General features: G+C 41.8%; 108 protein-coding genes, 3 tRNA genes and 3 pseudogenes (1 of these 114 running past the window's edge). 65 read left to right on the forward strand and 49 right to left on the reverse strand.

All coding sequences use genetic code 11. From position 1 onward, the window contains the following. The first annotated feature begins 170 nt into the window (after nt 1-170). The gene (locus V7L05_RS04120; RefSeq protein WP_335162056.1) at nt 171-536 is read left to right on the forward strand and encodes a DUF6888 family protein; all 366 of its coding nucleotides are present in this window, start codon (nt 171-173) and stop codon (nt 534-536) included. A gap of 339 nt (nt 537-875) precedes the next feature. Here the strand turns inward: V7L05_RS04120 and V7L05_RS04125 are convergent, their stop codons facing one another. Continuing rightward, entirely contained in the window at nt 876-2,222 is a 1,347-nt protein-coding gene (locus V7L05_RS04125) for an NAD(P)/FAD-dependent oxidoreductase (RefSeq protein WP_335162058.1), read from the reverse strand. A gap of 683 nt (nt 2,223-2,905) precedes the next feature. Between V7L05_RS04125 and cysE the strand changes: the two genes are divergently transcribed. The 9 genes and pseudogenes from cysE to V7L05_RS04170 all read left to right on the forward strand — a co-directional run. Continuing rightward, entirely contained in the window at nt 2,906-3,646 is a 741-nt protein-coding gene (cysE, locus tag V7L05_RS04130; protein WP_335162060.1) for a serine O-acetyltransferase, read from the forward strand. Nucleotides 3,647-3,746: 100 nt separating this feature from the next. Beyond that, nucleotides 3,747-3,992 carry an Asr1405/Asl0597 family protein gene (locus V7L05_RS04135; protein ID WP_335162062.1) on the forward strand — a complete coding sequence of 82 codons (246 nt, stop codon included), beginning with the start codon at nt 3,747-3,749 and terminating at the stop codon, nt 3,990-3,992. Between the two features lie 302 nt (nt 3,993-4,294). Continuing rightward, complete coding sequence (locus tag V7L05_RS04140; protein WP_292768755.1) at nt 4,295-4,492, forward strand: DUF2949 domain-containing protein; 198 nt, start codon at nt 4,295-4,297, stop codon at nt 4,490-4,492. Between the two features lie 371 nt (nt 4,493-4,863). Then, nucleotides 4,864-5,994, forward strand: coding sequence for a homocitrate synthase (nifV, locus tag V7L05_RS04145; protein ID WP_335162065.1), 1,131 nt, complete (start codon nt 4,864-4,866; stop codon nt 5,992-5,994). Beyond that, a complete protein-coding gene (locus tag V7L05_RS04150; protein ID WP_094327372.1) occupies nt 5,984-6,271 on the forward strand; it encodes a nitrogen fixation protein NifZ in 288 nt (95 codons plus the stop codon). Before nifV ends, V7L05_RS04150 begins: the two co-directional genes overlap by 11 nt. Next, nucleotides 6,246-6,449 (forward strand): putative nitrogen fixation protein NifT, encoded by a 204-nt coding sequence (gene nifT, locus V7L05_RS04155; RefSeq protein ID WP_114083693.1) that lies wholly within the window; start codon nt 6,246-6,248, stop codon nt 6,447-6,449. The genes V7L05_RS04150 and nifT overlap by 26 nt, the downstream gene beginning before the upstream one ends. A 149-nt stretch (nt 6,450-6,598) precedes the next feature. Further along, nucleotides 6,599-7,141, forward strand: coding sequence for a (2Fe-2S) ferredoxin domain-containing protein (locus V7L05_RS04160; protein ID WP_335162067.1), 543 nt, complete (start codon nt 6,599-6,601; stop codon nt 7,139-7,141). A 362-nt stretch (nt 7,142-7,503) separates the two neighbouring features. Then, the gene (locus V7L05_RS04165) at nt 7,504-8,718 is read left to right on the forward strand and encodes a PD-(D/E)XK nuclease family protein (RefSeq protein WP_335162069.1); all 1,215 of its coding nucleotides are present in this window, start codon (nt 7,504-7,506) and stop codon (nt 8,716-8,718) included. A 27-nt stretch (nt 8,719-8,745) separates the two neighbouring features. Continuing rightward, nucleotides 8,746-8,946: pseudogene (locus V7L05_RS04170) on the forward strand (Uma2 family endonuclease); the annotation flags it as partial. Nucleotides 8,947-9,246: 300 nt separating this feature from the next. On the opposite strand, the gene V7L05_RS04175 reads toward V7L05_RS04170, so the two are convergent. Both V7L05_RS04175 and V7L05_RS04180 read right to left on the reverse strand, forming a co-directional pair. Further along, nucleotides 9,247-10,176: an XDD3 family exosortase-dependent surface protein gene (locus V7L05_RS04175; protein ID WP_335162071.1), complete on the reverse strand. Its 930-nt coding sequence runs from the start codon at nt 10,174-10,176 to the stop codon at nt 9,247-9,249. A gap of 514 nt (nt 10,177-10,690) precedes the next feature. Beyond that, complete coding sequence (locus V7L05_RS04180) at nt 10,691-12,070, reverse strand: 1-acyl-sn-glycerol-3-phosphate acyltransferase (RefSeq protein ID WP_335162073.1); 1,380 nt, start codon at nt 12,068-12,070, stop codon at nt 10,691-10,693. A gap of 521 nt (nt 12,071-12,591) precedes the next feature. Here V7L05_RS04180 and V7L05_RS04185 point away from each other — a divergent pair. Beyond that, nucleotides 12,592-12,813, forward strand: coding sequence for a hypothetical protein (locus tag V7L05_RS04185; protein WP_335162075.1), 222 nt, complete (start codon nt 12,592-12,594; stop codon nt 12,811-12,813). Here V7L05_RS04185 and V7L05_RS04190 read toward each other — a convergent pair. Further along, nucleotides 12,788-12,946: pseudogene (locus V7L05_RS04190) on the reverse strand (Uma2 family endonuclease); the annotation flags it as partial. The gene V7L05_RS04185 and the pseudogene V7L05_RS04190 sit on opposite strands and share 26 nt — an antisense overlap. 103 nt (nt 12,947-13,049) lie before the next feature. On the opposite strand from V7L05_RS04190, the gene V7L05_RS04195 reads away from it, so the two are divergent. The 6 genes from V7L05_RS04195 to V7L05_RS04220 all read left to right on the forward strand — a co-directional run bounded on the left by V7L05_RS04195 (nt 13,050) and on the right by V7L05_RS04220 (nt 18,883). After that, nucleotides 13,050-13,673, forward strand: a complete 624-nt coding sequence (locus V7L05_RS04195) for an RNA-guided endonuclease InsQ/TnpB family protein (RefSeq protein WP_335162077.1) — start codon at nt 13,050-13,052, stop codon at nt 13,671-13,673. 587 nt (nt 13,674-14,260) lie between these two features. After that, nucleotides 14,261-14,962 carry a reverse transcriptase N-terminal domain-containing protein gene (locus tag V7L05_RS04200; protein WP_335162079.1) on the forward strand — a complete coding sequence of 234 codons (702 nt, stop codon included), beginning with the start codon at nt 14,261-14,263 and terminating at the stop codon, nt 14,960-14,962. Between the two features lies 1 nt (nt 14,963). Beyond that, nucleotides 14,964-15,239 carry an HNH endonuclease gene (locus V7L05_RS04205; RefSeq protein ID WP_335162081.1) on the forward strand — a complete coding sequence of 92 codons (276 nt, stop codon included), beginning with the start codon at nt 14,964-14,966 and terminating at the stop codon, nt 15,237-15,239. 31 nt (nt 15,240-15,270) lie between these two features. Further along, nucleotides 15,271-15,960 (forward strand): RNA-guided endonuclease InsQ/TnpB family protein, encoded by a 690-nt coding sequence (locus V7L05_RS04210; RefSeq protein ID WP_335162083.1) that lies wholly within the window; start codon nt 15,271-15,273, stop codon nt 15,958-15,960. A 114-nt stretch (nt 15,961-16,074) separates the two neighbouring features. Next, complete coding sequence (locus V7L05_RS04215) at nt 16,075-17,892, forward strand: proline--tRNA ligase (RefSeq protein ID WP_335162084.1); 1,818 nt, start codon at nt 16,075-16,077, stop codon at nt 17,890-17,892. A gap of 373 nt (nt 17,893-18,265) precedes the next feature. Then, on the forward strand, nt 18,266-18,883 hold the full coding sequence (locus V7L05_RS04220) for a GerMN domain-containing protein (RefSeq protein ID WP_335162086.1): 618 nt from the start codon (nt 18,266-18,268) through the stop codon (nt 18,881-18,883). Nucleotides 18,884-18,954: 71 nt separating this feature from the next. Here the strand turns inward: V7L05_RS04220 and V7L05_RS04225 are convergent, their stop codons facing one another. From V7L05_RS04225 to V7L05_RS04240, 4 genes are all read right to left on the reverse strand, one after another. Further along, complete coding sequence (locus tag V7L05_RS04225; RefSeq protein WP_292824991.1) at nt 18,955-19,302, reverse strand: ArsR/SmtB family transcription factor; 348 nt, start codon at nt 19,300-19,302, stop codon at nt 18,955-18,957. A gap of 236 nt (nt 19,303-19,538) precedes the next feature. Then, the gene (gene accB, locus V7L05_RS04230) at nt 19,539-20,096 is read right to left on the reverse strand and encodes an acetyl-CoA carboxylase biotin carboxyl carrier protein (RefSeq protein ID WP_335162088.1); all 558 of its coding nucleotides are present in this window, start codon (nt 20,094-20,096) and stop codon (nt 19,539-19,541) included. Nucleotides 20,097-20,205: 109 nt separating this feature from the next. Continuing rightward, the gene (efp, locus tag V7L05_RS04235; RefSeq protein ID WP_335162090.1) at nt 20,206-20,763 is read right to left on the reverse strand and encodes an elongation factor P; all 558 of its coding nucleotides are present in this window, start codon (nt 20,761-20,763) and stop codon (nt 20,206-20,208) included. Nucleotides 20,764-20,832: 69 nt separating this feature from the next. After that, a complete protein-coding gene (locus V7L05_RS04240) occupies nt 20,833-21,012 on the reverse strand; it encodes a histidine kinase (protein WP_335162092.1) in 180 nt (59 codons plus the stop codon). Nucleotides 21,013-21,081: 69 nt separating this feature from the next. Here V7L05_RS04240 and V7L05_RS04245 point away from each other — a divergent pair, with 69 nt between their 5' ends. Together V7L05_RS04245 and V7L05_RS04250 are read left to right on the forward strand one after the other, a co-directional pair. Beyond that, nucleotides 21,082-22,188: a peptidylprolyl isomerase gene (locus V7L05_RS04245; protein WP_335162094.1), complete on the forward strand. Its 1,107-nt coding sequence runs from the start codon at nt 21,082-21,084 to the stop codon at nt 22,186-22,188. A gap of 976 nt (nt 22,189-23,164) precedes the next feature. Beyond that, nucleotides 23,165-25,441, forward strand: a complete 2,277-nt coding sequence (locus V7L05_RS04250; protein WP_335162096.1) for a DUF4347 domain-containing protein — start codon at nt 23,165-23,167, stop codon at nt 25,439-25,441. A 126-nt stretch (nt 25,442-25,567) separates the two neighbouring features. Here V7L05_RS04250 and V7L05_RS04255 read toward each other — a convergent pair. After that, nucleotides 25,568-26,162: pseudogene (locus V7L05_RS04255) on the reverse strand (Uma2 family endonuclease). Nucleotides 26,163-26,324: 162 nt separating this feature from the next. On the opposite strand from V7L05_RS04255, the gene thiL reads away from it, so the two are divergent. Continuing rightward, nucleotides 26,325-27,368, forward strand: coding sequence for a thiamine-phosphate kinase (thiL, locus tag V7L05_RS04260; RefSeq protein ID WP_335162289.1), 1,044 nt, complete (start codon nt 26,325-26,327; stop codon nt 27,366-27,368). A gap of 96 nt (nt 27,369-27,464) precedes the next feature. Here the strand turns inward: thiL and V7L05_RS04265 are convergent, their stop codons facing one another. After that, nucleotides 27,465-28,478, reverse strand: coding sequence for a type I glyceraldehyde-3-phosphate dehydrogenase (locus V7L05_RS04265; protein ID WP_335162098.1), 1,014 nt, complete (start codon nt 28,476-28,478; stop codon nt 27,465-27,467). 116 nt (nt 28,479-28,594) lie between these two features. After that, on the reverse strand, nt 28,595-29,221 hold the full coding sequence (gene nadD / locus V7L05_RS04270) for a nicotinate (nicotinamide) nucleotide adenylyltransferase (RefSeq protein WP_335162100.1): 627 nt from the start codon (nt 29,219-29,221) through the stop codon (nt 28,595-28,597). A gap of 403 nt (nt 29,222-29,624) precedes the next feature. Here nadD and murC point away from each other — a divergent pair, with 403 nt between their 5' ends. The 4 genes from murC to V7L05_RS04290 all read left to right on the forward strand — a co-directional run bounded on the left by murC (nt 29,625) and on the right by V7L05_RS04290 (nt 33,314). After that, on the forward strand, nt 29,625-31,088 hold the full coding sequence (gene murC / locus V7L05_RS04275; protein ID WP_335162102.1) for a UDP-N-acetylmuramate--L-alanine ligase: 1,464 nt from the start codon (nt 29,625-29,627) through the stop codon (nt 31,086-31,088). A gap of 124 nt (nt 31,089-31,212) precedes the next feature. Continuing rightward, nucleotides 31,213-32,214, forward strand: a complete 1,002-nt coding sequence (murB, locus tag V7L05_RS04280; RefSeq protein ID WP_335162104.1) for a UDP-N-acetylmuramate dehydrogenase — start codon at nt 31,213-31,215, stop codon at nt 32,212-32,214. A 204-nt stretch (nt 32,215-32,418) separates the two neighbouring features. Further along, nucleotides 32,419-32,766, forward strand: a complete 348-nt coding sequence (locus tag V7L05_RS04285; protein WP_292762183.1) for a YbaB/EbfC family nucleoid-associated protein — start codon at nt 32,419-32,421, stop codon at nt 32,764-32,766. A 77-nt stretch (nt 32,767-32,843) separates the two neighbouring features. Further along, nucleotides 32,844-33,314 (forward strand): low molecular weight protein-tyrosine-phosphatase, encoded by a 471-nt coding sequence (locus V7L05_RS04290; RefSeq protein WP_335162291.1) that lies wholly within the window; start codon nt 32,844-32,846, stop codon nt 33,312-33,314. Between the two features lie 47 nt (nt 33,315-33,361). On the opposite strand, the gene V7L05_RS04295 is transcribed toward V7L05_RS04290, so the two are convergent. Further along, nucleotides 33,362-34,045: a response regulator transcription factor gene (locus V7L05_RS04295; RefSeq protein WP_335162106.1), complete on the reverse strand. Its 684-nt coding sequence runs from the start codon at nt 34,043-34,045 to the stop codon at nt 33,362-33,364. 806 nt (nt 34,046-34,851) lie between these two features. Here V7L05_RS04295 and smpB point away from each other — a divergent pair. Next, nucleotides 34,852-35,319, forward strand: a complete 468-nt coding sequence (gene smpB, locus V7L05_RS04300) for an SsrA-binding protein SmpB (protein WP_334790590.1) — start codon at nt 34,852-34,854, stop codon at nt 35,317-35,319. A 187-nt stretch (nt 35,320-35,506) separates the two neighbouring features. Here smpB and V7L05_RS04305 read toward each other — a convergent pair whose 3' ends face one another. Both V7L05_RS04305 and V7L05_RS04310 read right to left on the reverse strand, forming a co-directional pair. Beyond that, nucleotides 35,507-36,925 (reverse strand): IctB family putative bicarbonate transporter, encoded by a 1,419-nt coding sequence (locus tag V7L05_RS04305; protein WP_335162108.1) that lies wholly within the window; start codon nt 36,923-36,925, stop codon nt 35,507-35,509. A gap of 256 nt (nt 36,926-37,181) precedes the next feature. Further along, nucleotides 37,182-38,735 (reverse strand): GAF domain-containing sensor histidine kinase, encoded by a 1,554-nt coding sequence (locus tag V7L05_RS04310; protein WP_335162110.1) that lies wholly within the window; start codon nt 38,733-38,735, stop codon nt 37,182-37,184. 552 nt (nt 38,736-39,287) lie between these two features. On the opposite strand from V7L05_RS04310, the gene V7L05_RS04315 reads away from it, so the two are divergent. Further along, complete coding sequence (locus tag V7L05_RS04315; RefSeq protein WP_335162112.1) at nt 39,288-40,481, forward strand: DegT/DnrJ/EryC1/StrS family aminotransferase; 1,194 nt, start codon at nt 39,288-39,290, stop codon at nt 40,479-40,481. A gap of 142 nt (nt 40,482-40,623) precedes the next feature. After that, on the forward strand, nt 40,624-41,517 hold the full coding sequence (crtB, locus tag V7L05_RS04320; RefSeq protein ID WP_335162114.1) for a cyanoexosortase B: 894 nt from the start codon (nt 40,624-40,626) through the stop codon (nt 41,515-41,517). Here crtB and V7L05_RS04325 read toward each other — a convergent pair. After that, nucleotides 41,488-41,700 (reverse strand): hypothetical protein, encoded by a 213-nt coding sequence (locus V7L05_RS04325; protein ID WP_335162117.1) that lies wholly within the window; start codon nt 41,698-41,700, stop codon nt 41,488-41,490. The genes crtB and V7L05_RS04325 overlap by 30 nt on opposite strands. Before the next feature lie 141 nt (nt 41,701-41,841). Here V7L05_RS04325 and V7L05_RS04330 point away from each other — a divergent pair, with 141 nt between their 5' ends. The 4 genes from V7L05_RS04330 to V7L05_RS04345 all read left to right on the forward strand — a co-directional run bounded on the left by V7L05_RS04330 (nt 41,842) and on the right by V7L05_RS04345 (nt 48,004). After that, nucleotides 41,842-42,921, forward strand: a complete 1,080-nt coding sequence (locus V7L05_RS04330; RefSeq protein WP_335162119.1) for a glycosyltransferase family 4 protein — start codon at nt 41,842-41,844, stop codon at nt 42,919-42,921. A 253-nt stretch (nt 42,922-43,174) separates the two neighbouring features. Next, the gene (locus V7L05_RS04335; RefSeq protein ID WP_335162121.1) at nt 43,175-43,897 is read left to right on the forward strand and encodes a cyanoexosortase B system-associated protein; all 723 of its coding nucleotides are present in this window, start codon (nt 43,175-43,177) and stop codon (nt 43,895-43,897) included. A 232-nt stretch (nt 43,898-44,129) separates the two neighbouring features. Continuing rightward, on the forward strand, nt 44,130-45,491 hold the full coding sequence (locus V7L05_RS04340; RefSeq protein WP_335162123.1) for a polysaccharide biosynthesis/export family protein: 1,362 nt from the start codon (nt 44,130-44,132) through the stop codon (nt 45,489-45,491). A gap of 338 nt (nt 45,492-45,829) precedes the next feature. Next, a complete protein-coding gene (locus V7L05_RS04345) occupies nt 45,830-48,004 on the forward strand; it encodes a GumC family protein (RefSeq protein WP_335162125.1) in 2,175 nt (724 codons plus the stop codon). Between the two features lie 230 nt (nt 48,005-48,234). Here the strand turns inward: V7L05_RS04345 and V7L05_RS04350 are convergent, their stop codons facing one another. The 3 genes from V7L05_RS04350 to V7L05_RS04360 all read right to left on the reverse strand — a co-directional run bounded on the left by V7L05_RS04350 (nt 48,235) and on the right by V7L05_RS04360 (nt 50,997). Continuing rightward, nucleotides 48,235-48,906, reverse strand: a complete 672-nt coding sequence (locus tag V7L05_RS04350) for a rhomboid family intramembrane serine protease (RefSeq protein WP_335162292.1) — start codon at nt 48,904-48,906, stop codon at nt 48,235-48,237. Between the two features lie 126 nt (nt 48,907-49,032). Continuing rightward, nucleotides 49,033-49,752: a rhomboid family intramembrane serine protease gene (locus V7L05_RS04355; protein WP_335162127.1), complete on the reverse strand. Its 720-nt coding sequence runs from the start codon at nt 49,750-49,752 to the stop codon at nt 49,033-49,035. A 456-nt stretch (nt 49,753-50,208) separates the two neighbouring features. Continuing rightward, a complete protein-coding gene (locus V7L05_RS04360; RefSeq protein WP_335162129.1) occupies nt 50,209-50,997 on the reverse strand; it encodes a glucose 1-dehydrogenase in 789 nt (262 codons plus the stop codon). A gap of 184 nt (nt 50,998-51,181) precedes the next feature. On the opposite strand from V7L05_RS04360, the gene V7L05_RS04365 reads away from it, so the two are divergent. Continuing rightward, entirely contained in the window at nt 51,182-51,802 is a 621-nt protein-coding gene (locus V7L05_RS04365; protein ID WP_335162131.1) for a tetratricopeptide repeat protein, read from the forward strand. Between the two features lie 231 nt (nt 51,803-52,033). Here V7L05_RS04365 and V7L05_RS04370 read toward each other — a convergent pair whose 3' ends face one another. From V7L05_RS04370 to V7L05_RS04390, 5 genes are all read right to left on the reverse strand, one after another. Then, nucleotides 52,034-52,291, reverse strand: coding sequence for a hypothetical protein (locus V7L05_RS04370; RefSeq protein ID WP_335162133.1), 258 nt, complete (start codon nt 52,289-52,291; stop codon nt 52,034-52,036). Continuing rightward, the gene (locus tag V7L05_RS04375) at nt 52,254-52,613 is read right to left on the reverse strand and encodes a DUF6972 family protein (protein WP_335162135.1); all 360 of its coding nucleotides are present in this window, start codon (nt 52,611-52,613) and stop codon (nt 52,254-52,256) included. The genes V7L05_RS04370 and V7L05_RS04375 overlap by 38 nt, the downstream gene beginning before the upstream one ends. 75 nt (nt 52,614-52,688) lie before the next feature. Next, nucleotides 52,689-53,258 (reverse strand): hypothetical protein, encoded by a 570-nt coding sequence (locus V7L05_RS04380; protein ID WP_335162137.1) that lies wholly within the window; start codon nt 53,256-53,258, stop codon nt 52,689-52,691. A 274-nt stretch (nt 53,259-53,532) separates the two neighbouring features. Next, nucleotides 53,533-54,114 (reverse strand): retropepsin-like aspartic protease family protein, encoded by a 582-nt coding sequence (locus V7L05_RS04385; RefSeq protein ID WP_335162139.1) that lies wholly within the window; start codon nt 54,112-54,114, stop codon nt 53,533-53,535. Between the two features lie 845 nt (nt 54,115-54,959). Beyond that, nucleotides 54,960-55,559: a macro domain-containing protein gene (locus V7L05_RS04390; RefSeq protein ID WP_335162141.1), complete on the reverse strand. Its 600-nt coding sequence runs from the start codon at nt 55,557-55,559 to the stop codon at nt 54,960-54,962. A 161-nt stretch (nt 55,560-55,720) separates the two neighbouring features. On the opposite strand from V7L05_RS04390, the gene V7L05_RS04395 reads away from it, so the two are divergent. Then, nucleotides 55,721-56,443, forward strand: a complete 723-nt coding sequence (locus V7L05_RS04395) for a carbonic anhydrase (protein WP_335162143.1) — start codon at nt 55,721-55,723, stop codon at nt 56,441-56,443. Between the two features lie 760 nt (nt 56,444-57,203). After that, entirely contained in the window at nt 57,204-58,712 is a 1,509-nt protein-coding gene (locus tag V7L05_RS04400; RefSeq protein WP_335162145.1) for a UbiD family decarboxylase, read from the forward strand. Between the two features lie 181 nt (nt 58,713-58,893). On the opposite strand, the gene V7L05_RS04405 is transcribed toward V7L05_RS04400, so the two are convergent. Continuing rightward, nucleotides 58,894-59,766, reverse strand: a complete 873-nt coding sequence (locus tag V7L05_RS04405) for a TauD/TfdA family dioxygenase (protein WP_335162294.1) — start codon at nt 59,764-59,766, stop codon at nt 58,894-58,896. Between the two features lie 54 nt (nt 59,767-59,820). Between V7L05_RS04405 and V7L05_RS04410 the strand changes: the two genes are divergently transcribed. Then, on the forward strand, nt 59,821-60,042 hold the full coding sequence (locus V7L05_RS04410) for a hypothetical protein (protein ID WP_335162147.1): 222 nt from the start codon (nt 59,821-59,823) through the stop codon (nt 60,040-60,042). 225 nt (nt 60,043-60,267) lie between these two features. Continuing rightward, a complete protein-coding gene (locus V7L05_RS04415; RefSeq protein WP_335162148.1) occupies nt 60,268-61,890 on the forward strand; it encodes a tetratricopeptide repeat protein in 1,623 nt (540 codons plus the stop codon). 80 nt (nt 61,891-61,970) lie between these two features. Here the strand turns inward: V7L05_RS04415 and V7L05_RS04420 are convergent, their stop codons facing one another. After that, nucleotides 61,971-62,654, reverse strand: coding sequence for a CAP domain-containing protein (locus V7L05_RS04420; RefSeq protein WP_335162150.1), 684 nt, complete (start codon nt 62,652-62,654; stop codon nt 61,971-61,973). A gap of 457 nt (nt 62,655-63,111) precedes the next feature. Continuing rightward, complete coding sequence (locus V7L05_RS04425; RefSeq protein ID WP_335162151.1) at nt 63,112-64,239, reverse strand: acyltransferase family protein; 1,128 nt, start codon at nt 64,237-64,239, stop codon at nt 63,112-63,114. A gap of 118 nt (nt 64,240-64,357) precedes the next feature. Between V7L05_RS04425 and V7L05_RS04430 the strand changes: the two genes are divergently transcribed. Then, complete coding sequence (locus V7L05_RS04430) at nt 64,358-64,816, forward strand: peroxiredoxin (RefSeq protein ID WP_335162153.1); 459 nt, start codon at nt 64,358-64,360, stop codon at nt 64,814-64,816. A 99-nt stretch (nt 64,817-64,915) separates the two neighbouring features. On the opposite strand, the gene hpf is transcribed toward V7L05_RS04430, so the two are convergent. Next, the gene (gene hpf / locus V7L05_RS04435; protein ID WP_335162155.1) at nt 64,916-65,563 is read right to left on the reverse strand and encodes a ribosome hibernation-promoting factor, HPF/YfiA family; all 648 of its coding nucleotides are present in this window, start codon (nt 65,561-65,563) and stop codon (nt 64,916-64,918) included. A gap of 618 nt (nt 65,564-66,181) precedes the next feature. Here hpf and lipB point away from each other — a divergent pair. Continuing rightward, nucleotides 66,182-66,874: a lipoyl(octanoyl) transferase LipB gene (lipB, locus tag V7L05_RS04440; protein WP_335162157.1), complete on the forward strand. Its 693-nt coding sequence runs from the start codon at nt 66,182-66,184 to the stop codon at nt 66,872-66,874. A gap of 216 nt (nt 66,875-67,090) precedes the next feature. Further along, on the forward strand, nt 67,091-67,291 hold the full coding sequence (locus V7L05_RS04445) for a hypothetical protein (RefSeq protein WP_335162159.1): 201 nt from the start codon (nt 67,091-67,093) through the stop codon (nt 67,289-67,291). Here the strand turns inward: V7L05_RS04445 and V7L05_RS04450 are convergent, their stop codons facing one another. Continuing rightward, on the reverse strand, nt 67,292-68,056 hold the full coding sequence (locus tag V7L05_RS04450) for an amino acid ABC transporter ATP-binding protein (RefSeq protein WP_335162161.1): 765 nt from the start codon (nt 68,054-68,056) through the stop codon (nt 67,292-67,294). 88 nt (nt 68,057-68,144) lie between these two features. Between V7L05_RS04450 and V7L05_RS04455 the strand changes: the two genes are divergently transcribed. The 5 genes from V7L05_RS04455 to V7L05_RS04475 all read left to right on the forward strand — a co-directional run bounded on the left by V7L05_RS04455 (nt 68,145) and on the right by V7L05_RS04475 (nt 73,828). After that, nucleotides 68,145-69,662: an ABC transporter permease subunit gene (locus V7L05_RS04455; RefSeq protein WP_335162163.1), complete on the forward strand. Its 1,518-nt coding sequence runs from the start codon at nt 68,145-68,147 to the stop codon at nt 69,660-69,662. 634 nt (nt 69,663-70,296) lie between these two features. After that, nucleotides 70,297-71,181 (forward strand): lipid kinase, encoded by an 885-nt coding sequence (locus V7L05_RS04460; protein ID WP_335162165.1) that lies wholly within the window; start codon nt 70,297-70,299, stop codon nt 71,179-71,181. Between the two features lie 112 nt (nt 71,182-71,293). Then, a complete protein-coding gene (locus V7L05_RS04465) occupies nt 71,294-71,899 on the forward strand; it encodes an exopolysaccharide biosynthesis protein (RefSeq protein WP_335162296.1) in 606 nt (201 codons plus the stop codon). A gap of 488 nt (nt 71,900-72,387) precedes the next feature. Continuing rightward, nucleotides 72,388-72,945, forward strand: a complete 558-nt coding sequence (locus V7L05_RS04470; RefSeq protein WP_335162167.1) for a hypothetical protein — start codon at nt 72,388-72,390, stop codon at nt 72,943-72,945. Between the two features lie 106 nt (nt 72,946-73,051). After that, nucleotides 73,052-73,828 carry an SDR family NAD(P)-dependent oxidoreductase gene (locus V7L05_RS04475; RefSeq protein ID WP_335162169.1) on the forward strand — a complete coding sequence of 259 codons (777 nt, stop codon included), beginning with the start codon at nt 73,052-73,054 and terminating at the stop codon, nt 73,826-73,828. 224 nt (nt 73,829-74,052) lie between these two features. Here V7L05_RS04475 and V7L05_RS04480 read toward each other — a convergent pair whose 3' ends face one another. Further along, on the reverse strand, nt 74,053-74,832 hold the full coding sequence (locus V7L05_RS04480) for a photosystem II S4 domain protein (RefSeq protein ID WP_335162171.1): 780 nt from the start codon (nt 74,830-74,832) through the stop codon (nt 74,053-74,055). 142 nt (nt 74,833-74,974) lie between these two features. On the opposite strand from V7L05_RS04480, the gene V7L05_RS04485 reads away from it, so the two are divergent. Further along, entirely contained in the window at nt 74,975-75,232 is a 258-nt protein-coding gene (locus tag V7L05_RS04485; protein ID WP_335162173.1) for a hypothetical protein, read from the forward strand. Between the two features lie 11 nt (nt 75,233-75,243). Here the strand turns inward: V7L05_RS04485 and V7L05_RS04490 are convergent, their stop codons facing one another. Next, nucleotides 75,244-75,447 carry a hypothetical protein gene (locus tag V7L05_RS04490; protein WP_335162175.1) on the reverse strand — a complete coding sequence of 68 codons (204 nt, stop codon included), beginning with the start codon at nt 75,445-75,447 and terminating at the stop codon, nt 75,244-75,246. Next, a complete protein-coding gene (locus tag V7L05_RS04495; RefSeq protein WP_335162177.1) occupies nt 75,448-75,957 on the reverse strand; it encodes a hypothetical protein in 510 nt (169 codons plus the stop codon). Between the two features lie 12 nt (nt 75,958-75,969). On the opposite strand from V7L05_RS04495, the gene V7L05_RS04500 reads away from it, so the two are divergent. Beyond that, nucleotides 75,970-76,173 carry a hypothetical protein gene (locus V7L05_RS04500; RefSeq protein WP_335162179.1) on the forward strand — a complete coding sequence of 68 codons (204 nt, stop codon included), beginning with the start codon at nt 75,970-75,972 and terminating at the stop codon, nt 76,171-76,173. Between the two features lie 5 nt (nt 76,174-76,178). On the opposite strand, the gene V7L05_RS04505 is transcribed toward V7L05_RS04500, so the two are convergent. The 5 genes from V7L05_RS04505 to V7L05_RS04525 form a co-directional block, all read right to left on the reverse strand. Next, nucleotides 76,179-76,556 carry a hypothetical protein gene (locus tag V7L05_RS04505; protein WP_292770842.1) on the reverse strand — a complete coding sequence of 126 codons (378 nt, stop codon included), beginning with the start codon at nt 76,554-76,556 and terminating at the stop codon, nt 76,179-76,181. A gap of 384 nt (nt 76,557-76,940) precedes the next feature. After that, complete coding sequence (locus V7L05_RS04510) at nt 76,941-79,193, reverse strand: TolC family protein (protein WP_335162181.1); 2,253 nt, start codon at nt 79,191-79,193, stop codon at nt 76,941-76,943. Nucleotides 79,194-79,297: 104 nt separating this feature from the next. Beyond that, nucleotides 79,298-80,860, reverse strand: a complete 1,563-nt coding sequence (gene kaiC, locus V7L05_RS04515; protein WP_335162183.1) for a circadian clock protein KaiC — start codon at nt 80,858-80,860, stop codon at nt 79,298-79,300. A 77-nt stretch (nt 80,861-80,937) separates the two neighbouring features. Beyond that, a complete protein-coding gene (gene kaiB / locus V7L05_RS04520) occupies nt 80,938-81,252 on the reverse strand; it encodes a circadian clock protein KaiB (RefSeq protein ID WP_334945240.1) in 315 nt (104 codons plus the stop codon). Between the two features lie 17 nt (nt 81,253-81,269). Beyond that, nucleotides 81,270-81,848: a KaiA family protein gene (locus V7L05_RS04525; protein WP_335162185.1), complete on the reverse strand. Its 579-nt coding sequence runs from the start codon at nt 81,846-81,848 to the stop codon at nt 81,270-81,272. 862 nt (nt 81,849-82,710) lie between these two features. On the opposite strand from V7L05_RS04525, the gene V7L05_RS04530 reads away from it, so the two are divergent. Then, entirely contained in the window at nt 82,711-85,941 is a 3,231-nt protein-coding gene (locus V7L05_RS04530) for an ATP-binding protein (RefSeq protein ID WP_335162298.1), read from the forward strand. Between the two features lie 154 nt (nt 85,942-86,095). Here V7L05_RS04530 and V7L05_RS04535 read toward each other — a convergent pair whose 3' ends face one another. Beyond that, entirely contained in the window at nt 86,096-88,000 is a 1,905-nt protein-coding gene (locus V7L05_RS04535) for an ArnT family glycosyltransferase (RefSeq protein ID WP_335162187.1), read from the reverse strand. Between the two features lie 231 nt (nt 88,001-88,231). Then, the gene (locus tag V7L05_RS04540) at nt 88,232-88,864 is read right to left on the reverse strand and encodes a hypothetical protein (protein ID WP_335162189.1); all 633 of its coding nucleotides are present in this window, start codon (nt 88,862-88,864) and stop codon (nt 88,232-88,234) included. Between the two features lie 687 nt (nt 88,865-89,551). On the opposite strand from V7L05_RS04540, the gene V7L05_RS04545 reads away from it, so the two are divergent. The 11 genes from V7L05_RS04545 to V7L05_RS04595 all read left to right on the forward strand — a co-directional run bounded on the left by V7L05_RS04545 (nt 89,552) and on the right by V7L05_RS04595 (nt 96,820). Beyond that, nucleotides 89,552-89,884, forward strand: a complete 333-nt coding sequence (locus tag V7L05_RS04545) for a DUF565 domain-containing protein (protein ID WP_335162191.1) — start codon at nt 89,552-89,554, stop codon at nt 89,882-89,884. A 31-nt stretch (nt 89,885-89,915) separates the two neighbouring features. Further along, a complete protein-coding gene (locus V7L05_RS04550) occupies nt 89,916-90,971 on the forward strand; it encodes a glycerate kinase (protein WP_335162193.1) in 1,056 nt (351 codons plus the stop codon). 60 nt (nt 90,972-91,031) lie between these two features. Continuing rightward, nucleotides 91,032-92,024, forward strand: a complete 993-nt coding sequence (gene pheS / locus V7L05_RS04555; RefSeq protein WP_335162195.1) for a phenylalanine--tRNA ligase subunit alpha — start codon at nt 91,032-91,034, stop codon at nt 92,022-92,024. Nucleotides 92,025-92,068: 44 nt separating this feature from the next. Continuing rightward, nucleotides 92,069-92,284: a hypothetical protein gene (locus V7L05_RS04560; RefSeq protein ID WP_335162197.1), complete on the forward strand. Its 216-nt coding sequence runs from the start codon at nt 92,069-92,071 to the stop codon at nt 92,282-92,284. After that, on the forward strand, nt 92,281-92,565 hold the full coding sequence (locus V7L05_RS04565; protein WP_335162199.1) for a type II toxin-antitoxin system RelE/ParE family toxin: 285 nt from the start codon (nt 92,281-92,283) through the stop codon (nt 92,563-92,565). The genes V7L05_RS04560 and V7L05_RS04565 overlap by 4 nt, the downstream gene beginning before the upstream one ends. A 78-nt stretch (nt 92,566-92,643) precedes the next feature. Then, nucleotides 92,644-92,841, forward strand: coding sequence for a BrnT family toxin (locus V7L05_RS04570; protein ID WP_335162201.1), 198 nt, complete (start codon nt 92,644-92,646; stop codon nt 92,839-92,841). 146 nt (nt 92,842-92,987) lie between these two features. Beyond that, nucleotides 92,988-93,626: a Uma2 family endonuclease gene (locus V7L05_RS04575; RefSeq protein WP_335162300.1), complete on the forward strand. Its 639-nt coding sequence runs from the start codon at nt 92,988-92,990 to the stop codon at nt 93,624-93,626. A gap of 64 nt (nt 93,627-93,690) precedes the next feature. Then, nucleotides 93,691-94,023 carry a DUF6883 domain-containing protein gene (locus V7L05_RS04580; RefSeq protein WP_335162203.1) on the forward strand — a complete coding sequence of 111 codons (333 nt, stop codon included), beginning with the start codon at nt 93,691-93,693 and terminating at the stop codon, nt 94,021-94,023. Then, complete coding sequence (locus tag V7L05_RS04585; protein WP_335162205.1) at nt 94,020-94,361, forward strand: DUF4926 domain-containing protein; 342 nt, start codon at nt 94,020-94,022, stop codon at nt 94,359-94,361. Before V7L05_RS04580 ends, V7L05_RS04585 begins: the two co-directional genes overlap by 4 nt. A 431-nt stretch (nt 94,362-94,792) precedes the next feature. After that, nucleotides 94,793-96,193 (forward strand): GIY-YIG nuclease family protein, encoded by a 1,401-nt coding sequence (locus V7L05_RS04590; protein WP_335162207.1) that lies wholly within the window; start codon nt 94,793-94,795, stop codon nt 96,191-96,193. Nucleotides 96,194-96,526: 333 nt separating this feature from the next. Beyond that, nucleotides 96,527-96,820, forward strand: coding sequence for a DUF433 domain-containing protein (locus V7L05_RS04595; RefSeq protein WP_334702685.1), 294 nt, complete (start codon nt 96,527-96,529; stop codon nt 96,818-96,820). A gap of 17 nt (nt 96,821-96,837) precedes the next feature. Here the strand turns inward: V7L05_RS04595 and V7L05_RS04600 are convergent, their stop codons facing one another. Continuing rightward, nucleotides 96,838-98,280: a RecQ family ATP-dependent DNA helicase gene (locus tag V7L05_RS04600; protein ID WP_335162209.1), complete on the reverse strand. Its 1,443-nt coding sequence runs from the start codon at nt 98,278-98,280 to the stop codon at nt 96,838-96,840. A gap of 323 nt (nt 98,281-98,603) precedes the next feature. Here V7L05_RS04600 and V7L05_RS04605 point away from each other — a divergent pair, with 323 nt between their 5' ends. Continuing rightward, nucleotides 98,604-99,041 (forward strand): GNAT family N-acetyltransferase, encoded by a 438-nt coding sequence (locus tag V7L05_RS04605; protein WP_335162210.1) that lies wholly within the window; start codon nt 98,604-98,606, stop codon nt 99,039-99,041. Nucleotides 99,042-99,320: 279 nt separating this feature from the next. Here V7L05_RS04605 and V7L05_RS04610 read toward each other — a convergent pair whose 3' ends face one another. Beyond that, nucleotides 99,321-100,925, reverse strand: coding sequence for a 2-isopropylmalate synthase (locus V7L05_RS04610; RefSeq protein ID WP_335162212.1), 1,605 nt, complete (start codon nt 100,923-100,925; stop codon nt 99,321-99,323). A 94-nt stretch (nt 100,926-101,019) separates the two neighbouring features. Beyond that, nucleotides 101,020-101,541 (reverse strand): LabA-like NYN domain-containing protein, encoded by a 522-nt coding sequence (locus V7L05_RS04615; protein ID WP_196517317.1) that lies wholly within the window; start codon nt 101,539-101,541, stop codon nt 101,020-101,022. A gap of 738 nt (nt 101,542-102,279) precedes the next feature. On the opposite strand from V7L05_RS04615, the gene V7L05_RS04620 reads away from it, so the two are divergent. Next, nucleotides 102,280-104,649, forward strand: a complete 2,370-nt coding sequence (locus V7L05_RS04620; RefSeq protein WP_335162214.1) for a CHASE2 domain-containing serine/threonine-protein kinase — start codon at nt 102,280-102,282, stop codon at nt 104,647-104,649. A 44-nt stretch (nt 104,650-104,693) separates the two neighbouring features. Here the strand turns inward: V7L05_RS04620 and gorA are convergent, their stop codons facing one another. After that, nucleotides 104,694-106,040 (reverse strand): glutathione-disulfide reductase, encoded by a 1,347-nt coding sequence (gorA, locus tag V7L05_RS04625; protein ID WP_335162216.1) that lies wholly within the window; start codon nt 106,038-106,040, stop codon nt 104,694-104,696. 301 nt (nt 106,041-106,341) lie between these two features. After that, nucleotides 106,342-107,001 (reverse strand): exonuclease, encoded by a 660-nt coding sequence (locus V7L05_RS04630; RefSeq protein ID WP_335162218.1) that lies wholly within the window; start codon nt 106,999-107,001, stop codon nt 106,342-106,344. Nucleotides 107,002-107,131: 130 nt separating this feature from the next. Here V7L05_RS04630 and V7L05_RS04635 point away from each other — a divergent pair, with 130 nt between their 5' ends. Next, entirely contained in the window at nt 107,132-108,931 is a 1,800-nt protein-coding gene (locus tag V7L05_RS04635) for a hypothetical protein (protein WP_335162220.1), read from the forward strand. Nucleotides 108,932-108,944: 13 nt separating this feature from the next. After that, nucleotides 108,945-109,211: a hypothetical protein gene (locus V7L05_RS04640; protein ID WP_335162222.1), complete on the forward strand. Its 267-nt coding sequence runs from the start codon at nt 108,945-108,947 to the stop codon at nt 109,209-109,211. Between the two features lie 297 nt (nt 109,212-109,508). Here V7L05_RS04640 and V7L05_RS04645 read toward each other — a convergent pair whose 3' ends face one another. The 4 genes from V7L05_RS04645 to V7L05_RS04660 form a co-directional block, all read right to left on the reverse strand. After that, nucleotides 109,509-111,110: a TROVE domain-containing protein gene (locus tag V7L05_RS04645; protein ID WP_335162224.1), complete on the reverse strand. Its 1,602-nt coding sequence runs from the start codon at nt 111,108-111,110 to the stop codon at nt 109,509-109,511. Nucleotides 111,111-111,147: 37 nt separating this feature from the next. Beyond that, nucleotides 111,148-111,274, reverse strand: a tRNA-OTHER gene (locus V7L05_RS04650). Between the two features lie 60 nt (nt 111,275-111,334). Beyond that, nucleotides 111,335-111,461 (reverse strand) — tRNA-OTHER (locus V7L05_RS04655). Nucleotides 111,462-111,526: 65 nt separating this feature from the next. Further along, nucleotides 111,527-111,652: transfer RNA gene (locus tag V7L05_RS04660), tRNA-OTHER, on the reverse strand. A gap of 581 nt (nt 111,653-112,233) precedes the next feature. Here V7L05_RS04660 and V7L05_RS04665 point away from each other — a divergent pair. Continuing rightward, nucleotides 112,234-112,956, forward strand: coding sequence for a hypothetical protein (locus V7L05_RS04665; RefSeq protein ID WP_335162226.1), 723 nt, complete (start codon nt 112,234-112,236; stop codon nt 112,954-112,956). A gap of 18 nt (nt 112,957-112,974) precedes the next feature. Here the strand turns inward: V7L05_RS04665 and V7L05_RS04670 are convergent, their stop codons facing one another. Then, the gene (locus V7L05_RS04670) at nt 112,975-114,120 is read right to left on the reverse strand and encodes a quinone-dependent dihydroorotate dehydrogenase (RefSeq protein WP_335162228.1); all 1,146 of its coding nucleotides are present in this window, start codon (nt 114,118-114,120) and stop codon (nt 112,975-112,977) included. Nucleotides 114,121-114,127: 7 nt separating this feature from the next. Between V7L05_RS04670 and V7L05_RS04675 the strand changes: the two genes are divergently transcribed. Beyond that, a complete protein-coding gene (locus V7L05_RS04675; RefSeq protein ID WP_335162230.1) occupies nt 114,128-114,547 on the forward strand; it encodes a GNAT family N-acetyltransferase in 420 nt (139 codons plus the stop codon). 97 nt (nt 114,548-114,644) lie between these two features. On the opposite strand, the gene V7L05_RS04680 is transcribed toward V7L05_RS04675, so the two are convergent. Continuing rightward, the gene (locus V7L05_RS04680; RefSeq protein WP_335162232.1) at nt 114,645-114,992 is read right to left on the reverse strand and encodes a hypothetical protein; all 348 of its coding nucleotides are present in this window, start codon (nt 114,990-114,992) and stop codon (nt 114,645-114,647) included. Nucleotides 114,993-115,255: 263 nt separating this feature from the next. Here V7L05_RS04680 and V7L05_RS04685 point away from each other — a divergent pair, with 263 nt between their 5' ends. Next, a protein-coding gene (locus V7L05_RS04685) for a sensor histidine kinase (RefSeq protein WP_335162234.1) crosses the window boundary here: on the forward strand, nt 115,256-115,343 show its 5' end (the start). 2,837 nt of this gene lie beyond the right edge of the window; 88 of the gene's 2,925 nt are visible here — the first part of the coding sequence; its start codon is at nt 115,256-115,258; its stop codon lies beyond the right edge, outside the window.

The following is a 115,343-nucleotide window of genomic DNA, read 5'->3' on the forward strand; positions in this document are numbered from 1 at the left end:
TGAGTCTTTGAACTCCATTAATGAGTCTTTGAACTCCATTAATGAGTCTTTGAACTCCATTAATGAGTCTTTGAACTCCATTAATGAGTCTTTGAACTCCATTAATGAGTCTTTGATGCTCATTAATGAGGCTCAAAAATTAAAATGCTCAGTCTTGGCAAATGGAATTTGTGCGCCAGTCACTTATGGGAGAAACCTTCAAGACCTCGCTAGCTTCCCAAAGCGCTGGCTTGGCTATACAGACAAAACCCACTGAGGTGGGTTTCAAATTCTTGAAGATATTTTTTCACCCTGTAAGGCTTAATATTACTTGTGTCACAATTGAGGAAAACAATATATATCCTACAACTCGGCAAGCACTTATGTGGATGATTATTTGCCAGTACTTATCCAATTTCTACCGAGAAATTCAGCTATTCCGTTTTAGTGACACAACTGGTAAGCTTAAGCACGACCTACTTTTAGTAGAAACTGTCAAGACTACCACTGACAAGGGTTTTGCTATCTCGGCTATATTTGGTTTTGTTGATTTCTAGCCAGTTGCAGAGCGGGAACTGAACTCTGTTGAGCGCTGTATCAATTATGTAGAGCTATTCTACAGCACTCATTTGACAACTGGCATAGCTGGGACAGCAGAAGCGGGAAGTTTTGCCATATCCCTTGTACAACTTCTTTACTGTCCCGTTGTGTTGATATCTTTATTGAAACTGCAACTCGAAGTCATCAGGTGCCAAATTGCCAAAATTGCTTAGGGCGGTATTTCATCCCCATATTCTTTTCCTGGAACAGCTAATCTTCGCCCAAGATTTGCCACCACGCGGCACTCATCACTCTAATAGCCCCTTCATCGTTGACTAATGCTGTGATACCTGAAGTTACAGAGGTGTCACAGAAGGCTCTTGCACGCTATTGTTAACAGTTTTTGGTTCTACAAAAGCTTCTCGACCTGTAATCAATCTAGAGCGACGATTACGAGTGATATAATTCCACGCCCACTGAAATACTACTAGTAATTTAGTGTCAAACTCAATTAAGAAGTAGATGTGAACTAATAGCCAAAATGCCCAAGCAAGGAAACCTGTGAGTTTGATTAAGCCTAAATCTACAACAGCTAAATTTTGCCCAATCATCGCCAAACTACCCACATCGTTGTAATGAAATTGTGGCAAAGTCTTACCTTGAAGCCGTCGTTGAATTAGTTTACCTACATACTCTCCTTGTTGTTTAGCTACGGGTGCAACACCAGGTAAAGGTTTAGCATCTTGATGGGAGAAGTTGGCTAAATCTCCAATTACGAAAATGTTGTCATAACCCTCGATAGACAAGTCAGGTTCTACAATTACACGCCCAGAGTAATCGCGCTCTACACCTGTAGTTTCTGCTAAGACTTTCCCCATTGGCGAACCTTGGACACCTGCTGCCCACAAGATAGTTTTTGAGGCAATTTCTGTAAATTCATTGTCTTGCTTGAAAGTAACAATATCACCTTCAATATTTGTCACTCTGGTGTGAGTGTGGAGTTCTATACCCAACTTTTGCAAAGATACTGCTGCTGATGCCGATAACTCTGGCGCCATGTGTGGGAGGATGCGAGGGCCCCCTTGTAATAGTAAAATTTTCGTTTCTGAAGTGTCGATGCTGCGGAAATCTTCTTTGAGAGTTTTGTATGCCAATTCTGCGATCGCACCTGCTAATTCTACACCAGTCGGGCCACCCCCCACAATCACAAAACTCAACCAAGCACGGCGTTTTTCAGGATCAGTTTCTTTTTCTGCTGCTTCAAATGCGCCAAATATCCGGCGACGCATTTCTATCGCATCTTCCACAGTTTTCAAGCCAGGAGCAACTTCTTCCCAGTTATCCTTACCAAAATAGGAATGGTTAGCACCTGTGGCAACAATTAAAGTATCATAAGGTACTACTTCATCACCCAAAATAACTTGTTGCGCTTTTGGATCAATCTCACTTACTTCTCCCAACAACACCTTTGTATTCTTGCTTTTGCTGAATACAGATCGCAATGGTGCAGAGATATCAGAAGGTGATAGTGTACCTGTGGCAACTTGATATAAAAGCGGCTGAAATAGGTGAAAGTTGCGTTTATCAATGAGAGTAACATTTACATTCGCTGCATTCAGACCCTTTGCTGCATACAGTCCACCAAAACCACCACCAACGATAACAACCTGATGTGGTGCATTCTTATTAATTCCTACTGCCATAAGAAATATTTCCTTGTGTTAAGAACTTGTAACTATTCTTAACAAAGATGTAACAGCATTATGATAGAGGTTGCTGCTTATTTAGAACAATTGAAAAAAGAATAAAAGTATTCAAAGTTACTTCTTACCCCCAACTCTGCAAGCAGGTAGATTTACACTCATTGCAATGATTTTCTTCAACACATCTATATAATAAGATAGTCACTATGAGCGATAACTATATTTTAAAACGTATGCATACATACAGACAGCAAATCCTAAAAGAAAATAAAGAAACTTCTTATTCGCCTAACCAAATAATAAGATAATAATAGTAGTAGCATATACAGAATATTGATTTGTAGTCTCATCAAACTCATATTTGAGTGCATCTGAGTACAGCTTAATATATTGCAAAATATCTTGATGAAATGTTTGCAAAGGCTTACAGGTAAAGTTTCTTGTAGCGAGTACATAAATTCTTAAACCCTGCCCCAAAAATACTAGTACCCCCATCATTAAATACTAGCGCCCCTACCCCAAGACTAATTTTAAATTTATGTTAAGTCGGGGTTTGGGCGTTTGAGTACAACCTTAATCAATCCAATAAATCCAATCAGCATTGGGTTTCCTATCCAGTTGGAAGTCGCCTGATATAAGCATAAAAATAGCAGATAGCTCTTTCTACCAGATAGACATTACCGATGCAACAGTCTTTAGACACTATTAGCGAACCCCCAACTACCAAAACGCAGAATTATGCCCATACATCCATGCTGAAAAATTTACTCTCTGGCGTTTTTTTTGAGCCATTATTGAGTGATTTTCGCATTATTTTTGAGCGCGATCCCGCAGCACGTAATTGGCTAGAAGTGGTGTTTTGCTATCCTGGATTGCACGCACTATGTTTGCATCGTCTTGCTCACTGGTTACATTGTCGAGGAGTGAGTTTTATCCCCCGTTTAATTTCTCATTTGGGGCGATTTTTGACCGGAATTGAAATTCATCCAGGTGCAGAGATTGGTCAGGGCGTGTTTATCGACCACGGAATGGGTGTTGTCATTGGCGAAACTGCGATCGTCGGCGACTATACATTAATTTATCAGGGCGTCACCCTTGGCGGAACTGGTAAAGAAACTGGTAAGCGTCATCCCACAGTAGGTAAAAATGCAGTGATTGGGGCGGGTGCGAAAGTTTTAGGTAATCTGCAAATTGGCGATCGCGTCCGTATTGGTGCAGGTTCGGTTGTCTTACGAAATGTCCCCAGCGATCGCACAGTTGTGGGAGTTCCCGGTCGAATTATTTCTCGAAACGAAAGCGCCAGCCTTTCTCCTTTAGAACATGGAAAGCTACCCGATGTGGAAGCAACCGTGATTCGTTCTTTGCTCTCGCGTATAGAGCAACTTGAAAAACAACTGCAAACTTTAGAAGTTAAGAGTCATTAGTCATTGGTCATTGGTCATTTGCAAATGACATAGACGCGCCAGGGGCTTCTTGCAGGGTAGGACAAAGGAAAACTGACAACTGACAAAGGACAAATGATAAATGACAAATAACACTTTAGGCGATCAAGTTTTGCATATTCCTTTGAGCGATCGCTGGCGAATCTATCACCGTTTGCAAGAGTTAAAAATTAATAGCTATTGTCCCCCCGATGGTTCTTTACGAGTGCAAGTGAACAATTTGCTAGAAGTAATTTTAATTCGTAGTACAGTTATGCAATTTCTTGCTTCTCGTCACGAATTATTAGAGTGGCTAGAGCGTTGCTGGCATTACAGTGATCAGTCATGATTATTTCTAAAAGACCTAATTCAGACATGATTAATCTTGAATTCATGACGCAAGCACTGGACTTCATCCCTTTTGTTCATCAATGCACAAAGCTCAAATAGGTTTAGAAGTTGAAGCTACTGTATGCTAGCAGAATTTGTTGCAAACTGAGATGGATTAGACGGGTTTTAGATTTTGTTCAGTCTACTAAATCTGAAATTTCCCTGACATATAGCAACAATTAAAAAGACGAAATTTCCAAATAAAAATTGGAATTTCTAATTTTTAACTTTTTCCCAAATTAAGAAATTGAAAGTTCGATTATGGCGACTCGTAACAGAAATATAAAACTCCTGAATTTTTTGCACAATGAACTTGAACTTTCAAATGCGGATATTGCTGTAGCTCTGCGACACCGTGAATTAGAAAATGGCCCACTACCGATGCTCCTCTGGCAGTATGGTTTAGTTGACTTGGAGCAGCTAGGAAAGATTTTTGATTGGCTAGCAGAACACAGTTAGCTAATTTTTACCCTTTAGCTTTGAGTAGGATTACCTGCCTAAATTACACACCAATGCTCTAGAAAATATGAGGTTACTAAGATGATTACATCCTTAATTGCTGGATTCTGTGTCTTACTTTGTTCAGGATTTGCTAATAGTTATATTAGTTCATTGCTACTCGAACAAAATTCAACTGACATCGGTAAAAACGATTAGTAAATTATACCTGGTTTTAGTTCCCTGCCATACAGATGTGATGCTACTAATTGGTCAATAATTAAGGATCATGTATCCTGCATTATGAATTGTGATATTTTTAGCATTTACCATCACTAGGGGTTGTAGAGAGAAAGGATATTAAGAATACTTCCAAGAGAGGGATATTTGCAATGAATCAAATCATCATTAATGACACTACATTACGTGATGGCGAACAAGCAGCAGGTGTTGCCTTTACTCTAGAAGAAAAAGTTGCGATCGCTAAGTTTCTCGATGCCATTGGTATACCCGAATTAGAAGTCGGTATACCGGCAATGGGTGACGAAGAAACGCGTGCGATCGCCGCAATTTCTGACTTGGGTTTACAAGCAAAACTCCTGGGCTGGAACCGCGCCGTCATCTCAGATATTAAGGCTTCTATCGCCTGTGGTTTGAACCGGGTGCATATTGCGATTCCCGTCTCTGGTATCCAAATTGCCACTAAATTTCATGGTCAGTGGCGAGTAAGTTTACAAAAACTCAAAGACTCAATCAGCTTCGCCCTCGATCAAGGTCTTTGGGTAGCAGTCGGTGGAGAAGATTCTTCCAGGGCTGATGAAAACTTCCTCTTAGATGTAGCACTTTATGCCCAAGAATGGGGTGCATCACGCTTCCGCTTCTGCGACACCGTAGGAGTTCTCGACCCTTTCACCACCTACAACAAGGTCAAACGGCTAGTTTCAGCGTTGATGATTCCCCTAGAAATCCACACGCATAATGATTTTGGTCTAGCAACTGCCAACGCCCTTGCTGGTATCAAAGCTGGAGCCTCATCAGTGAATACCACAGTCAACGGATTGGGTGAAAGGGCGGGAAATGCAGCTCTAGAAGAAGTTGTCATGGCTATCAAACGCATCTACGGCGTTGATTTGGGCATTAACACTCCGAGTTTGCTGGAACTGTCTCAACTAGTTGCAGCCGCATCAGGTGCTAGTGTACCACCCTGGAAGGCGATCGTTGGCGAAAATACCTTTGCTCACGAATCTGGCATCCATGCTCACGGAGTATTGCAAAACCCCATTACCTACGAACCATTTGCTCCTGAAGAGGTGGGTTGGGAACGGCGTTTAGTATTAGGTAAACATTCTGGACGGCATTTGGTTTCAAACTTGCTAGAACAGCATGGAATTTTCTTGAACTCACAAGAAACCCAGTCTGTTTTAGATGCAGTGCGCCATCAATCGGTACAGAAAAAACGCAGCTTGACGACAGAAGAACTATTGAATTTGGTCAGAGAACAGAGGTACTCTCATGCAACGTGATGAATTAGAACTAAACTTGCCACCTGCTTTTGAAATTGGTGAAAAAGTAAGAGTTCGTAAACTGCTTAAAAACGATGGTACTTTTCCTGGTAAGGAAGTTGGCCAAGTTTTAGTAAACAAGGGAGATATCGGCTATATAGCGAGTATAGGCACATATTTGCAGACTTCCTATATCTATGCTGTGCATTTCTTAGAAACAGGGTTCGTCGTCGGCTGTATGAAAAAAGAACTAGAATCTGTTGAGGAATCTCATGAAAGTAATGCTACGCATGAATGATGCCGGTACTTTAGTAGTTTACGTTGCTAAAAAAGACCTTGAGGAAGAAGTCGTCAAACAAACCGATGGAAATGATGGCAAGATTCTCACCCTAGCAAATGGTTGGGAATTGGAATTTCGTGATTTGCCAGACACAGCAAATTTACCCCAAACTGTAGAAGCTAAACGTCTGGCTTAAAAAATGGGGAGTGGGGAGTAGGGAGTAAAGAGTAGGGAGTTATGATTCTTAACTTTTAATTCCTAATTTTTAATTCTCTACTCCCCACTCCTAACTTTTAATTCCCTACTCCCCACTCCCCACTCCCCACTCCTAAATTTTTATCAATCATGGGTAACAAGTATTTGACGTTATCAGAATTGAACCTTGAGGGACAGTTACTAGGTTTTGTTGGTGGTGAACCAGGAAAATATAAATACTTGCAATTGGCAGTTCCATCTGGAAATGTGGAAATTAAATTGCCTAAAGAGTTGCGCCGTTTACTAAGTTCATCCTTAGTTCCTGGTCAGCAAATTCGCGTTTGTGGTCATAGTAAGGTAGACTCACGCACAAGTAAAATTAAAATCAAAGCCTATCGGGTGACACCAATTGATGCGTGTCCAAATCAAGATTTACCACCTCAACCCAAAGCGAGGATTATGGTATGTCAAAAGGGCGGTTGTCTCAAACGTGGTGGTAAAGGGTTATTATCAGAATTAGAAAAAACTTTGTGCGATCGCGGTTTGTTAGACAAAGTTACCATTGAACATACTAGTTGCCAAAAATGCTGTGGCAGCGCCCCCAACTGTGTTTTACAGCTTGGTAAAAAGAAATACAAGAATATTCATCCTGATGCGATCGCATCTTTGCTAGAAAGTCACTTAACAGAATAATAACCTTCTCTAGCTATTCTTAAAATAATACACGATTTGTAGGGGTAAAAATTTTACCCCTATTTGTTGTAAATATTCTTTATATAGCACTCTTGTCAAACTGCGATCGGCTAAGTTATGACTGCTGCAACGTTAGTTTGAAAAGTCTAATTTATTACTAGCCAGGTGACTAGAAGTCACGGCTACACAGACAAAACCTGCCTCCGCAGGTTAAAAACTGTTGATTTTTTCTTAGTCCACGGAGGTGGAATTTGTTTGTGTAGCCGCGATTTCTAATCGCCCGGTATATTTGCAAAAGCGAGACGCATCTCCTAGTTATTGTGTATAACTTTTTTAGAATTACCTTAACTACTTAAAAATAAATGTCTTTGTTTACCAATTTACTCAATCTGCATTTAGGAAACAAACCGCGTGAAGATTTTTTTACTGAGATAGTTGCTTATTTTTTGTCCCTGAATAATGATATTTTACTTGGTTGGCTAAAACATCACTCAATCATCAGTGATGATAATTATTCCAGCATCAAGATTTCAACCCAACAAGAACACAAAAAACTTGAAAGCCATCAAGACGATAGTAGACTTGATATTGCGGTTGAACTTTCAACTGGTTTAAAAATAGATGTAATATTTATTGAATCAAAAATTGGCGCTAAGGATGGAAATAATGCTTTAAGAAAATATGCTGATATTTTGAGTAATTTACCAAATGTCAGACATCGAATTTTAATTTACATCACCCGTGATTACGACCCAAAAGATGAACTCAAACAATATGATGATGATCCAAAACCAGCAATCAAAGAATATTGCCTTGAGTTATCACCCAAGATAAATTTCTTCCAACTCAGGTGGTATCAGTTTTATAGCTTCCTGGAAAAACACGCATTTGATATCTTAGCCCAAGAAATATTAATTTTCATGAGGAATAACAGAATGTCTCAGAATAATCAATTTTCATCGATTGACTTATTGACAATGGTTAATTTCAACAAAACTCTCATTTTGATGCAATCAACCCTGAGTGAAAAAGTGAAAGAGGAATTCAAGTTAGCTTTTGGAAGTGTCGTCGGAAAGACAGCAAGTATGACTCAATGGACATGGGGTAGTAGATATATTATCTATACTCACTTTTCTGGCTGGAATTTTTGGTGTGGTCTTGGATACTTCGATTTAAATCCAGATAATTTCACGGAATATCCATGTCTAGGCATATATTTAGAGGTTTCCCCTACCTTTAAAGAACGCCCAAAAATTATCAAATCTATGCAGAATGTAGTTAATGATAAGCCTGATATGTGGACTTCAAATAATTTAACTATTACACCAGCTTGGTCAAGTATATTTTATCGAAAAAACCTCCAAAAATTTTTATCTGAAAAAGACCAGTTATCTGCTATTAAATTATTTTTCAAAGACTCAATAAAGGAATTAAAAACGGTTCAAGAACAATATTTTGATTTTCCCTGGAAGGGTGTAAGTACAGAAGAAGCTACAGAAATAGAGAAAGAAGAAGATCCAGATAACTTATCATCTTCTATCGTGGAAGTTGAATCAGTCGTAACTCCATTAAAATAAAAATAACCCTGCAATCCTGTAGCCGTTATGAGTCTCGCCACTCCTAAACGCTTCACTATCGCTGAATATCACCGTCTAGCCGAACTCGGCTTCTTTGAGGAGAATGACCGAGTAGAGCTAATTAAGGGTGAAATAGTCCAGATAGCAGCAAAAGGTACACCGCACTCTGTTTGTGAAACACGCCTAGAGAGAGAATTATATAAGCTAGTAGGCGATCGCTTGACTTTATTATAGCAAGTATAGGTTTATGAGCCTTACCGAGATTGTTTGGAGAAGTGCCTGAGTAGTTTTTGTATTTGATAACTATCTTAGAAAAAAAATGCCCTTGCTAGAAAGTAAGGGCATTGAAATTTACTTATTTAATGTTTAGTGGGGAAATCTATACACCTTGGGATACTTTTCGCTTAAGCTTTATCCAAAATTCCATTACTCCAGCTATCATTTTTTTCAGAAAAATGTAGTCTTTTCTCGTGTCCATAATCACTGAAGAGAAATCAAGCTGTATTGCGAATAGTCCCCACCCAATTGCTACGCTGATTTCTTGCGTAGCTTGCTACTAGCCAAGGCTAGACCGACGATTCCTAAACCAGCGAGACTAGCAGGCTCAGGAGTCGATTTGATAATATCAGATTTCTTGAATTCAAATGCAATGGTTTGTGTGCCGTTGAATTTAGTGGCATCATAGCCAGTAGTTAGCAACTGCTGCGTTACATCACCCTGTGCTAGAAACGAGATTCCATCAAGATAATTTCCAGATTTAATTACATTAAGATTAAATGTATTGTCCTGGCCGTTATTAGTAAAGTAACTACTGGTCAAATCACCATAACCGATAACACCACCACCTTGTTTTACCTGACTTTCGTAAGAATTCCCTCCACCTGCCAAACCACCATATGTAGCAACAGTGTAGCCCTCTTTGACATCAGTAACTGTCTTTGCTTGAACACCACTATAAACACCTAGTTGTTGTACTCCTGAAGCATTCACTGAAGAGAAGTGAATACCAAACAAATCCCCACTGCTCATAGCATTATCAAAGGTCTTACCGGCCATGTTGAAGAACAAATCACCATATCCAATCTGACCGCCTGCTGCACCCTGTTCAGCCTCTCCTGTTAACTTCATATTCCCATTGATTGCCACAATGAAGCTGGTAGCAGTTTCTTTGATAGCCATACCAGAGATATCGTAGGGATTTACTGTCCCTGACGCGGCACCAACCCCGTTACTCCCGTTCATCCCATCTTTGTTTGAATCAAATGCATACTGCCAGCCGTTAGCATCAGTGGAGTTTTGACCCACCAAAAGACCGGTAGTGTCGTTCAGACATTCCAAAGATATGCTAAATGCTGTTCCCTTTAAGTCGGAGGCATATGCTCCTTGACCAGCCACAAAGAAGATTCCAAAAGTGGTAATGCCAATCTTGAGTAAATTGAATAAGCTTTGAGTTTTCATTCTTTATAACTTGATTCTAGAGAATCACAATTTTCTGGAGTTATCTATTTTTAAGTGGAATTACAAATAGATAAAAGCGTGATTCCTCTGAAAATATAGTTTGGATAACTTAACGGTAATTTTATACAACTCAAAGAAAAAATGATATATTTAGTGAAAGTTGCTTTATCTAACCCAATTTTATTAAAGGTGAAATACGAGCAAAGCCAAGTAGACCTAGCAGCCTACGATTTTCTGCACCCATTTAATTAGATAGTTTTGAAAAACTTTTAGGTTTGTGTAAGCTTAACAAACCATATCCCGCCAGCCTCCGTACAGAGTGTCTAAACCCGCGATCGCTAGAAGTTTTTGTCTGCATTGATCTACTTGAGAAAATAATATCCGATTCTGATGAACACTTGGGTATTTACATTGGACTCTTACTAGTTAAGGGGAGCCAGGGGTCGAGATCAATAAGCCATCTGACGACTGACACCTTTATTCTGTTTCCTAGCTAAAGATGCAACCCTCGTAATCAAATCAAACCTTCCATCGCGTGTTGCAAATCATTCGTCACCTCAGCAACAGCTTGTCTAGCAGCCAAACGATTCCCTTGATACGCCGAGTAACGCTCAGAAATAGATATTGGTTCACCCACAGTTATTTTGACTTTTTGATTACCCAATTGCGGACGCCGCACAGCTTTCTCGCCTTTGATTTTAGCGATCATTTGCCATAAAATTAAAGTCGTCTCAGCAAACCTTTCTACCGTTGGATTTTCACGAATATAATTACCCGAAACTGCCACAAAACTTTCTACTAAACGCATGTGCCACATCCGCGCATTCGCTTCTTCAGCAACGCGATCGCCTAAAGCTCTTTCAACAGCAGATATTCCTTTTACATCCTTAAAATCTTCTCTAAATATATAATTCCACCCTGCTTGTTCTACTCGCTGACATCGATCTCTTAAACTACCTTTTGACTGCAAATCAAAATACTGTTCTGATATTAACAGCGCTGTATTTAACAAAGCTTTTAAACGAACCGCTAGCGCTTCATTTCTATCTTCTATTTCTCCTATTGTTTTAGCATCTGGCAACTTTTGATGATAAAACCGCGTGTAAAATTGTTCCATCAGCGAAAGTAAATGTTCTGCCAAAGTCAACAACCGGGGATAAAGTGACTCCACAGAAGCAAATTCTGATGGATTCACAGGTAAACCACTAGCCGCTTCCAATTCACTTAAAAGATTAGCGATCGCATCCCAAGGAGCATCAACGTAACTATATTTAATCCCAACTGGTACAATTAAAACCTGTTGGTCGCGTCCAGCTTTCTGCAAATCTTCAGCACACCAAAAGCCTAATTGAGCGATACCAGGTTCTAGGGTGCTAATATTCTCTGATAAACCATTGGTACCACCTTCTGGCGCCGCCGCCATCGGGAATTTTCCATTGGCGAACAAGTTACGCGCCGAACGTAACCCCGTCCAGTCAGCCTTACCGCGCTGAATCGGAGTAGCACCTAAACGAGAAGCAATCCAACCAACATAAGAACCTGCCCATAGAGGAATGCCGCGATCGTAGATAAAATGAGCGTGAATCGGAAGTTGTAGGATTGTACCTTGCGATCGCGCTACTTTTGGCACGAGTTGAGAAAACAAGTAGCTCAAACAAAATGGATCATCTGTTTTCGGATGACGAAATGCTAGCATAAAACGGATCTTACCCTCCTGAAACTGGCGATAGAGATCCACTAGAACTTCTACGTTCTCTGCTTCAATTTGGGTAATAGCTGTTTGCCAGTTAATGTAAGTTGGTAGTAAAAGCTGAACAACTCGTAGAAATAAGGGGTCAAACGCCGGAGGAATAAATTCTAAGGGTGGCTGTGCTTGATAAATTACATCTGCCAAGGTAGTTTCTCCTAAAGTTGCCGCGATTTCTCATCGCCCGGTGTTATTTCTTTTAAGCTATCTTAACGGCTGTAAAATGCTTTGACGACTCAAGTCGCGGCGACACAGACAAAACTTGCGTAGGCAGGTTATTTTACAGCAGTTTTCATGTATTTGAACCACATCTATCTATCGTAGGGGCACAGCATTGCTGTGCCCCTACCGCGTGGTCTATTTACCTGAAAATAGCTGTAATGAAGCGCACCTACGCAGACTTAGAAGATGTTTTAAAAGTGGTTGGCTATGATTTTAGGCACTTATTCATTCCCCTAACCCCCCTTAAAAAGCTACGGTGTACACACAAGTTCTAAAAATCTAGTTTGCTTAACGGGACTTCCAAGAAATAAATTATTCAAAGAAACGAACCACAGAGACGCAGAGAACACAGAGAGAAGAGAAATAGAGAGGATTTTTGCATCAGTTTTGGGATATTTTTTGATTTGGAAGTCCCTAATGAGGCTTTTCTTAATCTCATACAAGGCATGAGAACGAGAGAAATAGCATTGTTAGTCGATGCAATGCCATTGTCAGTCGATGCAATGCCATTGTCAGTCGATGCAATGCCATTGTTAGTCGATGCAATGCCATTGCAGGTCAAGAGACTTGTGTGTACACCGTATTTTCTGCTGCGGTGGAAAGTGTTGGCAGATAGTGGAGGTTTAGCGGCACTTACATATCTTAATAACAAGATAGACTCAAGCTAAATCCTGGCAATACATCTTTACCCGATAATTGTGTGGGCAGATTTCGCACTTCCACATCCTGTTTTTGGCGATAAATTTCCACTTGCTGCTGTTAAGGGTTAATTAACCATGCTAATTGCACCCCTGCATTTATCAGAAAAATGGGTTGAAAACCCCCGTCCTTATTGGACGGCTTTATATTGATTTACTGACGTTAAGCCTTCCACTAAATGTGTTAAAATAGTCGAATGTTAACCATGAATTACCGATACCGAATCTATCCAAATATCGCTCAAGAACAGTCACTCAAAGAGTGGATGGACATTTGTCGCATTGCCTATAATTACGGCTTGCGAGAAATTAAGGACTGGTGTAATAGTCGGAAATGCATGGTTGACAGATGCTCTATCAGTCATGAGTACATCATGCCTCCTGATAGTCCTTTTCCTAGTGAGGTAAAACAGCTTAATGCCCTGCCAGTTGCTAAAAAGGTCTTTCCCCGACTCTTAGAAGTGCCGAGTCAAGTTTTGCAGCAGGCAGTCAAGCAATTGCACCGAGCATGGGAAGGATTTCAGAAGATTGGGCATGGGTTCCCAAGATTCAAAAAGTTTGGGCAATTTAAATCTTTGTTGTTTCCCCAGTTTAAACAGAATCCAGTACAAGGGGTACACATTGCTTTGCCCAAGCTTGGGTTGATTCCAATTAATTTACATCGCCCAATTCCAAGTGGATTTGTAGTCAAGCAAGTGCGGATAATTAACAAAGCTGATAGATGGTACGTCTCTATCAATATTCAATGTGATGTTAATGTTCCACAGACTATGCCACATGGTCATCCAATTGGGGTAGACGTTGGACTAGAAGTGCGAATCGTTGGCTAGAAACTAAGACTCAGATGAGTCTGGAGGATTAGCCGCAAGGTACTGAACCTTGATAACTGAATGACCATGTAGGTGAGAGTTATTATCCTAGAAACCTCAAATCCTACCCCGTAGGTGCAACGGTGAAAGCATCACCCCCAGGTTTGAGACTAGCCATCAACGCCTGAAGCGGGGTGAAAAGGTGTTATTACTGACAGCCTAAGTTGGTAAGCATCAAGCAAAGTACCCATGAGTAAAGCAAGAGCTTGAAGATGCGTTTGAATCGTCGTTACAACGAACCAGCGAAATAAGGCTTAATGCGCTGGAGCCAAAAGGCACAGGATAAGGAGTTGACAAGTTTCTAGTTGATTAACAAGCACCTCCAATAAACCCGGCGAATAAGCATCACTTCTATTGGTACATAGTATGGTCATTCGGAACGAGATAACCTTTCGTCTGCTCTCAGGTGGTCGAATCCCTGAGTAGGTGCTAACCGTATGCAGCGAGTAGGGGAGATTAAGTCAAAAGCGAATGTCTGGGGTAATGCCCGGAATATGCAAACAGACTTACGGTGATTTGGATGATAAAGTCCCAAGTAGTGAGTATATATGTCTAATACACAGTCTCAACAACTGATGGTGGAATGGCACTCTATTAACTGGCGCAAGCTAGAGCGTAGCGTGTATAAGCTCCAAAAGAGAATTTATCAAGCCTCTGCCCGTGGTGATGTGAAAGCATATCGCAGACTCCAAAAGACGCTGATGAAGTCTTGGTCAGCAAGAGCCTTATCGGTTCGTAGAGTCACCCAGGATAACCAGGGGAAAAAGACGGCTGGTGTAGACGGCGTAAAATCGCTGACTCCAAAGCAACGTGCAGAACTCACTGGAAATTTAAACCTGTGTACAAAGGTCAGCCCAACCAGACGGGTATGGATTCCTAAGCCTGGAACGGAAGAGAAGCGACCTTTGGGTATACCTACAATGAAAGACCGAGCCTTGCAAGCGCTAGTCAAACTGGCACTGGAGCCAGAATGGGAAGCGCGATTTGAACCTAACAGTTATGGGTTCAGAGCCGGACGCTCATGCCATGATGCGATAGAAGCAATTTTCTTGGCAATTAGGGTAAAACCGAAATACGTGCTAGACGCGGATATTGCCAAATGTTTTGACCGTATCGACCAAGAAGCGCTGCTAAGAAAATTAAATACATTCCCCACCATCCGCCGACAAGTTCGTTCTTGGTTAAAAGCGGGAGTGATGGACAACAAGCAGTTGTTTCCAACATCTGAGGGTACGCCACAGGGCGAGTAAGGTGTCGAAACTTCTGAAAAAGCAAAAAGGGAAGTGTACCCACTGCGAAATGTTCTTCCGCGAAAACGATGTGTTAGAAGTTGACCATAAAATCCCTAAATCGCAAGGTGGTAAGGATATTTACGACAATTTGCAACTCCTGCACCGACATTGCCACGACACAAAGACAGCCAATGATGGCAGTCCTGGCACAAAATCTGGCTGTAATAGCGCCAAGCCTAAGCCCACCAGAAAACTTGAAAAAGTCGCGGATAAATGGGTAATGAGGTATGCGTAACAAGCACCAAATTATTGAGGAGCCGTGTGAGGTGAAAGTTTCATGCACGGTTTTGAAGACCAACGGGGTTGGTGACAACCTCGTTGAGTTTACTAAGTTTTTGGCAACCAGTGACGGAATTCTTGTGAAGTCGCCCAAGTTTCTTAAAGTTATGCAAAGCAAGCTGAAATTGCTGCAACGCAGACTTTCTAGAAAAAAGAAGCACTCTAAAAATTACGAGAAGCAGCGCATCCTTGTTGCAAGAGTACACCACACAATTGATAATAGGCGTAAAGATTTCCACTTTAAACAAGCTCATGCCCTTTGTGATGCTGGTGATATGGTCTTCATGGAAGACCTGGATTACCGGACTCTTGCAAAAGGGATGCTTGGCAAACACATACTTGACGCTGGTTTTGGACAATTCCGAACTATTACCAAGTATGTGTGTTGGAAGCGCGGGAAATTCTTTGGTGAAGTTAGCGCCAAGGGGACTTCGCAACAGTGTCCTGAGTGTGGTGTCCAAGTTAGGAAAGATTTGAGCGTTAGGGTGCATCGTTGTGAATGTGGGTATCTCACTGATCGAGATGTGGCTAGCGGTCAAATAATTAGAAATAGAGGGATAGCTCTCATTAGTACGGCGGGACACGTCGGAATCCAAAACGCCTATGCAGACGGTTTGCCGGGGATTGAGATGTCTCAATCTAGGTCAAAGTCGAAATCCCGCTCTTTCTCGCATTGAGCGCAGTCGAAAGGGAACAACTAGGAAATCTAAAAAGTGATTTTTAGAAGCTTTGTACCTTTAGGTCGGAGAGATGTCACAAACAAATTAGAGATTCTGGAAAGGGAATAAACGATGCGGCTTTCACAAATGTTATTTGTTACACTGCGGGATGATCCGGCTGATGCTGAGATTCCCAGCCATAAATTATTACTCCGTGCAGGCTACATTCGTCGCATCGGTAGCGGTATTTATGCTTATTTACCTTTGATGTGGCGGGTACTGCAAAAAGTTTCTCAGATTGTGCGGGAAGAAATGAACGCTACAGGCGCACAAGAATGTCTTTTGCCACAATTACAACCAGCTGATTTATGGAAAGAATCGGGACGCTGGGACACTTACACGAAAGCTGAAGGGATTATGTTTTCCCTAATTGATCGCCGTGATCAACAATTAGGATTAGGCCCAACTCATGAAGAAGTAATTACAGCGATCGCTCGTGATATGATTCGCTCTTATCGCCAGCTACCACTACACCTCTACCAAATTCAAACCAAATTCCGCGATGAAATTCGTCCCCGCTTTGGTTTGATGCGCGGACGAGAGTTTATCATGAAGGACGGCTACTCTTTCCATGCCGATGAAGCCAGCCTCAAAGAAACTTACCAGGATATGTATAAAGCTTACAGCAATATCCTACGGCGTTCTGGTTTAGCTTTTCGGGCAGTGGAAGCTGATTCTGGTGCAATTGGTGGTTCAGGTTCCACAGAATTTATGATTTTGGCGGAAGCTGGTGAAGATGAAGTTCTCTACACTGATGATGGTAAATACGCCGCTAACGTAGAAAAGGCTGTTTCTTTACCAATTGATATTGAAGCCTCACGGTTTACAAGCTATGAGAAACGCGATACACCTGGAACAGAAACTATCGAAAAGGTCTGTCAACTCCTCAACTGTTCTCCCACTCAATTAGTGAAAAATGTCCTTTATCAGACAGTTTATGATAATGGTATAACCGTGTTAGTTCTGGTGAGCATCCGAGGCGATCAGGAAGTTAATGAAGTCAAGTTGCAAAATGAGTTGACCAAACTAGCTTCTGAGTATGGTGCTAAAACTATTATTAGTTTGAATGTACCAAATCTAGAAGCCCAGCAAGCATGGACAGCGAAATCTCTACCTTTAGGCTACATTGCGCCAGACATCGCCGATGAGTATATTACCGCTAATAAACAGATTCATCCCAAGTTTTTGCGCTTAGTGGATCAAACAGCCGTTGATTTAAAAAACTTTGTTACAGGCGCGAATGAAGCTGGTTATCACGTAGTTGGTGCAAATTGGGGTAAGCAATTTGATTTACCAAACGGCGTAGTAGATATACGTAAAGCCAGACCAGGCGATCGCGCCATCCATAACCCAGAACAAACTCTTGCAAGCACCCGTGGAATTGAAGCAGGTCACATCTTCCAATTAGGCACTAAATACTCCCAAGCGATGGGAGCAACTTATACCAACGAACAGGGTGAAGAAAAGCCGCTATTTATGGGTTGTTTTGGTGTAGGCGTGTCACGATTGGCACAAGCTGCCGTAGAGCAATCTTATGATAAAGATGGGATTATTTGGCCAGTTGCGATCGCACCCTACCACGCGATCGTCACAATTCCTAACATTAAGGATGCTCAACAAGTTGAAATCGCCCAAAAACTTTACACAGAACTCAATCAAGCGGGAATTGAAACCCTACTCGATGACCGCGATGAACGTGCTGGAGTCAAATTTAAAGATGCTGACTTGATTGGCATACCTTATAGAATTGTAACCGGACGTGCGATCGCTAATGGCAAAGTCGAAGTTGTAGAAAGAGCCACCCGTAAATCGCAAGAAATTGTCATTGATGAAGTTACAACAACACTAAAACAGTGGATTACCGAAGCAATAGAAGGGAGTAGGGAGTAGAAAATTTCCCATTCCCCACCTGACAATTCGGGTCATGTGGAAAAGCCCACGAAAAACCTCTTTCCCGCGACGCGAAGGGGAAAAATTCTATTTCTCTCTCCTAAAAGGAGAGAGAAATAGAAGTGAGGTTTTTCAGATAAGAGTGAAAAGTCAGATTCCCCACTCCCCAAAATTTACATAATTTGGTAGGTGACGGACTAGAAGTAAAAATTCTAAAATTGTATCAGGGACTTGCACAATTAAAAATAATTGCATTTTGATGCATCAAGCCTCCTCCAGGTTGTGGGAACCTCTCTACTTGTAAGTATCGTCTTTAACCAGGCTGCTCCTCACATAACTACTATATCAGCCCTCAGTCAGGAAGATTTTGAACATGAAAGACCAACAAGGATCTAATCGTATTTCTTCAGGCGTAATTGCAGCCGTCTCAGCAGCTGTTGTAGCGGTGGGTGGCGGCGTGGCTTGGTTTACTTCACACTCCAGCAATACTCCCACGCCGTCAAATCCCTCTGCGCGAATCGTTCAGCCAGCACAGCCATCAACTAAGCAGCCAAATGAGCAAACTGCTAACGTTTATTGGCTCACATCAAAGGACAAAAATATTGCTTTGGTTCCCCAGCCTGTTAAAGTCGCTTCTGTACAGCCCAACCAGGCTTTAGAAGCAGCTTTCCAAAGTTTGTTAGCAGGCCCAACAGCAGGGACAGATTCAACAACGACTACAACTATCCCCAAAGCAACCAAACTGTTGGGGTTGAAAGCGGAAAATGATGAAGTTCACGTTAATTTATCTGAAGATTTTACCAGTGGTGGTGGTAGCACTTCAATGATGGGTCGCGTGGGACAAGTTGTTTATACTGCGACAAGTTTAAATCCAAAAGCCAAGGTGTACATTGACGTGAACGGCAAGCCGTTGGAAGTTTTAGGCGGTGAGGGTGTAGAGTTACAACAACCGCTAACTCGTGAACAGTTTCAGAAAGATTATCCGCTTTAGTCATTAGTCATTGGTCATTGGTCATTAGTCATTAGTTTTGGACAAAGGACAAAGGACAAATGACAACTGACCTAACGATTGCTATTTAACACACGAAAATTACGGGCTTGCTGTTCTAACCTTGTGGCAAGGCGATCGCAAACCCGATTACACAAATCAAAAATCATTTCATCTTCCACCCGGTAATAGGCGCAAGTTCCTTCACTACGGCGGCTAAGGATGCCTGCTTGCCACATTACCTTCAGGTGTTTTGACACATTTGCCTGAGAAGTTTGTGTTGCCTCTACCAACTCTTGCACGCATTTTTCTTCATCCCGTAATAAGTGTAGCAGCCGCAGGCGCATTGGCTCGCTTAACAGGCTGAAGTATTCAGCTACTTGTTGCACCACTTCTGGTGGTAAAGGCAACGTTTGTTTCATCAGGATTAACCCGCAAGGACTGAAAGTTTTAACAAGAAAGAATTCAGGAGGAGCCAGTGCGGGGACAGGGGTTTCCCCAAGTGGAGCAACTGGCGTTCAGTCCTCAGAATTCAGTATAAATTAGAGTCCGAGTGGCGGGTCTAAATCCTATACTTTCTTATTCTGAATTCTGAATTCTGAATTCTGGATTCTGAATTCTTCTTTAACGATGACTCACTTCATATATACATTAATACTTAATCAGGGTTAATTCGCATCAAAGGTTGACCATATTCTACAGCATCACCATTTTGGAGAAGAATTTCCATCACTTGGCCGGAGACTTCGGCTTCGATTTCATTCATCAGCTTCATCGCCTCAATGATACAGACTGTTTGACCCTTGCGGATGCGATCGCCCACTTCCACAAATGCCGCTTCCCCCGGCGCAGGAGCGCGATAAAACGTTCCTACCATTGGGGAAGGCACTTCTACTAATCTCTGGTCAATGGTTGAGGGGGCATTTACTGACAACTGTAATTGTGTGCCAGTTCCAGCATTATCAAACACGCGACCTGTGGCCACCTCCGTTACTTGACTTGCGACCCCCTGGTTTCCCAAAGATGAACCCGACGTCAAGCCCGAACCTACCACACCGCCCAAGGTCGCTTGACCTGCCGACAACATCTGATTGCTAATACTCACAGCCTTACGGACTGTGAGTTCAAAGTCATTGCTTTTGAGCGTAACTTCTGCAATATCTGTTTGGGCGATAGTTGCCAGTAGTTGGCGGATTTCATTAAAGTCCAATGGCACAGTTTTTATTACCTCGACCTATCCGTAAATTAGCATCTTAAGTGTGGCAGGGATTTAATCCCTATGTAGGGATTTAAATCGGAGGCAAACATCTCAGTCGAGATGAAAGTTATTCCCTGCTGATATATTTATCTTCCTGAGTATCAATTCGGATGCGTTCTCCTTGAGTGATAAACAAAGGAACCATCACAACAGCACCAGTTTCCAGAGTTGCTGGCTTTGATCCACCTGTAGCAGTGTCACCTTTTATACCTGGATCTGTTTGTACAACTTCCAGAGTCACAGACTTAGGCAATTCTACTCCCAGCACCTGTTCGCCCCACCGAATAACTTCGGCTTCCATACCTTCCTTGAGATATTTGACGCGATCGCCAATTTGTGCGCGGGTCAATCTGCCTTCTTCGTATGTTTCCATATCCATAAAGACAAACTCATCGCCCTCTTTATAGGTATGTTGCATCGTGCTTTTTTCTAGAGTGGCTTGCGGTAGTGTTTCCCCGGCTCGGAACGTTTTTTCCATCACGCTCCCGCTTTGGACATTTCTCAGTTTGGTTCTGACAAAGGCGGAACCTTTGCCTGGCTTAACGTGGAGGAATTCGATCACTCGCCATACAGTCCCGTCTAAGACAATTGAAACACCAGGTCGAAAATCGTTACTGGAGATCATGAAACTTTCAAATTTTGGAAGACAATCGGCATTTATTGTACCCTTCAAGCGGAGTAATTAGCTATTTAGTCATTTGGCATTTGGCATTGGGCATTGGGCATTGGGCATTGAGCATTGGGCATTGAGCATTGGGCATTGGTTATTCTCCTTGTCCCCCTTGTCTCTCCCTGCTTCCTCATCTCCCTCATCTCCCTCATCCTCCTCATTCCCCCACTCCCCACTGCCCACTCCCCACTCCCCACTCAGCACTCATACTGTGGGAAGATTATTGATGGGTTACGTCCAGTCAACAATTCAATGCTGCATTTGAGTTATCCCATGTTTAACTTATTAAAATCGTGGCTGAAGAACAGCCTAATGGCAATACTGCTGGTAACAATATTTTTAGGCATAACTACATCTGGGTGGACTCCCTCCAGTAGTGCCGCGCTGCCAGCTGGCAATGCAATTACCGACGGCAACGCTCTGTTGCGGTATGCACTCCCGATAGATAACAAACCTGTGCGGGAACTACAAGCCAGTTTAGAAGACATTTCTGCCCAACTGCGGGCGAATCGGCGTTGGGGTGCTATTTCCAAAGACATCAGCAAAGCATCCCGCATTCTTGATAAACCCTCCCAAATCTTAACAAGCGTTCCCGAAGAACGCCAACCCCAAGCCGAAGCTTGGATTAACGAGTTGAAATCTGGGGTGGGTAAACTGCAAGAATTGGCGGACAGCAAAGATAAAGAACAAATTCTGCAAGATAGAGGTAAAGTGCTGAATCTCGTCACTCAGCTAGAAGAGTCAATGGTGAAACAATTCCCCTTTGAAGTGCCTACTGAGTACAGTAATCTGCCGCAACTTAAAGGTCGTGCCACTGTAGAATTCAAAACTAATAAAGGCGATTTGACTCTTGTAGTAGACGGTTACAGCGCCCCTGTCACTGCTGGGAATTTTGTAGATTTGGTACAGAGGGGTTTTTATAATGGCTTAGAATTTACCCGTTCTGAAGAATCTTACTTTCTCCAAACTGGAGATCCTGCTGGAAAAGACGTGGGTTTCATTGACCCAACAACGGGCAAATATCGCGCTATTCCCTTAGAAGTCTTAGTTAAGGGCGATAAAGCACCTACTTATGGCATTACTCTCGAAGAAGCTGGTCGTTACATTGATATGCCAGTTCTACCTTTCTCTGCCTTTGGTGCAGTGGTGATGGCTCGTCCTGAAAGTGAAGTGAATGGTGGTTCATCACAATTTTTCTTCTTTCTGTTTGAACCAGAACTCACCCCCGCCGGACGCAACCTATTGGATGGTCGTTATGCCGTTTTTGGCTATCTCACCGAAGGCAAAGAAGTTTTGGATAAACTGAAGGCGGGTGACAAAATTGAATCGGCAACAGTGGTTCAAGGAATAGAAAATCTGGTTGAGCCGCAAGCAGCATAAGAAGAGAGCAGGGGGAGAACAATTACAAACTAGCCGGTAAGCGTAAAGCTCAGTCACTTTAGTGCCCAGATTAAGCGACTCGTAAGGTTTTAACCGCTTTCAGAATTAATTTTTGGTACGGGGCGTGGAATAATATAGTTATGCCACAGGTAGAATAACCGCGCTTCTCAAATGGATAACCAACCCCAAAACGACTGGCTAGGAAAAAATAATGGATAGTGGGTAGCGAAAACACCACGATAAATAAAAGCTAGGATGCCAACGCGCACCCAAACCAGTAAACAACACTATTTATTGATTGAACAAAGTACCGTAGGGCATACGGGAACTAGAGAAACAATTCTCTAACGCTTAGGGAGATGAAACCCACTGGGGTCAACCAAATTAGACTAGAAACCTTGTTTAATAAACGGGTTTCAGGTTTAAGTATTGCCGAAAGGATGGATGATTTTAAGGTACGTCGATGAACTAAGAATCTCAGTGTCTTCAGACCTGAGAGTGTCAATAACTCAGTCCGTGTGCGACTTTCTCTCAAACCTAACCCCCAACTGCTCCCCTAAAAGGGCTAGGGTCTACACATAAGTCATCGAATTACCTAAAACAAAACAAAAACCTCACCCTGGTTTTGCTACGCAGAACCAGGGTGAGGTTTCTTTGGCTATTCGACAAACCGTAAATTGCGTCAAGAGAGACGTGTGTGTAAACCGTAGCCTCGTAGGAGAGAGAGTGACAACGAAAAATAAGCTTTTTAACATCAGTTCGACGAGTTAAAAAATGGCAAGAGTTAGAGTAGGCAAGTCCTTTGGATAAATTTTGTCGAGCCAATGTTAAATCAGTGAATTTACTGGAGTCAACTATTAGTTTTTTATATAAGTTTAATGGTTTACTTCTCTGCTATGCCAAAAAAATCCTGCTTCTACGTGATTTCCAGGATATAGCACGCAACGACTGCAAAGAAAAAACTATAACAGTAATTATGTCAGACACCATCCTGAGCGCGATCGCAAAAGAGCCAACTCAAGACTTGCATAAGTACACACCTCCTACTCGCCTAGTTTTCATCGACCCACAGGTTGAGAACTACCAAAATCTGGTAGCAGGTGTCTTGCCCAACACGACTGTTATCGTCTTAGATGCCGACCAAAATGGCATTGAACAAATTAGCCAAGTGTTGGCAACTCATGGGTTAATCAACAGCCTACACATTGTTTCTCACGGCGCACCAGGGCAAGTCTACCTGGGGAACAGTCAACTCAGCCACGAAACCCTCAACCGTTATGCTTGGCAACTCATGGACTGGGCAAATGTTTTGAGTGCAGATGCACAACTGCTCTTGTATGGTTGCGAAGTCGGGCAAACAGAGCAAGGTAAAGCATTTGTACAGCGCCTGAGTGAATTAACAGGTGCAGTAGTAGCGGCATCTGACGACTTAACGGGGAGTACTGCATTAGGTGGTGACTGGGAACTGGAGGTTTCTACGGGGGCAATTGTTCCGACTCTGGCATTTGAGCCAGAAGTAATCACAGCCTACGCTTCAGTACTAGGTGTAGTAATGCTTGACACCAGTTTCAACACTACTGGCAAGGTAACAACCGACTTTGCCAGGGATAATGACTATGGCAAGAGTATCACCGTGCAACCTGACGGCAAAATTCTCGTGGCGGGAGGTAGCAACGGGACAAATAGTGACTTTGCCATAGTACGTTACAACAGCAATGGCACACTCGACACCAGCTTCAACATTACTGGCAAGGTAACAACCGACTTTACTAACAGTAATGACTATGGCTCCAGTATCACCGTACAACCTGACGGCAAGATTCTCGTAGCGGGAGATAGCTATAACAGGACAAATAATGACTTTGCCATAGCGCGTTACAACAGCAATGGCACACTCGACACTAGCTTCAACATTACTGGCAAGATAACAACCGACTTTACTAACAGTAGTAATGACTATGGCTCCAGTATCACCGTACAACCTGACGGCAAGATTCTCGTGGCGGGAGGTAGCTATAACGGGACAAATTATGACTTTGCCATAGTGCGTTACAACAGTAATGGCAGTCTCGACACCAGCTTCAACACTACTGGTAAGCTAACTACCAACTTTACTAACGGTAATGACTTTGGCAACAGTATCACCGTGCAACCTGACGGCAAGATTCTCGTGGCGGGAGGTAGCGATAACGACATAAATAATGACTTTGCCATAGTGCGTTACAACAGCAATGGCAGTCTCGACACCAGTTTTAACATTACTGGCAAGGTAACTACCGACTTTGCCAGTAATAATGACTCTGCCTACAGTATCACCGTACAACCTGACGACAAGATTCTCGTGGCGGGAGGTAGCGATAACGGCATAAATAATGACTTTGCCATAGCGCGTTACAACAGCAATGGTAGTCTCGACACCAGTTTTAACACTACTGGTAAGGTAACAACCGACTTTGCCAGTAATAATAATGACTCTGGCTACAGTCTCACTGTGCAACCTGACGGTAAGATTCTCGTAGCTGGAGATAGCGATAACGGGACAAATTTTGACTTTGCCATAGCGCGTTACAACAGCAATGGCAGTCTCGACACCAGCTTTAACACTACTGGTAAGGTAACAACCGACTTTGCCAGCAATAATGACTCTGGCTACAGTCTCACCGTACAACCTGACGGCAAGATTCTCGTAGCTGGAGAAAGCAATAACGGGACAAATTATGACTTTGCCATAGCGCGTTACTTGGTTAACCAAGTTGGCGAAGTAATTGATTTACGGACTGTGACACAATTGGTAACAGCTAGCTTTACAGTTAAGAGAGAAGCATCCTACGACAGCTATGTGGGCTTTTATCAGGTAGCTGATCAGAATGGTGGCATTGACACCAACGGCGATGGTAAAGCAGATATTCTCGTTGGACAGGCTGGCTATAGCCAAGCCGCCGTGCATGGGCGTGTTCCAGGCATTGACTTGACAGTGAATCAACAAGGTACAGCAAATTACACAGGAACTTTCCAGCCAGGTTCTATCTTTGCGCCATTTATTATTGTTAATGGTAGACCCGATGCCATTCTCGATAGCGATGCCAACGATCCGAAGGTTTACTTCCCATTCTTGGGCGCTAACTCAGATAAAGTAGATCACATTCGCCTATTAGGGAATAACACCTTTGGTTTTGAGGATTTACCAAATGGTGGCGATAAAGATTACAACGATGTCCTTGTGCAGGTGAATTTGAGTGTGAATGCTGCATAGTATTAATCGCTGGTAATCTTTGCTATGACTTACCCATTGACAATAAAGCCAAAGTATGTGTGGTCGGAGAACCCATATCTTTCCTAGGGGCAATTCATGAATTGCCCCTACGCGCTCCTAACTCTCCTAACTCAGATTCCCGGCGGTGAACACCCGATCAACTGCGTTTACGAAGTGTGCCGCAGGTATCGCTAATTCGGGAAAAGTCCGCGATATAATTTGCTGATTGACTGTAAAAACTGTTTCTTCATAAAATCCATCTTCCAGTAGTAACACTGAAATTTTTGCTTCCAGTGGGTCTACAATCCAATATTCAGGAACCTCTAAGGCCGCATATTCAGATCGCTTATGGCGATAATCCCGCTTCACCGATTCTGGTACTGACTACCTCGATAATTAGTAACGGGGGTGACTCAAATACTGCTGAGGCATTCAATAATTCTCTAGCTTGCTCCAGTGTCACTACACACAAATCAGTCAACCTAGATTTATTTCTACCCGTTCTCACCCCACTTTCCCGAAAACACAGCGAAGTAGAGTTACAACGTTTGATTTCTGCTTTCAAGGCAGTATCCAAAAAATCGACAATCAGGAAATGTTGAATAGTCGGTGGATTCATTAGCTCTAGCTTGCCATCCACCAGTTCATAATGGAAATCACTGCCATCATCATAGGTTAAGTACTCCTCAAAGGTGATGCTGGTTACTGGTGTACTGACCATCCCAACTGTCTCCTAAACGATACCCATATCTTAAATCGTAAAGCTAGGGAAATGAGACAGATAAAGGAGCAGGGGGAGAAATGCCCAATGCCCAATGCCCAATGCCCAATGCCAATGCCCAATGCCCAATGCCCAATGCCAATGCCCAATGCCCAATGCCCAATGAACAGTGAGTTATCTTCTCTACAAGTAAAAGACATTGGTGAACAAGGTCTTTTAGAAAGATTACAGCGCTTCTGTCCTCCAGAAATTATTGGGGATGATGCAGCAGTTCTTGTGACTGCACCAGAGCAATCTTTGGTAGTAACTACAGATGTGCTGGTTGATGGCGTACATTTTAGCGATGTTACCACTTCCCCAGAAGATGCTGGTTGGCGATCTGCTGCTGCTAATTTATCAGATTTAGCGGCAATGGGCGCTTCCCCATTGGGAATCACCGTCGGGTTGGGACTTCCCGGTGAAGTTAGGGTGAGTTGGGTTGAGCGACTATACCAGGGAATGACAGAATGCCTGCAAAAATACAATACTTCAATTGTTGGGGGTGATATTGTGCGATCGCCTGTGACGACTCTGGCAATTACCGCTTTTGGTCAAGTTCACCCTAGTCAAATTATCCGCCGTTCTGCTGCTGTTGTCGGAGATGCGATCGTCGTTACAGGTGTTCATGGAGCCTCAAGAGCTGGCTTAGAACTGCTCTTGCATCCCGAATTAGGAAAAAACCTCAAAGATGCAGAACGCACGGCTCTAATCCGCGCACACCAACGCCCACAGCCACGATTAGATGTCTTACCAATCCTCTGGAAAATCTTAGCATCCCCATGCCCAATGCCCAATGCCCAATGCCCAATGCCCATTTCTGGTATGGATAGCAGTGATGGTTTGGCAGATGCGATTATCCAAATTTGCCGCGCTAGTGGTGTTGGCGCTGTTCTAGAACGCAGACAAATTCCAGTACCAAAAACTTTTAACCATTGGCTGACACCAGAGCAAGTACTAGAATATGCTCTATACGGTGGCGAAGACTTTGAATTAGTGCTGTGCTTACCACAAGAGTTAGCATCAGCCTTAGTGCAACATCTTGGTGAAGGTGCTGCGATCGTGGGCAGGATTACAGCCGGAACAACAGTATTATTGCACGACGAACAAAAAAAATTTCCTGACCAAGTTCTGAGTCTTAGCCAGGGATTTCAACACTTTGGTCAATAGTCCTTTGTCCTTTGTCATTTTTCTAATGACTAATGACTAATGACTAATGACTAATGACTAATGACTAATGACTAATGACTAATGACTAATGACTAATTATTGCCACTTCTCGGCTACCAATTCCGCCAAATCCAAAACTCGTTGGCTGTAACCCCACTCGTTGTCATACCACGCCATAACTTTCACTAGGTCATTACCTAAGACAAAAGTCAAGTTGCCATCGACAATCGAAGAAGCATCATGACCTTGATAATCGGAAGATACTAATTCTAGTTCGCTATAATCCAAAATGCCTTTGAGTGGACCTTCAGCAGCATCTTTGAGAGCTTGGTTAACTTCTTCAGTAATAGTACGCTTCTCAACCTGAACTACGAAATCTACCATTGAGACGTTCGGGGTAGGTACACGCAAGGCAACGCCATTTAGCTTGCCTCTAAGCTCTGGGATTACCAGCGCTACGGCTTTTGCTGCACCAGTGGAAGTGGGTACAATATTTATCGCTGCTGCCCTCGCCCGTCGCAAATCCCGGTGAGAAGCGTCTAGCAAGCGCTGATCGCCTGTATAACTATGGGTGGTGGTCATCGTACCTTTAATGATGCCGAACTTATCGTTCAACACCTTGGCGATCGGTGCCAAGCAATTGGTTGTACAGCTAGCGTTACTGATAATGTGGTGTATGTTGTGGTCATAATCGTGATGATTCACACCAATCACAAAAGTGCCATCCTCGTTTTTACCAGGAGCGGTAATCAGAACTTTCTTGGCTCCAGCATTCACATGCTTGAGCGCTCCTTCTTTGCTAGTAAACACCCCGGTTGCTTCGATAATTAGGTCAATTCCCCAATCTTTCCAGGGCAATTTTTCTGGGTTGCGATCGGATACGCACTTAATGGTCTTACCGTTAACGATGATCGAGTTATCATCGGCACTAATCTCAGCACCCTTGATCTTGCCTAGCATTGAGTCATACTTCAGCAGGTGAGCATTGGTTCTAGGGTCTGACGTGTCATTAATAGCGACAAGATCGATTTTACTATTCTCTCTACCCACCCAACAACGCGCAAAGTTACGTCCAATCCGCCCGAAACCGTTGATTGCAACTCTAATCACAGTGTCTTGCCCTCTGTATTTATGCTTATATGTTGATATCGTTGACCCCAATCATATCGCAAAGGGGGGAAGGACTCTTAACCATAAACTGTTAGATCAATAAAAAAACACATAATTTATTCAGATTTGTGGGAGTAGAGGTTGTTGTTAGTGATATATGATCTAACCGATTCCGGGACTAAATAACGAATTGACTGGTGTTCGCCGCAAAATTTGCGAATTAGACTTGACGAAACTCCTACTAAAGGTATATCCAAGAGTTGCCAGTGAATGGTATATGACTGCTCCCTGATTTTTTCCTCCACTTGCTTGCAGATTAATTTGCTTTGAGTTATAGTCTCACCACCTAGCAGTCGGGGTGCGATTAACCAATCACACATTTGTGCTAGTTCGTGTCCACGGTACCAACGAGGTAAGGTTTGGAAAGCATCCAAGCCCATAATCCAGTACCAGTGAGTATTTGGATAAGAAGCAGATAAGTCTAACAGGGTGTTAATGGCATAGGAAGTCCCAGAGCGATTTGCCTCCACTAGTGAGACAGTAAACGCTGGGTTATCTTTTATGCCTAATTGCAGCATTTGGACACGATGCTCAAACAAAGCTGCTTCTTTGTGAGGAGGATTTAGAGATGGCACCCAAATGACCTTTTCAAGGGATACTTGATGCAAAGCTGTCTCGCCTACGAGCAGGTGTCCCCAATGAATTGGATCAAATGTGCCACCAAAAAGTGCAAGTTGTTGCATCCAGTTATGCCTGGGTTTTATGCAATTGAAAAATAGTTTCATTACCAATGTACTATTGTACTCAATTCACGCTTAGACTTGATGCAATTTCAAATTAGTTTCACTAAACAATGTATTATGTAGCCAATTCCAGTAAGGTAGCCAAAAATATGTATTTGACATTACAAGAATTTCTTTCCCGATGCGGCCAAAATTTTCAGAATAATCTTAAGAACAGTTCAAAAATAGCAAAAACCTTCAACCAAGGTAAAATCATTCTGAACAAGGAAAGCCAGAGCGGAAACATCCTTCGGGCATCAAACATAAACATCATATAGGAGCAGTTACGGTAAAAATCAAATTCCTGTTATGATACGCGTGTCATTTGTGATTATGGTGTGGTGTGGTGTAAGAGGAGCAATAAATGACTAATTCTGTAGATTTTAGTGGTAGACCATTTCATTTCATTGGCATCGGTGGTATAGGTATGTCTGCTCTGGCATACGTTCTCGCCAAGCGTCAATTTCCAGTATCAGGTTCGGATCTTCGTGCAAACCACATTACGCACAAGTTGGAATCTATCGGTGCTTATATTTTTGATAGACAAGAGGCAAGCAATCTCGAATTCTTTCGCCCTCAGGTATTGGCGAATGCAGTAGTATTAAATTCACAAGAACAATTACCTACTGATAGTAAGTCAAAACTGCCTCAAGTCATTTGTTCAACAGCAATTAACACGAATAATTTAGAATACAAAGCAGCGCTGGAATTAGGTTGTCCAATTTTACATCGTTCAGATGTACTAGCCGCCTTAATTGCCGATTACTACAGTATTGCAGTGGCAGGAACACACGGCAAAACTACAACCAGTAGTATGATTGGCTATATGCTTCTGCAAGCTGGTTTAGACCCAACGATTTTAGTAGGTGGCGAAGTCAATGCATGGGAAGGTAATGCTCGATTAGGACAAAGCCAATATTTGGTAGCCGAAGCAGATGAATCTGATGGTTCCTTGGTAAAACACGCTCCAGAGATTGGCATCATCACCAATATTGAACTCGATCATCCTGACCATTACGATACATTGGAAGAAGTAATTGACATCTTCCAGACATTTGCTAAGGGTTGTAAAACGTTAATAGGTAGTATTGACTGTGCTACAGTCCGCGATCGCTTGCAACCCACAATCAGCTACAGCTTACACTCAGATACAGACGCTGATTATACCGTCACCAATATTGATTATCGCGCTGATGGCACCACGGCTTTAGTTTGGGAAAGAGGCAAAGCTTTGGGCGTGTTGAAGTTGCGGCTGCTCAGTCGGCACAATCTCAGCAATGCCCTAGCAGCAGTGGCTGTTGGTCGCGTCTTGGGCTTGGAATTTGGAGAAATTGCCAAAGGTATCGCCACTTTTGAAGGAGCAAGACGCCGCTTTGAGTTCCGGGGTGAAGTCAATGGCATTACCTTCATTGATGACTATGCTCATCATCCCAGTGAGATTCGCGCTACTCTCGCCGCAGCCCGTTTACAAGCAAGACCAGGGCAAAGAGTGGTTGCCATCTTCCAACCCCATCGCTATAGCCGGACACTGACCTTTTTAGAAGAATTTGCCGAGTCCTTTACCCATGCTGATTTGGTGGTGCTGACTGATATTTACAGTGCAGGTGAACCTAATTTAGGACAAATTAGTGGTGAACATCTAGCGGCGGAGATTGCTAAACATCATTCGCAGGTAGTTTATCAACCAACTTTACCCTCAGTGTATGAGTACCTGCTACAAACACTACGCCGAGGAGACTTGGCGCTGTTTTTGGGGGCTGGGAACTTGAATCAGGTGATTCCTGAAGTAATTACGACACTTTGCGAACCTGCTAAAGCCACATCTTAAGTGGAGACTTTGCGAAGTTTTATTTCTGAGCAAAGCGCCCGTCTAGCAACGGTTCCATAAGTTAACTCTATTACCGTATCTTTGCGGTAAATAAATGTAAAAATTTTACCAATATAAAGTAAAGATGACAATTTCCCAGGCAGCTGGAAACGTCTGCACAGTTTCTGCTTTGAATACAAAGAAACACCAAACAACTAATTCGGTAGATAGTGAAGTAATTTGCTTACCCAATACTGATTGTGCGATCAAGCCCCAGGCTTCCTTGTCAGCGTTTACTTCCTATAGAGTTGGGGGAGCAGCTGATTTATATGTTGCCCCCCGAAACTTAGAAGCACTGCAAGCAAGTCTTAAATACGCAAAAGAACGTGATTTAAAGGTGACAACACTAGGAGCAGGTTCTAACTTGCTGGTGAGCGATCGCGGTATAACAGGTTTAGTGATTGCGACTCGTCATCTCCGCTTCAGCTACTTTGACCCGGAGACAGGTCAATTAACCGTTGCTGCGGGAGAATCAATTCCCAGCTTGGCATGGGCAGCAGCAGAATTAGGCTGGCAAGGATTGGAGTGGGCTGTTGGTATCCCTGGAACAGCTGGAGGTGCCGTGGTGATGAATGCCGGGGCACATAATAGCTGTATCGCAGATATGTTAGTTAGCGCCCAGGTACTTTCACCCGATGGGACGCTAGAAACTCTGACCCCGGAACAGTTAGGTTATAGCTACCGGACTTCATTATTGCAAGGTGGCGATCGCATAGTCACCCAAGCCACCTTACAACTCACGCCAGGTACTGACCCAGCAAAAGTTGTGGCAATCACCAAACAACACAAAAAGCATCGGTTAAGCACCCAACCATACAACTTCCCCAGTTGTGGCAGTGTGTTCCGCAATCCCAAACCTTACAGTGCTGGTTGGTTAATTGAACAAACTGGTCTGAAAGGCTACCAAATTGGTGGGGCACAAGTAGCACTACTCCATGCTAATTTTATCGTTAACCGTGGTGGGGCTAAAGCTAGTGATATCTTCTGTCTCATTCGCCACATCCAACATCAAGTACAAGAACGTTGGTCTATTAATTTAGAGCCAGAAGTCAAAATGCTCGGAGAGTTTCAAGGTGCTTGTGGGTAGGGAGTGGGGAGTGGGGAGTGGGGAGTGGGGAGTGGGGGAGATGGGGGAGATGAGGGAGAAATAACCAATGTCCAATGTCCAATGCCCAATGCCCTACTCCCGATTCTATGACGCATTAATTATTGGTAAAAAAACAGGCAAATTACTTACCGCATCTATAATTGAATTTGATTTGTTATTCAGCGCACACGCGTACAAATAATTATGACAGGAAAAGGACAGGGATTTGGCTTTGGCTTAGGAAAAATGAAAGAATTGGCCGAAGCTTTTAAGAAAGCGCAGCAAGTTCAAGAAGGCGCAAAGCGACTCCAAGAAGAATTGGAGCAAATGGAGATTCAAGGAGAATCTGGCGGTGGTTTGGTGAAGGTGATTGTCAGTGGGAACCAAGAACCCAAGCGAGTGGAAATTTCTCCAGATGCTTTAGGGGAAGGTGCAGAAGTACTTTCCGATCTCGTGACAGTGGCAATGAAAGAAGCCTACAACAAGTCCACTGCAACAATGCGGGAACGTATGGAAGAATTAACTAGTGGGTTGGAACTTCCTGGATTTTAGTCAAGAGTCATTAGTCATTAGTCATTAGTCACTGGACAAAGGACAAATGACTATTGACAAAAGACAACGAAGTATTTATGCCTTATAAGTTGCTATTTGTTTGCTTAGGTAACATCTGCCGATCGCCATCGGCAGAAAACATTATAAATCATCTCATTGAGCAGGCTGGCTTGAGCGAACACATCCTCTGTGACTCTGCTGGTACATCTAGTTATCATATTGGTAGCCCACCTGACAGACGCATGAGTGCTGCGGCGGCTACAAAGTTGGGAATTAAATTGCGTGGTCGCGCACGCCAGTTTCAAAAGTCAGACTTTCAAGACTTTGATTTGATTTTGGCAATGGATCAAGAAAATTATGAGAACATCCTCGCTCTTGATCAAACTAAGCAATATCAGCATAAAGTGCGTTTGATGTGCGAGTTTTGCTCTCGACACACCCTAAAGGAAGTTCCAGATCCCTATTACGGTGGTCAAGACGGATTTAATCAGGTTATTGATTTACTGATCGATGCTTGTGAAGGTTTGTTGACAAAAGTTAGGAGTTAAAACTTCTAACTCATAACTCATAACTCATAACTCATAACTCCTAACTTTTATTCCACCAGTCCATGCTTCATCGCAAAACGCACTAATTCCGCTCGGTTGCTGGTCGAGGTTTTTCTCAATAAACTGCTAACGTACTTTTCCACTGTTCGAGGACTCAGGTGTAGCTGATGACCCATTTCGGCATTAGAAAGGCCATGAGTCAATAACTCTAGAACTTCCTGTTCTCTATGAGTTAAAGATGAGTGCAGATGGGATTTCTGAATTTGAGTGGACAGAGAATTCTGCACATCCACCGCTTTTGTCGAGGTAGAAATGCCCAAACTCTCTTTATGAGAAAAACGATACTCCGATTGAATGATTTGCGATCGCTCCAAAAGATTGCGGATTGCTGCTGCTAACTCTTCCAGTTCAAAAGGCTTGGGTAAGTATAAATCGCACCCTGACTGGTAGCCGAGAATTCTTTCCTGGGTCTTAGTTCGGGCTGTTAATAAAATTACAGGCAATAAACGAAACACTGGTTGTTGACGCACCTGGCGCACCAGTTCATAGCCATTCATCCGTGGCATAACGATATCCGTGACAATCAAATCAGGATGATACTCATCCACCATAATCAAAGCCTCTTGACCGTCATTAGCCATGATCACTGAGTAGCCAGACAGTTCAAGATAGTCGCTAACAGACAGACGAGTGCCCAAATCATCATCCACTACAAGGATCGTCAAGGGCATGGATAATACACCCCTAGCATTTTTTTACTCAGAAATTTGCTTCTACATATTCCATCAGTGAACACAGGCAAGAATAGTGTTCTTATCTTTCATACTATGACAGGATGACCAGCTAATAACTGTCTCAAGGTTAATTTATAAAGAAAATCTTAAATATTTAGGATCGGTTCAAGAAGTGTAACTCACCTTTAACTCCCTCTGCTTGGCAGGCACAGAGAGCTTTGTAATTTGTAATAACTCATCAATAAGGCAGAGTAAATGCTGACCATAGTGTAAATTAATATTAACTAACCCCTTCGGGTGGGAGTAGTGAGTAGGGAGTAGGGAGTAGGGAACAGAAGAGAAAACTAACCCCGAAACAGGTTTTAAGCCTCGCCCCTTGCGATGCCCTGAGCAGTTCGACAGGTGTTACCCTGAGCTTGTCAAAGGGATCACTGTAACACTTGCCGTTCGCGTAGGTCTCGTAGAGAAGGGAGGACGGGTTAGTTTCCCCACTCCCCACTCCCCATTCATTTAATTAATAATTTCCCAAAAGCTAAGTAAAGCTTTGCCTAAGTTCGTAGCGAATGGAATCAAAAAGATCAACGTGCCCAGTGTGTAACACGCCAAATCGAAATAAAAGCAAATGAACAATTTAAATGGCTCCAGATAACTTAAATTTGCTGGAAAACTCTTAATTATGAACTTAGAAAAGCTAAATTAGTGATATACAGTTCAGGAGTGATAGCGGTTATGAGATACACCCGATAATTTACAAGCCAATCCAAATAATTTTTTAGGTACATTTAAAGCACACAAAATTATCAATGAGCGACAAGAACGAAGGTTACAAAGTTATTAGCGACAACCGTCAAGCCCGTTATTTGTATGAAATTCTGGAAACTTACGAAGCTGGAATTGAATTGACAGGAACCGAGGTGAAGTCGATTCGTGCGGGTAAAGTTAATCTCCAAGATGGCTATGCTTTGCTTCGCAATGGTGAAGCATGGTTGATTAATGTGCATATCTCGCCTTATACCGCTAGTGGACAATATTTCAATCATGAACCTCGGCGTACACGCAAGCTGCTGTTGCATCGCCAAGAACTCCGCAAGCTAATTGGCAAAGTAGAACAGCAGGGTTTAACTTTAATCCCTTTGAAAATGTATCTCAAACGAGGCTGGGTAAAAGTGAGTATAGCCCTTGGTAAAGGTAAAAAGCTCCACGATAAGCGAGAAGACCTGAAACGACGCGACGATCAGCGTGACATTCAACGGGCAATGAAAAACTATTGAAGAAGAATTCAGAATTCAGAATCCAGAATCCAGCAATCTTTATAGTGGGGGATTCAGACCCACCGGACGCCATGTGCGACTTGATCTCAAACCTAACCCCCAACCCCTTTCCTACCCTGGTAGGGGAGCAAAAATCAATGTAAGTTGTCAGTTGTTCAGTAGAAAAACAACTGACAACTTAATCATGTTAGTTTACTGCTGGTTGTGAGTTAGATGAATTTGTCTGGTTTTGAGCTAAAGGTGTCCAATAGCTGGCAATTAAGGCAACAATGAGCCACCAGAGGGTATTGACTTCAGGACGATACCAGACAGTATCTACGGTGCCGTGAGCTAGCATACCCAACAAAATAGCGATCGCTCCAATTAACCAAAATCCTTCTACACTTCTCAATTGTCGCAATCGTCGCACTTGCAAAAATGCCGCATTAAATGTCACGATTATTAGCCAGAGAAAGCAGGCTAAACCCACAAAGCCAGTTTCTACAGTTACTTCAAACAATATTGAATAAGCACTCAAAGCAGTGTAACGAGGGTGTTGGTAGAGGGGATAAACTTTATTAAAAGAGTTGTGACCGGGGCCGATGCCGAAAATCGGGCGATCGCGAATCATCTCAAAGACAGCATCCCACACATTTCGGCGAAAATTATTACTGCTATCTTTACGGTCAGCAAAAATACTGAACACCCGCAGGCGAACTGGCTCTAGAAATATCACTGCTAGTAGCAATACCCCGATCAAACCTCCCAGGACAATCGGTAGCGACCAAGTACGCCAAAAACGAGGCATTTCCACGCTTTTCCAATAAACTAGCAATGCCATCACAGCCAAAAATGCCACCACTAATCCAATCCAACCGCCACGACTAAAAGTTAGGATCAGGCAGGAAGTATTGACAATTAACATTGTTAATGCTAGAGCTTTTTTAGGCCAGCTTTGCCATGCAAAAATTGCCACTAAGCTAAAAATGACTGCTGGTAGGAGGTATCCAGCCAATAAGTTGGGATTGCCTAAATAACTGTAGACTCTTGTAGTCTTAGATAGAGGAGATTCTGGGTCAACCCAAGTTGCCAGTGCAGTGGCTCCAAAAAACCATTGCCGCAACCCATATACACTGACAATTAAGGATACGTGCAGGTAAAGGATGATAATCCAAGACCGGAGGCGAGGCGACCTCAATACCCTGGCACAAAGGGCAAATAGTAGCAAATACAAGGTCAACGTTCCCAAGTCGTTAAGCGCCGCCTTTTTCACTGGCGATAATGCTGTTGCGACTGCGGCGATTACCCAGTAGAGCAATACCAGCAGGTGAATGGGAGTGACTGACGAGACATCTGCTGGTGTGACTTGATCAGATAAAGTCAACAACAGCCAAAATCCCACACAAGCCACCAGCAACAAGCCCACCAATGTACTCGCAGCAAAAGGTGCAACGCCATATACTAAGCACAGTAAAGCAGCTGCGATCGCATCTCCCCACTGGAGTAAGACGCTGGTTTGCCGCCAAGAACTCAACAGTCCTACCAGAGAACGATGTACGTAACTGGTAGCAAGATATTCTTTGAGCGGTAAAGATGATAAAGTAAATCGTTGCCAGACTAAATTCATAAAAAACATTGCGATCAATTAGCCTGCCGACGCAGAACTTGGAATTGATCATAATGCCTATGGCTATAAAAAGGTAATAACGGAGATTGCTTTGTTGGTGATGGCATTCTTATTTTTAGCCATCAGCTACCACCTTTAATGCCAAACCACTTCATCTACTTAGTACACAACAAATAGATGAAAATACCTCTTTCCCAATTGCTACTCCCCAGTTCCCATAAACTATCACCTGTCAGATGTTCCCTATAGATTGTAATCAGACACCGTTAATTGTTTGTGAGGGACTCGCCAGTTGCAGTGGCAAAGAAAGCACATAACGATATCCTGATTCTGGTGTACCTTGAATCAAAATTTGTCCACCGTGCAACTCTGCCAGCTGACAACTTAGCAATAGACCCAAGCTTTCACGAGAAAGATTTCCATGTGATTTAGCTAAATTTATACCTGAACTACTAGCAAAGAATTTTGAGTGGGAATCACTTGATTTTTTAGAATTGTCCACTACTACTGATGAAGTATCCGATTGCTCTTGACTGTCTGTATGAGTATTGTAAGTTGCTACCTCACCTGTCAGATCCAGCAGCGATAAAGAATTCAGACGGAAGTAGGGATCAACCTCAGTTATGCCGTCCCCTAGCCAAGGATGGGAAACCCAAATAGTAATGTTGAGCATATCTTCCTTGTAAGAGACATGAATGCGAACAATGCTACCTGTAGCCGCAAGTTGAATCACACTGAAAACTAGGTGATAGAGGATTTGCCGCACCTTGTCTTTATCTAAAGGTAAAATGCGATTGCGTCCCGGTTCTATAGAGAGGCGAATATCTTGCTCGCGGCGATTAGCTACTTCTTCTAGAGTATTGATAGCTTGTTGACACAGCATTTCGATATCCACAGGAGCTACATTCAGCACAGTAGAGTTTTCATCCATAGTTCCTAGTTCGGTAATTTCGTTTACTAGGGAAAGTAAGTACCGACCACTGTGTTGGATAATTTCCAAATATTCTCTCTGCTTAGTCGTCAAAGGCCCATAAATCTCACGTCCTAAAACACTAGCCATACCGAGTACAGATGTTAAGGGCGTGCGTAACTCGTGAGTTAGCTGACCCAAAAGTTCCAGTTTCAGTTGCTTAGTAGAAAGGGAGTCGCTATCTTTCGTGGGTGGGGTGATTTTAATCTCGGTGTTACGTTCCTCATTAAGTGAAAATATCGGAGTGTTCTTGGGAGTCCTTGATTTGAGTTTCCCTTGCAGGAGTCGGTTACGCTCAAATTCACTCATGCTCCAACGAGCGATGATTTGTAAAAACTCAATGTCTCGGGGTGTAAAACTGCGTGGCACTAAATCCATCACCGCCAATGCACCCAAACAATTCCCCTCAGCATCAATCAGTGGCGCTCCTAAGTAAGCACGAATACCATAATCTTGCACCAAGTTGCTGCCAGCAAGGACTGGATCTGTAAGTTTATGCGTATCATTAATTACAAATACTTGAGAATTTTCTACTACCTGAGTGCAAAAGGATTCCCGGCGTGATAGTTGGCGGCTTTGTGCCAAATGATTCATTAATCCAAGCCGAGATAAGCCCACCGCCGACTTGAACCAATGGCGTTCTTGATCCACAAATCCCAATATGCAAATTGGTGCTTCCAAAAAGTGGGCAGCAGTCTGTGTGGCTTCTTCAAAAACCGGAATCGTTTCGGGTTGCCGCAAACCTAAATCTGACAAAGCTTTGAGGCGTTGTTGTTCTCTTGATTCAGGAGAATCCCAACCATCCTTTAGGGCAAATAATTTGTTTTCAGGCTCTACCATTGCCACTGCTACCTTAATAATTTATCGATACTGTAATTGATACAAGTCCTATTTCTAGGTTATCAATTCCTATCTTTAAGCATTCCCTAATTTTGCCTCTGACAAACAAGTTTGGGACAAAATTTTTTTACCCCTTCGATTAAGTCGCCAACGCGCTCTTTATTACTTACTATTTACTGGTGCTGAATGTTCTCTATTTAGCATGGGTGTCATCTCTATTGCTTGAGATTTTGCAATCAGACTGCGTTAGATTTGGATTCAGTCAGGGTAAGCTAATGCTAAGGATACAATACCAAAGGTCTGTCATTCTTGATGTACAGAAGGGAAAATTTCTCTGGGAACATTCAACGTAATTTTACTTATAAAAAGCATCTTAATGTAATTTTTATAGCCAATTTTACTGATGACAGTTAGTACCGATCGCTGACAATCATAGATAGTTTATATAACTCTTGATTCGGGAGATTGAACCTATTACAATTTCACATTGAAAATTGTACAGGCTTTTCTATTTTTTCCATAGGATGAAATCTTTTTTGAGGACAACTGGTAATGAATAAAATGACTATTAGAGTTCCTTTTGTAGACCTGAAGTTACAACACGAACCAATTCAAACGCAATTGCAAGATGCAATCCAATCTGTATTGGAACGGGGAGATTTTATTTTAGGGGAAGCACTCTCAGATTTTGAAGCAGCATTTGCGGCAGTGTCTGGGGCAGAATATGGAGTTGGTGTGGCATCAGGAACAGATGCGATCGCTCTGGGATTGCAAGCGTGTAATATTGGTGCTGGCGATGAAGTGATTTTACCAGCAAACACTTTTGTTGCAACCTTAATTGGGGTGCTACGCGCTGGTGCCAAGCCAATTCTAGTAGATTGCGATCGCCAAACAGCTTTAATTGACTTAAGAGAAGCAGCAAAGGCAATTACGCCTCATACCAAAGCAATTATCCCCGTGCATCTCTATGGTCAGATGGTATCACCAAGTGAACTATTGAACTTTGCTGATACCTACAAACTACTAATTTTTGAAGATGCGGCACAAGCACACCTCGCCCAAAGAGACGGATATCACGCTGGTTCAGTCGGAATAGCAGCAGCTTTTAGTTTCTATCCCAGCAAAAATTTGGGAGCATTTGGGGATGGAGGAATGCTGCTGACACGAGATTCAGATGTCGCCCAGAAGATGCGGCGCTTGCGAAATTATGGTGCATCGCAAAAGTATTTTCATACTGAATCAGGTACGAATAGCCGTTTGGATACTTTGCAAGCAGCAATCTTGCACCAGAAACTACCATATTTGCCACAATGGAATCGCGATCGCTTGACTATTGCCCAGCAGTATGATAACGAACTAGCACCCTTGGCAACTGCTGGCATTATCCCGATGGAAAACCAAAGTGGTACAGGACACGTTTATCATCTTTATGTGATTAAAGTTGATGAGTCTTGCCCAATAGAACGCCAGCAACTTGAGGAAAAACTCACAGCAGTCGGAATTCAAACTGGCATTCACTACCCAATTCCTTGTCATCTCCAGCCAGCATTCACCAACTTAGGCTATCAGCTTGGAGATTTTCCCCAAGCCGAAAAACTGTCAAAGCAGATATTATCATTACCGATGTATCCTGGTTTGAGCAGTAGTCAAATCAAAGAAGTTGTAGCTGCGATCGCTCATGCAGTCTCAACGAGTTATAAAAGAGATGAACCCTCTCCTGCTAACCTTAGCAGCGTGGTAGTCTGAAGCAAATTCATACCTAATGTGCGTCTAAATTACACATTTTTTTGTTAAGACTGTCATTTGTTCTTTATTCTTTGCTAATCACAAATGACTAATGACAAATGACTAATGACAAATGACCTAAGTTTTTAAATTACTTAAAATCATGGCACTCCGGCAACAGGTTAAAAACATAAACGCATCAGGCTTATTAAATTTAGCTATTTTAGGCGTTTTGCTGCTGCTTTATGCTCCGATATTGCTGCACTGGTTGGATGGTTGGCTAAACAAAAATATCAGCACAGAACACGAATATTTCAGCCACGGGATTATCGGTTTACCATTTGCTGCTTATCTGGGCTGGATGAACCGGAAAAAGTGGAGACGTTTGCCAGATACCAGCCATCCTTTGGGCGCTGTTTTCTTGTTATTAGGGGCAGTTTTTTATCTTAGCGGTGTTACAGAGTGGGTTAACCTTTCCTTGCCAGTTATACTGGCAGGATTATGCTTGTGGTTTAAGGGAATATCAGGTTTGCGATCGCAAGGATTCCCCCTGCTACTAGTATTTTTGGCAACCCCAACAGCAGTACCCTATCTGATTGCTCCCTATACCTTGCCTCTCCAAAGCTTCATCGCTGGTACAGCAGGCTTCATACTGAATCAATTTGCTATGGAAGTAAGCGTGTATGAGACAAATCTCTACGTGGGAGGACGGATTGTGGAAGTTGCCCCCTATTGTGCAGGGCTGAAAATGTTGTTTACGACTCTCTACGTAGGCTTGATGCTGCTTTATTGGACAGATGGTTTGTCTTCACGCCGCACAACTATATCATTTTTATGTATTGCTGCGATCGTTAGTACTACTGCCAATATCATTCGTAATACTTTACTGACTTTCTTTCACGGCACAGGTCAAGAAGCAGCTTTTAAATGGTTGCATGAGGGTTGGGGTGGTGATCTCTACTCTGCTTGTATGCTGGTGTCATTAGTGCCCTTACTAAATTGGATTAATAGTTATTTTTCAGCATCTCTAGAAACACAGCAAGAAGCAGAAAGTTAGAACCACTGGGCATTGGGCACTTGTACTGAGCGACGCGTTGCCCTGAGCTTTGCCCTTCGCGCAGCGTCTAGTTGGGTCGAAGTAGCGTTGTCGTTGGCGCAGCCTCTCATAGAGAAGTATTGGGCATTGGGCAAAACAGTTCCGAGTTAAGGAACGTGGATTAAATAAAATGCAAAACTTCATCCTGTATCTAGCTTCCCTCTCCTTTATAAGAAGAGGGATTGAGGGTGAGGTAAGCCAGGGACATAAGCGGATTACTATACTTGTTTCATAGTTATGCTCAACCACAATTCCCATAAATACAAAATTTCCAGTACCTGATGTATGAAAATATTAATTCAACACCGTCATTACGACAATGAAATTAGTGGAGTTTTAACTTACATTTATTCTATTATTCCCGAGTTGGAAACTAGACTAATTGAAGTTAAAACTATTTCTACCAGACAAGATAATATCGCCAAATGGTTTAGTTATATTGCTTGGGCAGATATAGTACATATGAATTCAAATGACTTATTTTTTACTTTGTTATGTAAAGCCTTGCAAAAAAAGATAATTATTAAATACCATTATTCCCTTTATCAATCTACTCATACTAGTTATGAGCAGATGAAGTTTACGCAACGTTTAAAAGCTGAATTTAAACACACATTGCCGAAAGCTAACTATCCATTAAAGTGGAAATTACACACTTTTGTCAAATGGGGACGCCTAACTAGCCGGCTTTCTACTGCCTTCTTAGCCGATTATCATACAGCTTGTAGTAACTTTTTAGGAGAATCTTCTGCTTTTCCTTGGCCAGTTGATACTTTATATAATCCGATTCAAATCAAGTCGGAAAATCAGCTTAAAACTTTAGAAAATTTATCTAAGCCATATAATTTTATTTTTGTCGGTAGATTAGATCCAGACAAAGGCGTAGATATTTTATTAAAAGCAGCGCGGATTTTACAAGATGAAAATAAAGAATTTAAAATTACTATTATTGGCGATGGCGGACAATCTCAGGAATTAAAACAGCTAACGTCTGATTTAGGAATTGCCAACAAAGTTAATTTTTTAGGTAAAGTTCCTCAAAAAGAAGTACTGCTAAAAGTTCAAGATGCTTTGGCTTTAATTGCTCCATCTCGTTGGCAAGATCCAGCACCTTACGTAGTGTTAGAAGCCTCTAGCGTTCAAACCTGCTCGATTGTCTCAAAAATGGGAGGATTGCCCGAAGTGGCAGGACCGCACAGCCTATTTTTTGAAAATGAAGATGCAGAAGAATTAGCCAAATGTATGCGATACTGTTTCGATAATCCGGATGAAGTAATTAAACGGGGTTTTCAGTCCAGCGAATACGTTGCGGGAAGGTTTTCGGCTGCGTGTGCTGTTACTCGGCTACTGGAAATTTGTAGTTAACTTACGTTTGTTTCCAAAAGTTTGTGATTTACTGATGTATCGCCAAATAGGATGCTCCCAGAGTCCTGAGTAAATAAGTGAGATTTCCCACTCAGCACGGGCTAAACGCCCCGCTAACAGCACTCAGCACTACTACTCCTCCACTCCCTACTCCCTTAATTTTTCCTTCCTAATGTGTAAGTCATAAATATTACTGAACTCATAGTCTGATTTTATGAAGTAAAATTTTGCCTAAGTATTATAAATTTTACTGATGATTTCCTTCTCCAAGTTTTTCAAGCAAAACCAATTGAGTCAAGTAGCAGCACTTTTGTTATTACTACTGGTGCTAGCAATAGGAGGGCTTCCCGGATACCTGACAGGACACTGGCAATGGAAACAGCCGCCACCAGTTACTACCCTCAACGAGTTAAGACAGATCCGCAAAACTGGGTTAGCCCTTCCTGGTTGGCAAACCATTGAACAAGCAGAACAGCAAATTGGCGAACATAAATGGTCTTTGCAGGTAATTAAAAAAGAAGGTTCCCCATCCCAGGCAATCCTGCTTTTGCTCCCACAAAATGGGCCTATGGATCAACCAGAGGTAGAGTGGACAGAGGTTAACGGCTGGGGAAGGTCACGCTGGGGAAACTGGGATGTAGCTCAATCTCGCTCTGCTGAATTTACTGTGAAACCGCCTGCAAAGTTGACTTCTAATGTCGAAACTAAAGTAGAAGCTAGGTTTTTTCGCGCCTCCACACCACAGCAAACCTTCGCTGTCTTGCAATGGTACGCTATGCCAGATGGTGGAAATCCATCACCTTTACACTGGTTCTTGGCCGATCAATTGGCACAGTGGCACAAGCAACGCACTCCTTGGGTAGCCGTCAGTATTCTGATTCCAATGGAACCTTTGGGGCAAGTAGAAACATCTTGGTCTTTAGCCCAGTCTATCGGAGAAACAGTGCAAGCTGTATTGATGGCAGACCCTTTGTAGAGTCTGTTACATATACGTTTGTCCAGAGATTCATCAACAGTATCTCAATAAATTGCGTTCAGGCTGAAACTGAGCTAAAAGATGTTAACAATATAAAGCTAGAAATAAAATTTTGGTAAACTCTCCTGTTCTTCTTGGTAAATACTTGCAGATAAAAGAGACATTTAGGACATTCATAGAGTAAAATAACCATTCCGCGCGACTAATTTCTATATCAGTATTTTCTGCACCGATGTTCATAGATTCCAGTTTTAATATGCGTGGATTCAGCGCCTTGTGTTTTGTTAGTCTTCAAGTAGGAGTTTTCTTAACAACACCTATCCAGCTTGTCGTTGCCCTGCCTTTTCCATCTCAAGGACATTCACCAGGTCAACCCCCCTCGCCTCTGCCAGGTACTGAGGTTGTGCCTCCAGGTGCAAATAACGAAATTTCCCCCCAACTCAGCCGTTACCTCTTGGGGCCAGGAGATATAATTGGCGTTGTGCTTCAGCGTCCTCCTGGCCCATACCGCTTAGGAATAGGAGATGGAATTAGCGTTTCAGTTCAGCGCTTTCCAGATTTGAGCTTTCAAGCTTTAATCAACCCAGAAGGTAATATTGTGGTGCCATTACTGGGAACAGTTTCCTTACAAGGTTTAACTTTGCAAGAAGCTCAAGAAAAAATTCGTTTGGGTTTAAATCGTTATGTAGTTGATCCGGTAATAGTTTTAGCCTTAGCAACGCAGCGTCAAGACTTCAGTTTTCAGGCTGTAATTAGTCCAGAAGGTAACATTGTCGTGCCGCAAGTGGGAACGGTGTCATTACAAGGTTTAACTTTGGAAGAAGCTCAAGAAAAAATTCGCTTGGGTTTAAGTCGCATTTTCCCAGATCCAATTGTGGTAGTATCCTTGGCAGGGACGCGACCAGTTCAAGTTACTATTAGCGGCGAAATATTTAAACCAGGAATTTATCCGATTAATTCATCAACACCCCGTGTTGCTGATGCCTTGCTAATATCTGGCGGTTCAACGTTGAATGCAGACCTGCGACAAGTGCAAGTACGCCGGAAGTTAATCGATGGTTCCGTGATTTCACAAAATATTGACTTATATGCCGCATTGCAAAATGGCGGTTCAATCCCTAATTTACGCTTACAAGACGGAGATGCGATACTCGTACCCCGTCGTGAAGTTGGTAATGATGACGGTTATGACCGCAATTTGGTAGCACGTTCATCCTTGGCCACACCACAGATTAGAGTCCGAGTTTTAAACTACGCTGGGGGAGGTCTTTCCACTCAAGCGTTGCCTAACGGCAGTACATTTGTAGATGCTTTGGGAGGAGTAAATCTCGACGCTGCTAACCTCCGGGATATCGCTCTGGTTCGCTTTGATTCTGAACGAGGTAAAGCTGTTACCCAGAAACTTGATGCTAAAAAAGCTCTAGGCGGTGATGCATCTCAAAATGTGCCGCTTCAAGATAATGATGTTATTGTTGTTGGTCGGAACCTGATCGGTAAGATTACTAATTTACTGACTACCATTACCCAACCTTTCTTCAATGTGCAATCCTTTCTCCAATTTTTTAGAAACGTGGGTGGCAATGGTTCAAATTAGTAATTCTCAAAGCAGGATACAATCTGCAAATAGTTGGAAGTGGAGGAAGCCACATCTCCAACTTCTCTTTGAATTCATTAATGGAAAAATATTAAAGATATCAAACGATATATAGCAGTCTGCTTTGATTTTTGAAATTATTTGCGTAGACAGGGAGTAGGGAGTAGGGAGTAGGGAGTGGGTAAGAAGCATTTTCGGGGTGTACTGATTTTTTTCAAAATCAAATACGAGTCCTATATACAGTAGGAAGTTGATAGCGACCTTGTATCAAAACCACTATCTTTAGTTTGGTACTTCCTAATTTTTAATTTTTAATTTTTAATTGGAGCAAAACGACCATGACCCCACCAATTGTTAAGCGCTATCTTATTGCTTTTGAGAAGTACAAATGGATTGGACTGGCTAGTTTTGCTTTAGTTGTAGCCGGGTCAACTCTGGTGGCTATGCAACCAGAGCCACCTACTAGTTATATAGGATCTGCTGCACTTACCTATAGTGGACCACCAGTTTCTTTCTCTACAACTGGTACTCAAATCCAACAGCAAGGAAAGGAACTGAATGAGGAAGCTTTATTATCAAACCAGATAATTGCAGCAGTGGCAGAAAAAGCTGGTGTCCAACCGAAAAAGCTTGCTAGCAGTATTGCCCTTACTTTACCTAAAAAAAACCCCAGGACTGGAGAATTGGAATCTAGTATCTTGGAATTGAAATATGTAGATACTGACGCCAAACGAGCTATACAGGTCTTGGCAGAATTGATGCAATCAATGATCAAGTTGAGCAGTGATATCAATACTGGGCGATTACAGGCAATTATTCAAAAGATTAACGATCGCACACCACAAACTAAACGGGATTTGCAATTTGCTGAAAAGAAGTTGGAACAGTACGATCGCATCGAGCGAACGGCAATATTAGCAGCTGAGAATGGCAGCTTGTTAAGCGCTATTACTACCAGCCAAAATCTGCAACGGCAAATTCAATTAACTATTTCTGGAGTTGATGGTCAAGTTCGCAGTTTACAAAATAAGTTAGGTTTAACAGTCGGACAGGCTTATATTTCTTCTGCTTTGAGTGCCGATCCAATTATTGGTAGCTTGCGAACGCAAATTTATCAAAGTGAGTCGCAAATCGCCTTACTCAAAAAAGATTTGCGACCCGAACACCCAACGATGATTCAGTTGGAGCGTCAGAAACAAGCTGCTGAGGAATTGCTGCAACAACGTGCCGCGGAGGTGTTAGGTGGTGAAGGTACGGCGGCTCCGCTTCCGGGTAAGATTGCAGGTATTCGCACCCAAAGTAGCTTAGATCCTGCACGTCAGCTGTTGGCAAACCAAATGGTGACATTGCAAACCCAAGGGGAGACGCTGCAACAACAACTAGCCCAAGAAATTCAACAAGAAGCGCGACTCCGGCGAGAGTATGCTCTGATACCCAATAAGCAATTAGAGCGATCGCGTTTAGAACAGGAGGTTACACTCAAAAAAGCCATCTATGACCAAATGCAGGTGAAGCTAACCGATGCTAAAACCGCAGAGGCAGAAACTACTAGCAGCCTCAGCATTGCCAGACGCCCCACGGTCGTTGCCGATCTCAAACCTCCCAAGAGTGTGCCGATTACCCTTGCTGTGGGTGGTTTCTTAGGTGTGTTGATTGGTGGCGGGGTGATATTTGTGTTAGGAGCGATGGAAGGGACTTTCAAAACCAGGGAAGATATCCGCGAGAGCCTCAAGCAACGGGAAGTGGCACTGTTGGGAGAATTGCCTTTAATGCCAGTTGATGATTTAGATCAAGATGCCGTGCCTGTGCTACTTTCTGCCGATTCTCCTTATTTAGAATTTTATGAGAAATTCCGTAGTAATCTGCGCCGGGTTGGTGGTAAAAACTTAAAGGTAGTGTTGATTACTAGCACCAGTAGCCTTGAGGGTAAAACGGTAAGTGCATATAACTTGGGTATAGCTTCAGCCCGTGCTGGTAAAAGAACCTTGATTATCGAAACAGATTTGCGATCGCCTTCCCGTTGTATCTCCCTGAAAGTAATTCCTGACCCCGACGCCACTATTGAACCCCTGCGTTATTACGCTAACTTAAGTGAATGTATTCGTTTAGTTCCTGATGTAGAAAATTTATACATTCTTCCCAGCCCTGGCCCTGTGCGGCAATCAGCTGCTATTCTTGAATCTAGCGAAATGCGGCGGTTGATCGAGGATGTCCGCGAACGTTTTGATTTAGTTATTTTAGACACTAGCCCTCTCAGCATATCCAATGACCCTTTGTTAATCCAACCCTACAGCGATGGCATCGTACTAGTGACGCGGCCACACTATACACAAGAGAATATGCTCGGTGAAGCTATTGATCAATTAGTTGAATCGGAACTGGGGTTATTGGGAACAGTTATCAATGGTGCTGATATCATCGTTTCTGTACCTGAAGAAGTTGTAGAAGCGCCAACATTTAGATCTCAGGTAGAAGAATCAGAAGAAGTTTCAGCGCGTGCTAACAAAAACTAATATAGTAATCCGCTTTGATTATTGAACTGACTTGCGTAGGCTGGGAGTAGGAAATAGGGAGTGGGGAGTAGGGAATAAGCCTTTTCGATTAGTACTTAATTTGTTCAAAAATCAAATAGTAGTCCTATAGTTTCCAAATATGGAAATTTTAACGCAGAGGAACGCAAAGGTTAGTGCAAGAAGATACGCAGAGGTTTGATAGGCATTAGGAGTTTTAGGAAATGCTGTACTTAGTCGCGCCTAAACAACCCAAATAGAGGAGCGAGAATCACCCCAAAAACAAAACCACCGATGTGTGCCCAATAAGCAACTCCACCAGTTTCCACGCTCATCTTAGCGGCTGTTTGCAGGGTAGCAAGACCGGATATCACATTTTGCACAAAGAAAAGTCCAATTATCACTAGTGCTGGAATTCGGATTGTGGTGATGAAAATCCCCAAAAAAACTAACGTCTTCACTCTAGCTTGCGGAAAGCGAATAATGTACGCACCTAAAATCCCAGAAATTGCACCACTTGCTCCCAAGGAAGGAATCTCAGAATTCATCCCAATAAACCATTGACACAAGGCAGCTAAAGCACCACACGCCAAATAAAAAATCAGATATTTGAAATGACCCAATCGATCTTCAATATTGTTGCCAAAAACCCAGAGAAATAACATATTCGAGATTAAGTGCCACCAACCGCCGTGTAAGAATTGCGACGTAAATAACGTTATCCACTCTCCACGCCAATTGGTGGTTAACTCTTGAGGTATTACCGCATACTGACTTAAAAACTGATTCAATTGTGGATGTGACAGACTCACCTCGTGAATAAAAACTAAAATATTCATGCCAATTAACCCGTAGGTGAAATACGGGGTGATTCGCGTTCGATTTTCGTCGTAGAGGGGAAACACAGGTGTTTTTGCTAAATTGTTCACTAACTGCAATATACCCTGTACGGCTGGCAGTTGCGAAGTTTAAGCTATTTTACCTATTAAATCAAGCAGTATAATTGCGGCGGAGTATGATACGATGAAGAATTACTTATACCAAGATTCTTGCTCTGATTTATCGCTAAATAAACCTAACAGTGGGCCGAGAATTGCGCCAAATATAAACCCGCCTGCATGAGCCCAGTAGGCAATACCGCCGCTTTCCATACCGATGTTAGTAGGCGTTTCGAGGCTGGCAAGTCCGTAGAAAGCTTGTTCGAGAAACCAGAATCCCAAAAAGAAATATGCGGGGACGCGAAAAGTTGGGAAGAAAAACCCTAAAGGTACAACGCCGAGAACTTCGGCGTTAGGAAAGCGGAGAATGTATGCACCCAGAATGCCTGCGATCGCACCACTCGCACCCAAAGAAGGAATGCTAGAATCTTGAGCGAAGTACCACTGGGTCAAGGATGCCAAAACACCACAAGATAAATAAAACAGCAAATATTTGACATGACCTAATTTATCTTCAACGTTGTTACCAAAAATCCAGAGAAATAACATATTACCGGCTAAATGCAAAAACCCCCCATGCAAAAATTGTGAAGTAATCAAAGTTGCCCACTCTGGCACTGGTTGATGTAGAGAGACACCGGCAAAGCTTAAGGTGAGTTCTCGTGGAACTACAGCCGCAAGGTGTAAAAACCCATTTAATGCTTGTGGGGGAAGATTTGCTTCATAAAGAAAAGCGAGGACGTTGGCTGCAATCAGTCCATAAGTTACATAAGGCGTGATTGTTGTCGGATTATTATCTCTAATGGGAACCACGAGCGTTTTTTCCTGATTTTAAGACAGTAGTACCACAATACTGAATTATATAAGTCGTTTCTTCTACCTCGTGGATGGATTGCGTCAAGATTTGTTAGTAAAATTGCAACCGATTATAAAAAATACAGTCATTAGGGACTTTAGGGACTTCCAGTAAAAAAAATAATCAATCGTTGTGTAAGCAGGGGAGCTCTTAGCTGGGAGCTCTTAGCTGGGGGAAAAGAAAAATATCATCTGAATAAATTGGGTAATTTATTCTCTGGAAGTCCCTTAACACTTCGATTTCACTCTCCCACATTCAACTAGATATACTTCAAAATTATCAAGATATGCTTCAAAGCATTCCTAACCAAAAATCGAATGATGAAGCGCTCGCTCGCTTAATTCAATTTTTATTGATCTTTACATGAAGGCGCAACCATCTTGTTAGAGGATAATTCTGTATCACCATCAAAACTAATGTTGAATAGTTAGACCACCATCTAAAACTAATGAATGTCCAATAACAAAACTAGTTGAATCTGAACATAACCATAATACTGCTTGAGCAATTTCTTCTGGTGTACCTAATCGTTGTATGGGATATTGATTGCCATAATTCTTTATTATTTCCTCACTTAAGGCTTCCATTACCATAGGAGTTATAATAGTTCCTGGGCAAACAGCATTAATTCTAATACCATCTTTGGCATATTGCACAGCTAAAGATTTAGTAAGTCCTAAGACGGCGTGTTTGCTAGTACAATAAAAATGAATATTATGTTGTGCTTTGTTTTCTTGATTGTTAGTTAAATTAGCGGCGATTAACCCTCTAATAGAAGCATTATTGACAATAGCATCACCACCATTTTTAAGCATTTCAGGAATTTGATATTTCATACATAGCCAAACTCCCTTTAAATTAGTATTAATGACTTTATTCCAATTTTCTTCAGAATCATCTATATCTACTTTTAGAATTCCAGGAGTTCCAGCATTATTAAAAGCATAATCTAAACGACCAAAAGTTTTAACTGTTTGGCTAATTAAATTTTTAACTTCTGTTTCTTGGGTAATATCTGTAGTGATAAAAATACTTTGGCTACCTGCTTTTTCAATTAAATTAACTGTCTCCTCACCTTCTTGAATTCTCCTACCGGCAATCGCTACTTTTGCCCCTTCCTTAGCAAAAGCTAATGCTGTAGCTTTCCCAATACCAGAATTTACTCCTGTAATCAGAACAACTTTATCAGTAAATTTTTTCATAATTAAATAGTTTTACTTTTACTCAGAATTTAGCCCTATAATACCTACATTCCACAGGTGCGAACCCAAAATATTATATCGCGGTATGCATTTAGTATGACAAAATTTGACTTATTTTAGGGATTGGCGAGTTGTCTCCAAGCCTGAAAACATTCTATTTAACGCAGATTAGCTAAACAAACTCATGTTTTTTTCAAATTCTCTGGAAAATCAACTCCAGCGCTGGAACGAAACCATTCGCAATCAACCGAAAAATCCTAATGCTTACATTCGCCGAGGGATGGTTAACTTTCAACTGGCCAAGATTGATGCATCTATTCAAGATTTTGACATGGCAGAGCAATTGGATGCCAGTATTAAACCCTACCTCTGGCAACGGGGATTATCGTATTATTATGCAGAAAGATTTGCTGAGGGCGCTCAACAATTTGAAATAGATTTAACAGTGAATGCTCAAGATGTAGAAGAAACAGTATGGCGATATCTCTGCATAGCTCGTTCGTTAGGTGTTGAAGAGGCACGTAAATCTTTATTAACTGTGAAAAATGACCCTCGACGCATTATGCAGCGTGTATATGAATTGTATGCAGGAAATTGTACACCAGATGATATTTTAACAGTTGGTCGATCAGAAGGGATAAAGGGAAATTTTTACAGTCATCTTTACTTGGGATTATATTACGAAGCTCAAAATAATCTTGATTTAGCTCAGGATTATATAGTTAAAGCTGCTGATAATTACAAAATTGATGATTATATGTGGTATCTGGCGCAGGTACATAAAACGCTGCGAAAATGGTCATGATTTGCTCAATAGCAATACGGTTCGGTTAAGGCAAGAGACGCTGGGAGGTCATAGAAATCTGCGGCAAGTTAGAGTTCAAGAAGCATTATAGCGAGATATCTAGAGTCGCTGATTGGATTGAGCTTCGTGGGTTTGAGTGCTAAATTAACGATCGCACCTCCACAGATAACCGAAGTCAACTAACGTTCCCAATCAGCAGGTATTGTTGAAATCTTTGTCGTTCATATCGATTTACATGACTTCTTCTGCCAAAAGTTGCCCTTTGACCCGTTCATATTCATCCTCAAGCAGCCATTCTTGGGCTGCTTGATAATTTGAGTGAGCAACTACAAGTTTATAGTCAGATGTTGGGTTGAAAATACCACAAGTGCCATCTTGATCGCAAACCAACATCAGAATTTTGGGTGGGAAAAGAACTGGATCAACCCAAAGCTCCAAGAACTTCCAAGTTTTAGCAAGTTCTGCGAGGGCTGGTACGTGGGATAGCATGATATTCACCTGTGGTTTTGACAATTTTAATTTCACCGTAATAAAGCGGTGTTTGGCTGCCGTCTGTTCTAATTATGTAACCAATCGCCTCTGGAAAGTAGAGTCCATAACGTTCGTAGTCATCTTCTTCATCGTCTATCCCGGTTCGTTCTCCACTTTTGATGATCGCCTGGGTAACTCGTTCTAGGGTTTCGCGATCGCTGAACACATGCGCTCTACCTTCTCTTTGCAGCAACCGTTGAACTTGAGGGGTGTTGGGCAAATGGCGATCAACAAGGCTTGATCGGAGATCTGGAGTGATGTTTCGGTCAATTCCGCTCATGGATTCGGCGATGTCTACGACGGGCGTAGCTGCGGCACACTGTATCAGAATCGCTATTTTAGGCGATTATGCTGGTTAGAAGTGGTATGTGCAATCAGAATGAAACCTATCGTAGAATTCATCTAGAATAAGGAGTGCTTCTTCTAAACCAACATTTATGTTATTTTTACCAAGGATTTTGACAAGATCCTTTGCTACAGCAGATAATCTAGAAAAATTGTGTTTTGAAATGTTTCCACAAATTTTCAAGAACTCAATTCTCTTGATTGATAGCATTACATTCGTTTCTATAGAAGGCAACCATGTTTCTGCTTTAACTTCCTGCTCCAGCCAACCAATAAACTCATCGGTTGCAAATGCAAGGTTACTTATTGAGTCATCATCATTAAAGCTTGGATTTTGACAAATTGACTGAATAGCAGCTAGATATGATTGCTGTTCTCCAATCACTTTTTTGTCAGAGCGTGATAAAAAGTCAACTAGGATAATATTGAAGAATCTTTGATGAGTGATTGAATGAAACATTATTTGTGATTCAGGATCAGATCCGTTTAAATCAAAGACTTCATAATTCACCATTTCATCAATAAATTCCTTGACAGCCTTTAAAAAAATTACCTCTCGTTCGGTGTTTGAAAAATTCATAAATGAAACATAATTAACCTTTATAGCTTTGAGCGATCGCCTCTGCTAAACTAATTGTCACGATGAGTAATAATTTGAGAAATGCGATCATCTATTAATTTTCGGTGGCTGCAGTTTCAAACTGCACTTGGCGGTACAAATGTGCGATCGCACACTGTGTCAGAATCGCTATTGTAGGCGATTATCCTAGTTAGAAGTGGTATGTGTTTGCCATGCACCAAGTTCTTTCGCTAAGGTCAGATTGCTAAGATTGACAAAAACCTTGGTTAATGCATTAGCGGTGATGAAATTCGACCTCTTTCTCCAGAATCTTAATATCATAGCTGCCAAAGAAATCGTGGCCTAGTAAGCCGATGCTTGCTTTTGGTGCGATCGCTACCTGAAGATTATTGGCTGTAACTCCACCTACTGCAATAGATTTTACCTTACTAGTTGGGAATTCTACTTCGCTACCATCGGCAATTTGAGCTTGCATTGTACCTGTAGCCTGGAGTTCAAGTGTACTCGCCATATTTAGAGTAATAATGGTTTCACTAGCACCTGTATCTACAATCATTTCAAAGGTTTTTTTGTCGTTGAAGGTGACATCAATCACAGGAGTTCCACCAAAGCGGCGTTTAATTGGGACTCGAAAAACTCTGTTGTCTGAAGGTGCGGCTATATTGCCACAAAGCCTTCCCAATCCAACGGTTTTACCAGAGGAGGTGATCATGTAACATGCTCCTGGATCGTCAGCTGTTGCCTGATGAGAGAATGCTAAAAATACTAGTGTCGGCATTAGTGCCGCAGCTACGCCCGTTGTGAACATCGTAGCTAAATTAACGGTCGTAATCCAACGCTTCCAAGCATTCTTCATGTTATATTACTCTCTAATTTGTCTGATATTTTTTAATAACTAAATTATTCATAATAGCTACAAATGTTGTTGTTTAATGCTTATGGTTATTAAAACAAAAACGCAGTATTTCTCAACCTCTACTACAACAAAGATTCAAACACCTCGCGTTCTTAGATTTATAATCTTTATCTATATATTATGTCTAGGCTATCCATACAATTTTTTACTTTAAAGTTAGTTATTGATTTTTTATTTATGTGTCTTCATAAGATGAAATCGCATCTTCCTTAATACATCTTACCTAGAATTACTGATTGATAAATTAAAGATTAGATAAAGACATGAATGATAAAACTACTTAGAGGATGTTTCTCAAGTCTAATTTATTACTCACCTGGGCGATTAGAAGTCGCAGCTATAGGAGACTTTACTTACTTTCGCAGGTTAACAAATCCTTGATTTTGTATTAGTCTACGGAGATGGACTAAGCTTTGTGTAGTAAGGTTCGCGTCAGCGTGCCGGAGGCTCTATTATATTTGCCCAATACTTTTAAAACATACTCTTAGAGCAGATTAAATCTGGCATACTAAGAAGTGAGATAAGAGAGATTTGTGAGCTTATTCAATGGTTATATATGCATATACAGCAGTTACGATCGCATTTTTAACAGCAATATTTATTTATTCAAATATGGCATTTTAACTAACAGTACGCAAAGCAAATACACCGCAAATAGCTGCTGCAAAATTATAGACTTCTGCCATTTTAAATATTGTGCCGCATTCAATCTCAGCGTTTACTTGTCATAAAGTTGAGATTAGCGATCGCCCCAGCATTATAATACGCTAGGGCTTTTTTAAACTTTACCTAAAATCTCCTCCTTCCCATATCTGAAGTTGTCTTTGGGCTGCAACTATGCAATTGAGATGCTTGGGTGGGTACAGAAAATGATCGTAAGCTAATGCCATCTGTCTAGCGGCTTCAGTATATGCCACTCGTCCTATTCCTGTACCCAATCCAGGACAGGCAATAGTTTTAATTTTTTGGTTGCCGCGTTGGTTATGGTGGCGAACTGCTAACAGCATAGCCCACATCGCTATATAAGGAATATCTGTCCCAGCAATGATCATGGGAACTCGCATAGTAGGTGTATGAGCCAAAAAAGGATGCTTGTAATGACCTGTTTCCACAATCATTGATGTTCCCACAGGCTGTTCACCCAAATAATCCTCAAGAATGCGCCCCTGGACTCTTGCCATTAAGGAACAACCGAAAAAACGGATAATTGCCGCATCTATGCCACCATCCATCATTCCGAAAGAGTTAGCAGGGCTGACCATACAATCAAAATCTGGCAACCACTCGAAATAGTTATTTACTATTTCTACATTGGGTAAGTAGTTAAAATGCTGTTGAAAGGCTACACACAACAAAGAGTCGGGAGCTACCAATATCAATTTCAAGCTTTTATTTCCTCCGCTTGAATATCTATTTTAATATAAGTTCTAAATTCCGATACAATGTGAAGATTAAATGACTCTTAAACCGTGTAAGAAGGTACTCTTGCATCTTCCTTAAGTCTGATATCTTCTTGGGAACAGTTTTGTTGTTATCAGGTAGATTGATGAGTCGAATTAATGGATTTATAGGGCGACGTGATTTCTTAAAATTCGCCAGTGTGGTAGGTATTGCGGCTACTGGTTTTGGCAATCGCTTTTGGAATCCAGAGCAAACTGCTCTTGCTGATATTCACCCAGTTAACCCCAATCCAATCAGTCCGAATGAAGCCGTCAGACGCTTGCTGGATGGTAATCAAAGATTTATCCATCAAAAACGCAAATATCCCGATCAATCACTAGAACGTCTGCGATTAGTTGCTAAAGCTCAGTATCCCTTTGCCGCCATATTGGGCTGTGCAGATTCCAGAGTACCTGCGGAAATCGTCTTCGATCAAGGACTTGGGGATTTATTTGTCGTGCGAGTTGCTGGTAATGTCATCAGTGACACGGTTATAGGTAGTTTAGAATATTCTACAACAGTATTAGGTTCGCAGTTGATTGTGGTTTTGGGTCATAGAAGATGCGGTGCAGTAGCAGAAGCAATCAAAAACGAACCACTTCCTGGCAGAATTGGTTTGATTATTGAGGGCATCAAACCATCTATAGAAAGGGTAAAGTTAAGAACGGGTGATAATATGCAAGATGCGGTTATAGCCAATATTCTATATCAGACTGAAAAATTGCAGGAAAGCTCAACGATTTTAGCCAAATTGCTCGGTGAAGGTAAACTAAAAATTGTTGGCGCTTGTTACGATATTGACACTGGTAAAGTCAACATTATTACTTAAACATCTCACACTTTTTAGGCGTAGAATTATTTGTTTAATGATGTTGCAAAAATTTATTATTTATAAAATATTTTTTATTGATAATCTTGAAGATTAATCAAATTCATTGCTCAATTTAGAAAAATATTCCTTATACCGGTTCTCTGCCTTTGTGAGGTACAAGAACCCCACCCCCCAACCCCCTCCCCGCTCTTCGAGAGGGGGCTATGAAAATATGCGTTATCCAGAACCCTTGTAAAGACGTAGCAGTGCTACGTCTGCATATTCTTTTTCACTCCTATGTCTATACATTGGTAAGGGCATACAACTGTACGCCCCTACGCCTATGCATTTGTTACAAAAATTTTTGAAAATGGTATTGGCGATCGCCTGGGTTGGTCTACGCTAACGTCAACTCACATAATTTTAGAAAAACTTGAACGCAAGGCACAGCCAAAGCTTGTAATAAATAAACCCAGCAGGGGCTATATAACAACGCCGCCTGCCAGGAAGGTATAGTATATTCTGGCCATGTTTGATTAGGTTAGCGCTTATTTGTAAAAAATAATTGCGTATCCCTAAATACAATAACTAAATACTTTGGAAAACACAGTTAAGAAAAGCCACTAAATAGGTTAATTTACAATTAAAACTAACAATTTCCTGAATGAAGAGACCAGAACACGGAAAAATATTTCCCAATGCCCAATGCCCAATGCCCTGTGCCCCATAATATAAGAAAGCGCTTCACACTTCTTAAATAATCAGCTTTATTAGAACAATGGCGAGAGACTTGCGGGGATTCATTAAAATTTTGGAAGAGAAGGGACAATTACGGCGAATTTCAGCTTTAGTTGACCCTGATTTAGAAATTGCTGAGATTTCCAACCGGATGCTGCAAAAAGGTGGGCCAGGGTTGTTGTTTGAAAACGTCAAAGGCGCTTCCTTCCCGGTGGCGGTGAATTTGATGGGAACTGTGGAAAGGATTTGCTGGGCGATGAATATGCAGCATCCAGAGGAGTTGGAAACTCTGGGGAAAAAATTGAGTATGCTGCAACAGCCAAAACCGCCGAAGAAGATTTCCCAGGCGATAGATTTTGGAAAAGTGCTGTTTGACGTGGTGAAAGCGAAACCAGGACGGGACTTTTTCCCTGCTTGTCAGCAAGTTGTGCTTCAAGGTAATGATTTAGATTTACATAAGTTGCCTTTGATACGTCCTTATATTGGTGATGCTGGCAAGATTATCACGCTAGGACTGGTAATTACCAAAGATTGTGAGACGGGTACTCCAAATGTAGGTGTGTATCGCTTGCAACTACAATCTCAGAAGACGATGACGGTTCACTGGTTATCGGTGCGGGGTGGGGCGAGGCATTTGCGAAAAGCAGCCGAACGTGGGAAGAAATTAGAAGTTGCGATCGCACTTGGTGTAGATCCTCTAATTATCATGGCAGCTGCTACGCCCATCCCTGTAGATTTATCAGAATGGCTGTTTGCTGGACTGTATGGCGGTTCTGGTGTGCAGTTGGCAAAATGTAAAACTGTAGATTTGGAAGTTCCCGCAGATTCAGAATTTGTTTTGGAAGGAACGATTACACCAGGGGAAGTTTTACCAGATGGGCCTTTTGGCGACCACATGGGTTATTACGGCGGCGTGGAAGATTCGCCGTTGATCCGCTTTGAGTGTATGACGCACCGGAAAAATCCGATTTATTTAACAACATTTAGCGGTCGTCCACCTAAAGAAGAAGCGATGATGGCGATCGCCCTAAATCGCATTTATACTCCCATACTGCGGCAACAAGTATCAGAAATTGTCGATTTCTTCCTCCCAATGGAAGCTTTGAGTTACAAAGCGGCGATTATTTCCATTGATAAAGCATATCCAGGACAAGCGCGACGGGCAGCTTTAGCGTTTTGGAGTGCTTTGCCACAATTTACATACACAAAATTTGTAATTGTTGTGGATAAAGACATAAATATTCGCGATCCGCGTCAAGTGGTGTGGGCGATTAGTTCCAAAGTTGACCCAGTGCGGGATGTCTTTATTTTGCCGAATACACCTTTTGATACGTTAGATTTTGCCAGTGAGAAGATTGGCTTAGGTGGACGTATGGGAATTGATGCAACTACAAAAATTCCGCCGGAAACAGACCATGAATGGGGTTCGCCTTTGGAATCTGACCCAGATGTGGCGGCGATGGTAGAGAGGCGATGGGCGGAGTATGGTTTGGCAGAGTTGCAGTTAGGAGAAGTAGACCCAAATTTGTTTGGCTATGATATGAGGTAACGTGTTAGATAGAAACTGGTAAAAATCTCTGCTGGCTATCAGCTGAACTGATTTTTATCAGTCAAAGTTACCTAAAATTACAGCTATTTTTAGGTAAATAAATCACGCAGTCAGGACACAGTATTGCTGTGTCTTTACGACAGATGTGGTTCAACTAAATGAAAACTGCTGTAACCAAATTTCAGAATGAAAAAGATGGAGAACATAGCCTGATATAAATATCTCTTTGATCATCAGCAAAAGACCTTCTCCCATGAAGTATTCTGGTATTATCAATCATTAAAATATCGCTTTTTTGCCACGAAATTTCCGTGGTTATTTTTTCAGCAATTTCATTAAGTTCAAAGACGACCTCATCAGAAATATCTGAATCATCCTCAAACTTAAGAATCTTTGGGCTTAACTGTTTTGTGGGCAATAGGCTATTAATAAATACCTGATATTTTCCACACCTGCTGGGGATAATGGCTGGACAAATGTATTCAAGTAGAATCGATTGATCATCATTTACTGTCAGATGCGTATTATTCTTCTGACACATTTCTTCTAGCTTATTCAAATCATCTGTTTGGTATTTTTTCTGCCAGTCCTGTTGAGATATCTGAACAGTAAATTTTAACTTCTTTTTGCTGAATAACTCTTTGGTTGAACTACTAATTTCATTAAAAAATTGTCTGCCATCACATACCGTAGTTTCACCATCTTCTAATGGGGGATTAGCACAGAAAAACCACAGCATAAGTGGGATATTTTGCTGATAATACATTTCTCCGTGCAATTTAATCTCAGACTTAAAATCATTTACGCTTAAAAGAGTCTGATCTCCATTAATTACCCTTCTACTGAATGCACCACCAGCATAATTTATAAAATCGATACTCAAGAGATTGGTAAATTCTTTAAAAAGGTTAGTATCAACATCAAATCCTCTAAAAAGTAAGACTCCATGAGATTTAAAAAAGCTAATAATTTCTTCTTTGTCTAATTCTAAAATACTTATATTATCGAGATTAATAATCTCTTTAACTATGCTATCTGATATGGTCTGGGACAGCCCAGCTTAATTTAGCTACTTTAACTGATGACTCAATATGAGGAGGAAAAGAAAATGCCGTATATTACCAGCGTAGAAAAAAGGGGTATTGAACATGGAAAAACAGAAGGACTCCTTGAAGGTATTGAAATAGGTTTGGAACTAAAATTTGGCAGTGAGGGACTAACCGTATTACCAGAGATTGTCCAGATACAGAATGTAGAGATATTAAGCGCTATTCTCACCAGTATCAAAACTGTGAATAATCTAGAAGAACTCCGGCAAATCTATCAATAAATTACCACTCATACTCGACTGTAAAAAGCAGCGATGTCTGAGATAGGGTGCTATGTCTTAATACCCTCTCTTTAATCTCTGATAATTGTGATATATTAAGTTAAATTAAGAATTGTTGCAAAATAGTCAACAATTTTTGGGAATATCACCCAAGCTAATTAAAAGGTTTACGCCGAATGGATATTTTAATAGAATAATCTCATCAAAAGATTCGCAGAAACATAAATGGACTGGATTACACTACTGCGATCGCTACAGTCTGATTTTATTAAAAGGTTAACATCTGGTTGTCTGCTTCATTGTGAAACAGAAGGTCAATATAGTGAATTAACTATAATCTCTGGAGAAAGGTTAAAGGCACTACGGGAATTTTGCTGGCTGATGGCTGAGAAATATAAGCGTGTTTCGCCAGTGCGGGACGTTTTTATTAGCTATCTCAAAGGGAAGTTGGGTGAGGAAGTTGTCAAAGAACGTTTAGCTGATTTTATTACCGAAGTCGATTATGAAAAGCGATTCGGCGGCGATGGCAATATAGATTTTACCTTGACTTCTGACCCATCTATTGGTATTGAGGTTAAATCTCGTCACGGTAGTATTGATAGAGTTAGATGGTCAATTAGTTCTGAAGAGGTGGAAAAAAATGCAGTTGTAGTTTGCATTTTGATTCAAGAAGATGTGAGTGAAGCACAATCTGAGTATCACCTTTTTTTGGCTGGCTTTCTACCAACCCGGATGATTAAGTTGAAAACTGGTAAAATTTCCTTTGGGATAGAACAATTACTGTATGGTGGTGGTTTATGGTGCTATCTAGAACAGTTGCAATCTTCTATTAATAATTCTTATAAACAACAACCACCACCAATTTACAAATATCTGCCAAAACAGGAAATTCCATCTAAGCCAACTAATAATCAGTTGGTCAAATCTTCCTTTAAACCTGAATATAGTGATGAAGATTTAAATATACTTTATGTAAAATTGGGTGATGAATGTTTTGAGAAAGGAGAATATACGAATGCAATCACTAACTATAATCAAGCTTTACAAGTTAAATCTAGCGATGTTGATTTATATTATAAACGAGGTTTAGCTCACTATCAAATAGGAGATTATGAAGCGGCGATCGCAGATTATTCTCAGGCAATTCAGATGAATATCCATGATGCTAAATCTTACAATAAACGAGGTTTAGCTCTATCTCAACTAGGGCGATTAGAAGAAGCAATTAATGATTATACCCAGGCGATCAGAATTAATCCTAATGTTGCCGTAGCTTATAAAAACCGCGCTGAAGCTCGTTCTCATGTGGGAGATAATCAGGGCGCAATTGAAGATTATACCCAGGCTATTAAAATTAACCCCAATTATGCTGATGCTTATAAAAACCGTGGGATTGCTCGTTATTTATTAGGCTCTCAACCGGGATTTCCCCAAGCAATCAAGATTAATCCTAAAGATGCCATAGCTTATAAAAAACGTGGTAATGCTCGTTCAGATTTAGGAGATTTTGAAGGAGCAATTGAAGATTATACTCAGGCAATACAGATTAATCCTAATTATGTCGATGCTTATTACAACCGTGGGAATGCTCATTCTGACTTAGGAGATTTTCAGGGAGCAATTGAAGATTATACTCAAGCAATACAGATTAATTCAAATTATGCAGATGCTTATTACAATCGTGGCAATATTCGTTTAGAAATAGCAGATAAACAGGGAGCAATTGAAGATTTTCAAAAAGCGGCAGACATCTATCGTCAAGAAGGTAAGCTAGAAGCACTCAAAGATACACGAGAACGAATATTAGATTTAGAAATAGAAGAATCATTAGATATTTTAAACTTCTAAAAAGTCGTTTATCCTTTATTAATTCGCCAATAGTATCTTAGAAATCGCCAGGTATATTCCTCGCTATTCCCGACCTAAAATTATTTTTCCCTATATCCGCCAGCGTAGTCAATTACACAAATTGTTCTATATGATTTGTGAGTTCCATAAGCAACACCAGACACTTTAAAAGCACCATTAAAAATGTTTTTTCTATGACCGCGATCGCGCACACCATCATCAATAATTAACTGCATGACGATATCTTGGCCATTGTTTACACCATAACTGATATTTTCGCCTGCGGTTGTTAGCCATGTACCATAGCGATTGATGCGAGTAAAGGGGCTGCTACCATCGCTACCATCATGACCTGTGGCACCTTTTGGGCCTTGGTCTTTAACATGGTCTTTTGCTCCTAAAGACATACCCTTAGATGCACTCAACGCTCCCACAGGACGTACTGATCTCAGAAATGCGATCGCTTCATCAACTGCTTTGACTCCTTCTTGAGTTCGCAAATAGGTATTATTAGAAATTTTGACTCGGTTCCCCTCAAAGCGGTTTCTATAGTTTTCCAGAATCGGGAGGTATGCCTTGGGATTTGTTCGTACTTTATTTGTTTCAACAATTACCTGTTGTTCCAGCGATGAAAGGTAACTCGCCTTTGCTAATAAAGTCGGACTGGCTGGTTTAACTAGTGCTGGGCTAGAGTGAAACAGTTGATTTGAGCAGCCGAATATCAAGGCAATTGGCAAAAATACCCAAAATTTTATCCGATACATTCATTACCCCACAATTTTTTTATAGATTAATTTAGTGAATTAGAATAAATAAGAATTTTCAACACACAGAGAAGTTTCTAGACGCATTTTTATTCAGAATTTTAGAAGCGGCTTTTTGTCAGACATCAGAACTTCCATCAGTTCCCTAAGAAGAACGGAAATGAGTTGATCAAGAGTATAGATAACGCTGCGATTGTCTTTGTTCCTTGAGGGTTAAAAAATTATTACTTAATATCTGTTATAACCTAGCGAACACCCAAACGTAAAGTGCAAAAAATATTACGCAAATAAAAATTTTGCATATTTGCATTTGACAGAAAAACCCAGAGTTTATATCATGTCTGTTGAAATAACTTTCATTGCGATCGCTCGTTCTCAGCGATCGCGCAAGGTAGGGAAACAAGCCCAAAAAAATCTTGCGATCGCATCGTTTCATTCGCAATGACATATTCTCGTATTACACTTTGAGAAACCAACGTTGTCGATACATCAGAACACCAACAGCCCACCACAACAACACGGTGACTATGGCAAACAATAAGGAACCATTCAGCGCCCCCGCCCAAGATGCGAAAAAATTCTGGTAAATCCAATTGTAAGCACTAGGAGCGTCTTTGCCTGTGCCGATAGTGGTTTTCACTAAGATTTTAATCAACAAAACGGATGGAACGAAAAGAGCGATCGCATTTAAGCCCATAATTTCAAAAGGTTTACTCCAGCGACGATTCAGCCGTACTTCGATCAGTTCATAACAAGCTGCTAGCAAAAGTAACGCCCAACCGCTAGTGAAGACTACATAGGAACTTGTCCACAGCTTTTTGTTGATGGGGAATGTCCACCCCCAAGCCCAACCGATAATTAAACAACCAACTCCAAATAATCCTAACCCGATACTTGTGCGTGACTGTACAGGTTGGCTGCGTATCCATTGTCCAGTCAAGTAGCCAGCGAGAACACTTACTATTGCCGGAATAGTACTGAAAAGTCCCTCTGGATCTCCCATAAAGTTGAAACCATCACCTTTGTATAAATGTGCTTTGGGAATAATCAGGCGATCAATATAAGCGCCAAAGTTACCTTCCCGCGTCAGAACTCCTGCACCATAATCGGGCACTGGTAGATACATCATCGTTAGCCAGTAGCCGATGAGTAGCACTGCTGCCAGTATCCATTGACCTTTACGCGGCAGGTTGAGAACAGCTAGGGAAGCCAGCAGATAGCTAAGACTGATCCGTTGCAACACCCCCATAATGCGGATACTACTCAAGTCAAAAGTCCAAACACCCTGATTCCAAAAGCCATTTAGTAGCAATCCCAAGGCAAAGAGAATGGCAGCGCGGCGTAAGATGCGCCAGTAAACAGCTGAGGTTGGTTTATTGCTTTCGGTGTACTTTGACAGCGAGAAAGTCATCGCTACACCGACAATGAAGAGAAAGAAGGGAAATACCAAGTCAGTTGGTGTGCAACCGTGCCAATCGGCGTGGGCTAAGGGAGGATATACATCATCTGCGACACCCGCCATATTGACGAGAATCATCGCAGCGATCGTAATGCCGCGAAAAACATCCAGTGAAGTCAGGCGCATAAGCGGAATTTTATGTTAGATGAGTATCTAAGTTACCCCGCTTGATGCAGGTAATCAAGCAAAATTTATAGACTTGGATACAAGGTAAAATTTTGTTCAGTCATTACCACCACTCGCTATGCCAATCAAAGTTGGAGATACCGCTCCTAATTTCACTCTACCCGCTCAAAACGGCTCAACAATTAGCCTCCAAGATTTTCGCGGCAAAAAAGCTGTTGTCCTATATTTTTATCCCAAAGATGACACACCCGGATGTACGGCTGAATCTTGCGCCTTTCGCGATCAGTATGAAGTTTTTAAAACTGCTGGCGCTGAAGTTGTCGGCGTGAGTGCTGACTCCAGCGAATCTCATCAACGATTTGCTGCAAAGTACAATCTACCTTTTACTCTGTTAACTGACAAAGGCGACCAGGTACGGAAGCTATATGGCGCAACAGCAGCTTTTGGCTTATTTCCTGGTCGCGTCACTTACGTCATTGACCAACAGGGAGTTGTGCAATACGTGTTTGATTCAATGTTTAACTTTAAAGGTCATGTTGAGGAAGCACTGAAAACTTTGCAACAACTTGCAAAATAGGGGAATGGGCATTGGGCATTGGGCATTGGGCATTGGTTATTTCTCCCTCATCTCCCTCATTCCCCTATTCCCCATGCCCCATGCCCCATTCCCCATTCCCTATTTATTCGAGTGCGACTTTTCCGGCATGACAATATTAGCGTGGGTTGCCTTGCCATTATTGCCATTAGTATGGACGTTACCATTGCGGGGATGGATCACACCATAACCGCCGTGGTTACGTTCGTAAATTACATTAATCTCTCCAGTTTCAGAATTGCGGAACATATAAAAGTCGTGTCCCACGAGTTGCAGTTGTTCTAAGGCTTCTGCAAGGGTCATCGGTGGCATGGAAAAATATTTGGTGCGAACGACTTCGTTGGGCAATTCGGGAGTGCGATCGCCAATTAAATCTGTCACTACTGACTCTGCAACAACTACTTCTGTTGGCTGGGCATGAGTTTTCTGGTCTTGACGCCGTTCTTTGTATTTCCGCAGTTGACGGGCAATTTTATCTGCAACTAAGTCAATGCTGGCATAGAGGTTTTCACTGCTTTCCTCGGCACGGATAACGCTACCATTAGCATAAATAGTTACTTCAGCCGCTTGTCTAGTATTAATTCGGGGATTACGGGCTACGCTAAGATGCACATCCACTTCATTTGTAATGCTCTGAAAGTGACTAACTGATTTTTCAATCTTTTGATGTACATACTCACGAATTGCATCTGTGATTTCAATATTTTTGCTGTGGATGACAAGCTTCATGTAAACTCTCTCCCTGAATATTTGAATTTGTGAATTTGCTTTGTATGAAAAGAAGTTGCGGTAAGCTCTATTACTCCCGCCAAAACAAATTGTGAACTATTTGTATGTACTGCTGGTAAGCTGTCTCTAAGCTTGCTGCATCTAAGTTGTTATTAAGTACACCCTTGATTTCCCTCCTCATCTCTGCGCTGATATCCAATTGGATGTCCACATAAAACTCTTGGGTGAGGAAATCTGAGTGGTAGCTCCCGTAACTACCAACTCCAATAAAGCAACGCTTACAGAACTGTTGATAGTTGCTCCTTCTGTGTTCAATTGAAGTTTCCTTGCTGTTGTTCAATAATACAAGTCTTTGTGCAAGTTTAGTTGTGTTTGAAATGCAAAGAATATAATTAGAGTCATCAGCCAGTACATACGTCTTTATTGTTTTGGCATGATGCTTATTGCAGAGAATTCCTCCTAAAACCTATTGAGGTTATCTTTTCAAGCTAGCACTTTGTGTTTTCTAATGCAGGTTCCCTTGACTTTCCTTTAAAATCTTTTGCAAAACTTAACATTTTTTGACTCCAATCCTCTAACTTGAAATATATTTCGTTCCTAAGACAGTTGATTTTTGCCATGATCCATAGTACCGAACCACACAAAAACCGTTGTTTGCTGTATAATGAAGGGTTAATACCTTACTTAGAAGCTCATAGATGGCAGCGATCGCTCGTCACTGAGCGTATCCATGACCCCAGTCTCGATGATGTGTTAATTTTGCTAGAACATCCGCCTGTCTACACTCTGGGGCAAGGAAGCAACTTAGATTTTCTCAAATTTGATATTGACAAAAGTCAATATGATGTGCATACAGTAGAACGAGGCGGCGAGGTTACTTACCATTGTCCTGGTCAACTGGTGGGGTATCCAATTTTAAATCTGCAAAGTTATCGTAAAGACCTTCATTGGTACTTACGGCAACTCGAAGAAGTAATCATTCGCGTATTAGCAGTTTATGGGTTGCAGGGAGAAAGAATTCCGGCTTTTACTGGCGTTTGGTTAGAAGGGCGAAAAGTTGCGGCTATTGGGATTAAAGTCAGCCGTTGGATTACTATGCACGGCTTTGCATTAAATGTTTGTCCAGACATGACAGGCTTTGAGCGCATTGTACCCTGCGGTATTTCTGATAAATCTGTAGGCAGTTTAGCCGAATGGATTCCAGGTATCACCTGTCAAAAAATACGTTTCTATGTAGCGCAGTCCTTTGCAGAAGTCTTTGACGTGGAATTAGTCAAGTCGCAGCCTCAAGGATTTTTCTGGTCTGAGTAAATTCAGCTTGGAATTATCTAATAAATACTATAGCAGTCCTATTTAAATTGTGATAAATACTATAGCAGTCCTATTTAAATTGTGAGACACTTATGAGAGTAGTCCATATCTAAATAGTATCAAAATAACTATTTAACTTCCGTTGTCAAAGCTAGAATCTGATTATCTACAAATAAATATACTAACTTTTTACGGCTCTCAAGCACAACTTGGCGCGTGAATTACTCAAATAATCTCCAGGTATATGCCCCATCGTTAACGTTTCTGAGAGAACGTGATTGGACAGCTTTAATAGAACTATTTGATAGAGACGACGGTGATGAAATTGAAGCCGACATCCACAGTAGTTTGTTTTGGCTGATACCTGAACCTTGTTGGGAAGATGATCCCTTTGATTTCTTACGCGAGTATCTTTAATTACGAATTACGAATTATTTGAAGGCGACTGAGGAAAATACGTAGGCGATCGCTTTGGGGATTAGTCAGAACTTCATAGGCTGAACCTTGTTCTGTGACAATACCTTGATCTAAAAATATCACCTGATGGGCTACTTCTTTTGCAAATTGCATTTCATGGGTAACAACCACCATTGTCATCCCTTCTGCTGCCAATTGCTGCATCACTTGCAGAACTTCGCCGACGAGTTCGGGATCTAGGGCGCTGGTGGGTTCGTCAAATAGCATGATTTGAGGATTCATACATAAGCTACGGGCGATCGCTACTCGTTGCTTTTGTCCGCCAGAAAGTTGTTCGGGATAACTAGAGGCTTTGTCAAATAAGCCGACTTTTTCTAAATATAATCTCGCTAGTTGGGCGCTTTCCTTCGGTGTTTTACCCAAGACTTTACGCAGCGCAAGTGTCATATTTTCTAGGACGCTGAGATGAGGAAACAGGTTGAACTGTTGGAAAACCATACCTACTTGTGTTCGTAGTTGCCGCAGTTGGCTATAGTTAACAGTGGGTCGGGATAAGTTGATACCGTTGATTATTAAACGCCCGTTGTCAATGGTTTCTAAGCGGTTGAAGCAACGTAGTAGTGTACTTTTTCCACAGCCGGAGGAACCGATAACTGCAACGACTTCTCCCTGGTTGATTTCGCCTGTGATTCCTTTGAGGACTTTTAGGGAACCAAAGTTTTTTTCGATATTGTCAAAAATAATGGCGGGGGTGGTATTGTTCATTACTTGTGTCAAGCTGCTCTACAGTTGATTGTAAGGTTTTTGACGAACCGCAGAGGCGCAGAGGGCGCAGAGAGGGAGAGAAAATAATATGGCTAAATTTGATTTTGGGCGTTGGCTGCGCTGGTGTGTGGTTATAAGTTTTAGCTGTTTGTTACTGGCTGGCTGTGGGGTGAATACTAGTGCGGGGAAAACTCTGCGGGTTGCTACGGAACCGGCGTTTCCACCTTTTGAGTTTCAAGGAAAAGGTGGTGAGTTACAGGGTTTTTCGATTGATTTGATGAATGCGATCGCTTCCTCTGCTAAGTTTAAAGTGGATTTTCAAAGTCTGCCTTTTGATGGCATTATCCCAGCTTTGCAAGCCAAAACGGTAGATGCGGCCATTAGTTCGATCACGATTACACAGGAGAGGGCGAAGACGATTGCTTTTTCCCGTCCTTATTTTAAGGCCGGGTTAGCGATCGCCATTCGTGCAGATAATCAAAATATTACTGGTTTTGACAGTCTCAAAAATAAAAAAATCGCGGTACAAATTGGTACAACTGGGGCTGCAAAGGCTAAGAGTATTTCTGGAGTGCAAATTCGCAGTTTTGATTCAGCACCTTTAGCCCTGCAAGAATTACTCAATGGTAATGTGGATGCGGTAATCAATGATGCACCAGTGACTTTATATGCTATTAATACAGGCAATCTTCCGGGAATTAAAATAGTACAGAAATTGCTGACGGAGGAGTTTTACGGGATTGCTACAGCTAAAAATTCGCCGAATTTGGCATTAATAAACGACGGTTTGGATAGGGTACTGAAAAATGGTACTTATGCCCAAATTTACCAAAAATGGTTTAAAACCGAGCCGCCATCATTACCAGTTAAATCACCATTTGAGAACCAGACTAACGCTGGCACACCTAAAATATTAACTTCAATTAGCGTAATTTTGCAGGCTTTTCCGACTTTATTACAGGGAGCTTTAGTAACGTTGCAATTGACGATAATTTCTGTAGTGTTTGGTTTAATTGGGGGTTCCCTGATTGGAATTATACGCCTTTCTCATGTTGCACCTGTGCGTTGGGTGGCGAGGGCGTATGTGGATTTTTTCCGGGGAACGCCTTTGTTGTTGCAAATTTTTATGATTTACTTTGGATTACCTGCAATTTTGCAAGAACTTGGTTTAACATTTAGTTTTGATCGCCTAACTGCTGGGGTAATTGCCTTAAGTTTGAATAGTGCCGCATACATTGCCGAAGTTGTCCGTGCTGGGATTCAATCGATTGAACCAGGACAAACAGAAGCAGCACAATCATTAGGTTTGAGTTCTGTGCAAATAATGAGTTATGTAATTTTTCCCCAAGCTTTCCGGCGGATGATTCCACCTTTAGGTAATGAGTTTATCAGTTTGTTGAAAGATACAAGCTTAGTTTCTGTGATTGGTTTTGAAGAATTGGTACGTAAAGGACAGTTAATTATCGCCGATAACTATCGCGCCTTTGAAATTTACGTAGGTGTAGCTGTGATTTATTTATGTTTGACGTTACTTACTTCACAAGCGTTTAGTCGCTTAGAAGTGTGGATGAATCCGGTTAAACGGCGGAGGAAATACGATAACTAATAATTTTTCAGTGATTTTCCGACTTACTTTAAACTCCTAGCAGATCCTAATACCATCTTTCTTTATTTGTGTCCTTTGCGGTTCGTTTTTCTTTCTTGTACTTAAATATGGTTTAGCGCATCTTCATACAGAATTGGTATAAGGAAAATCATTCGTGAAAAGTTAGATCCCCGACTTCTTTGAGAAGTCGGGGATCTGGACACCGAGAATTTTCACAAATCAGATAGGATTGCTATATATAAATATCTTGTCAGCCAAAAGTTCAATAATTGTAACTATTAATAGTATTTATACAAATTTAATCTCGAAATATGTATCTATCCGAATAAAAAATATTCCTTTATTTGGCATTATTTTTTGGGCATTATAATATTGTAATCAATTTATCTCTTATAAATAAAAATATCTAAATCCAGTCATTTAGTGGTAATAATTATATTTACTGAGTATCAACACACCGAGGACTAATAGTGATAAAATAGAAATTAAAAATTAATAAGCACAATATAATAAGCATTGAAAAAATAAATTTTTGATGGCTGTCATCACAACTTAAACGCTTTTTTATAGTCAACTTCAAGCAGAATAGATAGATGCGGATAATTGGACATATCAACTACAAAAGGTACTACCCATGAGTTCCCGCGCACTGCTGTTAGTAAATCGTCATGCCCGCCAAGGGCAAAAGGGTCTGTCGGAAGCGATTCAATATCTGAAGACACTCGGCTTTGATTTAATTGAGGAGTCTACAGAAGACCCCAAACATCTTGCTGAAGCTATATTTCGTTATCAGCATCAAGTTGACTTAGTAATCATTGGTGGAGGAGATGGGACTCTCAATGCCGCAGTAGATGCTTTAGTTGATACTCAGTTGCCCTTGGGAATCTTGCCTCTGGGAACTGCCAACGACCTAGCGAGGACTTTGGGAATCCCTAATTCCCTTAGCGAAGCTTGCAAAATTATTGCCTATGGAAATTTACACCACATCGACTTGGGTTGGGTAAACGGTAAGCACTTTTTTAACGTTGCCAGTTTGGGATTGAGTGTAAAAATTACCCAGCGACTTACCAAAGAAGTCAAACGCCGTTGGGGAATATTTGCTTATGCCACCACTGCATTGCAAGTGATTTGGGAAGCTAGACCTTTTACTGCGGAGATTGTGATTAATGCTGAATCAGTTCGCGTGAAAACAGTGCAAATTGCTGTGGGTAACGGCCGCTATTACGGCGGTGGTATGGCAGTGGCCAACGATGCGACAATAGATGACCAAAGGCTAGACCTTTATAGCTTGGAGATTAAACATTGGTGGCAGATTATATTATTACTCCCTGCGATGCGACAAGGGCGACATATACATTGGCAGAATGTACGTTCTCTTCAAGGTCAAGAAATAGAACTGTATACTCGCAAACCGCACCCTATCAATACAGATGGTGAAATCACTACTTACACACCTGCTCATTTTCGGGTTATACCTAAAGCTATAACTGTTTTAGTACCCCCAAAAAACAGGAGTTAGGAATTATTCAATTTTAGATTTTCCTTCAATCAAAAATCCAAAATTCAAAATCTAAAATTGATTGATTTCTCCCTCTACTAAAAATGTGGGAACTCGCATCAACTCACGCCAAATGCATCTGAGATTTTCTCAAGATATAAAGTCCCTGTTGCAACGCCTAGCTGAACAACCACTAACTCTAGGTGATATTCTGGCAGAAACCTCAGAACGAGGGTTCTGTCTGGTAATTACATTATTAGTTTTGCCCTTTTTATTTCCAATGCCACCGGGATTAACTGGCCCTTTTGGTGGTGCTTGTTTACTGTTGTCAACGCAAATGGTTTTAGGGAGGCGATCGCCTTGGCTACCGAAAAGAATCGCTAACTACAAATTTCCTCGTCCCTTCGCCCAGTTGCTTTTGCAAAATTTGGGACGTCTTACCAAAGTTTTACAGAAAATCGCCCGCCCCCGACTAGCAAAAATAGCTCATAATCCTTTGATTTGGCGAATTAATGGGTTTTGTATCTCTTTATTAACAATATTACTAATATTACCAATTCCCTTTACAAATCCTATCCCCACTGTAGGTATTTTACTTTTGACTGTTGCCACCATCGAATCTGACGGTTTATTAATTTGCATCAGCTACGGCATTACTGTCCTGATTACCTTGTTGTTTGGATTTATTGGTTATGCAGTATGGTTGGCTCCCAGTTTGCTGCCATCTATATTTAAATAATAAAAGCCCCCAGCTTTCGGCTGAGGGCTGTAATTTATTAGGGTGCATCTACCATTTATTAATCCGCTTTATTGATTGCCATATCCGGGAGAATTAGACTTATGAGCAAATTTATTCTCCCCCAAACTAAAAAATACCAGCAATAAAAAAAAGCCCCCAACTAAAAGCTGAGGGCTGTGATTTAATTAAGGTGCATCTACTATTTATATATCCGCCTTAGTTATTGCTGCATCAGGAAGAATTTAAAAAAATGGATGGCTGTGGAATTGATTTCGTTAGCTACAACGGTAGTACTAGTCTCAATGAGGATAACCTGCGCTATTTGACTAGGTAATCATTGACCAAATTCATAGTAATTTTACAATTACCCCAAATTTCCCCTAGATAGACAAAGTTTCTGTTAATATCTCTGATGCTATATCCGCAATAGTACTAATTTAGTTTATTAGTTGGGTATATGACTATGAAAGTTAGATACACCCAACTTGATGAAGCGATCGCAATTTCTATTAGCCCTTGCTAGCCTTAGTATTGTCGGAGGAAGCTTTTTTCTGAGAACAACTTTTAGCAATACTAGCGAACCTAAAATAATAACTGATACATCACGCTACAAAGAAATTCGTAATCAACTATGGTCTGATAATGACCAGGTAAAACATTTTCCTAATCAGATTCCTACTGATGCCCAAGACGTTCACATTGCTTACTCTCCCGAATTTTTGTCAGGAGGTAGTTTTTTTCAAATTAGACTGAAAGAGCCACCAAAAAAAATAGAAAAATTACTGTCACAATACAAAAATAGTGCAAAGCACAAATATATGGGTGGTAACACAAACGACCACATAAACCAGCCTAATGGTGTGCCGACAACTTTTTTCTACACCAGTGACTCTCATACGGAATCTTTTCCAGCTACTTATGAAATATTGGTATTAAATGCAGAGGACAAAGGTAGACCTGGCTTCAAGTGGAATCATGGAGATAGCTACGGTGTCGCAATTAATAGTTCAGCCTCAGAAATTATTTATTGGTCTGAAAAATGGTAATTAGCAATTCAATTACCCTTTTGGGTATATCACTTTAGGTAGTTAAAACTTCTAGCCACCATAGCTAATATTTTAATGGTGCTTAAAAACTATCTTAATATGTAGAATGCCAACTGCTTTAATTACTGGTGCATCTAGTGGTATTGGGAAAGCTTTTGCCCAGGAACTAGCTGCACGCAAGACAAATCTTGTACTCGTTGCTCGTTCTGAAGAGAAACTAAGCCAATTAGCTAAACAACTACAAGAACAACACAAAATTCAAGTAGACGTTATAGTGAAAGACCTCACAGAAGCTAATGCAGCATCTGCTGTATTTGATGCCACTAAAGAAAAGGGATTAACCATTGACTTATTAATCAACAATGCTGGTTTTGGTTACTATGGGGACTTTGCTGAAGGGGATGGAGAAAGACAACTTAAAATTGTACAATTAAATATTTTAGCATTGGTAGATTTAACCCATAAATTTCTACCCTTGATGCGGCAACGTCGTTCTGGAAGTATTATTAACGTATCTTCTATTACCGCATTTCAACCGATACCATATCTTTCTGTTTATGCTGCCAGTAAAGCTTTTATTCTCAGCTTTAGTGAAGCGCTATGGGCAGAAAATCGTCAGTATGGTGTCCGTATTTTAGTCACTTGTCCAGGGCCAATAGAAACAAACTTTTTTGCAGAAGCTAATTTTCCTCCAGCCCTGGCAAGCAGTACAGATAAAGTATATTCTTGCGAAAAAGTGGTTTGGGAATCTTTAGAGGCTTTGGAAAAAGGGTATCCAACTGTTATTAGTTCTGATACTAGCACTCAAATTAGAAGCAGATTATCTCGGCTCGTACCACGCAAACTCCTGCTGAATATATTAGCAAAACACTTTAAAGCCTAAGTATATATAGTAATCTGCTTTGATTATTGAACTGACTTGCGTAGGCTGGGAGTAGGGAATAGGGAGTGGGGAGTAGGGAATAAGACTTTTCGATTAGTACTTAATTTGTTCAAAAATCAAATAGGAGTCCTATATATATTTAGGAGTTAGGAGTTAGGAGTAACGCACCAAAACCTTTGGGCGGTGCGTTAGCAAAGCGTAACGCACCCTACGTCTATTTCAAATTAAATATATCTTGTTAATTGAACTCGGTAACGGTCTTTTTTGGTAACGGCGATTTCCCCAACTTCTAAACGTCCTTTAGAGCGAATGGCGATTAAGTCGCCTGATTTAAGTTGAGAACTAGCTTGGGTAACTTCCTTCCAATTGACGCGGACATCACCAGCATCAATGAAATCAACCATTTTGCTGCGGGACATCCCAAAACCAGCAGATGCGATCGCATCTAATCGCAAAGAAGCCTCCACAGTAGTTAGTTCTTTTTTCTTGGGTTCCCGAACCTTTAACTCAGTTACCTCAATCTGCTGAGTTTTCACCGGAACCGATCGCACCTGTTTCAGACTGATTGACAAAAATTCGACTAACTCTGGTGCGACAATCACCTGCGCCCCCCGTTCTCCCAAAACTATAATGTCTCCCGTCTTTTCACGAACAATTCCTGTCCCCAACATTGCGCCTAAAAAGTCGCGGTGAGAGGCGGTATCAAACAGGAAATTACCAGCAATTTCCACGGCGACAAGGCTGACTTGAGATTGATCTAAGGGAAGTTCCGAACGAGCGATCGCTATTCTTTGGCGTTCAGCTTGCGGATATCCACCCCACGCCACTAATTGCACTTCTGTTAATCGGTTAAACACCCGTTGAATTTCTGCCAATTCTGGGGGAGACAGAAAATCAGTCAAAACCACTTCCCAAGTTTTGATGGCTTGTTCGCCTTGGTCAATTACACGAGCTACACTATCTCGATTTTCAACACCTTTTAAAAGTTCTTCTCGTGGCAACATTCTTAAAATTTATGAGTTATGAATTGAAAATTAAGCTCTATAACTATCTTAATTCTAACTTTCTAAAGCGATTATTCACGCAGGGATTACAAGGTGAGCAGCACTGCCTGTCTAAACCTTTATAAATAAGCCACTTTCAGAAATGAGAACAACTTCCCGCTTTCCTTATGGATGGCTGAATGTGTTTGAAGAAGATGATCTGCAAGACTTTATCAAGGAGTTGAGTGAAGCTTTTCGGTTGATAGATTCCTCAACTACAGCATGGGAAATAATTGACGCGATCATCCATGAATGGCATGAAAGCGCCGTAGCGATCGCTAGTCCTGAACTCGCAGCTGCTTTTAGTGCCGAGACTGATGAAGTACCATTAAAGTCGCTATCTACTCAGAGTGCTGTTTGAAAATTAATCTGCTATAACTGTCTTGATTCTAGCTTTAATTCCCATTTCAGCAGGTTTTCATCTCTACCAATTTCTTGCATCCCTAATTTTTCCAGAATGCGAATTGAGGCAGTGTGATCGTCTGATTTATTTCTTGTAATCACCGCTTGCGCCACTTCCAAAGAACAGGGAAGCAACTCAAGTGGCTGTGTCCTGATGTGTAAACTATGATTCATTCAATACACGGTATTTGTGTCAGCATAACCTTGGATATTTTCTGGATCAAACTGACGTAAGATTCGGGTTGCTTGGCGAGTGAGAGTTTCAGAACCTTGAACGGCAACTAAATATTTACCCGCATCTAAGCGGTTACGATAAGGTAAAGCATCACCACCACCTACGAGTAGACCGACTCCACCACCGACAACTACACCACCCATCGCACCACTAGCAGCACCCAGCAGTCCGCCAACGATGTGATTACCAACTTCACCCGCCCAGGCAAAAGTATCTAAACCAGTGATCAGGCTGAAGGTAAAACCTGCAAAAAAGCCAAATGGTATCAGCCAGGTTGCCATCAGTTGTGCTTGCTTTTTAGCTTGGTCTTTGGGGTCAATTAAGCCAAACTCGTCAGCCGTTTTATACCCCCTCCCCAAAATAGTACTGTTTATGCCTTCTTTTTCTAAAGCTAAGTAAGCAGCTTCGGCTTGAATGCGGTCTGGTAATACGGCAACAAGGTAATTCATTGATTTTACAATTTGTCTAATAAAAGTTTTGCCTTAACTAACAGCGTATCAGTCCTGGTCGAATCAATTGCAAACCGCGATCGCGCGATCGCACAACTTACAGCAGAATTCCGAATTCAGGGGTCAGAATTCAGAAGTAAAACAGCTTTTACACCAGGGTTTGAGACTTTGGTTGTGTACCTCACTTTCCTTGAAATGCGCTGTAAATCTACATGAGCTGATCACTTTAGCGAATCTAGTGGCTCACAAAAATTGTTCACGCCTTGTTTGAGGACATATATCAAAACTGGCGTTGCCAAAATCTTCGGAAACGTCGGCGTTGCTTTGAGATGTTCCATCATCTTTTGAAGTGAAGTATTAAGCAAATCTTCCCGATATTCTTGTTCGCAAATCACCACACGCCATTTTCTCGCCAAGGCATCTAACCACTCGGAATTTGCTCTTTCTGGTTGTTGTCCGGCTCGGATAGCTAGGGTCATCGCCGCATCTTCTAAATCTCCATCACAGTCTTCAATTAAATCCAGCGCTTCCATATCGCTAGGATCATCTGCCAATTGAGAGCGAAACTGTGCAATCTCTTGAGATGTTACTTTAGTCATGAGTGTTTGACAAGGCGAGCGAACACTCAGTTATGTTAGTCCAATTTTGACCCAAAAACTAGACGCAGAGCCAATGGATTTAGACGAATGGATAAGTCGATAGTGGCTTTAGCCGCCTTCAGCATTCTTCCTTAGACATAGGAGTGGAAATTAACCCAAGCATATTGCCTCCTATTCATCTTCATCCCCGTCGCAAGACTTATTTCAATACAGCTTTTATTGCCAAGAAAGCCTCCTTTTTCAGTAATTGTACTGAGAAATGAGGCTTCTTGGAGCTTTTCATAAAAAATACTACTGGACTGTGTGATGCCCTGAAGGGAGGTGCAAAGTGTATTACAAAACACAACAGCAGTCAAAAGTTATTGACGGTTGAGTTTCGGCTAACTAGCGTAGCGCTCTGAGAGTAACAGACCTTTGTAACTGAGCTAAAGCCTTATTGTAATTCAAAATTGCTGAGACTCGATTACCTTCAGCTATTGTGAGGTCGTTTTCAGAGTTAATGACATCAGTTTGAGTGCCTACACCAGCTTGGAATCGCAAACGCGCTAAACGTAGAGCTTCCCTAGCCTGTTCTAAAGCAGTATTAGCGGTTTGAACATTGGTCAAATTAGATTGCTGGGTAGAATAAGCTTGTTCGACCTGAAAGCGAATTTGGTTGCGCTGTTCGGCAAATTGAGTTTCTGCGATCGCAATATTAGCTGTTGCCTGAGCTGCCTGTGCTCTTGCAGCTCCCCCGTCATACAAATTCAGGCTTGCCCTAACTCCGACTGCATAACCATCAGTTACGCTGACACTATCATTGAACTGATCTAGTAGGCTGTAGCTGGCTACCAAACTAACTTGAGGTCCTAAAGTTGAAAGTGCTTGCCGTCGCTGCTGTTCGCTAATGTTACGTTGCGCTAATTGCTGTTGCAATTCCGAACGGTTTTGAAAAGCCAGCAAAATAGTTTGTTCTAATGTTGGGTTCCAAAGACCAGCTAATTGTACAGGATCAGCTGCACTGATATTTATCGTCTGCGCCAAACTGATCCGAGTTGCTAATTGACGACGGGCAATTGCCTGCTGGGATCTAGCATTAGTCAAATCTTGTTGGGCATTTGCTAAATTCACCTGCGATCGCAACACATCAAACCGCGTACCAACCCCAGCTCGCTCTAAAGCTTCTGCATCACGTAAACTAGCTTCGGAGTTCTGCACAGCCGACTGAGCAATACGTACTTGTTCATCCGCTTGTTGCAGATTGTAGTAGTCAGTGGCAACATTCAGACGGATTGTTTCAAACTGAGTTTCTACAGCCAGTTCATCGGAGCGCTCCTGTTCCTCAGCCTGTCTGATAGCAGCTTGCCGATTCCCAGAAGTATAAAGGTTATATGTCAGTTGTGCAGATCCGTTGAAACCTGTGCTAGGTACGCCTGTGTTAGAGACTAAACCTTGCTGTCTGTATAATTCGTCCTGAAGTTGGGCAGCAGCAGACTGACTGCGAGTAATATCAGCACTAACACCAAGAGTGGGAAGCAAAGCAGCTTGTGCCTGGCGTACAGCAGCGCGACTGCGTTCTAGCTGCAATATCGACACCTGTAGATCGTGATTGTTACGCCGTGCTAGCTCCAGAGCCTGTGCTAAAGTAATCGGCTGATTTCCCTGAAGTCTCACTTCCTCCGGTTTGGTGGGAAATAGCAGGGGATTTGAGCTAGGAGTCAGGTTATTGGGAATTTGTAGCGAATCTGACGGTGTAGGAATTCCGTTTCCTGGCACAGTCTGAGGTTGCACCGAACCTGCTGGTGCAGGAGTTACGGTTCCCGGCGGCAGAATCTGAGGTTGCACCGAACCTGCTGGTGCAGGAGTTACGGTTCCCGGCGGCAGAATCTGAGGTTGCACCGAACCTGCCGGAGTCTGAGTATTAATCTGAGCCACGCGTTGCCCAGCCGCATTTTGTCCTAAGCAGGTGCTTGAGGCCAATAGCAAAGAAGCCGAGGAATCAGTTTTGCTTTTCCCCAACTCCTGTGGACAGCTCTGCCCTGACAACAGTTTTGCTGCTCCTGCCCCTGTGCCTGAAGCTTGTAAAAATGTCTGCAACTGATTAACAGTATTTATCTGTTGAACCACTGGCTGCTGTAAAGAAGACAGGGACAAAATTTCTTTTTGGACAGAAGCAGGTTTTAAAGTGTAGTTAGGAACTACTACGCTCTTTAATTTCTGACCATTTGGGTCTGAATTACTGTTTTTTTGGTTATTTTGAGCAGAAAGGCTGACATCTGGCTGTTGCGAAGGATTAGAGATAGATGTCAAACTGAAAAATCTACCTTCATCTTTCTTAAGAATTTGTCCTATGAGTACACCAGTACTTCCAGTCATTAACACTGGGATACTGTTATTCCTTAAAGGCTTCACACTAAGTTTAGTAAAACCAAAAGCAGGTACTAGGGTTGGAACACTAACATCTGCACCGTTAGGCAGTTGCCTATTCGTGGTGTCCACAATCAAGTCTTGACCAGAAGTAGAAGTCAAAACACTAGGAGAAGACGCCAGTTGTACCCCAGTTAGTTTCGTAGTACCAGCCCAAGCAGGCCCAGTTGTTAAGACCGCTGCTGTCAAACCAGGTAAGAAGCTATAAAAAAATAATTGCTGTCCTTTCACCGCATCCCCTCACACGAAAATCACTCTAGCGGCAGAAAACCTTTCTTCACCACAGAATATAGCACGATACTAAACTTAGGAAAGAATATACTACGATACTAAATTTAGGGTTCGGAACTCTGTTTGTCTTCAAAACGTCTAACAATGCGAGAAAGTTCCGCCTTTTCATCGATACTAACGCGAGTAGGAGCACCGCTGATAATCCGTTCGTAGTTTCGGAAAGAATCTTTAATATCGGGACCATCAGCAGTAATATTATACTCACGAATGCCCTTGTCATGCCAAGAGCCTCTCATTTTAAATACGTTAATTGCCCGCGACATTTCTCCACGAATTTCTACGTATTGTAACATTATAATTGTATCGGTAATCGTGGAAATATGGGAGTCAGTAATCGAATGCGCTCCCAGAAATTGGTCAGTTGTGTTGGTAAAGAAACCAGTAATTTCTTCTTGTTTAGCATAACCCGTCACACCAATTACAAACTGCCGAAATGCATTATTGCTGACTCCTCTAGCTAGTGCTGATAAGGAATCAATGGCGATGCGAGCTGGTTTGAAGACAGCAATTTCTGATTTAATAATTTGTAAGTGGTCTTCTAAACCTGTTGATTCAGGATAGGTACAGATTATTTTCAGTAAACCTTGATGTTCTAATTCTTCAAAATCAATTCCCCAAGAGGAAGCATTTCGAGATAGTTGAGCGCGGGATTCTTCATAAGCAAATAATATTGCCTGTTCTCCATTCAGGCAGCCATCCTGAATAAACTTACTGACTAACAAGGTTTTGCCAGTACCTGTGGCTCCTGTTGCCAATATAATTGAATCTTTAAAGAAACCACCTCCGCACATTTCATCTAAGGTTTTGACACCAGAAGATACTCTGATATTAGAAGATCGTTGAGTTAAGCGCATTGCTCCCAGTGGGAAGATGTTAACTCCTTCATTAGTAATCGTGAAGGGATACTCGCCTTTCATATGAGTTGTGCCGCGCAACTTGAGGATTTCAGTTGTGCGACGGCGGCGTTCTCCTTCTAAAACGTTGCGAACAATTACGACATTATCGGAAACAAATTCTTCTACTCCGAAAGAGGCAACCGGACCATATTCTTCACTACGTTCAGTGGTAATTACAGTGGTGACACTCAGTAGCTTGAGACGTGCTACCAAGCGAAAAATCTCGCGTCGCACTACTCCCATCGCTTCATACTGCTGAAATACTGCTGTTATTGAGTCGATTGAAACTCGTTTAGCTTTGTATTTGCGGATGGCATATTGCAAGCGCTCAATGAGTGCAGAAAGGTCAAAATTCCCAATGATGTCTTGACCTTCTGGATCGGGAGATGCATCAAGAATAAACAACTTGCCTTCTTCGATTAGGCGTGGCAAGTTCCAACCAAAGATATGGGCATTTTTAATAATATCACTGGGTGATTCTTCAAAGGTAACAAATACTCCTGCTTCGTCAAAGTAAGTGATACCGTTATAGAGAAACTGAAGAGAGAATAAAGTTTTGCCTGTGCCGGATGTGCCACTAATCAAGGTAGTTCTACCAATTGGTAAACCACCATGACTAATATCGTCAAATCCTTCGATCATCGTCCGAATTTTTTCTACACCCCTAATTATCGGTGGTTGCTTTGGTTCTACTTGCTCATTTTCACTCATTGCTTGATCACAAAAGGGTATTAAACCCGGTTTTTTTATTACTAAAGTTTGGACTGAATTTTTTTATGATTAAAATTTTACTCTTCAAAATCTTCTTCACTCAGTTCTTCATAGAGCAAATCTAATCCAATCAATACTCTTTCTCTATCTGAAAGATCCCCGATAATTTTGCGAACGGGTGGAGGCAAAATTTTAGATAATGTTGGCGTTGCTAATATTTTATCTTCTTCCGCCAGTTGCGGGCTTTTGAGGACATCGATCACTTTTAAAGCATAAACACCTTCAAACTCCTGTTCTAAAATATCTTTAAGTGTTTTTAATGCCCGAGCTGAATTCGGGGTATTCCCTGCTACGTAAAGCTTGAGAACGTAGGTTTTTCTGACTTTATTCATATATCGATAAATTTAATTTATTTAGAAATCGAACTCCTATAGACTTCGCACAAGTGAGCTAGGACATCTATCAACGTTAGGCGGTAATCAAGTAACGTTTCATTGCTCCTTCCTTCTAATTTAAGCTGGTGAGAAAATTCTTCAATTATCTCCATGTGAATTTCGATGATTTGGGGCACAGGAATATTCGCATAAAATATAGTATTGATAAATTTATCAATTTTTTCTTTGAGTGTTTTGTCTGTGGTAAAATAATTTATAAGAATCAGGCTGTAATCTGATTTAAGCCGTCTTAATAATCCTTGCCTTTCTGCTGGAGTCATCTCCTGGAAATGCTGTTGGCTTTTTTGGGTCTGACTGGCAAATACATAGACGTATTTGCCAGTGTCTGCCTGACTTGGGTTTTGTTGCGGCCAATTTGGGAAATAGTTGATTTTTCCACAGGTAGTTGCAGCAACTCTGAGGTAGCAAAATTGGGCAATAATTGCGTCAATAAATTCCCACACCCACGCGCTCAAACTTTTTTGCTTGGCTAAGTCAACTGGATTATCTAAACATTTTTTATCAGGTTGCAGAATCAATATTGGTAATAACATTTACTTTTTAATATATCTCCTTGATCGCCCTGACCAAGAAACCTGGGTTGATAAGTTTGGCAAACGCTTCTAGGGGAATACTGGATGTGCAGTAAACTAATGATTCCACCCCAAAATAACGCTCTGTGTTAGCAGATAATGCTAGCAACTCACTCAAGAACTTAGTGCAGCAACTGAGTGATCGGACTTAGTAGGTCTTTGATGATGAGGTATCTGTCGGCATAGCAAGACACATTAGCTACTTTATCGAACAGCAATATTGGCGCCAGTCGTCAGAATTCAGTTGGGTATTTTGACCGAAAAAGCAGATGAATAACCTCTTTTTAGACCCCCACCAAATCGTAGATTTGGTGGTCAACAAGAGAGTGGTGGTAACAGAGCTTTGCCGAAGTGCGAATCCCAATCCCCGACTGAAAGATTGGTGAATTCTGAATTCTGCATTATTCTTCAATATTTGCATATCTTATACAAATAGATAGACTTTTTGATTTTGCTCCTTGATAAGATACTTAAACGAACTTAAAGGTTTGTCGCGTTCTAAATCATTATAATTCCTCAAGGTTCTAAAGCGAATCTTTGGGGTCATAATTGTTTTAGCCGTCGCTATCGATGAGGAGTTTAAATACCAGTAAGAGACTGGGGAGGCTAAGTTGCTAGAAATGAGAAACGTCGCCTTTTGGAAAAATGCACTCGGACGCAAGCAAGTGTCCGTGAGGGAAAATCCCGTTGTTTTAATGGCGTTGAAATAACCAGAGTTGCTTATATGAGTCTTCTTAGAGGATATGGCTTCAGGCGAAAAAACCATCAACTGGCAGATGGAAATGCCGGAGGTTTCCACAGGAAGAATGACCCCCAAAGCCCTATGTTAATGCTAGATTACCCGCTTTATAACTTTCAGGCAACCGTACCTAGCTGCCTCCAAACAAGTTCTCTGGCAGTGGTGTTGGAGATTTTTGAGCAAGAGCAGTGCGATCGCTTGGTAGTAGTGAATCAACAGCAATGCCCCATCGGATTGCTGTATTCTGCCCGTTTAATCCCAAAATTATTAGCACATAGTGACAATAAAAATCTAAATTTACACCAATCACTCTCTACCTGGGGTCAAGGTCTAATTGAGCCAATACAGACAATATCAGCTTCTGAGCGTGTAGAGCAATTAAGCTTGCGCTGGGGTTATCCCCAAGCCGAAAAACATCAGAACTTAGATTGGGCGCTGATTGACTCTGATGGTCGATATTTGGGGCTGCTGGATAGTTCACGTCTGCTGCGATCGCTAGCTAAGGAACGCATGGCTGGGTTAGAAAGCTCAGGTGAGCATCGCCATGAGTATGATGCTGGTGTGCAGACGCCAAATCAACCCAAATCATTGGGACACCAGCCACTGGTACACTTGCTGGAAAGACTGCCTTGGCCTTTGATGTTGCAAACGGGTACTGGCAAAGTGATAGCACGAAATCCCGCCTGGTGGCAGCAATTAGGAGCCTTGAAAGATCCAGAAGGAGTTAGGCAACAGGTGGAGGCAATACTGATCCCTAAACCCTCCGAAAAACCAGAATATGTCACCCAACGAGCAATCAAGGTTCATCCCAATGGTCGGGAGAATGAGGATGGTGGTGAAGAGGAACCAACTCAGCAAGAAGCATCACCAGAGGCTGTATACAGTCGGTGCTATTTGGATAGTCAGGTGGGTACTTGTACCTGCGTTGTCGAAGTGCAAAATGGTCAGGAGCAAATTTGGCAGTTTGCCAAAATTCCCTTAGATAGTCCTGAGTTTAAAGTCATGAGCGCTGAAGAAGAGGTTGCACTCAGCAATGATTTGTGGTTAGTTTTAGCTACTGATGTGACTGAGCAGCAACAGCTTTGCAAAGAATTGGCAGCAAAAAATGCCGATTTAATTCAACTAAATCGGTTGAAAGATGAATTTTTAGCTTGTATTAGTCATGAACTCAAAACTCCCCTAACTGCCGTTTTAGGATTATCGCGCTTGCTCGTGGATCAGCAATTGGGAGAACTCAATGAGCGTCAAGCCCGTTATGCAGGACTGATTCATCAAAGCGGACGCCACCTGATGAGTGTGGTTAATGACATTTTAGATTTGACCCGCATGGAAACGGGACAAATGGATTTGACGCTGACTCCGGTGAAAATTCGGGCTGTGTGCGATCGCGCCCTATCGGAGGCCAAAGCTATCCACACTCAAACTACCAAAACTACACCAGCTTCCCCAACTCAAAATGCCCGTTTATCTGCTCCCCAATTCTGCCTCTCCATTGAACTAGGCTTAGATCAGATGGTGGCAGATGAATTGCGCTTACGCCAGATGCTAGTACACCTACTTTCCAACGCCTTTAAATTCACCGAAATATCTGGCGAAATTGGGCTACGGGTAAATCGTTGGGAAGGATGGATTGCCTTTACGGTTTGGGATACAGGCATTGGCATTCCTGAACACCAGCAACATTTAATCTTTCAAAAATTTCAACAACTGGAAAATCCCCTCACCCGCCAATTTGAAGGCACTGGTTTGGGGCTAGTATTAACTCGCGCCTTGGCTCGTCTCCACGGAGGAGATGTCAGTTTCTTATCTCGTGAAGGAAAAGGTAGCCAGTTTACCCTACTTCTGCCGCCCAGTCCCCCGAAAACAGTCTTTTCTGAACCAGATATGGGAATCACAGAAGAGGAAGAAACACGGCAAAAGCCCGCAGTCGCTCGTCAACATCTTATTAACCCCACACAGCATTATCCCGCTAGTTCGCAACGGTTGGTCTTGGTAGTCGAGGCAGTAGCCCGATATATTGAAGACTTGACCGAACAACTCAAAGGTTTAGGATATCGGGTAGTGATTGCGCGATCGGGGACAGAAGCAGTCGAAAAAGCTCGGCGCTTGCAACCAATAGCGATATTTTTGAATCCGTTGCTACCCCTGCTATCAGGCTGGGATGTGCTGACTTTACTTAAATCTGACACCGCAACCCGTCATATATCTGTAATTGTGACAGCGACGGGAGCCGAAAAGGAGCAAGCATTTGCTAACCGAGCCGATGGTTTCTTAAGTTTGCCAGTAGAGCATCAGGTCTTAGCACCAGTTTTAGAAAAATTATGTGCACAAGCAGTTCCGCAGCTTGGGTTAGACAAGAGCGCAATTATCCCAACTAAGACCCCACTGCGAATTCTCCGGTTAGTAAATCCCCAGTTAGAATCGGTCAATCCCCACCTCTCACTTCGAGAACACCGAGTGATTGAGGTAGATGACCTAGATCAGGCAGAACTTTTGGCGCGGGTATGGCAGTTTGATGTAATTTTGCTAGATGTCGAAAGTACCACTGCCCAAATTTATCTGCAACAACTAATTGGGCATCCACGTTTGGCGGCTATACCACTGGTTACTTGCGATGTTGCAACCACCCTAATAGCTTCTAAAATACCAGGGCTATCTGTATTTCCTTATTTAACACCATTTGCTAAAGACAACAGCAATCGCACCGAGAAAACAGATGCCTTACTATCAGTACTGCAAATTGCTTCTGGTATTTGCTGCCCTGCCAACATCTTGGTAGTGGATTTAACAAAGCTGCGTGATTTTCCACAGGTAAGACGCAAGCAAGTTAAGGATTATCAGACTGAAACAAATTGCTCAATTAGTAGTGAAACTCCTCAACGGGGGTCTGAGTGGTTTCAAGCTTTAATTCAGTACCTACAAACAGCAGGCTTTAAAGCGGCGATGAGTCCCTGTTGGGCAGAAGTGTTACAACAAATTCGCCACCAAAGCGTTGACTTACTGTTAATTTGTTTAGGAGAATCAGCGATCCCCAAAGACCTGCTAAAAGCGCTAAAAACATTGGGAGATTCCCCTTTAAAGTTACCACCAATTTTGGTACTGAATCAGCGATTAAATCACCCAGAAACCAGTTTCCAGCCTGGGGTAGCTTATAAGGAAATTGACAAGCAGAAAAAGAATGGTTTGAAATCTATAGAAACTGTTGTTAGTGCGATTGCTACTCAAATATTACCGCGATCGATATCAATGGAAGACCTGTTAAATCAGATCAATCAAGCTTTAGCTGTCAATGGTTACAATGACAAATGTTCATAGGAGTGGGGAGTGGGGAGTGGGGAGTGGGGATTAGGGGGATGAGGGGGATTAGGGGGATGAGGGAGATGAGGGAGAAATAACCAATGCCCAATGCCCAATGCCCAATGCCCAATGCCCAATTCCCAATGCCCCATGCCCAATGCCCAATTCCCAATTATGATATGTCTATTTTTTGATTTTTCTTTTTCTTAAAATGAACTCGAACCAAGTTATAAGCACTCTTGGTCGATAAACTCTTGTAATCATCTGGCTGTAAGTCCATTTGTAAAAACTTTTTCTGTTCAGCCAACAGCAGTAGCGAGGGAGGTTGTAGCCCCTTAGCAGCCTGGTTTTTAATATGATCTACAGCCTCTTGGGGAAATCCTAAATAATTTACGTGGATGTGGCTGTAAAAGACTACACTAGGCTTTTTGAAGCCAAGCATGATCAATTCTTCACCTGGTTGTTTTGCTTCTAGGATGACGGCAGACAACTCCCTTAAGGGTAATTGACGTTCTCGATCAATAAAAAACGAAGCAGGCGTTAAAACAAAAATTAAAAACGCCACAAATCCTAGTAAATTAATACTGATAATGTAGTTCCATCGACGACTCAGTAATAAACCCCCAACCAAAACAGCAGAAACCAGCCAAATTACGCCTGCTATTACTGGTATACCAGATTTTTGAATTAGTTCGTGGAAGTTACTTATAGCTGGATCAGTACCTAATATGTGGCTTATGTTAAACAGTGCTGTTGCCAAAAATGATAAAAACACTACATTCAACCAACCACTCCATAGGAGTAAGGGAGGGATGGAAGAAGACGCAGGGAGTTGATCAAATACTCTCTCCGTGTGATTTTGATTCTCCGTGTTTGGTAACAGGTCGCTCCACAACAGCGCTACCAGAATTGCTGCTGCTGGCATTAAAGGCAAGACGTAACTAGGAAGTTTGGTGACAGCAATGGTGAAAAAGCCAAAGATACTAGCAAACCAGAACCAGGCGAATAAACCAAATTGCTGAAAACGTTCTTGGGATCGCCAGTGCGATCGCTGCCAAAACTTTAGTCTTACTATAGAGGCTGGTAAATACACTGAGTACGGGGCAAAACCCAGCAACACCACTAAAAAGTAAAAATACCAAGGTGCTGAGTGACCATTAACTACTTCTGTAAAGCGTTCCAGGTTGTGATAACCAAAAAAGGAGTTAATGTAATTCCAGCCATTGCGCCAAATTACTAAAGCATACCAAGGCACTGACAAACCTATAATTATCAGTATACCTACGAGCAGGCGCATTTCCCGCAATACCTCTCGAAACTTTCCCACATAAACCAAAAAGGCGGCAACAATTAGCCCTGGCAAGACAATTCCCACTGGGCCTTTAGTTAAAATTGCGCCAGCAATCAGCACATAAAAAGCTAAATACCACTTATTAGGGAATAGGGCATGGGGCATTGGGAATGGGGCATTGGTTATTAATTCTGCTCCCCTGCTCCCTTCTTTCCCTGCGTACCCTAGAAAGAAACATAATAAAGCTGATGCCATACATCCGGTGAGCAGCATATCAGAGACACCGGTTCTCGCCCAAATAATAGTTTCGGCATTGAGTGCCATGAGCGCTACTGCTATAAAAGATATTAAGTAGCGGCGAGTTGGACGGGAAACTTGCTCTAATTCGTCTTGTTTAGTCAAATACCAGTGTACGGTGTAAAAAGCTAAACAAATTAACCCTAAGGCTGCGATCGCGGAAGGAAGGCGTACTGCCCACTCATTCACCCCAATAATTTTATAGGCGATCGCCTGACACCAGTAAATTAAAGCAGGTTTATCGAAACGAGTCTCACCATCGAAAAATGGGGTTATCCAATCACCTGTGACTAACATCTGGCGGGAAGCTTCGGCAAATAGTGGCTCTGTCTCATCAACCAAGCCAGTGTTGCCCAAATTCCACCCAAAAGCCACCCAGCCAATCACCATTAACCACAAAATCGACAGAGTTACACTAAGGGATGGATTCTTTTCTATTTTGTTGAACCACTGATCAACAGTGCGCTTAACACTCAATTTCATTATCATTTAGTCAATAGTCAACAATCACTAATCAATAGTCGTTGGTTATCTATCTTTTGTTCTTCAGAGTTTGAAATTCAACAATTTTCCTCTACTCAGTACTCTACACCTTACCAACTATAGGGTAGGGATATAATAAAAATTTGAGCGAAGGGTAAACAATGCCCACTCTACAAAAATTGCGCCAAACCTTAGCTATCCCCTAATCCCCACTCCCCACTCCCCACTCCCCACTATTTATTGAGTCAGCACTAGTTGCCATTCTCTGTTTTGGGAATTCCACTTAGGTAATTGAGTTTCGCCGACAACATAGGGTCCCCAGTAACGACGGGAACCATCTTCTGCAAAGGCAACTAAAATATCTCCCTTCTCCAGCTTTAAATTATTCTGAGGTAGGGATAGAATCAGTCCCTTATCACTACCCTCTTGAGGAGCAAAATCCCAATGTGCTGGTACATCATAGTTAGTTTGTTTAGTACCAGAGCCTTTTACTACCGACTGTCGTGCCAGTAGAGCCAACCGCACAGGCTGATTTGTGTGATTGCTCACCCGCAAAGTCCCTTGATCCTTGACTTTCCTAGCTGATTTATCACGATCTGCCAAGACAGGATGAGTATTCTCTTTACTGCTTTCTACTTGATTGGTTGGGGTAGTTGCGGGAGTAGATAGGCTCGCGGAAATACCTTTTCCAGGTGAAACAGGTGTAGATGAAGTTGTGTCCCATGCTTGGGTTTCAGTTGGCTGTTGTGAAGATGTATCTGGGTTTGTGGAATCAAAGGATACGCTCACTCCAAAGCATCCCAGCATAGCAACAAGCAGTCCCAAGCAACAAGCTGTAACACCGACGTTACGATATACTGAAGATTTCATATTGATAGTTATTAGAAATAAATATTTTGTCTAGGCTTGACCAAATAGTAGCCTATTATCCCAAAAGGCAATCATCGAAAGTAGCCTTATATAGACTTTCCCAAAATTAGGGACGCAAATGTATTATAAGTATCATTTGAAAAAGAAAATATATGGAGGAAATTATTTCCTTGATGTTTGATTAACAATGGGTATACACACCCATTGCTTCTGAGCTTGACCGTAGGCTTGGATAAAAACAAGAAAATTAAATACCGAGCCAGCCAATTCATTTGGATCAAAAAATATTTGATTTTTGAAATACACATAGTGTGCGTTAGCAAACTCTAACGCACTTCCCGAATATTTTGGTGCGTTACGCTACGCGATAACACAACGCCAGTTCCTGCAACGGAGGGAACCTCCCTTCGGGTGATGCCTCCGGTGCGCGGCTTGGGCGAACGGCAGTTCCTCATGGGGAGCCACTTGCTTCACTTGGGGTTTCCCCAAGTGAAGCAAGTGGCGTGGAAACCCACTCTGAGCGACTGCCTCACCGCAACGCACTGGCTCCCCTACAAATACTTAAATTTTTTCCCCAGTCAAATCGGATTGCTATATCTATAATATTAACAAACAAGCTTAGGCTAAAACCAATATCCTCTTTAATATATTTTAAGATATCTTGACTTTTCCCCAGAAGTCTATCTGATGCAAAACACTCGTCTGAATAACTTGTTGGATGCCATTGTTACACGCTTGGGGCAATGGTTTTTAAATCCTTGGCGGCGACTATCGTTGCTGATAATTAGTTTTTTGTTCGGTTTTTTTCTGGGAAACGCAGTTTCCACTACAGCTGGTCAACGGGCAGAATTAGATATTGTGGCAGCTGGTTTTTTAGTACTGTTGACGGAAATTACCAGCAAGATATTTTACAGTCAGAGCTTTTTCGCCAAGCGATCGCTCTTGGTAGAATCACTAAATCTCCTCAAGGTTGGTTTCATCTATAGCCTGTTTCTCGAAGCCTTTAAGCTGGGATCGTAGAGGGATGAGGGAGATGAGGGAGATGAGGGAGATGAGGAATTTGTGGCTGGGTGAAATTTTGGCAATGGATGCGGTGGGGGAAACTTGGCAGCACCAAGCAAGAGAAGCAGCGCTGGCAGATAGGTTAAGGGCTAAAGCTTTTGGGATTACGCCGAAAAATGTCGATGAAGTGATAGAAAGGCGATCGCATTTACTCAAATCTGTCTTGCCAGCTTTTAGCCAATTCTGCCAAACTACTCTCCAGGTACAACCCCAGGAAATGTTACAGGTATTGTGGGACTTGTGGCTTCCTTTGGCGATAAAACTAGTATCAGGGCGTCAACAGTTGGGACGCCCTCTAATTCAGGGAATATTGGGAGGACAAGGAACTGGGAAAACCACAATGTCCAAGGTTCTCAGCTTGATTCTCGATCAGTTGGGATACCGGACTCTGAGTTTATCTTTGGATGACTTATATAAAACTTATAGCGATCGCTTGATTTTAACACAGCAAGATCCCCGTTTGATTTGGCGCGGGCCACCAGGAACCCATGATGTAGATTTAGGCTTAAATGTACTAGATCAAATCCGCCAGTTGCAAAGTCCTGTTATGGTTCCCCGCTTTGATAAATCTGCATACAGAGGCGCTGGCGATCGCACGACTCCAGAAATGGTTACAGGTGTAGATATTCTACTATTTGAAGGTTGGTTTGTGGGTGTGCGGCCAATCAATCCAGATGTATTTGATACTGCACCGCCGCCAATTTTCACAGATGAGGATCGAGCATTTGCGCGTGATATTAATCTTCGCCTCCACGATTATTTACCACTGTGGGAGCGATTAGACAGCTTAATTTTGCTCTATCCAACCGATTACCGTTGTTCTTTGGAGTGGCGCAAACAGGCGGAACAGCAGATGATTGCTGCGGGGAAGTTGGGGATGAGCAATGCAGAGATAGAGCAATTTGTCAATTATTTTTGGCGATCGCTTCACCCACAATTATTCATCAAGCCGTTGGTAAAAGATACAACAGTGGTTGATATAGTGATTGAGATTCATGCTGATCATAGCTTTGGTGGAGTGTATTGTGATCGGACTAATTCGTAATCGAGCAGTTCACAGCTTTTGACTATAAACTAATGACTAATGACCAATGACTAATAACTAATGACTAGCAATTTAGAAGCTCAACTTTTAGCACTGCGGCAGTCAGGAGAGAAAGCGATCGCAGCGGCCGACACCCTAGAACGTCTGGAGGAACTCAGAGTTAACTATCTGGGTAAGAAAGGGGAACTGGGGGCACTGTTGCGAAGTATGGGGCAAATGAGCGCAGAGGAACGACCGAAAATTGGAGCGATCGCCAATACAGTCAAAGAATCCCTGCAAACTAGTCTAGACCAGCAACGCGCCGCCCTGGAATCTGCACAAATTCAAGCTTTGCTAGAGGCGGAAACTCTGGATGTAACTATGCCGGGAATTTACAGCCCCCAAGGTCGCATTCATCCCCTCAATGGTATTATCGACCGGGCGCTGGATATCTTTGTTGGTATGGGCTATACCGTGGCTCAAGGGCCAGAGATGGAAACAGATTACTATAATTTCGAGGCTCTCAATACCCCGCCTGACCACCCCGCCCGTGATATGCAGGATACCTTCTACCTACCAGACGGTAATCTTCTCCGCACTCATACTTCATCAGTGCAAATTCGTTACATGGAAAGAGAAGAACCACCGATTCGGGTTGTGGCTCCAGGGCGAGTTTATCGGCGAGATAATGTAGACGCGACTCACTCAGCTGTTTTCCATCAAATAGAACTTTTAGCCATTGATGAGGGACTAACTTTTACAGACCTCAAAGGCACAATTAAAGTATTTTTACAAGCAATATTTGGCGATTTACCAATTCGCTTCCGCGCCAGCTATTTCCCCTTTACCGAACCCTCGGCTGAAGTGGATTTGCAGTGGAATGGGCGCTGGCTGGAGGTGATGGGCTGTGGTATGGTCGATCCAAATGTACTTAAGTCTGTGGGTTATGACCCAGAAGTTTATACAGGGTTTGCGGCCGGTTTTGGTGTAGAACGCTTTGCAATGGTGTTACACCAAATCGATGATATTCGTCGCTTATATGCTAGCGATTTGCGGTTTTTGCAACAATTTTAGGCATACGTAATAGTTATGTACTGCAAGCAAGGTAAGAATAAATAATGACCTCAGTTTCCAGGTTAGATCAAGTTCTAGAAAGCATCGAAAGCTTATCAGTAGATGAACAAGAAACACTAATTGATCTGATACGTCATCGACTGGCAGAACGGCGGCGTTCTGCAATTGCTGCTAATATCGCTCAAGCACAGGTAGAATACCAGGCGGGTAAAGTGTTCCGTGGTACAGTTACTCAAATAATGGATGAGTTACGCAAGTGAGAACTGTAGTTCTGGCATCATCGTTTAAACGAGCATTTAAGCGATTGGTACGACGACAGCCAGAATTACAAGAGCGAATTGAAGAGCGGTTAGCATTACTAACCGCCGATCCATTGAATCCATTGTTGCAGACTCATAAACTTAAAGGCAAACTGTCTGGAGCTTGGGCGTGTTCAGTGGACTATGATTGTCGCATTGTCTTTAACTTTGTGCAAAATCTAGAATCTGGTGAAGAGGAAATTTTGCTAATTGATATCGGTACTCATGATGAAGTTTACTGAGTTGTAGGTGCTGTCTTAGTGTTTTACTAATGACGAATTTTGGATTGAATAATTCCAAATTTAGCATGGTGTAAGCTGATGCAGTTCACTTGGGATGAAAATAAGCGGCAATCAAATTTGGGCAAATACGGGTTTGATTTCGTAGATGCTTCTCAGGTTTTTGAAGGTGCAACATTCACGTTTGAAGATGAACGCTATGCTTATGGAGAACAGCGCTTTATTACACTGGGATTATTGCGGGGGCGAGTGGTGGTAATTGCCCATACATGGGGATGAAATTCGTGTCATTTCGATGAGAGAGGGAACTAAACGTGAGCAAATCATTTTCTTCCAAAACCTCTCAAACTGATTGGGAGAGGATTGAGGCAATGCAAGATGAGGACATTGATCTTTCTGACATTCCAGAAGTGACTGAAGAACAGATGAAGCAAGCGGTGCTGCGGGTTGGGGGAAAACCAGTTGAACGGGGTCAACAAGGTGGCAAACGTCTAACGCTTGAGGAATATTTGAAATATGACGATCGCACGGATAGCCAATATGAACTGCTGGCAGGTGAGTTAGTTGCAATCCCACCCGAAAGCCCAAAAAATGTCCAGATATCTCTCTTTTTGCTGGTAAATTTCCTCAAGTTCGTCCCGGTTAATCGGTTGAGTAACAAAGTTGAAATTGTTGTTGCTGGTTCTCGTGTAACAACTCGTATTCCTGACTTAGTTGTGCTGACGGATGAACTTGCAACAGCCTTAGAAGGTGCAACGCGATCCACAATCACGCTGGATATGCCACCTCCAGCATTAGTTGTTGAAGTCGTTTCTCCTGGCAAAGCTAACGAAGATCGGGACTATCGCTACAAACGTTCTGAGTATGCCGCAAGGGGAATTGCTGAATATTGGATTGTTGACCCCCAAACAAATGCAGTTACCGTACTGATATTAGTTGACGGGTTTTATGAAGAAACCAGATTTGCAGGAAATAGTGCGATCGCTTCTACTATTTTCCCAGATTTACAGCTAACTGTAGAGCAAGTACTTAACGCTGGAGAAAACAATATCTCAAACAGGTAGACGACCAGCGTCCCAGAGTAAAATGTAGTCAATAATTCCTACCCAAAATTCATGCCATGATCTGATGGCCTTTTTACCGCAGGATGCAATAATCGCAGAAGAAAAGCTAACCAAGTATCTGCTTGTGCCGTTGCCAAAAGACGATAAATCTAAATTTCTGGCTAGGGCTGGGTACACATTAGACAACTGGCAACAACTGGAACGGGATCTACGCGCTCAAGTTTTAACGCAACCTGCCGAGGCGATCGAAACAACTCGTTATGGTGAAAAGTATATCATTCGTGCGTGTCTGCGAGGGAACAATGGCGTTGAACTCAATATCTTAACTATTTGGATGGTTGCAAACGATACAACCAAGTTTGTCACCTTAGTACCAGATCAAGGAGTAAACTCATGAAGGTACAGCACCCCCTATTCTCACAAGTTGCCTTAGCGCGAGACTTACCAGAATACAACCTGAAGCGAGGGGATGTTGCAACAATTGTGGAACATTACCCCATGCCTGAAGGGGAAGAGGACGGGTATAGTTTGGAAGGGTTTGATTTGCCCCATGTGACAATCGAAGTACCAGCATCTCAAATTATCCCCATTGCCCAGTGGCAGCAAGAAGAAATAATTTTAGCCAAGTTACGCCAGCTATCTGGAGCGAGGCTGTTGCAATTACAAGACTATCTCGATTTTCTCTTGCAAAAAGAAGAGTCTGAGCATCAGAGTAGGTTCAAATCTCCCACCTAAGTATTTGGCGAGAAAGTTTTTTGCGTAGGCGTAGCCCTTCGTAGATATCGCTTCTACTATTTTCCCAGAATTACAGCTAACCGCAGAACAAGTACTCAACGCTGGAGAAAGCCATGCGGGTGATGCCATTTCTTAGTTTAAATTTAAAAGAAAGACAGGCGAAGCGATTTGAGCAGTGCGCTCGCGCAGTTTTTTTGCCTGGTAGCGGCTTGTAAATTTTCGAGCGCGTACAACATTGTTGCACAGTGATTCTTACCATACTACCTCTAGCCAACTCAGCGTGGATATAGCCTGATTGACGGGATTAGATTGTGAGGTTGCTGTTGGTGATAAATATCTAAAGATTATGGGAATACTAAACTCTGATGGTGGAAAATTTGACTGCCTGAAGCTGAGGCAGCAATTTAGTCTTTTCAGAAAGGAGAACAAACATGGTTTGTGGTATTTATCAGATTTCAAATACTGTTAATGGTAAGTCTTATATTGGACAATCACGAAACATATACAGGAGATGGAAACAACACACAAGAGCGTTGGATAAGCCGAATGTCTTAGAAATGGGAAGTTATCCACTTAGATATGCCTTTTTAAAATATGATCTAAAAGAGGTAGTGACTACACCCGGAAAAACAGGTTTATTTGATTTTAAAGTTATTGAAGAATGTACAGAAGATAAACTGCTGGAAAGAGAAAGGTTCTGGATAAATACAATTGACCCAGAATATAACTGCAATACTTGGACACCTGCCCGAAAGAAAAAGGAAATTGATTCTGAACCTAAATTTTGGGTTCAATACCATAATTACAATGTTCTAGGTTACGTACCTGTTGAAATGATTCTTGATGAATCCCTAATTGAAAAATATGATCATGAGGAAGTTTTGCCTGGTATATCAACCAATAAAAGAGCCGTTTTAAATACTGTAGGCGATACAATTTTTTTGATAGTAGGGATAGGTAACAAGCCAAAACAATATTATATTTGGTCTAAATTTATTTGTGAAGAGACAGTTACAAATGATTACGAAAATAGTCATTCTTATGACGCTTTTGGTACTGGTTATTTAATAGATCCGCCTCAATTATTGAATTCAAAACAGTTTAATGAATTCAAAAGATTTTGTGGAAATTTTGGCTTTGGTTTTATGCGTATCAAAGACTCTTCTGAAGTCTGTCCTTATCTAAATACGTTAAAAGAGATAACAGAAAACTATAAACCGAAAAATTCAAAGCTAAATTTTTCACAGTATATAAAAGATTTTTATACTCAAGTTACTCGTGTCAATCCTAATGAATATTCTGCTTATCACCAACGAGGTTTTTACAGACATTTAGCTGTTTCTCTTTCCATTGAAGAAGCTCTAGAATTGCTGATGGGTGAGTACACAACATTAGTAATATTTGATCCAATTAATCATGAGTTAAACTACAAAGATAGTACATTATTAATTCACACATTAGACTTTTATAATTCAGAAGAAGGTAAAAAATATATAGCCTCTTATGAATTTAACGATCAAACATTTCCTTCTTACGCAATTGTAGGATGGATGGCTGTTGAAAAAATTTTTAAATATGATGAAAAAAGCTTTGCTGCCGATAAAGATTTGCACTTGTTAGGAGAAAGTCTTCTTGACTACAAAAATAGTTGTGGTTATGAAGGATCTGATGTCTGGGGTATTGCCCTAAAAAAACCTATCTTTTTAAATCCGCCTATTTGTAACGTATTACAGCCAGAGGGTATTAATAACGGTGAACTATGGGGGGCTGAAGATTTTTCACACTTAGAAGCTTTTGATATAGCACTTCAAGCGAAAGTTGAGTATGAATAAGCCAAAAAACAGGGTGTAATATTTTTGTGTTTTGGCACACTGACCTCTTGGTATATACGTTTACTAGATTGAAAATATTAAGGTGGTCGGTGAATTACACTAACCACCCTTTTGATACTTTATTTTACTATTCCTGAATGACCTGGAATATCTGCCAAAGGTTCAAATCTACCACCTAAATATTTGGCGAGAAACTCTTTTGCGTAGGCATAGCCCGTTGTAGACATCGCATCCCTCATTCAAGCGATTTTCTAGTCTGGCAAACCAGCCTGCTGCTGACCAAAACTATTGGTAAACTAGAGGCAACGCCAGTTATGCTGAGTGATTCGTTATATGTTTGCTGAAACCTCCTCGCGCTACGTTACCCGTAACCCGGAAATTTTGAGTGGAGAGCCAATTATTATAGGTACTCGCACATCTGTTCGTGCCATTGTCGGTTTGTGGCGGTTGGGGATTATGCCAGAAGAAATCCTGAACCATTTGCCACATTTGACCCTGGCACAAGTGTTTGATGCTTTGAGTTTTTATCTCGATCATCAGGCAGAGATTAATGAATATATTGAGCGAAACCGAGTACCCAATGAATTAATACATCCATCTGTAAAAGCTATATTGGGGACATCATGACGGTTTTTGCTGCACTATTAACGGCAATTGTCGCAATGTCCGCAACGCCAGTTAGCAGCTTTTTTATCAAAACCAAAAGCGTTTAATAAAAACTGCCAACGGCACTGCTTTGTAGTTAGATATTGATGCATTTGTTTGGCGGCGTGTAATTGCGTTGGTGGCTGATTTGCCGCTTTTTGTCCAATGGTGTAATGAAAAGGATCAAGCCAGTTTAGCTGACCATTGCTATGGAGTAAAGCTAAAGCGATCGCACCATCAGGAAATTGTCGGGTTACTGCATTCACTTCTCCCTGTTTTGGTAATTTTTTCACAAGTTGCTGCGCTATTTGTTGTTGCGATCGCATTTGTTCTTGAAAAAACTCCTGTCTTTGCTTATCCTCTGGATCTAACCACCCCGTAGGTTCACTCACTAATGTCAGCGCCTCGGCTGGTTTCCCATCCCTTCCAGCGCGGCCTATTTCTTGCACATATTCAGACAGCAGATGTGGCGCATGAAAATGAATAACCCACCTGACATTGCTTTTATTAATCCCCATACCAAAGGCGCAGGTACAAACCACAAATGGTATTTTACCACTTAACCAACTTGCTTCTACTTCGCGGCGTTCTGTTGCACCCAATCCCGCATGATAACTAGCTGTGGCATAACCCATGTCTGCTAACCATTCAGCTAAATCTTCGCTATCTCGCCGAGTCCGAATATAAACTAATCCCGATTGTTCCGGTCTATTTTGAATAAACTTTAATAATTGTTGTTTCCTACCTCGTGGTGTCCAAGCAATGCGAATGCTGAGATGCAAGTTAGGACGGTAGGGATTCAAGCGGAAAATCTCTGGTTGCTGTAATTGTAAAACTGTTTGAATAATCTTTTGGGCTAAGGGGTCAGCAGTAGCCGTAAAAGCGGCGATGCTAATTTTTGTTCCTGGTGGTTTTGATTTTAGCAATGCAGGACGCACCGCTCCTAATCTGCGGTAAGCTGGGCGAAAACTATCACCCCACTGCACTAAACAATGGGCTTCATCTAAAATTAAGGCATTAATTTGCAATTGCGGCTGACATAATCTTTCCCAGACTGGCGCACTTAGCAAAGTTTCTGGCGATAAATAAAGTAATCTTAGCTGTTGACGTTCTAAAGCTTGCAGAGTTGCACGGCGTTGAGATGAAGACAATTCACTATGTAAAAGCGCTGCTTTCTGATGGCTTTGTTGTAGTTCCTGTACTTGATTTTCCATCAACGCCACCAAGGGCGAAACTACCAAAGTTAATCCTGTTTGTAGGAGTGCGGGAAGTTGAAAACAAATCGATTTTCCGCCACATGTGGGCATAATAATCAGCGCATCTTTTTGTGCTAATAAACTGCTGACAATTTCTCCCTGTGGTGGACGAAAATCTTCATAACCCCAGATTTTTTGAAAAGCTGCACGAACTTCTTGCCAAGATTTTGTTGTAGGCTGATTCATAATCAATAGTAGATGCATTCATATCCTTGAACACTGAATATAGCCTCTCTTATCCCGCTAATGGTTCAGTAATTTCATCATCTTAGGTTGCAACGCACTGACTGCAAAAAGGGAGCATCTGAGTTTTGCAAATGCACCATAAATCGACCCCCCTTAATCCTTCCTTGCTAAAGGAGAAAACAAGATTTTTGCTCCCTCTCCTTACTAAGGAGAGGGTTGGGGTGAGGTTTAAAGAGCTTTCTACGAAAGTGAAATACTCCTCTGCAAGAATGAATTAGAATTAATTATTACGCATCAACCTATTAAATAGAAGATTCAGGCAGATGAACGAAGAATTAAAACATAAATTTTACATCAGCAGCGATAAATCTAAATTAGATATTCAAATGATTCATGATTTTTTACAAACTTCCTATTGGGCTGAAAATATACCATTAGCTGTTGTGGAAAAGTCAATAGAAAATTCTCTATGTTTTGGACTTTATGAAGGTAATCAACAAGTTGGCTTTGCGAGAGTCATCACTGATTATGCAACTTCTGCGTTGTTAAAAGATGTTTTTATTCTGGAGCCTTATCGAGGACAGGGTTTAGGAAAATGGTTTGTAGAATATATTTTGGAATATCCAGAACTACAAGACGTTCAAAGGTGGATGTTAGGCACAAAAGATGCTCATGGACTTTATCGCCGTTATGGTTTTAAAAATTTGACAGAGCCAGAAAAAATCATGATGCGTTTAAATTCTAATGCTAATCAAGCATAAGGCAATACATTTCAGTTAAGCATTTTTTTCTTCTCTCTGTTTCCTCTGCGTCTCTGTGGTTCGTTAAAAAAATTGACTTTGACAAAGAGTTTGAGCCTTATACCAATTCTGTATGAAGATGCGCTAAAGCATATTAGGACTGAAATACAAGAAATAAAAACGAACCGCAAAGGACGCAAAGGACACAAAGGAAGAAAGAAAGAAAGAAAGAAAGAAAGAAAGAAAGAAAGAAAGAAAGAAAGGAAGAAAGTTGAACTGGGAATCAAAACTGAGATGTTTTTACACTTTCTGTGCAGATACTTCCTCTTGCTTTTCTTGAGTTTGCAATGCAGAATACAACCTATTCAAGGCATTTACATAAGCTTGCGCGGATGCCACAATGATATCTGTGTTCGCCGCATGACCAGAAAATACTCTAGATTCATAACGTAAACGAATCGTCACTTCTCCAATGGCATCAATACCAGCTGTTACTGATTGCACAGAAAACTCAATCAACTCGTTGGGCACATTCACCACACGGTTGATGGCTTTGTAAACTGCATCCACTGGACCAGTACCGATCGCAGCATCAGTTAATTCTTCACCGTCTGGGGTACGCAGGGTAACTGTAGCCGTAGGACGGGCGTTGCTACCACAGGAAACTTGCACCAACTCTACCCGGAACAAATCGGGTGCTTGTTGGATTTCATCGTTAACGATCGCTTCCAAGTCCCAATCAGAAATTTCTTTCTTTTTATCTGCTACATCTTTGAATCTGACGAATGCTTTATTTAATTCCGTATCCGACAGTTCAAAGCCCAATTCTTTCAACCGAGTGCGGAAAGCATTTCTCCCCGAATGTTTACCCAAAACTATTTGATTGTCTGTCAAGCCAATCAATTGAGCATCCATAATTTCGTAGGTGAGCCTGTTTTTTAACACACCATCTTGGTGAATCCCAGACTCATGGGCAAAGGCATTTGCCCCAACGATCGCTTTATTTGCTTGTACTAACATTCCCGTCAAATTAGAAACTAAGCGTGAAGTTTTGTAAATTTGGCGGGTGTCGATATTTGTCAGGGATTCTTGAGAATCTGCTGATCTTCCCAAATAAGGGTTAAAGTATTGCCGTCGCACATGCAACGCCATCACCAATTCTTCTAGTGATGCATTTCCGGCACGTTCGCCAATCCCATTGATTGTACATTCTAGTTGCCGTGCGCCATTTTTGACGGCTTCTAAAAAGTTAGCAACTGCCAAGCCTAAATCATTATGACCATGAACGGAAATAATCGCTTGGTCGATGTTGGGGACATTTTCGATAATTCCCTTAATGATCGCTCCAAATTCGCTAGGGGTGGTGTAACCCACAGTATCGGGAATGTTAACTGTTGTTGCACCAGCTGCGATCGCTCCCTCTAAAACTTGGTAAAGAAATTCTGGATCGGTACGCGCCGCATCCATCGGCGAAAATTCTACATCTGTCATGAAGGACTTGGCATAAGCTACCATTTCTTTAGCGATCGCTAGCACTTCTGCCCGTGACTTCCGCAACTGATACTCTAAATGAATATCAGAAGTGGAAATAAATGTGTGAATTCTGGCGTTAACTGCTGGTTTTAAGGCTTCGGCGGCGGCTTCAATATCCGCTTTTATCGCTCTTGCCAAACTGCAAATTACCGGGCCATTTTCTGTCCCGACAATTTGGGAAATCTTCTTAACTGCTTCAAAATCTCCCGGACTGGCATAGGCAAAGCCTGCCTCAATTATATCCACACCCAGACGTGCTAATTGCTTGGCAATAACTAGCTTTTCGTCTATATTCAGAGTTGCTCCTGGACACTGCTCTCCATCTCGCAATGTCGTATCAAAAATGATGATTCGATCTGTTTTGTTTGTCATTTGCGGTTTGTTGTTTAGTTTCTAGTTGCGGCTCAATATATCTTCAACTTAGTTTTTCTTTTACTCTTACCTTTGTAAATAATTGCTAAGGCTACTAACCTTCGGTTTTTTCTATTTGTTCTCTGATATCATTTAAATCTATATATCTATCAGTAGCATTCCGTAGCTCTCTAGCGATCATTCCTTCTGTTGATACTACCGTAATATGTGTATTTTTGGATCGTAATAGTTCGATTGCTCTTTCAAAATCTCCATCGCCACTGAATAATACTACTCGGTCATACTGGTCTACGGTATTAAACATATCTACAACAATTTCAATATCTAAATTCGCTTTTTGCGAGTAACGACCGGACGTATCATCATAATATTCTTTAAGAATTTTAGTTCTGACTGTATATCCTAGACTAATTAGAGCATCTCTAAAACCTCGCTGATCTTGTGGGTCTTTTAAGCCAGTGTACCAGAATGCATTAATTAATGTTGTTTCTGATTGCTCATGTTTGAAGTATTCTAAGACTCGCCGGGGGTCAAAAAACCAGCCATTTTTTTGTTGAGCATAGAACATATTGTTTCCATCTACAAAAATAGACAGACGATTCATTGGAGAACCCATACAAATTTACACCTAATAATATAAATGAATTTAGATGGAACAATAGATTATAGCAATTCTCAAATGACAAGTTTGCTAATATCTATAAAGTAGCTCTTTATCTATAGCTTTTATCCTACCTCTTTCAAAGCATAAAAACGGCTGCAATATTGGAGTTGAGATATTGGGTGCTAAACCTTATTCACCTCCGGCACTGCAAGAGCCACTCTGTGATCAAAATCTACCAATAAAATTGACTCAGTGACAGCATTCATCGCTGTATAACACTAAATTTTACTCCTAAAGAGGTATAGCATAGGCTTAGGGTAGGATATAAGTTAATGCCTATCTATAGGTAAAGCTTTCAGTATCAGGACACGCTTTGTCGAAAGTACGAATATTGCGCCAGAGACAGAAGACAACTTGGGACAGTTTCTGGTAGAGCATCGACTTCAGAGGCTACCTGTTGGTTGGGTTGGGGTGAAATCTCACCGCAACCAAATACACAGGGGGAGTATATCCGGCTCTGATCTGTGGGACAATCACTAGTTGTAACTCACTGAACACAAAAAGAATAAGTTAGCCAATGACTGAGTAGGAATCTCTTGGGGCTAGCTCTAGTAATAAAAGTTTGTTGATGAATAGAAGATACTTTACAAATGTATAAGATTGTCATTTAAGTCTGATTTCAATGAGCTTGTACTAAAACGTGGTCTGAATAAATAAAAGTGTTGGACTTAAATCAATCAGTAACACGATATGGCAGAAGAACCTACATCTACCTTAACTAAAAACTATGTCTCTGCTGCCAATAGACTGTCAAGTAAACCGACAAAAGTAACTTTGACAGTATCAGCTCGCCAGTCCAAGTGGATGGTTCGCTTAGGTCATCTCCTCGCTGGTGCTTGGGTAATCGGGGCAGCACTGCTGAGTGCTTCTGGTTGGGAGTTGGTTGCATTGAGCGAAAATCAGGCGCAATCTGATTTTTTTCAACTGCGTGGGCCGATTGTGCCTCCAGAAGACATCGTAATTTTAGCAATAGACGATCAATCAATATCAGTTCCCGAACAGTACTATAAAGCAGATCCAAAACAATATGCCTACCTAGAAATACTGAAATCTTATCCTTATCAACGTGCTGCTTATGCTCAAGTAATCACAAAGTTAATCAAAGCAGGTGCCCGCTCTGTAGCGGTAGATGTCGTTTTTGACACACAAAGTAGTTATGGAGTTACTGACGATCGCCAACTCCAGGCAGCATTACAAAAATATGGCAGCAAAGTTACCTTAGCAGCCGTCTACGAAAATTCCCAGACGCGCCAAGGATCTTTTATGCAACTGATAGATCCTCAACAGATGTTTCGTACCGGATCAGTGTCCATTGGCTCAGTGAATTTCCCCGTGGAGGTGGATGGTAAAGTTCATCGATTGGGGAGTGAGTTTTCTAAGTTGTTACCTGAAGATAATTTGATCGAGAAGCTACCCTCTTTTGATCAAGCAGCGCTCAGGACAGCACAAATAAATTATCCCCGACCAAAGGGCGATCGCATTAATTTTTCGGGGTCTGCGGGGACATTTGAGCAAATACCCTTTTGGCATGTACTCGACCCGCAAAACTGGAACACCTATTTGCAGCAGGGAAAGGTGTTCAAAAACAAGATCGTGCTGATTGGGGCAACAGATAAGTTAAACAATGATTATTATCCAGTTGCTGCTAGCAACAGCAATAAACCCATGTCAGGCGTGGAAATTCACGCCAATGCGATCGCCACTTTGATGCAAGGTAAAGCGATCGCTCCAGGAATTAACAGCCTACCATTGCGGGGTTTGTTTGTGCTAATTCTAGTTGGCAGTACAACCTTGATGATTAGCCGACGCGAGCGTAGTATCAATGGATTTCTATCTAGCCTCGCCCTCTCTGGCACTTGGGTAGGAATTAGCTATGGGTTATTTGTCTATGGTCAGTTAATTTTTCCCACTACAGTACCAGCGATCGCGATCGCAATGATCGGACTTTCCTACCTGGGAACCTCATTAGTCAGAGAAAGCATCAAAAAACGCCAATTAGTAGACATTTTTCAGAAGTATAAAACTTCCACCGTTGTCCAAGAGATTATCAGCCAACAAGATGACTTCCAAGGACTAATCCAGGAACGAGATTTAGCCTTATCAGGGAAAGTACTGGCTCGACGCTACAAAATTGTCAAAGTTCTCGGTTCCGGTGGATTCAGCGAAACCTATATTGCCGAAGATACCCAACGTCCTGGTAATCCGCGATGTGTTGTCAAGCAACTAAAACCAGCCAACACCAAACCCGAAGGATTGCAAATTGCCAGACGTTTTTTTAACTCAGAAGCGCAAACACTAGAAAAATTAGGAACGCACGCTCAAATCCCCCAACTTTTGGCGTATTTTGAAGAAGATGAAGAATTTTATTTAGTGCAAGAACAGATAATTGGTCATCCTTTAAATCAGGAACTCTCAGCAGGTAGAGCAATTGATGAAATTGCAGTGATCAAAATTGTCAGGGATTTATTGCAAACATTAACATTTATCCATAAAAATAACGTGATTCATCGGGATATTAAGCCCAGCAATATCATCCGGCGACATTCAGACGGTAAACTAGTACTGATTGATTTTGGAGCAGTTAAAGAAGTTAGCACAAAACAGCTTGATAGTCAAGAGCAAACCCCCTTCACCGTTGGCATTGGTACTAAGGGTTACGCACCAAGCGAGCAATGTTTTGGGCGTCCACACTACAGTAGTGATATCTATGCAGTCGGCATGGTTGGGATTAAAGCCTTGACTGGTATAGCGCCCCGTGACCTAGATAGAGACGCTGATGGAGAGATCAAATGGAGCGATGCCTACGGCGGTAAACTACGCACGCAAGTGAGCCACTCCCTAGCGAAGATTCTCAGTAAAATGGTGCTAGATGACTTCAAACAGCGATATCAGTCTGCATCAGAGGCTCTTGAGGCTCTTGAGGCTCTTGAAGCTTTTGACGATGTTGTAAATTCCCAAAGCATATACCCTATACCACAGGATGACTCATTAATGAATACTTTAGACGATTTAGGCGCTCCCACAAAATCTTGCTCAGAAGGACAAGGAGGACAAGACTAAGAATTCAAAATTCAAATTACGAATTACGAATTACGAATTACGAATTATTTTAACGACAGGAATTCTTCTCCTACCGTGGGATGAATGCCTATGGTTTCATCCAGGTCTTCCTTAGTAATGCCCTTGCGAATTGCCACGCCGAGACTTTGAATGATATCTGCTGCGTGTTCACCCACCATGTGAGCGCCCAAAACTTGCCCAGAATCACCATTTAACACTAACTTGATAGTGGTTGGCTGATTCTGTTCAATTAGCTGATACAACAGTGGTTGGAACTGGGTGTAGTAGCATTGTACAGATTCACCAAATTTTTCCCGTGCTTTTGCCTCCGTCATCCCCACACTAGCCGCTTCTGGACGGCAAAAAACAGCAGTGGGCACATAATCATAATTCGGTTTTTGCGGCTTGTTGCCAAAAACTGTATCGGCAAAGGCAATACCTTCTGCTTGAGCGACTGGAGACAATTGCACGCGGCTGGTGCAGTCACCCACAGCAAAAATGTTTTCTTGGCTGGTGCGGCTGTATTCATCTACTTTAATTGCACCATGTTCGCCAAGTTCAACATGGGCATTTTCCAAACCAAGATTCTTGGTATTGGGAGCGTAACCTGTGGCAACTAAGATGGTATCTGCTGTAATTATTTCTTGGTTCTCACCAGTAATAGTTAACAACAAACACTCATCTGAGAATTTGATTTCTTCAACGGTGCTATTGGTGAATAACTTAATTCCGCGTTTAATCAAACCCTGGTGTACAGCAGAGCGAATGTCATCATCAAACCCCGATAAAATCATCTCGTCTTTTTCAATTACCGTCACCTCGCAACCGAAAGCGTGCATCATGCTGGAAAATTCGACACCAATGTAGCCGCCGCCAATAATTGCTAAACGTTTCGGCAAATAAGGTAGCTGAAACATCTCGCGGGATGTGATGGCGTATTCTATACCTGGGATGTTGGGCTTGAGGGGTTGCCCTCCCACAGCAATTAAAATTTTGTCTGCTGTAACTTTGCGTCCATTAATATTGATAGTATGGGTATCGATGAAACTGGCATATTCAGAAATTAGTTCAATTCCAGCTTTGTGCAATTGCTGAAAATAAGATTGGTTAATGCTGCCAATATGCTGATGTACTGACTTAATAAATAATGTCCAGTCAAAGTATGTTTCACAGTCACTCCACCCATAACTGTGTGCTACTTGATTTTGCAGGGCGAAGTCAGCAGCGTAGACAATTAGTTTTTTGGGAACGCAACCGCGATTTACACAAGTCCCACCGACGGATTCTTGTTCGGCAATGGCGACACGTACACCGTAACTAGCTGCTTTTTTAGCTGCTGCCAATCCCCCAGGACCAGCACCAATGACAAACAAATCGTAATCAAATGTCATAAAAATCTGTTCCTTTTTCACTGTTTGGAAAGCAGAGCTATTTCATCCCTTATACTTATTCACACAAAACTTCATCTACTGTCTTTGGGTGGACAAGTTGGGATGAAACCAGGCTGATATGTAGCACATTGCCGCATTAATCGCAATTACATCCAAAAGAAACAGCGTAGGCGCAGCCCGCCGTAGGCATCGCTCGATTATTACTAAGTTATATTACATTATGTTGCCAAACAAGCATTGTGTCTATTCTACAAGAGGTAGATGTTTGCGAATCGCTTGGGGCGGGTATGCGATCGCGCTTCTAGGCAGCAACTGCACTGAAGAAAAAATTCAGCCGATTAAGCCATTGATGCCAGACATGAATAAGCCTTGCACGATCAAATTCAAAAATCTCTGCTTCTTCACCTGGTAAGGCTACGACAATGAGAGCATGGTTAATTTTGCAGTTAAAGAGGCGATCGCTATAATACCGATTTATCGCACCACCATAAGCAGCTACTTGTAAAGGCTTGTCATAAAGCTTATTAATTCTCAGTTTTGGTTCCTCGGCTGTAGTCCATTCAATAAAATGCGGAACACCTTGATAACGAGCAACTAAATCAACTTTCCCGGCGTAAAGTTCCTGATAGTTAGGCACGACTTCCTCAACCAGTTGAACATCGCTAAGTTGGTTTAGCACAGATTGAACGCTATCCCAGTAAGGCTGAATCAGGCTGCTGTCAGGTTTGGACGAGTAACCTTGCAAGTGTTCTTTAATCAACTGGTGCAAGCCATTTCCTCGACGGCGGCTGTTAGCAGCGATTCGGTTTGCTTCTGCATCGCCAACTTTATTGCGCCAATAGGAAAGGGCGGCTAGAGACTCCGGCGGCTGTGTCGCTTTTAAAACTGTGGTGACAGCAGGTAGAAGAACGCTACCATTTCCTTTATAGTAGCATCGCCCATTGATATAGGTAGATTTCATAAGTTGTGAGTGGTGAATTACTACATCAACTTTTGCGTTAGCCTAGTACACAAGTAATACACATGCTGTGAGTCTTTGTAACTATATGGAGTACACAGATGTGTACTGTGGTTGTGATGCGCTAATAATTATGAATCAACAACATTTCAATGCAGTATTTAACCGCTTAACTGAAAGGCGGCGAGAGGTGCTGCTGAAACTACTGGCTAACGAAAAAGATGAAGCGATCGCTAATTCTTTGCATATTCAGAAACCAACTGTCAGAAAACATCGTGAGGAAATTTGTAAGTTATTTGGCTTAAATAATGAATTTTCAGACGAACGCCGTTCAAAGCTTCCAGAATTGATTGCTTTATTTGCCAAGTACAAACCTGAGTTATTAAATCAAAATACTTCAGAGTTACCACAAACTGAAAATTTCAGTGAAGATAAAACAATATTTGAAAATCCTAATTTTGTTGGGCGTGAGGAAGCGATCGCACACCTCAACAACCTTGTTAACGAAGGTGCAAAGGTTATCCTAATTCACGCAGAGGGCGGTATAGGTAAAACAACCTTAGCTACAAAATGGTTTGAGCTTCAAGGTTTAGAATATCTTGAACTGCGTGTAGGAACGACACTCCAAAACCTAAACTCAGTAGAAAATTGGTTAAGGGTCAAGCTCAGAGATTATTTTAAGGAGAACCCAGAAGAAAATTTTATGCTTATGCTGGAGCAATTGAAAAGCCAGCTTCAGATTAGAAAAATTGGTGTATTAATTGATAAGCTTGAAACTGCTTTGATAAATGGTGAGTTCATAGAACCCCAACACAGCTATTATGTAGAATTATTAACTGTACTAGCACATCATAGTGTACATTCAGTAACTCTCATTACAAGCCGTGAGCAAATTTATGAACATACGTTGAAGCGTCTTCAAAGTTTTAAAACTTATGCAATGGAAGGTTTTAAGCAAGAAGCATGGCAACAGTATTTTGAAATCTGCCACATTAATATAGATAATGACGCTCTCAGCAAAATGCATCAAGCTTATGGAGGTAATGCTGAAGTCATGTATATCCTTAGTGGTGATATTGTAACGACATCAACAGGAGATTTAAAAGATTATTGGCAAAATAATTGTGATGATTTATTAAAAAATCCTACTTTAGAAAATCTTGTTAAACATCAGTTTGAGAAACTTAAACGAGATAATCGCCAAGCCTATAAACTTCTATGTCGATTAGGGTGTTATCGTTATCAATATATTCCTGTAATATCGGAAAAAGGGGTTTTTTGCTTACTTTGGGATGAGCAAAATGAGCGAAATAAACCCCGATTTATTCGAGATTTAAAAAACAGAGCTTTAGTGAAGTTTAGCACTGAAGGCTACTATTTATATGAAGTTATCCGCCAAGAAGCGATAGAAAGACTTAAATCAAAAGATGATTGGAAACAATCTCACGCTGAAGCAGGAATATTTTTATCTACATTAATATCTAATAACTGCCAAACAATTATTCCAAAAATTACTTGCACGAAAGTGAATGATACTCAAGAACAAATGTATCTAAATATAGAAAATGCAGAAATAGCAGTAAAACAAGAACTTAGTAAACAGGAAACAATTGCCTTAGAAGTTGTTTATCATGCTATGGAATTTTATGGGGCAGGTTCTTTTGAAGAATTAAGACAAGAACCAAATTTATTAGATCATGCTTTTTTTAAAGCTATCAGAAATATGGTTTTGGAATATATTGATTGTTATAGTAATTTAGGTATAGTACTTTATAAATTTGCATTAACGACACACAGATTAGGACTAATCGATGAAAGAGAAGGAAAGGTTATAGATAGAGAAATTAACAAAGAATTTGAATACTGCCAAAGAAGTTTTAAAGTAAGCCAAGATTTTTTTTCAAACAGCTTTAGTGATTGCAACAAGGGTTAAAGAATATAAATTAATGATTAATGTATTTCTCTCTTTAGCTGGCTGTTATTATTTTAGAGGAATAAGTTTACATGAACTAGGAATATTTTTACATCAGATTAAAAAAAATAACGAAAGCAAAGAAGCTTTTAAGGAAAGCAAAGTAAACTTGGGAAAAGCACTAAAAATATTTACTAACCTGTCATTGGAACAACAAATCGAGGAAGTAAAAAAAGCAATTCATAGTCTAGAAATAAGTGAACAATCTTGCAGCACATTCATAGCAAGATTTTTGGTTTAATTAGCAGAATTTTAACTCACAAGTTTGACAGATGCGATCGCACATCGAAGACACCCTACTCTTACCCATCGCTGAAATAGAAAAACGACCATTCAAAAATTAAATCGCCTTCTTCTTTGTGTAAGGTAAAAATCAAACAAAGGCGGGTGCGGGGGTTGAACCCGCTAATCCCCACAATGGTGGAGACATAACCGATAACCCTAAATTCTCCGTCCCCGAAAGGCAAGTTGTGAACAAGGATAACCCGCCATGAAGTATGAAGGATAAAGTGTTTCATCCTTTACCCTTCAGCAATATCTACAATTCACCCGTAGCTAGCATCTGGATGATCCGAGGCGTACCTGGGTCGAACCCTGCCAAATCCCAAGACAGCGAATCTTCAGGATCTACCAAAGTAATCTGGTAAGGTGTCAAGGTGACATACACCGCCTTGACATTGGGATTTACCTTTTTGCGGTACTCCTTCAACGCTTGACTTGGATGCTTATTTCCCGCCCAGCTTTCCGAGTCAGTCCAAAAGCAAACTACATCCGCCTTGAACTTATTCTTAATCATCCAGTCGTAAGCCACAGATGCATCCGTTCCACCAAAGTTTTGGTTGCTAGCTTTGCGAACCGCAGAACTAAAACTATCTTTAGCAGTGATACCTAATTCACGGAATTCGGTAGCAAAGCCGCGAATCATGTAGTTTTTCTCTGCTTTTGCTGTCACCAGTGCCATTGTGGTGGCAATTTCACAACAACTTAGTCCCATATCTGCAACCAAGTTACCCATAGAACCGGAAACGTCTACCGCGTGCATGAACACTTTACCAGTGGGTTGCACAACATCAAAAGACAGTTCAACCGCCTTTTCTAAAATGTCCACAATCCGAGGAACTGGGTTCCAAGTTTTCTTACTGCGTCCTAATGTTCCACCAGATTGATAAGTTTTGAGTGCTTTCAAAACATCAATCGGATGGATGCGACCTTTCCGCAGATGTTCTCTGCGATTAAGAACTGCTTCCACTTGCAGCAAATTAGCGTTTTCATCAGCTCGCAGCACACCCAGTTCAGTTAGTGAACCCAAGTTACGTAACATTGCGCCTATTGGCATTTCCTGAAATAGCAGCTGCCAAGCAAGCTTGTCCATTTTGCCCACAGGTGCAGCCATTTCGTGGCTTAAGCGTCCTTGGGAAATAGCTTCATGGGTTTGGGTTGGATTGCGCTTGAGCCACTCATACCACCAAATCTGCGCCAACGCCTCTGAGGGGATATCTGCTGGCAATTCTTCCCAGCCTCTAACTACCCACTGAAATAGTTGACGGTGATTTTCTGTAGGCGGTTTGACATGGAACAACCGCAACGCATCTCGGTGGGAGAAGCCTTGACGCTGTTGATATTTCAACAGTTGATAAGCTAAACCCTTGACATCTTCCCTTGAGAGCCAAGTTTTACCAGCTTCCCGCACTACTTTGCCAAATCCCCGCAGAGATTTGGTGTAGTTCAACCATTCGTAGAAGTGGCTACCAGTGCGGACAACTTGCGGGAAGATTTCACCAAACGCCTGTTTTGCTTCCGGTGCTTCACCCATTGATAGCAGCACCAAAGCCAAGATAGGCGCACTGTTATTGATGGCGCGTCCATCGCTAGCATAGAGAATTTCTTCTGCTACACGGCTGGGATTTTCGGCAACAGCTTGTCTGACAACTGTCACAAAATCCTCAGTTAATTCCTGTTTACCAGCGTAGTAAGTGCTTTTTGCTGTGCCAACCAACAGACAACGGCGTAGCATCTTCCAAATACCAGCGTTGAACATCCAACCGCCGGAACGCCCCTGAACCATTTCTGCTTCTCGTCCGGGGATAGGTTGATTTTGTGGTGTAGTTGTTTTCTTTTTAGTAAAGAAGTTGTAATTCATGGCTTCATCTCCCGGCCCTTGCGGGCAAAAATCAAAGGTGGCAGAGCAGGATTTGAACCCGCGACTTCCGGCTTAACAGGCGATAACCCTAATTCGTCGGCCTTTTCAGGCAAGGTGTGAATAAGGATGTTTTTCGGCGCTCTACCAAACTGAGCTACCTGCCACATGGAAATTTTGGATTTTGGATTTTAGATTTTAAATTTAATCTAAAATCTAAAATTATTTGGTGTAGCGGAGCGGGATTTGAACCCGCGACCTCTCGAACCCGATTCGATAACCCTAATTCGTCGGCCTTTGCAGGCAAGGGGTGAACAAGGATGTTTAGCGCTCTACCACTGAGCTACCCGCCACATGAAATTTGGGATTTGAGATTTTAAATTCAATCCAAAATCTAAAATCTAAAATCTAAAATTAATTGGTGTAGTGGAGCGGGAATCGAACCCGCGAATGCTCGTTTTTAACGATAACCCTCAATTCGTCGGCCTTTGCAGGCAAGGGGTGAATAAGGATATTAAGCGCCTTACCACTTGGCTACCCACTACATGAAAATTTAAAACTCAGCACTCAATTTGCTCTAGCGAAGTAGGATTTTTACCTACACTTCCAGAAGTTCGATCAAGGGTGTTTAAGTTATATGCAATAACCCTCAATATGTCGCCCCTTCCTGGCAAGGTGGGCGCTCTGCAATTTGAGCTATTCGCTACTGGTGAAAGCTAACTTCCTAATGAAAGTTGACTTGTATTATTAATGTAGTATGTGTATTATCTGTTGTCAAGGGGCTGGCAAGCTAATTTAAAATTATTACTTTGGAAAGAAAAGTTTAAGCGGCATAAGTAAGCCTGTGATCAGAATTTCGGGAGGATATTATCTGAAGGGTATTGCGATCGCTCTCGTCAAAACCCTCTTATTTTCTCTGGTAAAAAACTTTAGTGCGTAGTTTACCGCCGTAGGCATCGCACACCAATGTCACATAAGCAGAAGGTTGATCAGGGTATAACACCTACCAAGTAAAGTTTTTGCCGACAAATTTGCCGCAACTTTGCCAAAAGATACAAAAAAGTACCCAAATTTTTGCCAATATAATAAAATATTATTTCCTAAAATTCACTTGGCAAAAATCGGTATGAGTGCAAAACCGATAGAAGGTAACGGTAAGGCTTTTCTCGTTCTACTTTTGCCCATCTCGTTCTTGATTATTTTCCTGGTTGCCACCTGGAGAATTTTACTAGCGCTAATCGTGCTGGTAATTGGCTTCAAGGTTTGGCAAGAATATCAATGGCAACAGTGGACTCAGCAAGTTAACCCAATTTTTCATCAGTTGGTTCGGGAAAATCAGGGCAGACTTACGCCAATGGACTTGGCAATCAAGGGCAATTTTCCTGGAACAACGGCAAAACGCTACTTGGATGGTAAAGCCTCGGAGTTTGGTGCCAGTGTACTTAATTCTGAAGATGCAGGGCAGTCTTATTACTTTATAACTGCCAGCATTCTCGGCAATATCCTTGACAGTAGTGAGCCTGTTAAAGAGCTTCCTGCTCAACCAGTTACTAAAATTGCGCGATCGCTCCTAGCACCACCACCAATCCCACAGGAGGAAGAACTAGAAACTGAATCACTTCCACAGCCAACCCATGAAGAAGCTAAACGATCGCTGGAAAAACAGTTAATTTTTGGCTCTCTGATTCAATCTGAACTTGCCAAACGCCTAAATGTCTATTCCAGTACGGTTTATAAACGGCGAAATGATCCAGAGTTTCCTGAGTGGAGTCGTAGCAAAGACCCTGATGGTATTGCCTGGTCATACGTGGAAAAAACTAAGGAATTTTTTCCATTGGAAGAAGGTTAAACAATTCAAAATTCAAAATTAGAATGATTGAATTTTTGTTTGTAACCCAACAGCTTCGCTGATGGTAGCTAATTTGTTTTCTTCTAGTTTGTCTAGCAAACCTTGAAGAATTCGGCGTACCATCAGTGGGCCTTCGTAAATCCAGCCTGTATAAACCTGGATCAGGCTAGCACCAGCAGTAATTTTCTCCCAAGCATCTTCAGGAGAAAAGATGCCACCAACGCCAATAATCGGGATTTTTCCTTGGGTTTGCTGCCAAATAAAACGAATTACCTCAGTGGAGCGATCGCGCAATGGTTCACCGCTAATTCCGCCAGCTTCATCCTGGGGTGATTTGCCCGTTTGGTGAATCACCTGGGTTTTTAGACCATCACGGCGGATGGTGGTGTTAGTGGCGATAATTCCCGCCAGTTGGTAAGTTTTTGCAAGAGTTATAATATCAGCGATCGCCTCCCATTCTAAATCTGGCGCTATCTTGACAAAAATTGGTTTTTGTGTAGTATTTTCTTGTTGTAATAATTCTAAGATGGCACTGAGCATAGAAGCATCTTGGAGCGATCGCAACCCCGGTGTATTGGGGGAAGAGACATTAACAACAAAATAGTCTCCTAAATCCTTGAGTAAGCGAAAACTATCAAGATAATCCTGTGCGGCGGCTTCTAGGGGAGTTACCTTAGATTTACCCAAATTTATCCCTATGGGTATTGACTGGGTTAACTCCTGCTTTTCTTGTGCCAAACGTGCCGCCATTGCTGCTGCACCGCGATTATTAAAACCCATCCGATTGAGAGCAGCTTTATCCAACGGCAAGCGAAACAAACGGGGACGCGGATTTCCTGGCTGTGCGTGAAAAGTTACAGTTCCTAGTTCTGCAAAGCCAAAACCCAGCTTAGACCAAATGCCAGCAGCGACTCCATCCTTATCGAAGCCAGCTGCTAACCCTACAGGATTTGGGAAGTTTAGCCTAAACAAATTTTGTTCTAGGCGTGAATCATACAGACATAAGGACTGCTTTAGGCTTTGGTTTACCCAACTAGCAGGAGGGCGATTGGCTGTTTGCGATAGCCAACTAAAATTGCGAATCGTCTGCTGGTGTAACCACTCAGAATCGGTTTTTACCAGATTGAACAAAAGCGGACGAATGGCAAATTTATAAATATCCATTAGCTTTATGATTACAGTTCAGGTAGAACAGGAAGTAACTCAGCAGGAGCGGATGACCGTCATCCAAATGATCCGCCAGTTCAATCAACATTTTTTTCCGTTGTCGGAGTGGCAATCTATAGTAGTTTTTGCACGAGATGAATCAGGCTTGATTGTTGGTGGAGTTCTGGGTGAAATCGGTTGCGATTGGCTTTATATCAGAGTCTTAGTTGTTCAAGAAGACTTACGCCGCAAAGGTATTGGAAGCAACATCCTTAAAATTGCCGAAAAAGAAGGTCAAAAGCAAAACTGTGTAGGGGTTCATCTTGAGACATTAGAGTTTCAAGCTAAAGAATTTTATGAATCTCACGGCTACACTGTATTTGCTTTTCAAGAAAATTACCCACTTGGGCATAAGAGATACTTCATGCAAAAGTTATTTAACTAATTCTGTGAGTTGAAATCCCCGTCACAAAACTTAATGGCGTTAGCGAGTCCGCAAACGTCATTACGAATTACGAATTATTTTAAGTAGACTGCCGCGCTTACTCTTTAGCTTGTCGGAGTTCATCTCTAGCTTGTCGGAGTTCATCTTTAGCTTGCCGTGCTTCCTCTTTAGCTTGTCGGAGTTCTTCTTTAGTTAGCCGCACTTCTTCAGCAATCTGCCGCACTTCTTCGGCAGAATTTCTCATTTCTTCAGCAAGCTGCCGGGTTTCTTCGGCAGAATTTCTCATTTCTTCAGCAAGCTGTCGCTGCTCCTCTTGTGAGAACCTAGTGTCTTCAGCAGACTCTCGCTCGTTTTCTTGTGAGAGCCTGGAATCTTCAGCAGACTCTCGCTTTTCTTCTGAGACTTGTCTCTGCTCCTCTAGAGCATCAGACGAAGTTTCGCCCATTTCCCTAGCACTCCATAATCTAACTTCAACGGTAACGCCAGAGTCCCCACTTTAGCTAGAACTTTCAACAAACACCCGTGGCAATATTACTCAGGATGCTTTTCTAGGCATCTCATAATATTACCTTAATTTTCCCGGTATCTGGAAAACCTCAGTTCCATTCGCTATTAGGGAGGGGGCTGGGAGGTTAGGTTTTGCGTTGACTTTTCCATATAACGTGAAAAGTCAGATATATTACAAGCTATGTTAACCAATTAAATCAGATGGGGCAGCCGCAAAAACCTATAGTCGGCGAACAGCACATCATCTCCTTGGGACGTATCCTGCAACGCCTCAGAGACGAAGATAATG

Source organism: Nostoc sp. (genome assembly GCF_036917755.1).
GTDB lineage: Bacteria > Cyanobacteriota > Cyanobacteriia > Cyanobacteriales > Nostocaceae > Nostoc.

Bases quoted from the DNA above. Each gene is read 5' to 3' on its own strand.
- V7L05_RS04125 (WP_335162058.1), bottom strand. From the start codon at position 2,222: ATGGCAGTAGGAATTAATAAGAATGCACCACATCAGGTTGTTATCGTT.
- cysE (WP_335162060.1), top strand. From the start codon at position 2,906: ATGCAACAGTCTTTAGACACTATTAGCGAACCCCCAACTACCAAAACG.
- V7L05_RS04135 (WP_335162062.1), top strand. From the start codon at position 3,747: ATGACAAATAACACTTTAGGCGATCAAGTTTTGCATATTCCTTTGAGC.
- V7L05_RS04140 (WP_292768755.1), top strand. From the start codon at position 4,295: ATGGCGACTCGTAACAGAAATATAAAACTCCTGAATTTTTTGCACAAT.
- nifV (WP_335162065.1), top strand. From the start codon at position 4,864: ATGAATCAAATCATCATTAATGACACTACATTACGTGATGGCGAACAA.
- V7L05_RS04150 (WP_094327372.1), top strand. From the start codon at position 5,984: ATGCAACGTGATGAATTAGAACTAAACTTGCCACCTGCTTTTGAAATT.
- nifT (WP_114083693.1), top strand. From the start codon at position 6,246: ATGAAAGTAATGCTACGCATGAATGATGCCGGTACTTTAGTAGTTTAC.
- V7L05_RS04160 (WP_335162067.1), top strand. From the start codon at position 6,599: ATGGGTAACAAGTATTTGACGTTATCAGAATTGAACCTTGAGGGACAG.
- V7L05_RS04165 (WP_335162069.1), top strand. From the start codon at position 7,504: ATGTCTTTGTTTACCAATTTACTCAATCTGCATTTAGGAAACAAACCG.
- V7L05_RS04175 (WP_335162071.1), bottom strand. From the start codon at position 10,176: ATGAAAACTCAAAGCTTATTCAATTTACTCAAGATTGGCATTACCACT.
- V7L05_RS04185 (WP_335162075.1), top strand. From the start codon at position 12,592: ATGAGAACGAGAGAAATAGCATTGTTAGTCGATGCAATGCCATTGTCA.
- V7L05_RS04195 (WP_335162077.1), top strand. From the start codon at position 13,050: ATGAATTACCGATACCGAATCTATCCAAATATCGCTCAAGAACAGTCA.
- V7L05_RS04200 (WP_335162079.1), top strand. From the start codon at position 14,261: ATGTCTAATACACAGTCTCAACAACTGATGGTGGAATGGCACTCTATT.
- V7L05_RS04215 (WP_335162084.1), top strand. From the start codon at position 16,075: ATGCGGCTTTCACAAATGTTATTTGTTACACTGCGGGATGATCCGGCT.
- V7L05_RS04220 (WP_335162086.1), top strand. From the start codon at position 18,266: ATGAAAGACCAACAAGGATCTAATCGTATTTCTTCAGGCGTAATTGCA.
- V7L05_RS04225 (WP_292824991.1), bottom strand. From the start codon at position 19,302: ATGAAACAAACGTTGCCTTTACCACCAGAAGTGGTGCAACAAGTAGCT.
- efp (WP_335162090.1), bottom strand. From the start codon at position 20,763: ATGATCTCCAGTAACGATTTTCGACCTGGTGTTTCAATTGTCTTAGAC.
- V7L05_RS04245 (WP_335162094.1), top strand. From the start codon at position 21,082: ATGTTTAACTTATTAAAATCGTGGCTGAAGAACAGCCTAATGGCAATA.
- V7L05_RS04250 (WP_335162096.1), top strand. From the start codon at position 23,165: ATGTCAGACACCATCCTGAGCGCGATCGCAAAAGAGCCAACTCAAGAC.
- thiL (WP_335162289.1), top strand. From the start codon at position 26,325: ATGAACAGTGAGTTATCTTCTCTACAAGTAAAAGACATTGGTGAACAA.
- nadD (WP_335162100.1), bottom strand. From the start codon at position 29,221: ATGCAACAACTTGCACTTTTTGGTGGCACATTTGATCCAATTCATTGG.
- murC (WP_335162102.1), top strand. From the start codon at position 29,625: ATGACTAATTCTGTAGATTTTAGTGGTAGACCATTTCATTTCATTGGC.
- murB (WP_335162104.1), top strand. From the start codon at position 31,213: ATGACAATTTCCCAGGCAGCTGGAAACGTCTGCACAGTTTCTGCTTTG.
- V7L05_RS04285 (WP_292762183.1), top strand. From the start codon at position 32,419: ATGACAGGAAAAGGACAGGGATTTGGCTTTGGCTTAGGAAAAATGAAA.
- V7L05_RS04290 (WP_335162291.1), top strand. From the start codon at position 32,844: ATGCCTTATAAGTTGCTATTTGTTTGCTTAGGTAACATCTGCCGATCG.
- V7L05_RS04295 (WP_335162106.1), bottom strand. From the start codon at position 34,045: ATGCCCTTGACGATCCTTGTAGTGGATGATGATTTGGGCACTCGTCTG.
- smpB (WP_334790590.1), top strand. From the start codon at position 34,852: ATGAGCGACAAGAACGAAGGTTACAAAGTTATTAGCGACAACCGTCAA.
- V7L05_RS04305 (WP_335162108.1), bottom strand. From the start codon at position 36,925: ATGAATTTAGTCTGGCAACGATTTACTTTATCATCTTTACCGCTCAAA.
- V7L05_RS04310 (WP_335162110.1), bottom strand. From the start codon at position 38,735: ATGGTAGAGCCTGAAAACAAATTATTTGCCCTAAAGGATGGTTGGGAT.
- V7L05_RS04315 (WP_335162112.1), top strand. From the start codon at position 39,288: ATGAATAAAATGACTATTAGAGTTCCTTTTGTAGACCTGAAGTTACAA.
- crtB (WP_335162114.1), top strand. From the start codon at position 40,624: ATGGCACTCCGGCAACAGGTTAAAAACATAAACGCATCAGGCTTATTA.
- V7L05_RS04325 (WP_335162117.1), bottom strand. From the start codon at position 41,700: ATGAAGTTTTGCATTTTATTTAATCCACGTTCCTTAACTCGGAACTGT.
- V7L05_RS04330 (WP_335162119.1), top strand. From the start codon at position 41,842: ATGAAAATATTAATTCAACACCGTCATTACGACAATGAAATTAGTGGA.
- V7L05_RS04335 (WP_335162121.1), top strand. From the start codon at position 43,175: ATGATTTCCTTCTCCAAGTTTTTCAAGCAAAACCAATTGAGTCAAGTA.
- V7L05_RS04340 (WP_335162123.1), top strand. From the start codon at position 44,130: ATGTTCATAGATTCCAGTTTTAATATGCGTGGATTCAGCGCCTTGTGT.
- V7L05_RS04345 (WP_335162125.1), top strand. From the start codon at position 45,830: ATGACCCCACCAATTGTTAAGCGCTATCTTATTGCTTTTGAGAAGTAC.
- V7L05_RS04360 (WP_335162129.1), bottom strand. From the start codon at position 50,997: ATGAAAAAATTTACTGATAAAGTTGTTCTGATTACAGGAGTAAATTCT.
- V7L05_RS04365 (WP_335162131.1), top strand. From the start codon at position 51,182: ATGTTTTTTTCAAATTCTCTGGAAAATCAACTCCAGCGCTGGAACGAA.
- V7L05_RS04370 (WP_335162133.1), bottom strand. From the start codon at position 52,291: ATGCTATCCCACGTACCAGCCCTCGCAGAACTTGCTAAAACTTGGAAG.
- V7L05_RS04375 (WP_335162135.1), bottom strand. From the start codon at position 52,613: ATGAGCGGAATTGACCGAAACATCACTCCAGATCTCCGATCAAGCCTT.
- V7L05_RS04380 (WP_335162137.1), bottom strand. From the start codon at position 53,258: ATGAATTTTTCAAACACCGAACGAGAGGTAATTTTTTTAAAGGCTGTC.
- V7L05_RS04385 (WP_335162139.1), bottom strand. From the start codon at position 54,114: ATGAAGAATGCTTGGAAGCGTTGGATTACGACCGTTAATTTAGCTACG.
- V7L05_RS04395 (WP_335162143.1), top strand. From the start codon at position 55,721: ATGAGTCGAATTAATGGATTTATAGGGCGACGTGATTTCTTAAAATTC.
- V7L05_RS04400 (WP_335162145.1), top strand. From the start codon at position 57,204: ATGGCGAGAGACTTGCGGGGATTCATTAAAATTTTGGAAGAGAAGGGA.
- V7L05_RS04410 (WP_335162147.1), top strand. From the start codon at position 59,821: ATGCCGTATATTACCAGCGTAGAAAAAAGGGGTATTGAACATGGAAAA.
- V7L05_RS04415 (WP_335162148.1), top strand. From the start codon at position 60,268: ATGGACTGGATTACACTACTGCGATCGCTACAGTCTGATTTTATTAAA.
- V7L05_RS04420 (WP_335162150.1), bottom strand. From the start codon at position 62,654: ATGTATCGGATAAAATTTTGGGTATTTTTGCCAATTGCCTTGATATTC.
- V7L05_RS04425 (WP_335162151.1), bottom strand. From the start codon at position 64,239: ATGCGCCTGACTTCACTGGATGTTTTTCGCGGCATTACGATCGCTGCG.
- V7L05_RS04430 (WP_335162153.1), top strand. From the start codon at position 64,358: ATGCCAATCAAAGTTGGAGATACCGCTCCTAATTTCACTCTACCCGCT.
- hpf (WP_335162155.1), bottom strand. From the start codon at position 65,563: ATGAAGCTTGTCATCCACAGCAAAAATATTGAAATCACAGATGCAATT.
- lipB (WP_335162157.1), top strand. From the start codon at position 66,182: ATGATCCATAGTACCGAACCACACAAAAACCGTTGTTTGCTGTATAAT.
- V7L05_RS04450 (WP_335162161.1), bottom strand. From the start codon at position 68,056: ATGAACAATACCACCCCCGCCATTATTTTTGACAATATCGAAAAAAAC.
- V7L05_RS04455 (WP_335162163.1), top strand. From the start codon at position 68,145: ATGGCTAAATTTGATTTTGGGCGTTGGCTGCGCTGGTGTGTGGTTATA.
- V7L05_RS04460 (WP_335162165.1), top strand. From the start codon at position 70,297: ATGAGTTCCCGCGCACTGCTGTTAGTAAATCGTCATGCCCGCCAAGGG.
- V7L05_RS04465 (WP_335162296.1), top strand. From the start codon at position 71,294: ATGCATCTGAGATTTTCTCAAGATATAAAGTCCCTGTTGCAACGCCTA.
- V7L05_RS04470 (WP_335162167.1), top strand. From the start codon at position 72,388: ATGAAGCGATCGCAATTTCTATTAGCCCTTGCTAGCCTTAGTATTGTC.
- V7L05_RS04475 (WP_335162169.1), top strand. From the start codon at position 73,052: ATGCCAACTGCTTTAATTACTGGTGCATCTAGTGGTATTGGGAAAGCT.
- V7L05_RS04480 (WP_335162171.1), bottom strand. From the start codon at position 74,832: ATGTTGCCACGAGAAGAACTTTTAAAAGGTGTTGAAAATCGAGATAGT.
- V7L05_RS04485 (WP_335162173.1), top strand. From the start codon at position 74,975: ATGAGAACAACTTCCCGCTTTCCTTATGGATGGCTGAATGTGTTTGAA.
- V7L05_RS04490 (WP_335162175.1), bottom strand. From the start codon at position 75,447: ATGAATCATAGTTTACACATCAGGACACAGCCACTTGAGTTGCTTCCC.
- V7L05_RS04495 (WP_335162177.1), bottom strand. From the start codon at position 75,957: ATGAATTACCTTGTTGCCGTATTACCAGACCGCATTCAAGCCGAAGCT.
- V7L05_RS04505 (WP_292770842.1), bottom strand. From the start codon at position 76,556: ATGACTAAAGTAACATCTCAAGAGATTGCACAGTTTCGCTCTCAATTG.
- kaiC (WP_335162183.1), bottom strand. From the start codon at position 80,860: ATGAGTGAAAATGAGCAAGTAGAACCAAAGCAACCACCGATAATTAGG.
- kaiB (WP_334945240.1), bottom strand. From the start codon at position 81,252: ATGAATAAAGTCAGAAAAACCTACGTTCTCAAGCTTTACGTAGCAGGG.
- V7L05_RS04525 (WP_335162185.1), bottom strand. From the start codon at position 81,848: ATGTTATTACCAATATTGATTCTGCAACCTGATAAAAAATGTTTAGAT.
- V7L05_RS04530 (WP_335162298.1), top strand. From the start codon at position 82,711: ATGTTAATGCTAGATTACCCGCTTTATAACTTTCAGGCAACCGTACCT.
- V7L05_RS04535 (WP_335162187.1), bottom strand. From the start codon at position 88,000: ATGATAATGAAATTGAGTGTTAAGCGCACTGTTGATCAGTGGTTCAAC.
- V7L05_RS04540 (WP_335162189.1), bottom strand. From the start codon at position 88,864: ATGAAATCTTCAGTATATCGTAACGTCGGTGTTACAGCTTGTTGCTTG.
- V7L05_RS04545 (WP_335162191.1), top strand. From the start codon at position 89,552: ATGCAAAACACTCGTCTGAATAACTTGTTGGATGCCATTGTTACACGC.
- V7L05_RS04550 (WP_335162193.1), top strand. From the start codon at position 89,916: ATGAGGAATTTGTGGCTGGGTGAAATTTTGGCAATGGATGCGGTGGGG.
- pheS (WP_335162195.1), top strand. From the start codon at position 91,032: ATGACTAGCAATTTAGAAGCTCAACTTTTAGCACTGCGGCAGTCAGGA.
- V7L05_RS04560 (WP_335162197.1), top strand. From the start codon at position 92,069: ATGACCTCAGTTTCCAGGTTAGATCAAGTTCTAGAAAGCATCGAAAGC.
- V7L05_RS04570 (WP_335162201.1), top strand. From the start codon at position 92,644: ATGCAGTTCACTTGGGATGAAAATAAGCGGCAATCAAATTTGGGCAAA.
- V7L05_RS04575 (WP_335162300.1), top strand. From the start codon at position 92,988: ATGAAGCAAGCGGTGCTGCGGGTTGGGGGAAAACCAGTTGAACGGGGT.
- V7L05_RS04580 (WP_335162203.1), top strand. From the start codon at position 93,691: ATGGCCTTTTTACCGCAGGATGCAATAATCGCAGAAGAAAAGCTAACC.
- V7L05_RS04585 (WP_335162205.1), top strand. From the start codon at position 94,020: ATGAAGGTACAGCACCCCCTATTCTCACAAGTTGCCTTAGCGCGAGAC.
- V7L05_RS04590 (WP_335162207.1), top strand. From the start codon at position 94,793: ATGGTTTGTGGTATTTATCAGATTTCAAATACTGTTAATGGTAAGTCT.
- V7L05_RS04595 (WP_334702685.1), top strand. From the start codon at position 96,527: ATGTTTGCTGAAACCTCCTCGCGCTACGTTACCCGTAACCCGGAAATT.
- V7L05_RS04600 (WP_335162209.1), bottom strand. From the start codon at position 98,280: ATGAATCAGCCTACAACAAAATCTTGGCAAGAAGTTCGTGCAGCTTTT.
- V7L05_RS04605 (WP_335162210.1), top strand. From the start codon at position 98,604: ATGAACGAAGAATTAAAACATAAATTTTACATCAGCAGCGATAAATCT.
- V7L05_RS04610 (WP_335162212.1), bottom strand. From the start codon at position 100,925: ATGACAAACAAAACAGATCGAATCATCATTTTTGATACGACATTGCGA.
- V7L05_RS04615 (WP_196517317.1), bottom strand. From the start codon at position 101,541: ATGGGTTCTCCAATGAATCGTCTGTCTATTTTTGTAGATGGAAACAAT.
- V7L05_RS04620 (WP_335162214.1), top strand. From the start codon at position 102,280: ATGGCAGAAGAACCTACATCTACCTTAACTAAAAACTATGTCTCTGCT.
- gorA (WP_335162216.1), bottom strand. From the start codon at position 106,040: ATGACATTTGATTACGATTTGTTTGTCATTGGTGCTGGTCCTGGGGGA.
- V7L05_RS04630 (WP_335162218.1), bottom strand. From the start codon at position 107,001: ATGAAATCTACCTATATCAATGGGCGATGCTACTATAAAGGAAATGGT.
- V7L05_RS04635 (WP_335162220.1), top strand. From the start codon at position 107,132: ATGAATCAACAACATTTCAATGCAGTATTTAACCGCTTAACTGAAAGG.
- V7L05_RS04640 (WP_335162222.1), top strand. From the start codon at position 108,945: ATGATTAATGTATTTCTCTCTTTAGCTGGCTGTTATTATTTTAGAGGA.
- V7L05_RS04645 (WP_335162224.1), bottom strand. From the start codon at position 111,110: ATGAATTACAACTTCTTTACTAAAAAGAAAACAACTACACCACAAAAT.
- V7L05_RS04665 (WP_335162226.1), top strand. From the start codon at position 112,234: ATGAGTGCAAAACCGATAGAAGGTAACGGTAAGGCTTTTCTCGTTCTA.
- V7L05_RS04670 (WP_335162228.1), bottom strand. From the start codon at position 114,120: ATGGATATTTATAAATTTGCCATTCGTCCGCTTTTGTTCAATCTGGTA.
- V7L05_RS04675 (WP_335162230.1), top strand. From the start codon at position 114,128: ATGATTACAGTTCAGGTAGAACAGGAAGTAACTCAGCAGGAGCGGATG.
- V7L05_RS04680 (WP_335162232.1), bottom strand. From the start codon at position 114,992: ATGGGCGAAACTTCGTCTGATGCTCTAGAGGAGCAGAGACAAGTCTCA.